The 93,999-nt window shown below is 69.0% G+C and carries 93 protein-coding genes and 2 pseudogenes; 29 read left to right on the forward strand and 66 right to left on the reverse strand.

The window, feature by feature from the left end; all coding sequences use genetic code 11:
* Nucleotides 1-240 precede the first annotated feature (240 nt).
* From TN53_RS47300 to TN53_RS17535, 8 genes are all read right to left on the reverse strand, one after another.
* The gene (locus tag TN53_RS47300; RefSeq protein WP_159038139.1) at nt 241-414 is read right to left on the reverse strand and encodes a hypothetical protein; all 174 of its coding nucleotides are present in this window, start codon (nt 412-414) and stop codon (nt 241-243) included.
* Between the two features lie 119 nt (nt 415-533).
* A complete protein-coding gene (locus TN53_RS17505) occupies nt 534-1,280 on the reverse strand; it encodes an SDR family oxidoreductase (RefSeq protein WP_046259455.1) in 747 nt (248 codons plus the stop codon).
* 84 nt (nt 1,281-1,364) lie between these two features.
* A complete protein-coding gene (locus TN53_RS17510) occupies nt 1,365-3,065 on the reverse strand; it encodes an L-aspartate oxidase (RefSeq protein ID WP_046259456.1) in 1,701 nt (566 codons plus the stop codon).
* 111 nt (nt 3,066-3,176) lie between these two features.
* Entirely contained in the window at nt 3,177-3,674 is a 498-nt protein-coding gene (locus TN53_RS17515; RefSeq protein WP_046259457.1) for an Ohr family peroxiredoxin, read from the reverse strand.
* A 77-nt stretch (nt 3,675-3,751) separates the two neighbouring features.
* Nucleotides 3,752-4,696 carry an RNA polymerase sigma-70 factor gene (locus TN53_RS17520; RefSeq protein ID WP_095046560.1) on the reverse strand — a complete coding sequence of 315 codons (945 nt, stop codon included), beginning with the start codon at nt 4,694-4,696 and terminating at the stop codon, nt 3,752-3,754.
* A gap of 92 nt (nt 4,697-4,788) precedes the next feature.
* Nucleotides 4,789-5,550: a class I SAM-dependent methyltransferase gene (locus TN53_RS17525; protein ID WP_159038140.1), complete on the reverse strand. Its 762-nt coding sequence runs from the start codon at nt 5,548-5,550 to the stop codon at nt 4,789-4,791.
* Complete coding sequence (gene aceE, locus TN53_RS17530; RefSeq protein WP_046259459.1) at nt 5,547-8,198, reverse strand: pyruvate dehydrogenase (acetyl-transferring), homodimeric type; 2,652 nt, start codon at nt 8,196-8,198, stop codon at nt 5,547-5,549. The genes TN53_RS17525 and aceE overlap by 4 nt, the downstream gene beginning before the upstream one ends.
* Nucleotides 8,199-8,252: 54 nt before the next feature.
* A complete protein-coding gene (locus tag TN53_RS17535) occupies nt 8,253-8,990 on the reverse strand; it encodes an SDR family oxidoreductase (protein WP_046259460.1) in 738 nt (245 codons plus the stop codon).
* A 211-nt stretch (nt 8,991-9,201) separates the two neighbouring features.
* On the opposite strand from TN53_RS17535, the gene TN53_RS17540 reads away from it, so the two are divergent.
* Nucleotides 9,202-9,645: a cupin domain-containing protein gene (locus TN53_RS17540; RefSeq protein ID WP_046259461.1), complete on the forward strand. Its 444-nt coding sequence runs from the start codon at nt 9,202-9,204 to the stop codon at nt 9,643-9,645.
* A 13-nt stretch (nt 9,646-9,658) separates the two neighbouring features.
* Nucleotides 9,659-10,219 (forward strand): DUF5134 domain-containing protein, encoded by a 561-nt coding sequence (locus tag TN53_RS17545; RefSeq protein ID WP_046259462.1) that lies wholly within the window; start codon nt 9,659-9,661, stop codon nt 10,217-10,219.
* A 1,496-nt stretch (nt 10,220-11,715) separates the two neighbouring features.
* On the opposite strand, the gene TN53_RS47305 is transcribed toward TN53_RS17545, so the two are convergent.
* From TN53_RS47305 to TN53_RS17555, 3 genes are all read right to left on the reverse strand, one after another.
* Complete coding sequence (locus TN53_RS47305; protein WP_159038141.1) at nt 11,716-11,889, reverse strand: hypothetical protein; 174 nt, start codon at nt 11,887-11,889, stop codon at nt 11,716-11,718.
* 464 nt (nt 11,890-12,353) lie between these two features.
* Entirely contained in the window at nt 12,354-12,605 is a 252-nt protein-coding gene (locus TN53_RS17550; protein WP_052745225.1) for a hypothetical protein, read from the reverse strand.
* A 282-nt stretch (nt 12,606-12,887) separates the two neighbouring features.
* Nucleotides 12,888-16,412 carry an indolepyruvate ferredoxin oxidoreductase family protein gene (locus tag TN53_RS17555; RefSeq protein ID WP_046259463.1) on the reverse strand — a complete coding sequence of 1,175 codons (3,525 nt, stop codon included), beginning with the start codon at nt 16,410-16,412 and terminating at the stop codon, nt 12,888-12,890.
* Nucleotides 16,413-16,572: 160 nt separating this feature from the next.
* On the opposite strand from TN53_RS17555, the gene TN53_RS17560 reads away from it, so the two are divergent.
* Nucleotides 16,573-17,058, forward strand: coding sequence for an Lrp/AsnC family transcriptional regulator (locus TN53_RS17560; protein ID WP_046259464.1), 486 nt, complete (start codon nt 16,573-16,575; stop codon nt 17,056-17,058).
* 337 nt (nt 17,059-17,395) lie between these two features.
* On the opposite strand, the gene TN53_RS17565 is transcribed toward TN53_RS17560, so the two are convergent.
* From TN53_RS17565 to TN53_RS17580, 4 genes are all read right to left on the reverse strand, one after another.
* Nucleotides 17,396-18,145, reverse strand: a complete 750-nt coding sequence (locus TN53_RS17565; RefSeq protein WP_046259465.1) for a dienelactone hydrolase family protein — start codon at nt 18,143-18,145, stop codon at nt 17,396-17,398.
* Nucleotides 18,146-18,230: 85 nt separating this feature from the next.
* Nucleotides 18,231-19,418: an ABC transporter substrate-binding protein gene (locus tag TN53_RS17570; RefSeq protein WP_046259466.1), complete on the reverse strand. Its 1,188-nt coding sequence runs from the start codon at nt 19,416-19,418 to the stop codon at nt 18,231-18,233.
* Nucleotides 19,419-19,543: 125 nt separating this feature from the next.
* Nucleotides 19,544-20,230 carry an ABC transporter ATP-binding protein gene (locus TN53_RS17575; RefSeq protein WP_046259467.1) on the reverse strand — a complete coding sequence of 229 codons (687 nt, stop codon included), beginning with the start codon at nt 20,228-20,230 and terminating at the stop codon, nt 19,544-19,546.
* Nucleotides 20,227-22,968 (reverse strand): branched-chain amino acid ABC transporter permease/ATP-binding protein, encoded by a 2,742-nt coding sequence (locus tag TN53_RS17580; protein ID WP_046259520.1) that lies wholly within the window; start codon nt 22,966-22,968, stop codon nt 20,227-20,229. Before TN53_RS17580 ends, TN53_RS17575 begins: the two co-directional genes overlap by 4 nt.
* 250 nt (nt 22,969-23,218) lie before the next feature.
* Between TN53_RS17580 and TN53_RS17585 the strand changes: the two genes are divergently transcribed.
* Nucleotides 23,219-23,752 carry a DoxX family protein gene (locus TN53_RS17585; protein ID WP_046259468.1) on the forward strand — a complete coding sequence of 178 codons (534 nt, stop codon included), beginning with the start codon at nt 23,219-23,221 and terminating at the stop codon, nt 23,750-23,752.
* A gap of 211 nt (nt 23,753-23,963) precedes the next feature.
* Here TN53_RS17585 and TN53_RS17590 read toward each other — a convergent pair whose 3' ends face one another.
* The 5 genes from TN53_RS17590 to TN53_RS17610 all read right to left on the reverse strand — a co-directional run bounded on the left by TN53_RS17590 (nt 23,964) and on the right by TN53_RS17610 (nt 30,122).
* Nucleotides 23,964-25,346 carry a dienelactone hydrolase family protein gene (locus TN53_RS17590; RefSeq protein WP_046259469.1) on the reverse strand — a complete coding sequence of 461 codons (1,383 nt, stop codon included), beginning with the start codon at nt 25,344-25,346 and terminating at the stop codon, nt 23,964-23,966.
* Nucleotides 25,343-25,771, reverse strand: a complete 429-nt coding sequence (locus TN53_RS17595) for a VOC family protein (RefSeq protein ID WP_046259470.1) — start codon at nt 25,769-25,771, stop codon at nt 25,343-25,345. The genes TN53_RS17590 and TN53_RS17595 overlap by 4 nt, the downstream gene beginning before the upstream one ends.
* 304 nt (nt 25,772-26,075) lie before the next feature.
* Nucleotides 26,076-27,440, reverse strand: a complete 1,365-nt coding sequence (locus TN53_RS17600) for an amidohydrolase family protein (RefSeq protein WP_234441613.1) — start codon at nt 27,438-27,440, stop codon at nt 26,076-26,078.
* Nucleotides 27,441-27,559: 119 nt separating this feature from the next.
* Nucleotides 27,560-29,065: a CoA transferase gene (locus tag TN53_RS17605; RefSeq protein WP_159038142.1), complete on the reverse strand. Its 1,506-nt coding sequence runs from the start codon at nt 29,063-29,065 to the stop codon at nt 27,560-27,562.
* 10 nt (nt 29,066-29,075) lie between these two features.
* Nucleotides 29,076-30,122 carry an enoyl-CoA hydratase/isomerase family protein gene (locus TN53_RS17610; protein WP_234441614.1) on the reverse strand — a complete coding sequence of 349 codons (1,047 nt, stop codon included), beginning with the start codon at nt 30,120-30,122 and terminating at the stop codon, nt 29,076-29,078.
* A gap of 117 nt (nt 30,123-30,239) precedes the next feature.
* Here TN53_RS17610 and TN53_RS17615 point away from each other — a divergent pair, with 117 nt between their 5' ends.
* Nucleotides 30,240-31,286, forward strand: a complete 1,047-nt coding sequence (locus TN53_RS17615) for a hypothetical protein (protein WP_063776257.1) — start codon at nt 30,240-30,242, stop codon at nt 31,284-31,286.
* Nucleotides 31,287-31,327: 41 nt separating this feature from the next.
* Nucleotides 31,328-32,014, forward strand: coding sequence for a TetR/AcrR family transcriptional regulator (locus TN53_RS44100; RefSeq protein ID WP_159038143.1), 687 nt, complete (start codon nt 31,328-31,330; stop codon nt 32,012-32,014).
* Nucleotides 32,015-32,095: 81 nt separating this feature from the next.
* Here the strand turns inward: TN53_RS44100 and TN53_RS17625 are convergent, their stop codons facing one another.
* From TN53_RS17625 to TN53_RS17635, 3 genes are all read right to left on the reverse strand, one after another.
* Nucleotides 32,096-32,638 carry an aromatic-ring-hydroxylating dioxygenase subunit beta gene (locus TN53_RS17625; RefSeq protein ID WP_046259471.1) on the reverse strand — a complete coding sequence of 181 codons (543 nt, stop codon included), beginning with the start codon at nt 32,636-32,638 and terminating at the stop codon, nt 32,096-32,098.
* 13 nt (nt 32,639-32,651) lie between these two features.
* Nucleotides 32,652-34,070, reverse strand: a complete 1,419-nt coding sequence (locus TN53_RS17630; RefSeq protein WP_199924595.1) for an aromatic ring-hydroxylating oxygenase subunit alpha — start codon at nt 34,068-34,070, stop codon at nt 32,652-32,654.
* A 137-nt stretch (nt 34,071-34,207) separates the two neighbouring features.
* Complete coding sequence (locus TN53_RS17635) at nt 34,208-34,405, reverse strand: ferredoxin (RefSeq protein ID WP_046259472.1); 198 nt, start codon at nt 34,403-34,405, stop codon at nt 34,208-34,210.
* An 88-nt stretch (nt 34,406-34,493) separates the two neighbouring features.
* Here TN53_RS17635 and TN53_RS17640 point away from each other — a divergent pair, with 88 nt between their 5' ends.
* Complete coding sequence (locus tag TN53_RS17640; protein WP_159038144.1) at nt 34,494-35,762, forward strand: MFS transporter; 1,269 nt, start codon at nt 34,494-34,496, stop codon at nt 35,760-35,762.
* Nucleotides 35,763-35,898: 136 nt separating this feature from the next.
* Here TN53_RS17640 and TN53_RS49550 read toward each other — a convergent pair whose 3' ends face one another.
* Nucleotides 35,899-35,997: a zinc-binding dehydrogenase gene (locus tag TN53_RS49550; protein ID WP_159038145.1), complete on the reverse strand. Its 99-nt coding sequence runs from the start codon at nt 35,995-35,997 to the stop codon at nt 35,899-35,901.
* Between the two features lie 285 nt (nt 35,998-36,282).
* On the opposite strand from TN53_RS49550, the gene TN53_RS17645 reads away from it, so the two are divergent.
* The 3 genes and pseudogenes from TN53_RS17645 to TN53_RS49555 form a co-directional block, all read left to right on the forward strand.
* Nucleotides 36,283-36,711 (forward strand): HIT family protein, encoded by a 429-nt coding sequence (locus TN53_RS17645; RefSeq protein ID WP_159038146.1) that lies wholly within the window; start codon nt 36,283-36,285, stop codon nt 36,709-36,711.
* A gap of 51 nt (nt 36,712-36,762) precedes the next feature.
* Nucleotides 36,763-37,275 (forward strand): VOC family protein, encoded by a 513-nt coding sequence (locus TN53_RS17650; RefSeq protein WP_046259474.1) that lies wholly within the window; start codon nt 36,763-36,765, stop codon nt 37,273-37,275.
* A gap of 60 nt (nt 37,276-37,335) precedes the next feature.
* Nucleotides 37,336-37,638: pseudogene (locus TN53_RS49555) on the forward strand (SDR family NAD(P)-dependent oxidoreductase); the annotation flags it as partial.
* A gap of 312 nt (nt 37,639-37,950) precedes the next feature.
* Here TN53_RS49555 and TN53_RS17655 read toward each other — a convergent pair.
* The 14 genes from TN53_RS17655 to TN53_RS17720 form a co-directional block, all read right to left on the reverse strand.
* Nucleotides 37,951-38,925 carry an NAD-dependent epimerase/dehydratase family protein gene (locus TN53_RS17655; protein WP_046259475.1) on the reverse strand — a complete coding sequence of 325 codons (975 nt, stop codon included), beginning with the start codon at nt 38,923-38,925 and terminating at the stop codon, nt 37,951-37,953.
* Between the two features lie 81 nt (nt 38,926-39,006).
* Entirely contained in the window at nt 39,007-39,780 is a 774-nt protein-coding gene (locus TN53_RS17660) for a crotonase/enoyl-CoA hydratase family protein (protein WP_267886543.1), read from the reverse strand.
* A complete protein-coding gene (locus TN53_RS17665) occupies nt 39,777-41,231 on the reverse strand; it encodes an aldehyde dehydrogenase family protein (RefSeq protein ID WP_046259476.1) in 1,455 nt (484 codons plus the stop codon). Before TN53_RS17665 ends, TN53_RS17660 begins: the two co-directional genes overlap by 4 nt.
* Before the next feature lie 21 nt (nt 41,232-41,252).
* Nucleotides 41,253-41,468, reverse strand: coding sequence for a ferredoxin (locus TN53_RS17670; protein WP_046259477.1), 216 nt, complete (start codon nt 41,466-41,468; stop codon nt 41,253-41,255).
* Nucleotides 41,468-42,466, reverse strand: coding sequence for an amidohydrolase family protein (locus TN53_RS17675; protein WP_046259478.1), 999 nt, complete (start codon nt 42,464-42,466; stop codon nt 41,468-41,470). The genes TN53_RS17670 and TN53_RS17675 overlap by 1 nt, the downstream gene beginning before the upstream one ends.
* 72 nt (nt 42,467-42,538) lie before the next feature.
* Entirely contained in the window at nt 42,539-43,942 is a 1,404-nt protein-coding gene (locus TN53_RS17680) for a class I adenylate-forming enzyme family protein (protein ID WP_046259479.1), read from the reverse strand.
* A gap of 21 nt (nt 43,943-43,963) precedes the next feature.
* Complete coding sequence (locus TN53_RS17685) at nt 43,964-44,305, reverse strand: hypothetical protein (RefSeq protein WP_234441615.1); 342 nt, start codon at nt 44,303-44,305, stop codon at nt 43,964-43,966.
* Between the two features lie 41 nt (nt 44,306-44,346).
* Nucleotides 44,347-45,054: a TetR/AcrR family transcriptional regulator gene (locus TN53_RS17690; RefSeq protein WP_046259481.1), complete on the reverse strand. Its 708-nt coding sequence runs from the start codon at nt 45,052-45,054 to the stop codon at nt 44,347-44,349.
* Between the two features lie 219 nt (nt 45,055-45,273).
* The gene (locus TN53_RS17695; RefSeq protein WP_052745228.1) at nt 45,274-46,344 is read right to left on the reverse strand and encodes an aromatic ring-hydroxylating dioxygenase subunit alpha; all 1,071 of its coding nucleotides are present in this window, start codon (nt 46,342-46,344) and stop codon (nt 45,274-45,276) included.
* Between the two features lie 42 nt (nt 46,345-46,386).
* Nucleotides 46,387-47,418, reverse strand: coding sequence for a Rieske 2Fe-2S domain-containing protein (locus tag TN53_RS44105; protein ID WP_052745229.1), 1,032 nt, complete (start codon nt 47,416-47,418; stop codon nt 46,387-46,389).
* Between the two features lie 41 nt (nt 47,419-47,459).
* The gene (locus TN53_RS17705) at nt 47,460-48,638 is read right to left on the reverse strand and encodes a thiolase C-terminal domain-containing protein (RefSeq protein WP_046259482.1); all 1,179 of its coding nucleotides are present in this window, start codon (nt 48,636-48,638) and stop codon (nt 47,460-47,462) included.
* Entirely contained in the window at nt 48,631-49,077 is a 447-nt protein-coding gene (locus TN53_RS47835) for a Zn-ribbon domain-containing OB-fold protein (protein WP_052745230.1), read from the reverse strand. Before TN53_RS47835 ends, TN53_RS17705 begins: the two co-directional genes overlap by 8 nt.
* Nucleotides 49,078-49,088: 11 nt before the next feature.
* Nucleotides 49,089-49,319, reverse strand: a complete 231-nt coding sequence (locus TN53_RS17715) for a ferredoxin (RefSeq protein WP_324609616.1) — start codon at nt 49,317-49,319, stop codon at nt 49,089-49,091.
* Nucleotides 49,319-50,077: an SDR family NAD(P)-dependent oxidoreductase gene (locus TN53_RS17720; RefSeq protein WP_046259485.1), complete on the reverse strand. Its 759-nt coding sequence runs from the start codon at nt 50,075-50,077 to the stop codon at nt 49,319-49,321. Before TN53_RS17720 ends, TN53_RS17715 begins: the two co-directional genes overlap by 1 nt.
* A gap of 90 nt (nt 50,078-50,167) precedes the next feature.
* Between TN53_RS17720 and TN53_RS17725 the strand changes: the two genes are divergently transcribed.
* Nucleotides 50,168-51,652 carry an aldehyde dehydrogenase family protein gene (locus TN53_RS17725; RefSeq protein ID WP_234441617.1) on the forward strand — a complete coding sequence of 495 codons (1,485 nt, stop codon included), beginning with the start codon at nt 50,168-50,170 and terminating at the stop codon, nt 51,650-51,652.
* A gap of 55 nt (nt 51,653-51,707) precedes the next feature.
* Complete coding sequence (locus TN53_RS17730) at nt 51,708-52,973, forward strand: cytochrome P450 (protein WP_095046552.1); 1,266 nt, start codon at nt 51,708-51,710, stop codon at nt 52,971-52,973.
* Between the two features lie 62 nt (nt 52,974-53,035).
* Here TN53_RS17730 and TN53_RS17735 read toward each other — a convergent pair whose 3' ends face one another.
* The 3 genes from TN53_RS17735 to TN53_RS17745 are packed head-to-tail and all read right to left on the reverse strand — an operon-like array spanning nt 53,036 to nt 56,050.
* Entirely contained in the window at nt 53,036-54,253 is a 1,218-nt protein-coding gene (locus tag TN53_RS17735) for a CaiB/BaiF CoA transferase family protein (RefSeq protein WP_199924596.1), read from the reverse strand.
* Nucleotides 54,254-54,302: 49 nt separating this feature from the next.
* Complete coding sequence (locus TN53_RS17740; RefSeq protein ID WP_052745232.1) at nt 54,303-55,055, reverse strand: SDR family oxidoreductase; 753 nt, start codon at nt 55,053-55,055, stop codon at nt 54,303-54,305.
* On the reverse strand, nt 55,052-56,050 hold the full coding sequence (locus TN53_RS17745; protein ID WP_046259488.1) for a fumarylacetoacetate hydrolase family protein: 999 nt from the start codon (nt 56,048-56,050) through the stop codon (nt 55,052-55,054). The genes TN53_RS17740 and TN53_RS17745 overlap by 4 nt, the downstream gene beginning before the upstream one ends.
* Before the next feature lie 153 nt (nt 56,051-56,203).
* On the opposite strand from TN53_RS17745, the gene TN53_RS17750 reads away from it, so the two are divergent.
* Genes TN53_RS17750 through TN53_RS17765 form a run of 4 tightly spaced genes read left to right on the forward strand, consistent with a single transcriptional unit; the run spans nt 56,204 to nt 59,779 of the window.
* Nucleotides 56,204-57,016: an SDR family NAD(P)-dependent oxidoreductase gene (locus TN53_RS17750; RefSeq protein ID WP_046259489.1), complete on the forward strand. Its 813-nt coding sequence runs from the start codon at nt 56,204-56,206 to the stop codon at nt 57,014-57,016.
* A gap of 43 nt (nt 57,017-57,059) precedes the next feature.
* Nucleotides 57,060-58,319, forward strand: a complete 1,260-nt coding sequence (locus TN53_RS17755; protein WP_046259490.1) for an NAD(P)/FAD-dependent oxidoreductase — start codon at nt 57,060-57,062, stop codon at nt 58,317-58,319.
* Nucleotides 58,320-58,331: 12 nt separating this feature from the next.
* Nucleotides 58,332-59,180 (forward strand): fumarylacetoacetate hydrolase family protein, encoded by an 849-nt coding sequence (locus tag TN53_RS17760; RefSeq protein WP_046259491.1) that lies wholly within the window; start codon nt 58,332-58,334, stop codon nt 59,178-59,180.
* Entirely contained in the window at nt 59,177-59,779 is a 603-nt protein-coding gene (locus TN53_RS17765; RefSeq protein ID WP_046259492.1) for a TetR/AcrR family transcriptional regulator, read from the forward strand. The genes TN53_RS17760 and TN53_RS17765 overlap by 4 nt, the downstream gene beginning before the upstream one ends.
* A 12-nt stretch (nt 59,780-59,791) precedes the next feature.
* Here the strand turns inward: TN53_RS17765 and TN53_RS17770 are convergent, their stop codons facing one another.
* Nucleotides 59,792-60,328 (reverse strand): carboxymuconolactone decarboxylase family protein, encoded by a 537-nt coding sequence (locus tag TN53_RS17770; protein WP_046259493.1) that lies wholly within the window; start codon nt 60,326-60,328, stop codon nt 59,792-59,794.
* Nucleotides 60,329-60,409: 81 nt separating this feature from the next.
* On the opposite strand from TN53_RS17770, the gene TN53_RS17775 reads away from it, so the two are divergent.
* Entirely contained in the window at nt 60,410-61,171 is a 762-nt protein-coding gene (locus TN53_RS17775; protein ID WP_046259494.1) for an SDR family NAD(P)-dependent oxidoreductase, read from the forward strand.
* Between the two features lie 141 nt (nt 61,172-61,312).
* A complete protein-coding gene (locus tag TN53_RS17780; protein ID WP_199924597.1) occupies nt 61,313-62,194 on the forward strand; it encodes a 3-hydroxyacyl-CoA dehydrogenase family protein in 882 nt (293 codons plus the stop codon).
* Nucleotides 62,195-62,246: 52 nt separating this feature from the next.
* Here TN53_RS17780 and TN53_RS17785 read toward each other — a convergent pair whose 3' ends face one another.
* Nucleotides 62,247-62,777 (reverse strand): MarR family winged helix-turn-helix transcriptional regulator, encoded by a 531-nt coding sequence (locus tag TN53_RS17785; RefSeq protein ID WP_095046554.1) that lies wholly within the window; start codon nt 62,775-62,777, stop codon nt 62,247-62,249.
* A 134-nt stretch (nt 62,778-62,911) separates the two neighbouring features.
* On the opposite strand from TN53_RS17785, the gene TN53_RS17790 reads away from it, so the two are divergent.
* From TN53_RS17790 to TN53_RS44110, 3 genes are all read left to right on the forward strand, one after another.
* Complete coding sequence (locus TN53_RS17790; RefSeq protein ID WP_046259495.1) at nt 62,912-63,262, forward strand: DoxX family protein; 351 nt, start codon at nt 62,912-62,914, stop codon at nt 63,260-63,262.
* Between the two features lie 147 nt (nt 63,263-63,409).
* Entirely contained in the window at nt 63,410-63,862 is a 453-nt protein-coding gene (locus TN53_RS17795) for a DUF4158 domain-containing protein (protein WP_052745233.1), read from the forward strand.
* Nucleotides 63,859-64,653, forward strand: a complete 795-nt coding sequence (locus tag TN53_RS44110; protein WP_159038147.1) for a hypothetical protein — start codon at nt 63,859-63,861, stop codon at nt 64,651-64,653. The genes TN53_RS17795 and TN53_RS44110 overlap by 4 nt, the downstream gene beginning before the upstream one ends.
* Nucleotides 64,654-64,692: 39 nt before the next feature.
* On the opposite strand, the gene TN53_RS17800 is transcribed toward TN53_RS44110, so the two are convergent.
* From TN53_RS17800 to TN53_RS17820, 5 genes are all read right to left on the reverse strand, one after another.
* Nucleotides 64,693-65,331 (reverse strand): NAD(P)-dependent oxidoreductase, encoded by a 639-nt coding sequence (locus TN53_RS17800; protein ID WP_046259496.1) that lies wholly within the window; start codon nt 65,329-65,331, stop codon nt 64,693-64,695.
* A 94-nt stretch (nt 65,332-65,425) separates the two neighbouring features.
* Nucleotides 65,426-65,797, reverse strand: a complete 372-nt coding sequence (locus tag TN53_RS17805; protein ID WP_046259497.1) for a DoxX family protein — start codon at nt 65,795-65,797, stop codon at nt 65,426-65,428.
* A 117-nt stretch (nt 65,798-65,914) separates the two neighbouring features.
* Nucleotides 65,915-66,595, reverse strand: a complete 681-nt coding sequence (locus TN53_RS17810; RefSeq protein WP_046259535.1) for an SDR family NAD(P)-dependent oxidoreductase — start codon at nt 66,593-66,595, stop codon at nt 65,915-65,917.
* A 64-nt stretch (nt 66,596-66,659) separates the two neighbouring features.
* Nucleotides 66,660-67,424, reverse strand: coding sequence for an SDR family NAD(P)-dependent oxidoreductase (locus TN53_RS17815; RefSeq protein ID WP_046259498.1), 765 nt, complete (start codon nt 67,422-67,424; stop codon nt 66,660-66,662).
* Nucleotides 67,425-67,478: 54 nt separating this feature from the next.
* Nucleotides 67,479-68,417, reverse strand: a complete 939-nt coding sequence (locus TN53_RS17820; RefSeq protein WP_046259499.1) for an NADP-dependent oxidoreductase — start codon at nt 68,415-68,417, stop codon at nt 67,479-67,481.
* A 406-nt stretch (nt 68,418-68,823) separates the two neighbouring features.
* Here TN53_RS17820 and TN53_RS17825 point away from each other — a divergent pair, with 406 nt between their 5' ends.
* Nucleotides 68,824-69,327, forward strand: a complete 504-nt coding sequence (locus tag TN53_RS17825) for a recombinase family protein (protein WP_234441618.1) — start codon at nt 68,824-68,826, stop codon at nt 69,325-69,327.
* Nucleotides 69,328-69,533: 206 nt separating this feature from the next.
* On the opposite strand, the gene TN53_RS17830 is transcribed toward TN53_RS17825, so the two are convergent.
* From TN53_RS17830 to TN53_RS49560, 9 genes and pseudogenes are all read right to left on the reverse strand, one after another.
* The gene (locus TN53_RS17830) at nt 69,534-70,988 is read right to left on the reverse strand and encodes an MFS transporter (protein WP_046259500.1); all 1,455 of its coding nucleotides are present in this window, start codon (nt 70,986-70,988) and stop codon (nt 69,534-69,536) included.
* 44 nt (nt 70,989-71,032) lie between these two features.
* Nucleotides 71,033-72,112 (reverse strand): acyl-CoA dehydrogenase family protein, encoded by a 1,080-nt coding sequence (locus TN53_RS17835; protein ID WP_052745235.1) that lies wholly within the window; start codon nt 72,110-72,112, stop codon nt 71,033-71,035.
* A complete protein-coding gene (locus tag TN53_RS17840; RefSeq protein WP_046259501.1) occupies nt 72,109-73,272 on the reverse strand; it encodes an acyl-CoA dehydrogenase family protein in 1,164 nt (387 codons plus the stop codon). Before TN53_RS17840 ends, TN53_RS17835 begins: the two co-directional genes overlap by 4 nt.
* Nucleotides 73,272-74,462, reverse strand: a complete 1,191-nt coding sequence (locus TN53_RS17845; protein WP_046259502.1) for a thiolase family protein — start codon at nt 74,460-74,462, stop codon at nt 73,272-73,274. The genes TN53_RS17840 and TN53_RS17845 overlap by 1 nt, the downstream gene beginning before the upstream one ends.
* Before the next feature lie 13 nt (nt 74,463-74,475).
* On the reverse strand, nt 74,476-75,957 hold the full coding sequence (locus TN53_RS17850; protein WP_046259503.1) for a class I adenylate-forming enzyme family protein: 1,482 nt from the start codon (nt 75,955-75,957) through the stop codon (nt 74,476-74,478).
* 65 nt (nt 75,958-76,022) lie between these two features.
* Entirely contained in the window at nt 76,023-76,805 is a 783-nt protein-coding gene (locus TN53_RS17855; RefSeq protein WP_046259504.1) for an enoyl-CoA hydratase/isomerase family protein, read from the reverse strand.
* Between the two features lie 54 nt (nt 76,806-76,859).
* Nucleotides 76,860-77,642 (reverse strand): SDR family NAD(P)-dependent oxidoreductase, encoded by a 783-nt coding sequence (locus TN53_RS17860; RefSeq protein ID WP_046259505.1) that lies wholly within the window; start codon nt 77,640-77,642, stop codon nt 76,860-76,862.
* 10 nt (nt 77,643-77,652) lie between these two features.
* On the reverse strand, nt 77,653-78,249 hold the full coding sequence (locus TN53_RS17865) for an LLM class flavin-dependent oxidoreductase (RefSeq protein WP_052745236.1): 597 nt from the start codon (nt 78,247-78,249) through the stop codon (nt 77,653-77,655).
* Between the two features lie 46 nt (nt 78,250-78,295).
* Nucleotides 78,296-78,475: pseudogene (locus tag TN53_RS49560) on the reverse strand (hypothetical protein); the annotation flags it as partial.
* 123 nt (nt 78,476-78,598) lie between these two features.
* On the opposite strand from TN53_RS49560, the gene TN53_RS17870 reads away from it, so the two are divergent.
* Nucleotides 78,599-79,519, forward strand: a complete 921-nt coding sequence (locus tag TN53_RS17870) for a VOC family protein (protein WP_046259506.1) — start codon at nt 78,599-78,601, stop codon at nt 79,517-79,519.
* Between the two features lie 66 nt (nt 79,520-79,585).
* Here TN53_RS17870 and TN53_RS17875 read toward each other — a convergent pair whose 3' ends face one another.
* Genes TN53_RS17875 through TN53_RS17895 form a run of 5 tightly spaced genes read right to left on the reverse strand, consistent with a single transcriptional unit; the run spans nt 79,586 to nt 85,026 of the window.
* On the reverse strand, nt 79,586-80,728 hold the full coding sequence (locus TN53_RS17875) for an acyl-CoA dehydrogenase family protein (RefSeq protein WP_046259507.1): 1,143 nt from the start codon (nt 80,726-80,728) through the stop codon (nt 79,586-79,588).
* Nucleotides 80,729-80,738: 10 nt separating this feature from the next.
* Nucleotides 80,739-80,966, reverse strand: coding sequence for a hypothetical protein (locus tag TN53_RS17880; RefSeq protein WP_046259508.1), 228 nt, complete (start codon nt 80,964-80,966; stop codon nt 80,739-80,741).
* Complete coding sequence (locus tag TN53_RS17885) at nt 80,966-82,096, reverse strand: amidohydrolase family protein (protein WP_095046556.1); 1,131 nt, start codon at nt 82,094-82,096, stop codon at nt 80,966-80,968. Before TN53_RS17885 ends, TN53_RS17880 begins: the two co-directional genes overlap by 1 nt.
* A gap of 33 nt (nt 82,097-82,129) precedes the next feature.
* On the reverse strand, nt 82,130-83,155 hold the full coding sequence (locus TN53_RS17890; protein ID WP_046259509.1) for a 2-oxoacid:ferredoxin oxidoreductase subunit beta: 1,026 nt from the start codon (nt 83,153-83,155) through the stop codon (nt 82,130-82,132).
* Nucleotides 83,152-85,026, reverse strand: a complete 1,875-nt coding sequence (locus TN53_RS17895; RefSeq protein WP_420719106.1) for a 2-oxoacid:acceptor oxidoreductase subunit alpha — start codon at nt 85,024-85,026, stop codon at nt 83,152-83,154. Before TN53_RS17895 ends, TN53_RS17890 begins: the two co-directional genes overlap by 4 nt.
* A gap of 147 nt (nt 85,027-85,173) precedes the next feature.
* Between TN53_RS17895 and TN53_RS17900 the strand changes: the two genes are divergently transcribed.
* Complete coding sequence (locus tag TN53_RS17900; protein ID WP_052745237.1) at nt 85,174-85,776, forward strand: TetR/AcrR family transcriptional regulator; 603 nt, start codon at nt 85,174-85,176, stop codon at nt 85,774-85,776.
* 136 nt (nt 85,777-85,912) lie between these two features.
* Here TN53_RS17900 and TN53_RS17905 read toward each other — a convergent pair whose 3' ends face one another.
* From TN53_RS17905 to TN53_RS17915, 3 genes are read right to left on the reverse strand one after another with little or no spacing between them, the layout of a single operon-like run.
* Nucleotides 85,913-86,503 carry a TetR/AcrR family transcriptional regulator gene (locus TN53_RS17905; RefSeq protein ID WP_046259511.1) on the reverse strand — a complete coding sequence of 197 codons (591 nt, stop codon included), beginning with the start codon at nt 86,501-86,503 and terminating at the stop codon, nt 85,913-85,915.
* A gap of 38 nt (nt 86,504-86,541) precedes the next feature.
* Nucleotides 86,542-87,510, reverse strand: a complete 969-nt coding sequence (locus tag TN53_RS17910; protein WP_046259512.1) for an amidohydrolase family protein — start codon at nt 87,508-87,510, stop codon at nt 86,542-86,544.
* Entirely contained in the window at nt 87,507-88,316 is an 810-nt protein-coding gene (locus tag TN53_RS17915; RefSeq protein WP_199924598.1) for a fumarylacetoacetate hydrolase family protein, read from the reverse strand. Before TN53_RS17915 ends, TN53_RS17910 begins: the two co-directional genes overlap by 4 nt.
* Before the next feature lie 525 nt (nt 88,317-88,841).
* On the opposite strand from TN53_RS17915, the gene TN53_RS17920 reads away from it, so the two are divergent.
* From TN53_RS17920 to TN53_RS17940, 5 genes are all read left to right on the forward strand, one after another.
* Nucleotides 88,842-91,142: a nitrate- and nitrite sensing domain-containing protein gene (locus tag TN53_RS17920; RefSeq protein WP_052745238.1), complete on the forward strand. Its 2,301-nt coding sequence runs from the start codon at nt 88,842-88,844 to the stop codon at nt 91,140-91,142.
* Nucleotides 91,139-91,573, forward strand: coding sequence for a roadblock/LC7 domain-containing protein (locus TN53_RS17925; protein WP_046259514.1), 435 nt, complete (start codon nt 91,139-91,141; stop codon nt 91,571-91,573). The genes TN53_RS17920 and TN53_RS17925 overlap by 4 nt, the downstream gene beginning before the upstream one ends.
* A complete protein-coding gene (locus TN53_RS17930) occupies nt 91,570-91,959 on the forward strand; it encodes a DUF742 domain-containing protein (protein WP_046259515.1) in 390 nt (129 codons plus the stop codon). Before TN53_RS17925 ends, TN53_RS17930 begins: the two co-directional genes overlap by 4 nt.
* The gene (locus TN53_RS17935) at nt 91,940-92,581 is read left to right on the forward strand and encodes a GTP-binding protein (protein ID WP_046259516.1); all 642 of its coding nucleotides are present in this window, start codon (nt 91,940-91,942) and stop codon (nt 92,579-92,581) included. Before TN53_RS17930 ends, TN53_RS17935 begins: the two co-directional genes overlap by 20 nt.
* 165 nt (nt 92,582-92,746) lie before the next feature.
* On the forward strand, nt 92,747-93,349 hold the full coding sequence (locus tag TN53_RS17940; RefSeq protein ID WP_234441619.1) for an LD-carboxypeptidase: 603 nt from the start codon (nt 92,747-92,749) through the stop codon (nt 93,347-93,349).
* 41 nt (nt 93,350-93,390) lie between these two features.
* Here TN53_RS17940 and TN53_RS17945 read toward each other — a convergent pair.
* Nucleotides 93,391-93,999, reverse strand: a 609-nt coding sequence (locus tag TN53_RS17945) for a TetR/AcrR family transcriptional regulator (protein WP_046259517.1), incomplete at its 5' end; no start/stop codon positions are given.

Genomic DNA, 93,999 nt, shown 5'->3' on the forward strand with positions numbered 1-93,999 from the left:
GGCGGGGCAGGATCCCGTCGACGGCGACTCGCGAAATCTCGCCGAACGCCCTCGGCGCCTCCGGCGACAGAGCGGCGGCGCGGAGCGGAGCGGCAGCGCGGGCCGCCGGGCTCGGACCAGAGCCTCTCGGCGGTCGTCTCCAGCATCGTGCCCACGCTCGGCGCGACCGGTTTCAGGCGCTGGAAGCAGGTCCCGCGGCGCCTCCGGCGCCAGGGCGGCGGCGTGTCCCGGCCGGGGAGATCAGCGGTAGGCCGGATCCCCGTTCAGCGCGGCCGAGACGACGTTCATGCGCTCGCCGAGATCCGCGAGTTCACGGCGCAGTTCCGTGACCCGGGTACGCAGCTCGGCGGCTTCGGCGGTCAGCGATACGAAGGTGGCAGCGAGGTCGACGCGGTCCTCACCCATTACGGACATCGTGTCTCCATGGCATTTCGTTTCGAGGAGCGCGAGCCGTTTCCCTGCCGGAATGAACACGGCCCGCCGCCAAGGGCAATGGGTGGCCCTCCCCTTTCGGTGAGGGCCACCCCGAGGAATTACTTCTGCTGGGCGAGCCAGTCGGCGAACCTCGTCCCGGCGATGTGCGCGTCCGGACCCGGCAGGAGCGTGTTCTCCTGCAGCGGGGCGCCCCAGTACGTCGCTTGGGGGTCCGTGACGATCTTGCGCGGGTCGTTCAGGGCGGTCAGCCCCATGCGGATGAACTCCTCCAGCTGGAACACGTCGGGGCCACCGACCTCCACCACACCGCCCACCGGTGCGCCGACAGCGGTGCGGGCGACGGCCGCGGCCACGTCGTCGGAGACGATGGGCTGGATCCTGGCGTCGGGCAGGTGCACGGTGTCGCCCTCGGTGACGCCGTCGGCGAGTCCCTTGGCGAACTCGAAGAACTGGGTGGCGTGGACGATGGAGTAGGGGTTGCCGGATGCCTTGATCAGGTCTTCCTGGACCTGCTTGGCGCGGAAGTACCCGCTGCCCTGGAGGCGGTCGGTGCCGACCACGGACAGCGCCACGTGGTGCGCCACTCCGGCCTGCGTCTCCGCCTTCAGCAGGTTGGTCGTCGAGGTGCGGAAGAACTCCATGACCGCGTCGTCCTCGAACGAGGGCGAGTTCGACACGTCGACGACCACCGACGCGTCCTGGAGGACCTCGGCCAGGCCCTCGCCTGTCAGCGTGTTGACGCCCGTGTTGGGCGACGCCGCGACCGCCTCGTGCCCGTGCGCGCCGAGTCCGGCGACCACCTTCGAGCCGATGAGCCCGGTTCCACCGATCACTACGACCTTCATGACGGAATTCCTTTCGATTCTATTTGGGTTTCCCTGATGCCTGTATCAGTAGAGACCGGGCACCGGAGTTGTTTGTGACACCTTCTATTCGACGAGTTTTCCCGTGGTCGAGACTTCCTCCATCAGGGAGGAGATCTCGTCGGGGACGGCCGGAATGCTCTCGCGGGTGACGCCCGTCGTCGGGGACCACACGAGATTCACCCGAAGAGCGGGATCCTGGTCGGGGTAGTCGCTGCGGTTGTGACAGCCACGCGTCTCCCGGCGCTCCAGCGCGGATTCGAGGGTGGCCCGGGCCGCTAGCGCGGCGGACTTCAGGTCGAAGGCGTGCGCGAGGTCCTGATAGCCGGCGATGTCCGGGTGGATGCCGACGTCCTGCATCCTCTTCTCGATCACCGCGAGTTCCGCCAGTCCCGCGCGCAGGCCGTCTTCGTCGCGTACGACGCCCGCGTGCTCGGTCATGGTGTTGCGGATCGCGCGCTGCAGGGCGCGGACGTTCTCCGGGCCGTCGGCGGCGAGGAGTTCGTCGATCTCCGCGCGGGCATGAGCGATGGCGGACGCCGACCGCGGCTGCGCCTTCAGAGCCTGCGAATACGCGGCGGCCGCCTGCCCGGTGAGGCGGCCGAACACCAGCAGCTCGATGAGGCTGTTGCCGCCGAGACGGTTGGCGCCGTGCAGCCCGCTCGACGCCTCGCCGATGGCGTACAGGCCGCGTACGTCCGTGCCGTGGTCCTCCGGGCGCACCCACACCCCGCCCATCGAGTAGTGCGCGGTGGGCGCGATCTCGATCGGCTCGCGCGTGATGTCGAGCATCTGCAGGTCCAGCAGGGTCTGGTAGACGCGGGGCAGCCGCGTCATGATCGTCTGCCGGGGCAGGTGGGAGACGTCGAGCCACACGCCTCCCTTCGGGGTGCCGCGGCCTTCCTTGATCTCCGTGTACGCGGCCAGGGCCACCCGGTCGCGGGTGGACAGCTCCATGCGCTCGGGGTCGTAGCGGGCCATGAAGCGTTCCCCGAGCGCGTTGCGCAGGATGCCGCCCTCCCCCCGGGCGGCCTCGCTGACCAGGGTGCCGGCCGCGTTCTCCGGCTCGATGATCCCGGACGGGTGGAACTGCACCAGCTCGGCGTCCCGCAGCCGAGCCCCGGCCTCCACGGCAAGACGGAAGGAGTCGCCCGTGTTCTCGTCGCGCCGTGAGGAGGTGCGCCGCCAGATACGGGTGTGGCCCCCGGCGGCCAGGACGACCGCGTCGGCGTGGATCAGGTAGCGCCTGCCGCTGGTGAGGTCGAACCCGTACGCCCCGAACACGGCACCCTCGTGCACCAGCAGCCGGGTGATGTACACCCCTTCCAGCACCGGGAAGTCGAGCTGTTCGGCGCGCCTGATCAGCGTGCGCTGGATCTCCAGACCGGTGTAGTCACCGGCGAAGGCGGTCCTGCGGAACTTGTGCGCGCCGAAGAAGCGCTGCGAGATCCGGCCGTCACCCTCGCGGGCGAAGGCCATGCCGTAGCGTTCCAGGTCGTCGATGCCCCGTGCGGCGCCCTGGGTGACGATCTCCACGGTGCGGGGGTCGGCGAGGAGATAGCTCTCCTTGAGCGTGTCGGCGGCGTGCTGCTGCCAGCTGTCCTCGGGGTCCATGGTGGCCAGTGCCGCGTTGATGCCGCCGGCCGCCAGTGCCGTATGGGCGTCCTCCTTGGGGCGCTTGCCGACGGCGAGGACGTCGATGCCGGCCTCGGCCAGTTCGATCGCCGCGCGCAGGCCGGCACCTCCGGTGCCGATGACCAGCACCATGGTGGCAAGACGTTGTTCGGTGACAGCCACGGTCCACTCCGATCGCTGGGGTCCTCATCCAGTACGACCGGGCAGTCCCGCGATCTGTGACACCTCCTGGCCGACGTGGCCCTAGGAGGCCAGCGTGATGGTGGTCGGCGTGCCGTGCCAGGCCATCCTCGCGTAGGGGCACAGTGCGTCGGCCCGCCGCAGAAGCGGAGTGGCGATGTCGGGAGTGACGCCCGGCCAGTCGACGACCAGGTCGATGTGCAGGACGTACCCGCCGTCCTGTGGGCTGCGGCCGAACGCCACGGTCGCCTCGACGGATATCGCGGTGGGGTCGAGCGCGGTCTGTCGTGCGACGAGGCTCAGCGCGCCGTGGAAGCAGGCCGCGAACCCGGCGGCGAACAACTGCTCGGGATTGGTCCCCCGGCCGTCCCCGCCCAGTTCGGCGGGCAGGCGCAGGTCGAGGTCGAGAATGCCGTCGTCCGAGCGTGCTCTCCCCGAGGCTCTTCCGTGGGCCGCCGCCCCGCCGGTCACGATCACCGTCGTGGTGTAGAGGGGAGCGAAGGAGTCCCCGTCGAAGTCGTTCTCGGTGGACAGGTCGGGCGGTCGGATCGGTTCGGTCATCGAGCGCACCTCTGTGTGTCGGGTCTCGGACCACCGGTTGACCGACGAGTGACCGGTGGTGTGACGACCCAGCCCGTTCAGTTGTCGAGCGACGCCACGTAACGTGTCAGTTTCTCCGGGTTCATGACCCACATGGCCCGCTCGATGCCGCGCTCCGAGATGTCGAGGGTCAGCAGCACCACGGCCGTCCCGCCGTCCGAGACGAGGGCGGCCGGTCCACCGTTGGCCTCGACCCAGTCGATCTCCTTGTGCGGCCAGAAGCGCGGGCCGAAGGCGGCGAGATACCGGGAGACGTGCACCAGTCCGACGACGGGAATCCGGGACGCCCCGCGCAGCCCGTTCCCGTCGGTGTAGCTGACCACGTCCTCGGTGAGGATGTCCTCCAGCACGGCCAGATCGCCGGTCCGTGCCGCGGTGAGGAACACCTTCATCAGCCGTCGGTGCTCGGTGGCGTCGACGGGCTTGCGGCGCTCCGAGGAGATGCGCTTGCGCGCGCGGCTCACCAGCTGGCGCGTGTTGGCCTCGCTGGTCTCCAGCATCTCCGCGATCTGCTTGTAGGGGTAGTCGAAGGCCTCCCGCAGCACATAGGCGGCCCGTTCCACGGGATTCAGTTTCTCCAGGAGGAAGAGAACCGCCAGGTCGAGCGCCTCGGCCCGTTCGGCACCCAACTGCGGATCGGCGCGTGTGTCGATCGGCTCCGGCAGCCAGGGATCGGTGTACGACTCGCGCCGCACCCGGGCGGACTGGGCGAGGTTGATCGCCAGTCGGGCGGTGACGGTGGCCAGGAACGCCTTCGGCTCGCGCACCGCGCCACGGTCGGCGTGCTGCCAGCGCAGCCACGCCTCCTGGAGGACGTCCTCCGCCTCCGAGGTGCTGCCGAGGACGCGGTAGGCGATGCCGAAGAGCTGGGGCCGCACCGCCATGAACACCTTCGTCGCCTGGTCGAGGGAGTCCCAGCCGTCGAGGGAGTGAGTGCCGTCGAAGGAACCCGTGCCGTCGAGGGAGTGAGTGCCGTCCCTCATACCCATGTGTGCCGCCTTCAGCTCCGACCCGTTCGTGCAAGCGCTTGCTCATGATAGAGCGGGCAGCTCACCCCGGGTGGAGCACGTCACGGTCACGCCAGTCGCAGGGCCAGCACGGAGGGGTCCGGCCGTTCGGGCAGCGCGATGAAACCTTCCTTCCTCAGTTCCGCGATCATCTCCGGACGCGAGAGCGGCCACATCCAGAACGTCTCGTCGTGCCGGCGCAGCACGCGCCCGTCCTCGCGCACCCAGTAGTCGAACCGTGTCCGGATCCGGTCCACGTCGGCCGACGTCACCATGCGGCCCCCGTACTCGTGGCGGCCGACGGTCCGGGTCGGCAGCACAAGGGTGGTCCTGTGCCGCGGCAGGCGAGCCGGTGGGAGCTGGACGAGCAGCACCCCTGCGGGCACGAGGGCCTCGGCAACGGCCGGCCACAGCGCCCGGCGCGACTCCGGGTGCAGACAGGCGACGGTGTTGTGGCACACGGCCACGTCCGCGACGCCGTACAGCCCCGCCTCCTCGAGCAGCTGCGGATGCACGGTCACCCGCTTCGTGAGCTCCGGACTCAGGGACGCCAACCGCGTCATGAGCGGGGTACGCATGGACCGGGCGGGCTCCACCGCGTGCACGGGGGCGCGTGACTCCAGGAGGCTCATCAGCGTGACCCGCCCGGTGCCCGCGCCGACGTCCAGCACACCGACCCGGGCCCCGCGCACGTCGTCGCGGTAGAGCGCGCGTACCCGGGCCTCGTCCCGTTCCGCCTGCAGAACGTCGTAGAACTCCGCACTGACCGCATAGGCGTCCTGACGTTCCCGCCCCGGAGCATCGACCGGCGTCGGGTTCACGACGGTCACCCACGCCATCCGTACCACTCGCGTGCCTGCCCGACCGCCTCGGAGCTGACCGCGCCGGCGCGTGCCAGCCGGTCCAGGGCGGCGACGACGATCGACTCGGCGTCCACGCGGAAGTAGCGCCGTACTGCGTCCCGGGTATCCGAAAGGCCGAAACCGTCCGTACCCAGCGACGAGTAGTCGTGACCGACCCACTGGCTGATCTGGTCGGGCACCTGACGCATCCAGTCGCTGACCGCCAGCACCGGACCGGGCGCGTCCGCGAGCGCCGCCGTCACGTAGGGGACGCGTTCCTCGCCCCGCAGCATCGCGCGGTCGGCGTCCAGCGCGTCGCGGCGCAGTTCCGTCCAGGAGGTCACCGACCAGACATCGGCGTGGACGCCCCACTGGGACAGCAGCAACTCCTGGGCGTACAGGGCCCAGTGGATGGCCGTACCGGAGGCCAGCAGCTGGATCCTTGGCTCTGTTGCGGTGGGCTCGGCCGGCCGGAACAGGTACATGCCCCGCAGGATGCCTTCCTCGACCCCGGGATCGGCGTGCATCGCCGGCTGCTCCTTGGGTTCGTTGTAGACGGTCAGGTAGTAGAAGACGTCCTCGGGCCGGTCGCCGTACATGCGGCGCAGCCCTTCCCGCACGATCACCGCGATCTCGTACGCGAACGCCGGGTCGTACGACACGGCGGCGGGGTTAGTGGAGGCCAGCAAGTGGGAGTGCCCGTCGGCGTGTTGGAGCCCCTCCCCCGTCATGGTCGTACGGCCCGCCGTCGCTCCGATGACGAACCCGCGCCCCATCTGGTCGGCGAGCGCCCAGAACTGGTCGCCGGTGCGCTGGAAACCGAACATGGCGTAGAAGATGTAGAACGGGATCATGGGCTCGCCGTGAGTGGCGTACGACGTCGCCGCGGCCGTGAACTCGGCCATGGAACCGGCCTCGGTGATGCCCTCGTCGATCAACTGGCCGTTCCTGGCCTCCCGGTAGTAGAGCAGCTGGTCCGCGTCCACCGGTTCATAGGTCTGGCCGTCCGCCGAGTAGATCCCCGCCGTCGGGAACAGGGACTCCATGCCGAACGTGCGGGCCTCGTCCGGGATGATCGGCACCCAGCGCGGTCCCGTCTCCGGGTCGCGCATCAGGTCCTTGACCAGACGGACCAGGGCCATGGTGGTGGCCACCTCCTGGTGGCCGAAGCCCTTCTCCAGCGCTTCGAATGGGCGGGCCGACGGCTGCTTCAGCGGCTTGGCCGCCACCCGGCGCACGGGGACGGGGCCACCCAGCGCCGCCCGCCGCTCACGCAGGTAGCGCACCTCGTCCGAGTTCTCGCCCGGGTGCCAGTACGGCACCAGGTCACCGCTCAACGCGCTGTCGGGGATGGGCAGTTCAAGCAGGTCACGCATCTCGCGGAACTGCGCCAGAGTCAGCTTCTTCATCTGGTGGTTGGCGTTGCGCGACTCGAAGGCCGAGCCGAGCGTGTGCCCCTTCACCGTCTGGGCGAGGACGACCGTCGGTGCGCCCCGGTGCTCGACGGCGGCCCGGTAGGCGGCGTGGACCTTGAGCGGTTCGTGGCCGCCCCGGGAGTTCTGGAACAACTCGGTCAGCCGGCTGTCGCTCAGCCCGGCGGCGAGAGCGGAGAGCGCGTCGCCCGTGAAGAAGTGTTCGCGGATGTACGTGGCGTCCCGGGCGGCGTACGTCTGCAGCTGGGCGTCGGGCACCTCGCCGAGGCGGTGGACCAGGGCGCCGGTGGTGTCCTGCCTCAGGACGGGGTCCCAGGCCTCGCCCCAGAGGGACTTGACCACGTTCCAGCCCGCACCGCGGAACCGTGCTTCGAGCTCCTGCACGATCTTGGAGTTCGGCCGCACGGGCCCGTCCAGGCGCTGGAGGTTGCAGTTGACGACGAAGGTGAGGTTGTCGAGACGCTCGCGGGCGGCGAGCGCCAGCGCCGCAGTCGATTCCGGCTCGTCCGTCTCGCCGTCCCCGAGGAAGGCCCACACGCGCGATGTGGAGGTGTCCTTGATGCCGCGGGCGTGCAGGTAGCGGTTGAACCGGGCCTGGTAGACGGCGGCGAGCGGGCCGAGGCCCATGGACACGGTGGGAAACTCCCACAGCCACGGCAGGCGTCGGGGGTGTGGGTAGGACGGCAGTCCGTGGCCGTCGGCCTCCCGCCGGAAACCGTCCAACTGCGCCTCGCTCAGGCGCCCTTCGAGGAAGGCGCGGGCGTAGATGCCTGGCGAGGCATGCCCCTGGAAGTACAGCTGGTCGCCCGAGCCGTCCCCGTCCTTGCCCTGGAAGAAGTGGTGGAATCCGATCTCGTACAGCCAGGCCGCCGACGCATAGGTGGATATGTGGCCGCCGAGTCCGAATCGGGAGCCGCGGGTCACCATCGCCGCCGCGTTCCACCGGTTCAGGGCGGTGATCCTGGACTCCATGGCGATGTCACCGGGAAAGGGCGGCTGCGCCGACACGGGGATCGTGTTGATGTAGTCGGAGGTCAGGAGTCCGGGCAGGGACAGACCGGCCCGGTCCGCGAACTCGTGCACACGTCGAAGGAGATACACAGCCCGTTCCGGCCCTACGTGCCGCACGACGGCGTCGAGCGACGCCTGCCATTCGGTGGTCTCTTCGCTGTCCTGATCGGGTAGTTGGTCGAGCTCACTCATGACTGTTTCCTGTCGGGGCGTGGGCGGGGAGACGGTTGGGGGCAGACAATGTCCTCACCGCGCGAGCCACTCGGAGAAGGTTTCGTGCCCCAGGTGGGCGTCCGTCCCTGGCAGCAGCGCCCGGTGCCCGAGCAACGCCCCGAAGAAGGGGGTGTGGGCGTCGGAGACCACGTCCGGCAGGTAGCCGCGTGCCGCGAGCAGCTTCGCGGTGAGGTCATCGAGGTGGTGCTCCTCGGGGCCGGCGACCTCCAGGACGCCGAACAGCGGTGCTCCCACGGCGACATGGGCGACCGCGGCGGCGACGTCGTCCGTCGACACGGCACGGATCAGGACGGGCGCGACATGGACGACGTCTCCGTAGGTCGCCGCGCGCGACATGTACTCCACCGACTCGAAGAACGGCGTGGCACGCACGACGGAGTAGGGCATGGGCGAGCGCCGTACCTGTTCCTCCTGCAGCGCCTTCGCGCGGAAGTAGCCCGCCCGCAGATGTCCGGCCCCGACGATGGACAGGATCACGTGGTGTTCGGCGCCCGCCCGGGCCGCGGCCTCCAGCAGGTTGCGGGTCGCCGTGCCGAAGAACTCCAGGCTCTCCAGCTCTCCGCGGGAGGGTGTGTCGGTGACGTCCACCACCACGTCGGCGCCACGCATGACCTCGTCGAGGCCCTTCCCGGTCGTGACGTCGACGCCCTCGCGGCGTGACGCGCGCACGACCTCCACACCGTGATCCCGAAGCCTGGCGACCGTCCTGGAACCGATCAGACCGGTGGCTCCTGCTACGACGACTCGCATTCCGGGCCCCTTCCCGTCGAGGGGTCGGTGACCCCGCTGATGGCTTCGTGAGGTGGCGGTGATGTCGGTCCCTCACAACACCTAGGACAGGGCTCATGCCAACGTTGTGACACTGATGTGGCCGCGAGTGTCACAGATCCGCCCGGAGCCCGGTCATCACTACAGAGGGCCATGGCGGCCATGGCCGGGTGCATCCAAGGGAGGCCGATCCATGTCGGACAAGGACTCAGCGCAGGGGACCGGAGTTCGGACCCGGTCGGAGGGCTGGAAGACGGCGGCGAAGATGCTGCAGGACACCGATCCTCTCACCGTCCCCGAGGGCGCGTCGGCGATGACCATCTGCGTCGAGTGGGAGCCCGGGGATCCGGGGACCCCGCCTCACCGCCACCCCGGACCGGCGTTCGGCTACGTCCTGGAGGGCGCCGTCCGCTTCGAGCTCGAGGGCGAGCCCGAGCGGGTGATCGAGGCGGGCGGGACGTTCTGGGAGCCGGGCGGCGACGCGATCCACTACCAGGACGGCAACGCGCTGCCCGACGCGCGCACCAGGTTCGTCGTGACGATGCTGTGCGCGCCGGGCAAGCCCATGGTGGAGCTGGTCGAGGAGCAGGAACTGGCCGAGCGGGCCCACCTCCGCGCCCCACGGCCCACCGCCTGACCACCCACTGGGCATGAGCGCCACCGCCGCCGTACACGGCATGCTGACAGCGCTGTTCGCGGCCGCGGCCGTGTACGCACTGCGGCAGGCCGTGCTGACACGAGGCTGCGGATGGCGCGGCCGAGGTGACAGTCTGCTGCACACCGTCATGGCGTCGGCCATGGCGGTGATGCCGTGGTACGGGATCGGCGAAGGGCCGTCACCGGGGCGGACGACCTTCTTCTTCGCCGCCGCAGCACTGTGGTTCCCGTTGACCGCGGTCCTCAGCCTCCGTGGTCCGCGATGGGACGGCCTCACGCGCAGGTCGCCGCACGCGGTCGGCATGGCCGCCATGGCGTGGATGCCGGTACGCCACGGCGGCGTCACGGACGCGCAGACCGGTGACGTCATCACCGGCGTACTGACGCTCTGTCTGCTGGCCTACGCTCTCCGGTCGCTGACCCGGGACATGCCCGCACTGCGCGAGGCCCCGGGCAGTGCGGGCTTCTCCACCGACCTCGACGGGCCCTACGACCACTTCTGGCACGGATCGACGGCCATGGGCACCGCCATCATGCTGCTCATGCACCACTGACACTCGGTGCCGACAACAGTGTTGCCCCCGGAACCTCGGTGACCATGGTGGACACCGGCAGCATGCCGCCCGCCCGGCCAACGCCTTCTCACGGCCAACCAGGCCAGGGATCACGAAGGCCGCGCCCGGAATACACCCGGGCCCCACACCCCGCCCGTGCTCAACGAGAACAACCGAGCGACACGGCCGGGCTCGGCCTCTCAGTCCGGTCACCTGCCACGCAACGACTCTGAGCCGACGCCCGCCATCAACAGCACCGAACCAGCACGGGAGTCAGCACCAGAACGTCAAATCAACGCGAACTACGCGTCCCGGACAACACTCGTTTCGACCACCCTCGAGCCCTTGAACCAGCTTTCGTGAGCCAGCATGGTGGCCACACGCAAAGGCAAGCCTCGAACTATGTTGCTCCGCCACATGTGCCCTCGACCTGGGGGTTCCTACGGTGTGCGCATACATACCCGTCCCCACCGCACACGAGGAAGTGGCGCACATGGCCTCCGCAGCACCCACTCCACCGTCGCCGAACAACCTGAAGCGCATAGTCGCCGCCAGCCTCATCGGCACGACCATCGAGTGGTACGACCACCCATTCGAATAGAGCTACGAGCTGCGGATTTAGTGGCGAACGGGCATTCGAGTCGGCACCGAATCAGCACCGGGATCTCGCCGTGCTGATAGGGCGCACCATCGGGTGTTGCAGGACGATCCCTGCGACGCTCCCGTCAGCCTCCGCCGTTCATTACGCACCGTATTCACGCGCGGTGGTCGCCGATACCAGCAGCCTCCCCCTGGGCACGCCTCCCGCGCCGCCCTTCTTTGTCTCCGCGGCCGTCAGTTCACCGGTTCGAGCGGCACAGCCTTCGAGCAGGGAGGCCTCGCCCGGCGTCCTCGTGTTCGTCCGTTCAGCGGGCGTTGCGGTGTCGTGCATCGCCTCGAGCTGGAGCGCACGACGAGCTGTCTCTCCAGGCTGAGCACGTCTTCCTTCACCCACCGCAGACGTTCAGGAGCGTCGGGCAGGACGTGCGCACAGATCTGGCAGGTCGTGCGCGAATCAGTATGGCCCAGCCGCGCAGCCTCACCCGCACCCTCGGACACGGCATACCTCCGCACCCGCGGAGGTCACTCGTTCGGCAAGGCCGTCCGCATCGCGGAGGAGGAGTCTGCTCCGCGCCCTGCCGAGGTCACCCGCCGTAGCCCTGTCGGCGACGGCTGAAAAGGCGACCAGTGGCGACGCTTGAAAGTGGACCCCGCCCAAGAGCCTGGCTCGCTGTGTCAGGCTGGGAGAAGTGGTGATCAGCGTGGAGGACTGGGCGGAGTGAGCCCCGGCTCCCTCGATTCGCCCTGACGTTCTACGGCGGGCGCGCAGGCTGCGCAACGGCTCCCGGTCGCACACGGAGAAGCTCGGCCACCAGCCCAGCGAACCTATTCAACTCGCCGTCGAGCGAGCTGAATGCGAACCGACGGAACGTGCCGAGGTGGCAGGTTCGCTGAATTCACCGGGCGATGATGCCGACGACACTGGGGGCCAGCAGAGCCATGCCGGCCATAGCCACGGTGAGGGGGGCCGCGAGACGAGGGTGTGTGTGGACGAGGTAGAACAACGCCCCGCCCAGCAACAGGGTGAGCAGCAGGAGCATCAGGACGATCAGCGCGGTGGTGGTGGTCATGGGGTCCCTCAGTCGGTCCAGTGCAGGTGACCGATCATGGAAGACAGACGTGTGTTTCGGCACGCGCACCCTGTTGCGATTTCACGCAACAGCACGGCGGGGTCGATGGAGGAGAACGGATGTCGCAGGGGGAGCTGGTTCCGAACGGACCGCGCACGATGGTCTTCCAGAAGGACGTCGACAGGGCCAAGGTCGGGCCAGAGCGCTACGAACTAGCCCTCGTTCTGCGCGACTTGGCTCAGCGGCTGGGAGTGTCCCTGAGCTCCGCCAGGGCCATGCTGCCCAGAACCGTCCACGCAGTGAGTCCGGCCACGCAAACCACGACCGGTGACAGCGTCAGCTTCCACCTCGGCTTTGATGCGGCGCTGGGCGCCCGGCTCTGGCGGGCTCTTGACGAGCAGGCACCCGCTGGAACTCGATCTCGTGCTGGACATGTGAGGGGTCGGTCTCGGCCGGAGTGGTCGTCACGGTGGTGCCGAGCGCCTCGACCGGGGAGTGCTCCATGACTCCGATGGGCCTAACTGGGTGTCGGCGTCCTTGAGGGCCTGGGTGAGCGCGTCGCGGTCGAGTACGTCGGCGGTGAGCGTGGTGACGAGACCGTCGAGCTTCTGGCGATCACAGGAGATCAGGGCGACATCGAAGCCCTGGGTGCCGAAGGTACGGGCGATGGCCAGGCCCAGTTGGGGGCCGGCGCCGACGATGGCCATGCTGGTCATGGCAGGTCCTTCCGGGGAACGTCAGGGTCGAGAGCGTTCGGCGACGGCAGCGGTCTCGTCATGCGCGTCCACCAACTGCCTGTCACCCTTACGTCCACGTTTCCTTCCTCGAACCGGACTGAGTAGAGACGCACACCGTGTCACCGCAGGTCGAGAGGCTCGCCGGTCAGCAAGTCGTCGTGGAAGGCGGACAGCCGACGGTCTATCACGCAGCGCTCGACGTCCCGGGTCGGAGACGCCCGTGCCTCTGGCCTCAGCATCGCGGTAAAAGCCGTGCGATCCTCATGATTCAGCGCCCTGCGCCACCGCAGATCGCGCCAGCCGGGCGAGCAACTCCGCCTGCCTGGCGCGGTAGGCCGCGACATTGGCCAGCTTGATGTGCTCGTAGCCGCGGACCATGTCCGGCAGGGAGGCCAGTTCGAGGACCGTCTCCGAGCCCTGGGATACCTCTGTGTGCAGCGCCCGCAGCACGGCATCGCGGTACTCGTCGACAAGAGCGCGTTCCACCCTCCGCACGCGCGCGTAGCCGAAGACGTCCATACGCGTGCCGCGCACCTTGCGCATCGAGCGCAGGACACGCAGCGCCGGCCGGGACCAGGGGCCGAGGCTTATCTTCCGCTTCATCCCCACCATCCGGAACACTGGTGGGTGCAGCTGGTAGGCGAACCGTGAGCCCTCACCGAACTGCGCCTCGATCTCGGCCTTCAGCTCGTCGTCGAGGTGGAGCCGGGCGACCTCGTACTCGTCCTTGTAGGCCATGAGCTTGTACAGATTGCGGGCCACCGCCTCGGTCACCACGGTAGGACCCGCTTCGAGCAGCCGCACGGATTCGACGAACCCGGCGTACTCCCGGGCATAGTTTCCGTCCTGGTACGCGATGAGTTCCGGTACGCGGATCTCCAGAAGTCGGGCCAGTTCCGTACCGGGTTCGGCGTGTACCAGTCCGGTGATGCGCCGGGCGGCGGCACTCGGCTCTGCCGTCCCACGGCTGCCGCCGGGCTCCTTGGTGGACGCCCGCAGCGCCTTGGGGTCCGCCACCAGTTGGCGGCCGTGTCGGAAGGCCTGTGTATTGAGTTCGACGGCCGCTCCGTTGAGGCGGATGGCCTCCTCGATCGATGCCGCGGACAACGGGAGCGCGCCGGTCTGGTAAGCGGCGCCGAGCAGAAGGATGTTTGCGTACTGGTCGTCACCGAACAGGTCCTCGACCAGCCTGCGCGCGTCCACGTAGAAGGCGTGTGCGCTGGCGCCCTCGAACGCCGCGCGGAGACTGCTCTGCTCCGGGAAGGGCGCCGCCGTATCAATGATCATCCTGCCGGTGGGCACCTCGGTGGTGGACACCACTGCGACCGTGCGGTCCGGGTCCGCCGCCGCCAGGTACTGCGCGTCGGTACCGACCAACGAATCGCAGGCCAGGTAGAGGTCACACTCCCCGTCGGCCAGCTTCGGAGCGTGTTCCAGAACCGCTGAGGTGACCTTGACGTCCGACACCACGGCGCCGCCCTTCTGGGCGAGCCCGGTCTGGTCGAGGGTACGGACGTGCTTTCCGTCGATCACGGCGGCGGTGGCGAGGATCTGCGCCACCGTGACCACTCCCGTACCGCCGACACCAGTGATCCGGACGGTGAAGTCGTCGTCCTTGACGCGTCGTTGGGGCTCGGACAGCGCCTCGGCTCGGAGTCCCGCAGCTTCTTTGCGCCTGGGCTTGCGACCACTGGGCACCACAGTCATGAAGGACGGGCAGTCCCCGGCCAGGCATGAGTAGTCGACGTTGCACGAGGACTGGTCGATCCGCGTCTTGCGGCCGAACTCGGTCTCCACCGGCTGTACGGACAGACAGTTGGACTTCACCCCGCAGTCCCCGCAGCCCTCGCACACCCGCTCGTTGATGACGACCTTGGCCGCGGGGGTCTCCATCTTGCCGCGCCGCCGCTTGCGGCGTTTCTCAGCCGCGCACTCCTGGTCGTGGATCAGCACGGTGACGCCGGGAACCGCGGCCAACTCCTCCTGACTGCGCATCAGTTCCTCACGGTGGCGCACCTCCACCCCCTTGGGCATCCTGGCCTTGCGCAGTCGAGCGGGGTCCTCGGTGGTGATGATCACCTTGGCGGCGCCCTCGACGAGCAACAGCTGCGCCACCCGTCCGACGGACAGCCCGCCGACCGGGTCCTGGCCGCCGGTCATCGCCACCGCGGAGTTGTACAGGAGCTTGTAGGTGATGTTGACACCGGCCGCGGCAGCCGCGCGTACCGCGAGACTTCCGGAGTGCGTGAACGTGCCGTCACCGATGTTCTGCACGAAGTGCTCGTGGTCAGTGAAGGGCGCCATCCCGATCCACTGCGCGCCCTCACCGCCCATCTGGGTCAGCCCGGTGACTGTGCCCACCTGGTCGGGCTCCATGAAGACGGCCATGGTGTGACAGCCGATGCCGGCACCGACCAGCGAGCCCTCCGGGACCTTCGTCGAGGAGTTGTGTGGACAGCCGGAGCAGAAGTACGGGGTGCGGGCAGCGCCTAGCAGCGGCAGCTGGACGCGCTCTCGGCGCCGCCGCTCCCGCCAGGCGGTGACGGGCTCGATGTCCCCGTACTCGGGTGCGGAAAGCCGCCGCCCGAGCCCGGCCGCCACCGAGTCGGCGCTCAGCTCGCCGGCCTGGCTGAACAGGGCGGTTCCGTCAGGTGCGGTCTTGCCGTGCACCCGGGGCGCGCCGGAGACTCCGTAGAGGATCTCCTTGACCCCGGACTCCAGGAAGGACCGCTTCTCCTCTACGACGATGATCTCGGTCAGCCCGTCGGCGAACTCGCGGACGATGCCGGGGTCCACGGGGTGGATCGCACCCAGCTTGAGCAGCCTGATCCCGTAACTCTCCAGCGCCGCCTCGTCCAGACCGAGGGTGCTCAGGGCCTGGCGGAGGTCCAGGTAGGGCTTGCCCGCTGTGATGATGCCGATCCGGTCGCCCCGGCGTGCGCCACCGATGATCCGGTTGACGCCGCTGGCCCGTACGTACTCCAGAGCGAGCGGCAGCCGCTCGGCGAAGAGGCTGCGTTCCAGGGCGGCGAGACCGGCCCCGAGCAGGTGAGTGCTGGGCTTGTGCGTATACGGCTTTGCGAAGCCCAGAGGGGTCAGGACGGGCGGTGCCCAGTCGCTCCGTACGACCGCGGTGCCGGCGGCGTCCGCGACATTGGTGACGATCTTCATCGAGGCCCACACACCGCTGGCGCGGGACAGTTCGACGGCGTGCAGGCCATGGTCCAGGACGTCCTGCGGGTCGGCCGGATAGAAGATCGGCATCGCCAGGTCGGCGAGGGTCTTCTCCGAGGCGCAGGGCACTGTGGAGGACTTGGCGACCGGGTCGTCGCCGACCAGGGCGACCGCACCGCCGCGGGGATCGGTGCCCGCGAGGTTCGCGTGCCGGAAGGCGTCGCTGGCGCGGTCCAGACCCGGCGACTTGCCGTACCAGATACCGGTCACGCCGTCCGGCCGGAGGTTGCCGACGGTACCCGCGAGCTGGCTGCCCATGACTGCGGTGGTTCCGAGTTCCTCGTTGAGACCGGGCCGGTGTACGACGTCGTAAGCGGTGAGCAGTTTCGCGCGGCGGGCCAGTTCCAGGTCGAATCCCGCAAGCGGGGAACCCTCGTAGCCCGAGACGAACGCGGCGGTGTTCCGTCCCTCGCGCCGGTCGTGCCTGGCCCGGTCGAAGAGCAGACGCACAAGGGCCTGGACACCGGTGAGATAGACCGTGCCGTCTTCGCGCAGATAGCGGTCTTCAAGGCTGAAGCCGTCTTCGGTGAGACCGGCCAACGCAGCTGACATGTGGCACCGCCCGAGTTCTTAATATCCACACCTATTGGTCAATTGGACCGGATGATAGGCTCCATTTACACCAGACGGTCAAGAACCTCGACCCTCGACCGGACCAACGGCCCAGTTCTCATAGCGCATCGCCCGGGCGGGAAAGGCCATCGGTACAGCCATGGACATCGACGATCTGGACAGCGCACTTCTGCGCCTGTTGCTGGAAGAACCGCGAGCCGGCATGCGGGAGTACGCGCGCGTCCTCGGAGTGGCGCGAGGAACGGTGCAGAGCCGGCTGGCCCGCCTGGAGCGCGAGGGCGTGATCACGAGTCTGGCGCCCCGGCTCAGCCCAGCCGGAATGGGCTATCCCGTCCTCGCGCTGGTCCATCTCCACCTGGCACAGGGCATGTTGGAGGAAGTCACGACGCATCTCGGCGCGATCGCGGAGGTCCTCGAGGCGCACAGCATCGCCGGCGAGGGCGACCTGGTGTGCCGGGTGGCCGCCCGCAGCAACTCCCACCTCGAAGACGTCATCCAGCAGCTGATCCGACTGCCCGGCGTGGTCCGCACCAAGACGGAGGTCGCCCTGAGCGAACGCGTGCCCTACCGGCTGCTCCCTCTGGTGACCAAAGCAGGCAAGCGGCTCGAGCCACCGAAGGAATAGCCGTGGACCCAGGACACCGGGTTGTCCGGGACCGAGGGCGGCACCGCCGTGAGGCTCACTCGGTCAGACCCGCTTGACGGCCGCGTTTCGGACCGGTCCGATCGACCCGGAAACCCTCGAGCAGGTAGGCGACCAGTCGCCGCCAGGCGTGCGGCGCGGCGTCACGGGTCGCCTGGACGAGGCCGGCGTTGGCAATGCGAAGGACGGGCGGTACAACGTGGCGATCCCCACCCCCGCGCGGTCCGCGACGTCCTCCCACAGGACGTCCAAGCCCTTCTCCGCGAAGACCGGCGACCGAGCAGATCGGAACCTAGACTCCTTCTCCCGCAACGGGGCATCAGTTTCCCTGTGCTGTCGCCAAGTGTGCGCCGAAGAACGCTTCGATGCGTTCCCACGCATCGGCGGCCGATTCGGGATGCGGCCCCATTCCGCTGACACGGAGCAGCGGACGCAGTGGACGGGGGCCGACCTCGGCGTCGTTGAGGAAGGAGTGGCCCGCCTGCGGGTACTCCTTCACGTCATGGGTGACCTCGAGCCGATCGAGGGCGGCGTCCAGTTTGGCCGCGGCTCCCTTGAGCATCCGGTCCCGTCCGCCGTAGCTGGCGACGACGGGGCAGGCTCCGTTCAGGCTCCGGTCCATGTCCTTGGGCAGGGCACCGTAGTTGGCCGAAGCAGCCTCGAAGGATCCGGAGCCCGCTGCCATCAGGGCGAAGGATCCCCCCATGCAGAAACCGATGAGCCCGATCCTGCCCGTGCAGTCGGGGTGCTCGGCGAGGGTCAGCCGGGCTGCCTCGATGTCCCGGTAGGCGCGGCCGCTGCCGGACAGCGCGGCCCGCATGGTCGGGACCAGGCAGCGCGCGACGCCCCCGTCCGTGAACAAGTCGGGTATCAGGGCGAGATATCCGGCTCGGGCCATGCGCTCCGCCTGTCGGAGCATGACGTCGTCCACTCCCAGCGCTTCGTGCACGACGACAACACCGGGCCAGGGTCCAGGACCGTCGGGGCGGGCCAGGTGGCCGGTGAGCCGCGGGGAGCCGCCGCTCATGGCGCTCAGGTGGGTGAGATCGACTCGCGTCGCGGCCGACATGTCGTCCTCCTGTTCGTGTGGTGAGGAAGCGGAGTGGTCGGGTTCGCTGCGCCGAACCCGACCCGCGCGCGGAGATGCCGACGCCTCAGCCGCCGGAAGCAGGAAGGAAGGGATTGACCCACTTCCCGTCGGTCACGATCTGACCGTCCTTGACGGTACCCAACTGGACCTGCGGGCTGAAGATCCGGTTGAGACCGGGCATCTTGTTCTCCGCGGTCGTCGTGTACGGCGCTACCACACCTCCGAGATCGAGCTTGACCAGCTTGCCCATACCCGCCTCGACCGTGGCCTTGTCGATGGTGGTCAGCTTCTGCTGGGCCGCCATCTTCTGGAACGTCTGGACTCCCAGCCAGGCGTTGAGAGAGAAGTCGTCGAGCCTGATGTCCTTCGCGTACTGCTTCATGTCACTCAGGAACTGCTTGATCCCGGGAACACTGCTGTTCTGCGGGGCGAACGGGGTCGCCACGTACAGGCCGTCCCCGGCACTGCCCAGCTTCTTGAGCAGGCCGGGGTCCTGGGCGGGCATACCGAGCTTGGTGGTGTTCCCGGACTGCCGGGCGACCTGGACGAAGTGAACCGCGTCATCCGCCAGCAGCGAGACAACGGCTGCGTCGGCGCCCTTGGTCGCCGCCGCCACCACCGGCGCCAGATCCGCGGTGCCCGGTGCCACCGGGACCTTCGGCCCGATCTTCGCCCCGGTGCCCGCCAGCCCCGCCGTCACGAACGGCACGGACGTGGCTCCGGCCGAGTTCCCGAAGTAGGCGACGCTGACGGTCTTCGCACTGCTGGTGCCGAGTTTGCGGGCGATGCCCGCGATGACAGCGGGACTGCCGGCGCAGAGCGGGAACGAGGCCGGGCTGGAGAAGTCCGACGCCGACAAGGGGTACGGACCGATGTTCGCCAAACCGTTCTGTTTCAGTACGGGATTGATGGTGTCGCCCATCGCACTGGCCTGGCCGACGGTCGCCACGGCGCCTTCCGAGGCCGCCTTGCGCGCGCAGGCCGCGGCCGCGTTGGCGTCGGTCTTGTCGTCGCAACCGAGGATCTGCAGCGGTCGGCCGCCGATCCCACCCCGGGCGTTGATCGCGGACGCGGCCGCCTTGGCCGCCGACACGGCCTCCGACGTCTCCGTCTGGTTCGTCGTGGACAACTGCGCGATGACCATCAGTTTGATCGGCTCTCCGGTCGGCAACGGGCCGCTCGGCTCGGCCACGGACTTCGTATCGGACGCCGTGGAACCGCCGCACGCCGCCATGGTGAGCGCCAGTGCCACGACAGAGGCACATCCGGAAAGCTGGAGCCCACGGCTCCGGCAACTCTTCAACACGTGGTACCACCTCTGGAGTTGGTTGAACGGACCGAATGAACACTCGCTTGGGGAAGATGGGTCGAACGCGCTCACGTGGAGGCCAGATAGGCCCTCTCCAGTCGGCCGCCGCTTGCCAGTTCAGCGCTGCTGCCGGACATCGTCACCCGTCCGTTGACCAGGACGTATCCACGGTGAGCGATGTCGAGCACGGCCGAGACGTGCTGCTCGACGAGGAGTACGGCGACGCCCTCCGCGGCTGACTGCGCCACCCGCGCCAGCAACCGCTCGACCACGACCGGGGCGAGCCCCAGCGACAGTTCGTCGGCGAGCAGCACAGTGGGCTTGCGCGCGAGCGCACGGGCGAGCGTCAGCATCTGCTGCTGGCCGCCCGAGAGCAGACCGGCGCGCCGGTGGACGTGGTCGGAGAGCTCGGGGAAGATCTCCAGGGCCGCGTCCACGGAGCCGCCGCCGACACGGAGGTTGTCCGCGACGGTCATCCCTGCGAACACCGAACGCTCCTCGGTGATGAGCGCGAGGCCCTGGCGCGACCGCCGGTGCAGGGGACGGGTGCAATGCTTGCCGAGCAGCAGCGTCTGGCCGGCGATCGGGGTGAGTTGCCCGGCGAGCGTCAACAACGTGGTGGTCTTCCCCGCGCCGTTAGGGCCGAGCAGTGCCACGATCTCTCCGTGTCCGACCGTGAGGTCGAGGTCCCTGACCACCGGCTGCCGCTCGTAGCCGGCGACGAGCGCGCGTGCTTCCAGTACCGCGTCGGTCACGGCTTCACCTCCGCCTTGGGCTCCTCCATCGAAGCGGGCTCTTCGTCATCCGCCCTGTCACGGGCCCGGCCGAGGTAGGCCGCGCGGACACGCTCGTCCTCACGGACGTCGTCGGGCGGGCCTTCCATCAGCAAGGTGCCGAAGTCGAGCACGATCAAGCGGTCGCACAGGCTCATCACCAGGCCCATGTCGTGCTCGACGAGGAGGATCCCGGTGCCCCACTCTTCGGCGATCCTCCGCAGCAGGCCGCCCAGTTCGGCGGTCTCGTGCTCGTCGAGGCCGGCGGCCGGCTCGTCGAGCAGCAGGATCGACGGATGCCGCGCCACAGCCCGAGCGATCGCGAGCAGCCTGCGCCGGCCGTAGGACAGTTCGCCCGGCAACCGGTGCAGGTCGTCTGCCAGTTCGAAGTCCCGTGCCACGCGCTGGGCCAAGGGCGGCAACGGGCGCCGTCGGGAGAGGAACAGTCCGCTGACGTATGCGAACGCGTCCCGCTCATCGCACGCGCTGCGCAGGTTGTCGGCGACGGTCATGTCCTCGAACAGCTCCAGGTTCTGGAAGCTGCGGCCGAGCCCGGCCAGCGCCCGCCGACGGGCGGACAGTGAGCCGACGTCCTCGCCGTCGAGGGTGATCCGGCCCTCGCTCGTACGGCAGAAGCCGGTGACCGAGTCGATGAGGGTCGTCTTGCCCGCGCCGTTGGGGCCGATCAGTCCCACGATCTCGCCCGGCCGGACCGTCAGTCCGACACCGTTCAGGGCGACGACGCCGCCGAAGCGCACGGTGAGGTTGTCGACGACCAGCTGACGTGGTGTGCTCCGGGTCGGCGACGCGCCCGTCTCCGCGACGTCGACCGGTTCGGTGACGTCCGTACCGCGCCACCGGTCCGGGAGGAGCTCACGTAGTGCCGAGGCGATCCGGGTCAGCCGGAAGGCCATACCGTTGGGGTCATTGATCACGATCAGGATGAGCGCCACGCTCGTGGCCAGCGTCGCGTACTTGTTGAGGTCGATGAGGTTCATGACGAGTTCGGTGAGCGCTCCCCCGACGGCGAGGCCACCGGCCAGCAGTGCGCCGCCGATGTAGCCAACCCCTCCGAGGAAGGTCAGCACCACGATGTTCATCGAGTCGAAGACCGAGTATCCGGTGAAGCCGACGTTCGGATAGCGGAACGCCAGCAGCACACCCGCGGCTGCGGCAATCGCACCGGCCAGGGCGAACGCGTACAGCTTGGCTCCCACGGTGCCGATGCCGAGCGACGCGGCGGCACGTTCGTTCGCGCGGGTGGCCAGCAGCCTTCGGCCGGCCCGGCCGCGCCGCAGGTTCGCGACGAGGAGCGCCGCCACTGCGAACAGAGTCAGGCACAGGAAGGCGTACCGCTCCGGATGAGCGGTGGAGTCGAGGCTGAAGCCGAACAGGGCGGGAGGCTTGACGACCGTGCCCGCGAATCCCCCTGTGTAGTCCTTGTTGCCGAGGACGAGCCGTTCGACCGCGAGGGCCAGGCCGAGGGTGGCCACGGCCAGGTTGACGCCGCGGGTACGCAGCGCCGGCAGCGCGAAGAGCAGCCCGACCGGCACCGCCGCCACCACGCCGGCCACGAAGGCGGCCCAGAAGGGCAATCCCTGTGTCTGCGCCAGACGCGCCGAGACGAAGGCTCCGATCCCCGCGAAGGCGTACTGCGCCAGTGACACCTGCCCCGCGTACCCGGTGACCACCACCACCGAGAGCGCGATCACCGCGACGACGAACGTGGTCGTGAGCGCGTTCACGCCGTTGACCGGCAGGAGCAGGATCAGTGCGCTCACGACGACCAGTCCCGTCACCACCGGACCGGCCGCGATCCTGCCTGTACCGACTCGGGGAAGCCTGTCGGTGAGGAAGCCCCGCAGCGGCAGGGCCCGGCCGCGCAGCGCGAGCAACGCGATGATCACAAGGAACGGGGCCGAGTCGGCCCAGCCGGTCGTGTGGACGTAGCGGCCCATCAGTGACTGCGCGACACCGATGACCGCCCCACCCAGCAGGGTCAGGGGGAACGAGGCGAAGGAACCGATCATCGCGGACGCCAGTACGGGCACGATCAGCAGCGCAAGAGTGCCGGGGGCGAACCCGGTGATCGGCACGACGAGGACACCGGCGACAGCGGCGAGGGCACCGCCCAGCGCCCAGTTGGCCGCCGCGACGACATCAGAGGAGACACCGAGCGCGGCTGCACTGCGCTCGTTCTCCGCGACCGCGCTCGTGGAACGGCCGAACGCCGTGAAACGGTAGACGGCCCACAACAGGACCGTCACGCCGGCTGCGATGAGAAGAAGGTAGATCCGGTCGGAGCCGACCTTGACACCGCCCCAGGGCTCCCAGGTGTGGCTGGGCAGGATCGGAGCGACGAACTCGATTTCCGTCCCGTACCGCAGTCCGGACGACGCCTGCAGCACTCCGAGAACGCCCAGCGTCGCGACCAGCCGGGCGAGTGGTGACGCCCGTCGCAGCAGGCGCATCACACCGAAGTAGATCAGCAGCCCCAGCAGTGCGCAGACGGCGATGGGAATCGCGAACGACACGAGCAGAGGGGCTCCCTGGTCCTCGTGCAACTCGGTGTAGAGCGCAGCGCCCAGGAGCGCCATCGCGCCGTGCGCCAGGTTGAGGACACCCGAACCGCGATAGGTGAGCACGAGTCCTTGCGCCGCTATCGCGTAGACACCGCCGACCCCCAGCCCCAGGACGGCGAATTGGATGAAGTCGTTCATGTTGTGCTCCAGCCCCTCCTTCACGCGCCTCCTGGCAGTGGACGGCCAGAAGGTTGCGCCGGGCACGGCCGGACAGGCCGCCACCGGCGAAGTTGATGTGCGGAGTCGCCGCCGGATGAGGCAGCCGTGGACCGCCGGGCCAGCGCCCGGCCGGATGTAACCTGGATCACACGCGATGGAAAGTACAACATGGACATGAGTTGTTCAATACGTTTAGCATGAGGCGTTACGAACGGAGGTAATCCCACCTATGTCGACATCCGAGCACCGTGCAGAACGGGACACCGCCGCCCTGCTGCTCCGTGCCACTTTGGGACCGATGCTCTTCGCCCACGGCTGGAACAAGGTCCGTGGCCCCGGTGGACTCAAAGGCACCACCGGTTGGTTCGAGACCCTCGGACTGCGCCCGGCCGCTCTGCACGCCCGACTTGCTGCCGGGACGGAGATGGCAGCGGGCATCACCATGACCCTGGGCATCGCCGGCCCCCTGCCGGCAGCGGCCGCCGTCGGCCTGATGACCACGGCCGCCCGCACCGACCACCGGGGCAAGGGCTTCTTCGTCTTCGAAGGCGGCTGGGAGTACGTCGGTGTCGTCGGCGGCGCCGCCACAGCCCTGGCCGCCCTGGGGAACGGCAGGTACTCGGTGGACGCCCTGGTGCGTCGTCAGTGGTCCGGCACCGGGGCGGCGGCGCTCGCCGCCGGCCTCGGCGTGGGCGGCGGCTTGGCTCTGTTGCGGGCGTGCTACCGGCCGGGCGATGACCCGCAAGACGCCCCGGAGGGCTGACCGGTCCAGGGCCCCGACGCGGCATCAGCGAGGTGGTGGCTACGAATCATCGCGCCCTCCAGGCAGCAGCAGGTCCGCGGCCAGCAGTCCTGAGACCCGTGACCCACCATCTCGTCCGGGCCATGGCCCAATGACTGGTGGGTCCCGAGGACCAGGTGGTAATCACCTGGACAGCCGCGGTGACAGGCACGCCTCCCTCAGTCCTCAGTCCTCAGTCCTCAGTCCTCACCCGCCCGAGCCGACCGGTCGCGAAGGCCACCGCCTCAGTCCAGGCCTGTTCGTACGCCGCCGCGTCGTGGCGGCCAGGGATCGGAGCGCCGAAGGAGTGGTCGCAGCCGGGTGCGATGTGGATCGCGTGCTCGATCCCCCACCGCGCAAAGCGACTCCGGACCAACTCCAGCCGGTCCGGGGGCATCAGCGGGTCCTTCTCCCCGTAGACCAGGAACACCGGGCAGTCGAGATTCCACAGCAGGTCGACGGGGTGCGCGGGACGCGCGTCGGTCAGCTCGTCGAAGACGGGCTGACTCGGGTAGAAGAGTATGGCCGCCGCGACGTCGCGGCGGAGGCAGGCGGTGAGCCAGGCCAACGTGCCGCCGGTGCAGTAGCCCCATACGCCGATCCGGGCCGGGTCGACGGCGGGGTCGGTCTTCAGGTGGTCCAACGCGGCCATGAGGTCGTACGCGGCCCGGCGGAAGTCCAGCCCGCCCACGTACTGCATGATCTCGGCGATGTCGGTGTAGTCCTCGGGGTTGGCCGGGCCTTCGCCGCGGTAGTAGTCGGGGACTGCGACGACGAAGCCGAGCGCGGCGAGTTCGGCGGCCGTGTCATGGATGAAGCGATTCACGCCGGTCGCCTCCGCACCCATGACCAATGCTGGCAGTGGCCCCGCGGGCATCGGCTCGGGCCGATAGATCCAGGCATGCACCTCCCCGTCACCCACCGGCAGCGACACCGTCGCGACCTGCACCCCTTGAACCCCCGGAACCCCCTGGGCCCCTCGCTGTGTCCCGTCGGTGTCCGCCACGCCGTCGGAGCCAGGCAGGCCAGGCACGCCCGCGTGGTGGTCCTCCAGCGGGACGACCAGGCTGGCAGCAACCCGGGCCACGCAGCAGTACCAGGCGATGGTCATGACGATTTCGACCGCCTGGCGGTCGTCGACCAGGTCAGCCACCGGGGCCCAGGTCGTTTCCGCCACGGTGGCTTCCTGGGTCAGTTCGTCGGTCAGGGCGAGCACGGCGCGTTCCAGCGGGGAGTACAGGTCGCTGTCCGGCCACTCCCCGAGCGCACTGATCTTGTCCTCGCCAATGCCCGCCCGCCGCGCCTGACGCCAGTGGCTGCGCCACACGTATTCGCAGCGCGTCAGCTGCGCCACCCGCAGGATCGCGAGTTCGCACAGGCCCCGGTCGGCGGCCGCGTCCGCGCGCAGGCTCCAGCCGAGGCCGATCCAACCGTCCAGGATCGCGGGCGAGTTGGCGAGGGCCTGGTACATGGCCGGGATCATGGCCACGGAGCCCTCGACCTTCGCGTAGAGCGCGGCCAGGCGTTCGTCGCCGTCGGCGGTGGACCGCAGGCGGACGCGTTCACCGCTGGTCATGCACGGCTCCGGGTGCGCTTGTCGCAGCGGCAGGTGCCGGTCTGGTGCAGTTCGATCATATTGCCGCTGCTGTCGTACACGAATAGTTGCTGCCGCTCGGCACGCCCCACTCTCCAGTACGACACGTCCAGGCGCTCCAGTTCCTTCTTCGCCGCCGCGATGTCGGGCACGCCGAAGGCGACATGCGGGGTGAAGGGGTCCTGGTCGGGACGGCGCGCATAGCTGGAGACGCCCTCGACGCCGAAGAGGTGGATCTGCGTGCCGTTGGCGGCGTCCATCCAGAACAGCGGCACGTCCGGGATGTCGCGGGCCTCCGGATCGGGTTCGAGGCCGAGTACGTCACGGTAGAAGCCCAGTGTTTCGTCCGCCGCGTCGGGGCGCATACGGACCGCGTGATGGTGCAGTTCCAGACCAGTCAGCGCCATCGGATCACCTCTCGGGGTCGCACTCATGTCCGTCTTCAGCAGGGCGTGTTCAGCCTATGTAGCCTGAACAGAATAATCAATATTAGGCTCAACTGTTCAATGGCTCGAAGAGGAGCACCCTGCGGAGACGAACATCGTCGTCGCTCCCCGGGCAGCGACGAATACACCCCGCGGGTGCCCCTGCGGGCAAGAGGTTCACCTCGTCACCCGCCGCCGTCCCCGCGTCCGCGGCGCTGCCTGTGCATCGTCCCGCGCTCCGAAAACTGATCCACAAGACGCCCCGGAGGGCTGACCGGTCCAGGTACTACGCGTGGACGATCCGCCCCTCGCAGACAGTCATCCGCACCAAATCCGCCGACGGCTCTTCGAGCGCGACCGCACGCGGCGCATGCAAGAGGCAGAGGTCCGCCGGCTCACCGCGGGCGACCGATCGCGGGGCGTCGCCGGGCCGCAGAGGAGAGGAGAGCATGCCGGCGAGTGCCGTCGAGACGGACACGCTCTCGTTCGGCCCGAGCGGCGCTCCGTCCGGGGCCTGCCGGTCGCGGGCGGAGCGCAGCACGGCCCACGGATCCGGGGAGCCGAACGGTGCGTCACTGGACGAGACGGTCCGCACTCCGGCGTCGAGCAGCGAGGCGTAGGGATAGAGGTAGGGCAGGTCGCCGGGGTCGGCGTCACGCCGGTATGCGTCACCACGTTCCGCGACGAAGCCCGGTTGGGTGACAACCCGCAGGCCGAGCGCGGCCATCTGCGCGGCGAGCGCCGGGGGCGCGACGGCAGCGTGCTCGATCCGGTCACCCGGCACGACTCCCGCCTCCCGCAGCGCCGTCACCGTGACGACGAGACCTTCGAGCGTCACGCAGTGCACCGCGACAGGCCGGGGCACCACCGGGCCGGTGACCCGCGCCGTGCGGATCCGGGTCAGCAGGTCGTCGTACGGCCAGGGCGCGTGGTCGGGGGGCAGAAGCTTGCGTGGTCCCAGTCGTACGCGGTCGGTCGGCAAGCCGGGTGGGAGCGAGTCGACGCCGAGCAGAAGCAGGCGCTGCGCGAGCCGTCCGTCCCTGACGGCCGACAGCAGCAGACGCAGGGTGCCGGGAGTCATGTCCGGCGTGGCATCCGTGACCCCGGTGATGCCGTACGCCGCCAGCCGCCGTCCCACCCGGGCGAGGTCCGGTTCCGGATCAACGGCCCCGACGGCGTCGAGTCGCCCGCGCAGCCAGCCGTCGAGCCGCCAGAGCCGGCCGGTGGAGCGCCCGGCACGGTCCCGTTCAATGCCGGGCGGGGCGTCGATGCTGTCGGAGTCGAGCCCGAGCATGGCTGCGGCCGCGCTGTTGACGGTCCACAGCGCCCCACTCCGGTGCTGGACCCGGACCGGGCGTTCGCCGGTCATCGCGTCCAACCGATGGCGGTCGAGGAGTCCCGCCACCGACTCGTGATAGCCGACACCTCGTACCCATGCGCCGGGTGGAAGTGCCGCGGCCCGGTTCCGCAGCGCCGTCCCGAGCGTGGCCGCGTCAGGTACGCCGGGAGGTCCGCACGCGACGGACGTCTCGGCCGCCGCCAAAGCCGTCAGGTGGAGATGGTGATCGTGCAGACCGGGCAACAGGGCACCGCCGTGGGCATCCACCACCTCCTCGCCCCGACGCGGCATCAGCGCGTTGCCGACGGCCACGACTCGGCCGTCGGCGACTCGGACGTCAGCATGGTGACCGGGGCCAACCTCTGCATTCCGCAACAGCATCGGCACCGCGGACTGCACGGGCGGTTCCTCACGTGACGTGCGCGCGCCCACTACGACGGCTTGTTCGACGAGCCGGCCGACGACGCCGCTGCAGACACCGCCCGCGATCCATCACCTGTTCGGCCCGGTTTCAGCCCCAGACTCTCGATCACCGACTGGCGGTGTTCCCCGTGCGCCGCCGCCCGTCCCGAGGGAACGCGCGCGACCGGGGGCAGTACGGCGAGGCCGACAGGCGCAGGACCGCCGCCGAAGGGAAGGGCCACCGCGGCGGCGGCCGATTCGCGCATGGCGACGTCCACCAGCCGGCCACCGCCCGCGCCGATGCAGGCGAGCGCCGCGACCGCCGCGTGGACACCGGCGAGCGGATCGGCGATCGCGTCCCCGCAGGGCAGTACGCCGAACTCGTCGCGGGCGACGAGCCCCGCGGCGACCGCGACATCGTCACCGAAGCCGACTCGACCGGACCATGGGCCGGTGCGTCCGTACGCGGTGATGCTCACCCAGGTCAGGCCGGGCGTCCGGGCGAGGATCGCATAGGGATCGATGCCGAGTTGGGCCATGGCTCGGGGCCGCGAGCCTTCGATGACGACCTGCGCACGGTGCAACAGGGCCCGCAGCAGGCCGAGGTCGTCGGGGTCCGCGAAGTCGAGGGCGATGGCCTCATGGCCCTCGTGCAGAAGGTCGTAGAACGCCCGGGGCCCGCGACGGGCACCGTCCGGCCTGCTGGTGCTCTCCACCTTCACCACTCGGGCCCCGGTCAGCCCAAGAAGGTGGGCGCAGAGCGGGCCGGCCCACAACGCGGACAGATCGACGACCAGGGGACGTTCACGCCCACTCGGTGCCAGGGCCTCGCCCGCCGGATTCAGCAGGAAGGGACGGACTCGGCCGTGCTGGGCGCGGGCCACGAGCTGAGCATCCATCGTGCCGGGCGTTCCCAGCACGGCGACGGGGAGGCCGAGCAGTTGTCCGCGCTCCGCGCACACGGCGGCAGGCCTGCCCGCCGCCCAGACCGTGAGCGCATCCCAATGGGCCTGCTCCGCCACGTGGCGCTCCGTCAACGCCGGTACGAGGTCGAGGTCGTCCTGCCGCGCCAGGTTCACCCCGATCCAGCCGCCGTCGAGCGCGCGCAGCAGCCGGAAGGTTCCGCCCGGTGCGTACGGTCCGCGCCGGGTGAACCCCGCTGTCGCCGCCCGCTCCCCCAGCAGTCGGGAATCGGGGAGTACGGGGCTGCGGCCCATCCGGGCGGCAAGGGAGTGGATGGCCAGCAGACCGCCGCGCACGGCTGTTGCGGGACCGCCGGGAACAGGCAACGGGGGACCGTCCGTGCGACCCGTCAGGGCCATGGCGCCGCTCGACGCCCAGTCGTCGAGTGGGTGTGCCGCACCGTCGCCCGGATCGATCAGGAGATCCGCCTGCGCTCGCTGCGCGGGGCGTGCGCCGAGGCAGCGGAGCAGCCATGCGGCGTAGCGCGCGCCGGGGTCAGCGCCTCGCGCCGCCACACGCAGCCCCGAGAGCGGACCGCGGTCGGCGACGGAATCGGCAGCTGTATCTCCCACTTTCCGCCTTTCAGGCATCTGCCGTCACCGCGTCCACGAGCCCCCAGCAGTGCGCCCGAGCGGCGTCGATCCGTTCCCCGGTGAGCGCCATCCACGCGGTACGCCAGCGGCCGATACGCCGGGGCAGACTGACCGTGCCACCGGCGCCAGGCACAAGACCGAGGGACAACTCGGGCAGGGCGAAGTATGCGCCGGGCGCCGCCACCATCCGGCCCGCGAACGCCGGCACCTCCACTCCTGCGCCCATGCAGGCGCCTCGCACATGAACCTGCACACGGCCGGCGCAACGATGCACCGCGTACCCGGCACTGCGGGCCAGGCGGACCGCGTGGGCAGTGGCCGGATCGGCAGCCGTGCCGAACTCGTCCAGGTCGCCGCCACTGCAGAAGTCCGAGCCCGTGCCACGCAGGTGCACGACGGCTACGCCGGGATCCGCGGCCACCGCCAACGCGTCGATCAGTTGGTCCCGCATCTCGCGGCCCAGGGCGTTGCGCCGCGCCGGCCGGTTGAGGGTCACGCACAGCCGGTCCCCCGTGCGTTCCAGCAGCACGGCGTCCGCGGTCGCGGGCGGGACAGGCCGGGCCGGATGCGCGCGCCGCCAGGCAGCGAACTCCGGTCCGGCCAACAGCATCGAGAACGCCAGCGATTCGGCGACGAGCGCATCCGGCACCGGGAGCAGCGGTGTCAGCCGAAGAAGTCCAGCCAGCGTCAGTGCTGCCCTGGGGGCGCCGTGCAAGGCTTCGGTCAGCTGGTCCAGCGCCGCATCCACATCGTCCACCCTGATGTGGGAACGTCCGGGTTGAGGAACCGTACTGAGGGTCAACGTGAGAGCGTCGAGCAGTGTCCCGGCGGCGGGCGATACGCGACGCCGAGCGACGCCCACGAGCACGCGGTGGGCCTGACCCAGCCGTACGGCGGCCTCCTGCGGGCTGCCCACGGCGTCCAGATCCACCACGGTCAGCACATCGCCCGCCGTGAGGTGCTCGGTCGCCGTCGGGACCAGCAAGTGCTCGGCTCGGGCCGCTTCGGCCGCCGTCACCACCGGAATGTCGGACACAGGCCGTTCCCTTCTCCCGCTGCCCCGCACGGGGCCCGCCATTGACCTGCCCAGACCATGACTCTAGTGTTCAGGATGAACATATATCGTTCAAGTCGTTCAATCGCGGGAGGTCGCGTGTTCCAGTTCCTGCTCACAGCCGATTTCATGGTTCCGGACGCGGACGCCACGGCGGCTCTCCTCGTGAAGACCCTCGGCATCAAGGAGCACCCCCGCTGGCGCCAGGCGTTCCCCGACCATCCATACGTCGCCCACTTCCTGCGCGTACACAAGTCTCTCGCCGTGGCGCCCACCCGGATCGAACCGCAGGGCCACCTGGACAAGCCGAACCATGGCGATCCCCACTTCCCCGCCTTCCTCAAGAGCCTGGAGACCTTCCAAGGCGAGCACCGACCCATCAAGACGCACTCCCTGGTGCTCATCACCGACCGCCTCGACGACCTGGTGCAGCGATTGACGCGCCGCCGCCTGCCGTTCCGTATCGCGCCCATGACACCCGAGATGCCCTGGGTACGGCTGTGGGTGGGCGTGACACCCGAGAACCCCCACTACGAACCCTCGGTCGACGGTGGACTCTGCGTCGAAGTGCTGCCGGTCGATCCGCTGCAGATGCCGGCGGAGACCTTCACCGCTCCACCGCCGGAGCCGCGCGACCCCGCCCCCGGCGAGTTGGTCCGGGTGACGGCGCGCGGCGTTCTGGTACGGGATCTGGACGACACGCTGCGCAAGCTGTCCACCAACCTGGACTGGGAGCCCGCAGGGCCGGTCGAGCACCTGCGTGAGGAAGGCTACCGGCGGGCGAGGATGGCCTTCACCCTGCCGCACAGCGCTTCGGTCGATGTGCTCGAACCCACCGTCTGGGACGGCGAGGCCGGAGCCTACCTGCACAGTTGGGGGCCAGGCCCGTACTACACCAGGATCTCGGTGCACGACCTGGAGGCCAAGGCCGCGGACCTGGAGTCCAGGGGGACGCCCTTCACCTGGGTGCGGGAGTCCGAATCGGTCGGCGGAGCATCGCTGATCAAGGTCGACCCGAGGGCACTCGACGGCGCGCTCTTCGAATTCCACGAGCATCACGCCGCCCCGCTTCCGGCCACGCCCGAAGGGGACTCTGACGACCGAGCAGTGACTGAAGGGGCATCTCATGTACAATCCGTTCAGTAGAGTCTCATAGGGCTGGCCATACATCGGACGGGGGCACCGACGTGTCCACAACACGCAGTACGGAACCCCGCCGCGTCGCCTCTCCCGGAGAGAGCGGCACGGTTGAGCGGATCCTCGACGGAGCACTCAAAGCAGCCGCCCGTCGTGGACTGCAAAAGCTCTCGATGAGCGACATCGGCGACAGCGCGAACGTCTCCCGGGGCACTCTGTACCGCTACTTCGCCTCCAAGGACGACGTCATCGCCGCGCTGCCCGACCATCTCCTCGTGCGCTGGGAGCAGCATCTGCGCCGGGCAGTCGCCCAACAGCCGCGCCCTGAGGACCGGGTGCGGGTGGTCATGGAGGCGATGACCGGCTACGCGGCGGCGTCCCCCGAGCTCCTGCGGATGATCCAGCTGGAACCGGAGTTCGGCCTGGACTTCCTGGAACGGAAGCTTCCGGACAGTGTGCGCATCGTCGCCGACGTGCTGGAGCCGGTGATCGATGACGCGGCCGTCGTCCACGCCCGCGTCATCACCGGTCCCGAACTCGCCGAGATCCTGCTGCGCATCGCGATGTCCGGCTTCCTCGTACCCGGTACGCGGACCCGGCAACTGCCCAAACGGGTGGCCAATTTCTGGGAGTTCCTGAACCTGGGAGTCGGCGCCGGGGCCGAGGAGGACGACCGCGCCGAGCGTATGGCCGCCGTCGCACACCTCTCTCGCGACCAGCGTCGACGCCGCGCCTGAAGTCCACGGCGACGTCTGACTGTGCACCCCTGAAGCGCCGGGCGGACCGAGAGTCGGTCCGCCCGGCGCTTCAGGCGCAAGTCAGAGGAAGATCGCAAGATTCGGCGTACTCAGCAACGTCTCGTTGAGCAGAACCGTCCTGCGAGCGAGACGCCACCCTTGCTCCGTTCGCCGCATCAGATCCTGACGCTCCGCAGCGATCAAGTCCGGGGCGGAGTCGTTGAATCGATGACGGACCACCAGCAGATTGTGGTCACATTCGAACTCGTCGGCCGAGTCGGTCCGGTTGACCAGAAGATTTGTCACCATCCGCCGGCATCGCGAAGGCGGGTCCTCGGCCCAGGCGCTGCTGGTACCGATCAGCCGGTAGACCCGGCCCGTGAGCGATGCACGGTCCTCGAAGAAGTGGTAGTTGCCGCCGGAGAAGCCTGCCCCGTCGGCACGCTGGAGGGTCTGCCGGACCGGGGCGCGGTAGTCCAGATCCTCGGTGAGCAGCTCCAGCCATTCATGGAAGCGTCCCTGGTCGAGCAGGGCCGCCTCCTCGTAGAGGAATTGCGTGAGCTCGTTGTGGACCGGGTCCCCGACCGGGACCCGGACAGTGGCAGTCGTAGCCGTTGTCGTCATGGAGTACGCCTTCCTACCAGGGGTTGTCCGTCATGAACTGCAGCCAGCGCAGCCACCAGTTCCACTGGCCGTCGTCCTTCGAGAAGCCGTCGTAGACGTAGCCGCTGCCCGGCCAGTCGTCGGGCTCGTTGACTCCCAGCAGGGCCTGGTACTTCATCGTCTGGCGCCGCCCCATGGCCCCGTACGAGGACCGGTGCATGGACGGCCACGCCTCGGCGTCGTCCTGCTCGACGGTGCCGCTGCTGCCCACGGCGCGCACCGAGGCCTTGAGCATCTTCTCCTTGACCTCGTCGGGGGCGTCGCGCTCCACGAGCACCCAGTTGACGAACTCGAACTCGTCGGGCCCCTTGGGCATGAAGGTGTGCCAGGTCATGGTCGAGCCCATGGTCCCGTCGGGCGAGGGCTGCCAGATGGACACCAGACCCGTATTGGGGAACAGGCCGCCGACCTGGGGCGCGGTCTCGGCGAGAACGCGCATCTCGTCCTTGTCGAAACGGCGGGGAAGGTGCTCCACCAGCTCGGGAGTCAGCCCGGGAGGGGGAAGGGCGCGCAGCCGTTCCATCGTACTGAGCCCCGACACGTCCTTGCCCAGCAGCATGCTGAAGGTCGTCTCGGCCGGGATGCAGCGCAGCGAGTGCCCCTGCGGCACGCTCACGTCGACTCCGTACATGGCCGGAGCCATCTCAACGACGGCATCTCCGGTGGTCTCGGAGCCGATCACACCCAGCTCGAACAGCGAACGATGCAGGGTGAGTGTGTGGTAGCCGTCGGCGTTGAACTGCTCTCCCGCACACTTCCAGTTGGCCTTGACGGTGAAGCGCTGGGGAGGACCGAGAGCTTCGAGGCCGCTCTCGGTACGGTCGTACATCAGGTCCAGGTACCACTTGTAGTCGCCGAACCAGTCGTCCAGCGAGGGCGCGGCCGGGTCGAAGGTGGCGAAGACCATGCCACCGAAGCGCTCCACGCGAGCCTCGGGGAGGCCGAGTTCGGAGCGGTCGCGTACATCGCCCCACATCTGCTCCTTCTTCACCGGGGAGCCGAGAAAGCGGCCGTCCTGGCCGTAGACCCAGCCGTGGTAGACGCAGCGGAACTGGTTGCTGTTGCCCGCGTCGACCCGGCAGACCTGCATGCCGCGGTGCTGGCAGATGTTGAGCAGGACCTTGACGTCCCCGGACCGGGTGCGCGTGATGATGACCGGATCAGCGGCAAGGGTCCTGGTGACGAAGTCACCCGGCCGCGGTACCTCGCTCTCGTGCGCCACCGGGATCCACGCTTTCCGGAAGAGGCGTTCGAGTTCCAGCCGGAAGATCTCCGGATCGGAGAGTACGCGCATCGACACCTCGCGTTTCTCCACGTCGACGAGGTCCGCGAGGGACGTCCCGTCCGAGAGAACCGGCACCGTGCCACGGGGCATCCCGACTTCCGCCACCATGCTGAGCTCCCATCCTGACTGTCGTACACGACGACTCGGACAGTACGCTTAACGCTTATTGTGTTCAATATGTTTCACACAAGGAGCCTGAAAGGATGGGCGCCCGGAACGGCCGCTCCGGCAAGGAGGCGGCCCGGTCACGCCCCCTCATGCACGACGAGCGCCCCTTCGGGGCATATCGCCGCACCTTCCCGCGCCCCGCCCTCCAAATCGGACGGGACCTCAGGGTTCGGCACCACCACGAAGCCGTCATCGTCGATCCTGTAGACCTCGGGACACACCTCGTTGCACAGGGTGTAGCCACAGCACTTCCCCTTCAGCACCTCGACCCGCATCTCGCCTCCATATGACACGCCGACAGCGAGGGTAAGGTACTGATTGAGCTAACTATGGTCAATGTGTTCCATCGGCACAGGAGCCTGGATGAACATGCCGTCCCGCCGTAGAACGTCGGCCCTCGAGTCGACGGCGCAGTCCCCCGGCGCTCCCCCGGGGCCCAAGACACCATTGGGCCGACCGCTCGTCCTGCTCATGGCCGTCAGCGCGGGGATGGCCATCGCGGGCAACTACTACGCCCAGCCCCTGCTGCCCATGATCAGCCGCGAGTTCCACGTATCCAACGGCACGGCAGCCCTGGTCATGACCCTCGGCCAACTCGGCTACACGTGCGGTCTGCTGTTCATCCTGCCCCTGGCCGATCTGCTGGAACGTCGCAGACTCGTGGTGATCATGTCACTCACCGTCGCCGTCACTCAGGCCGCCTTCGGCTCGGCGACCTCGGCGGCCGTCCTGCTACCCGTAGCGCTGCTCGTCGGTACAGCGAGCGTGCTTGCCCAGCTGATCGTGCTCACCGCGACCGCGCTGGCGGACGACGCGGAGCGGGGCCGCGTCCTGGGCGCCGTGAGCGCCGGGCTCACCCTTGGCATCCTGCTGGCCCGCACCGTGTCCGGCGGGGTCGGGGACACCGGCGGCTGGCGCCTGACGTACTGGCTGGCCGCCGCGCTCATGCTCGTTCAGGCCGGCGTGCTCGCGCGGGTACTGCCGCGCTCCCAGGAACTGGGCCGACGACTGCGCTACCCGGACCTGCTCCGGTCCCTTCCCGCCCTGTTGCGGGACGAACCCGTGCTGCGGCTGCGCATCGGATACGGGACGGCGATGTTCGCCTCCTTCAACCTCATGTGGACCGCGATCGTCTTCCTTCTCGCCGAGCCGCCCTACGGCTACGGGGCCGGCACCATCGGCCTGTTCGGCCTCGCCGGCGCGATCGGCGCGATGGCGTCGTCCACGACGGGACGGCTCGCCGACCGCGGGCTGTCCGTCCCCGGGACCGGTGTGGCCTCCTTGCTGCTGCTCGCCGCCTGGCTGCCGCTGTCGCTCGGTGGCCACTCACTCGCGGCGTTGATCGCGGGGGTGGTCATCCTCGACCTGGGCCTGCACATGATGAGTGTGCTCAACATGAGTGAGATCCTGAAACTGCGGCCCGAAGCCCGCAGCCGTATGCAGGCCGCCTATCTCATCTGCTACTTCGTGGCCGGGGCGGCGGGATCCGCCCTGTCGGCTCTGTTGTGGACGCATTTCGGCTGGAACGCCATATCTGCGGCCGGGGCGGCGTGCGGCACGCTCGGGCTCCTGCTCTGGCTTGCCACCTTCCGCTCGCCACGGCTGCGCGCTGTCGGTCCCTCCGTCGGCTGAAAGCCCGGACGAAATGGGGGACAGCCCTGACCGTCGCCTGCTCGACTTGATCGACTCGACTCCCACCGTCATCGACCAGGGACTTCACTGGTCGATCTGGAGACGCGCTCATCAGGCGGAAGCACGACGGCGGCGCCTAAACGAGGCGGATGACGCGCTTGCCGCGGGCATGGCCGGTTTCGGTGGCTCGGTGGGCGTCCTGGATTTCGTCCAGGGGATACACGCGCTCGATCACCGGGCTCAGTGGCTTTGTTCACGAGTAGTGCCGCCGGTTGTTCACGGGTTTGGGAGGCACCCAGATCCACGGTCGGGTGATGTTCACGAGTTTTGACCGCACTGGGGCACTTGCCAAGACAGCACAGCGGCCACCGAAACACCCTCTCTAGTGCTGAACAGATTGACAATTATTCGTCTCATATGTTCTGCTCGAAGATGCATCGACCACTCCAGACCGGTGTCGGCGGCGGACGATGCGCCACCACCTGCACGTGGTCGCGAGCCCACGAACCCGGAGGTCTCAGTGACAGAGGACGGCTGCCATGTGTGCGCGCTCGGCGCGAGTGCGACAGACGCCCAGATCATCTACAAGGACAGGGCCTGGACGGCGGCCAGCCCCGTTCCCGTTCCGGGATGGATCATGCTCTTCTCCAACCGCCACAACGAAGGCGTCTGGGAACTCGGCGTGGACGAGGCAGCGCAGTTCGGTCGATTGACCGTTCTCCTCACCGGCGCCCTGAAAGAGGTGTGTGACGCCGACCGGGTCTACGTGATGTACGCCGGTGAGACCTCCCTGCACTTCCACGCCATGCTGATGGCCCGCGGTGCGGACATCCCGGACGAGTGGCGGGGCCCAGCCCTCATCAACCAGCATTCCGAACTTCTCGATCCCGACCGGGCCAACGATGTTCTCGCGTCCCTGCGCAAGAAACTCGATGTGATGTCGTCCTGAGAACCACCGGTCGTTCCGACTTCCCTGAGCCGCCTGAAACGGAGTTGCGACATGCCCGAACCGACCTATCACCACGTGGGTGTCCTGGTGACCGACATGGACAAGGCCATTGCCTGGTTCGAGGAAATGGAGGGCATCTCTTTCCACCCGCCGCACCGCATGACAACGGTGGGACGTGTCGACCCCAACGAGTACGGCGACGACGAACCCCATCAGGGAACGTCCTACCTCGCGTGGTCGAAACAGGGCCCGCCCTATTACGAACTCGCGGAGGCCAAGGGAACCGGCCTGCACTCCATCGAGCGTCACGGCACCGGACTCCACCATGTGGGCCTCTTCGTACCCGATGTCGACGCGGTCATCGCCAAGCTCGCGGCGCAGGGCGTCGGGCTCGAAGGCAAGGTCGTGGGCCCGGGCGGCATCACCATGGTCTGCTGGGCCTCCCCCACCCCCGCCACAGGCGTGATCATCGAGTACATCGACGAGCGCCTCCGCGCCGGTATCCAGGGATGGATAGACACCGGTATTCCACCGGCCGTTCCCGGGACCGCCGCGGGTGAGTGAAAACCAACCTCGCGTTCACGAACGGGTGCCGACTCGGCCGGCACAGCCGGTCCCTTCGGAATCCGTCGTGTCGTAGACCATGCCGTGGAACGGTTCGGACGGCTCGACGTGCTGGTCAACAACGGTGTGGCCACTGACCTCGTGGCGCCGGGCGGCGTCGACACCCGGGTCGGCGACCTGGACACGAGCCGGTGGGACGCGATCATCCGGGGGTGTGCCACGACCGTGATGTGGTCGTGGCGCGCGGCGCTGCCTCACTTTGTCGCCGCCGGGGCTGGAGCCATCGTGAATGTGCCCTCCGCCGCGGCGTCGCGGGGCATACCCGGGGCGGCCGCATACCAATCGGCGAGAGCAGCCGTCGAGGCGCTCACACGGCGCGGGCTGTGGGGGCACGGGCGAACGGCGGCCCAGGCGATGGCTGACGGGGTCCGCCGGCCGCACCTTCTGTCACAACACCGGACGGAGGTCTCCGCCACCGACGGGAGCCGCTTGCCGCGCTGCCGAGTTCGACCTTCTTTCCGGCGAAGTCAGACAACCTGGGCTCGACCGCCACCGGGCACCTCGCCCCCACACCGTGCGGCCCTTGCCCGGCCTGACCGGTGGTGTGGCGGCTTCCGGCGGTCGTGGACGCGCGGTTCGCACCGGGCACGTCGGAGCTGGGCCACCCGGGCCTGCTCAGTGCTGGCCCCAGATGTTCGTCGCCGTCTTCCGGGGAGTCGGCGTGAGGGTGCCTCCGAAGGCATCGGGGTAGTGGGCTTCGATGGCCCGTCGCATGCCTTCCTCCCAGCCGACCCGGCAGTCCCCGATCAGCGACCGCCGCCTGGTGTTGTCGGAGGCGAACGACTGGCGGGACCCGGCGCCCGGGACGAAGTCGACCTTCAGCTCAGCCCACCGGGCGAGCACAGTGCAGTACTCACGCAGCGAGAGGGCATCGTCGCCGGCCAGGTTGACGATGGTCGGTCTCGTCGAGGCCACATCCCAGAGGCGGGGCAGGAACATGGTCACGTCATCGGTACTGATGGGCGAGGACCAGATGTCGGATCCGTCCTCCGGAAGCCAGATGGGTTCGCCCGCGAGGATGCGGCCGAAGAACTCGATGGGCACACCACCCCACCCGCTGGGGCCGTAGCAGACGTTGAGGCGGGCAATGGTGGTACGCAGGCCGAGAACGCGGGCGAACGCGCGGACGGCCGCCTCAGCAGCCAGCTTCCCGATCGGATAGGTCGGCGCGTACGGGGCGTGACCGCCGAGCGGATCACTCTCCACGATCAGGTGGTCCACGGTCGGCGGCTGCTTGTAGACGGCGAACGCCGAGACGAAGACGAATGCCTCGGCCGTACGGCAATGGTGCATCAGCATTCCCGCGGCCACCGCGTTGACCTGGGCCGCGGTGTCCGAGTCGGGCTGTCCCCGGTACGGCGCGGCGTGGACGACGTGGGTGAAGTCCGACGGCAATCCGTCGGTGTCGTCGGCGCCCATGGCCCAGGGGACGGTCCTGATTCCGAGAGACTCCAGATGCCGTCTGACCGCCGGGTCACTGAAGCGCGCCGCGCACCAGACCTCGTTGTCCTGCGCCAGCGCCTCTGCCGCCGGCCGGAACGCCTGGCCGGTCGCTCCGGTGAAGAGAATCTTCCTGTCCGTCAGCGTCACTGTTTCGCCCTCCGGTCCGGTCGATGCCGGCCCTCAGCAGCAGTACCGGTCTGCAAGCCCGCGTGGTTGCGCCTGGCGTTCCTACTCCCGCTGCCATACCGGGGCCCGCTTCTTTGAGAAGGCCACCGCCCCTTCGCGGGCGTCCGCCGAATTCCGGACCGGGTCCACAATGGCCGCCTGCCGGTCGAACGCCTCGCTGGACGGCCAGTCCTGCGACTCGACCACGACGCGTTTGGAAGCGGCGACCGCCAGCGGTCCGTTGGCGGCGATGCGCTCGGCCAGGTGACGTGCCTCCGCCAGCGCGCCGCCGGGCGGCGTCAGTCGGGTGATGAGGCCGAGGCGTTCCGCAGCCTCGGCTCCGAGCCGCTCACCGGTCAGGATGAGCTCCATCGCACGGTGGTAGGGGATGCGGCGAGGCAGCCGAAGCAGGCCACCGCCCGAGGCACACTGGCCCAGCCGTACCTCGGGCAGTCCGAAGACCGCGTCCTGGGCCGCCACCACGAGGTCGCAGGCCAGGACGATCTCGAAGCCGCCGCCCATGGCGGCACCCTCGACCGCAGCGATCACCGGGGTGCGCGGCGGCTGCCGGACGATCCCGGCGAAGCCGCGCTCGCTGCGCGGCAACTTGCCGCCGGCGGCGAAGGCTTTCAGATCCATCCCGGCGCTGAACGTTCCGTTGCTGCCGGTGATGACGGCGACGGAGAGGGACGGGGTGGCGTCGAGTTCGTCGAAGGCTGCCGAGAGGGCCTGCGCTGTGTCGTAGTCGATGGCGTTCCGCACGGCGGGACGGTCGATGGTGATGACCATGACGCCGTTCTCGCGCTCGACGGCGACCTGTTCCTGGGCCACGGTCACCGCACGCCCCACAGCACGGCCTTGGTCTCCAGGTACTCCTCGAGCCCCGCTTCGCCGAACTCGCGCCCGATGCCACTGCGCTTGTAGCCGCCGAACGGACCGTGTGGATTGGTACCGCCGCCACCTCCGTTGAGCACGAGCATGCCGGTACGCACCTGCTGGGCCACGGCAAAGGCCCGCTTCGGGTCGGCTGCCCAGATAGCGCCGGAGAGTCCGAAGTCGGAGTCGTTGGCGACGGCCACGGCCTCGGTGTCGTCGTCGAACGGGATGACCACACCTACCGGGCCGAAGATCTCCTCCTGGGCGATGCGCATGGAGTTGCGTACGTCCGCGAAGAGCGTGGGTTCGTGGAAGAAGCCCGCGTCGAGGCCGACGGGCCGCCCGCCTCCGTGCACCAGCCGTGCTCCCTCCTCCTGTCCGATCCGCACATAGCGCTCGACCCGCTCGCGCTGTGCCTCGCGGATGAGCGGGCCCATGTCGGTGGCAGGGTCGTCGGGGTCGCCGACCTTGAGCCCGGCCAGCGCACCCGAAAGGCGCTCGACGGTCTCGTCGTAGCGGCTGCGGTGCACCAGCACCCTGGTCAGACAGGCGCAGCCCTGGCCGCTGTGGCGGGTGAAACCGAGTGCGGCGTGCGGTATGGCGCGGTCCAGGTCCGCGTCGTCGAGAAGGATGTTGGCCGACTTGCCGCCCAGTTCCAGCACGACCTTCTTGATGCCGGGAGCGGCCTGCGCCATGATCTTGGCGCCCACGGCGTCCGAACCGGTGAAGGTGACGACGTCGACCCCGGCGTGCGTGGTGAGACGCTCCCCGGCCGCGATGTCCCCGCTCACGACATTGAGCACACCCGCCGGTATCTCCGCCTGTTCGGCGACCTCGGCGATCAACAGGGCCGCGAGGGGGGTGTACGGCGAGGGCTTGAGCACGATCGTGCAGCCCGCGGCCAGCACGGGCGCGACCTTGCTCATGTTGGTGAAGAACGGGTAGTTGAACGGCGTGATGGCCGCGACCACCCCGGCGGCCTCGCGAAGCACCACGCCCTGGCCGATGCCGGCGCCGAAAGTGGGCGGCATGGGGCGGCTGAACGGGAAGGTGGCCAGCACCCGATCCGCCATGTCCTTCAAGTGGTCCAGCCCGGACTGCACTTGAAGAGTCTGCGCGAGTTTACGGGGCGCTCCGGCCTCAGCGATGGTGAGATCCACGATCTCGGACCGCCGGGCGGCCAGCAGGTCGGAGAACCTGCGGAGAACTGCTGCCCGCTCCGCGGGGGTGGTCCGCCCCCAGGGCCCTTCGTCGAACGCGCGCCGGGCCGCCAGCACGGCGTCGTCGATGTCCGCGACCGTCGCCTGCGGTACCTTGGCGAGTTCTTCCCCGGTCGCCGGGTTGATCACGGCGAGCGCCGTGTCACCCGAGCCTTCGGACCACTTGCCGTCGATGTACAGGCGACGTTCCACGGCTCGTTCTCTCTCTTTCCGTCAGACAGTGCGAGGGGACAGGATGATGGCGTGCTCAGGGCAGGCCTCGGCGGCCTCGGCCGCCTCCTTGACCGCGGTACCGGAGAGTTCGCCCGTCTCCGCGTGGGCGAAGCCCATCTCGTCGAGTCGGAACACACGCGGGGCGGTCTCGGTACAGATGCCGTAGCCGCAGCACTTGGTCCGGTCGACGCGGATCTCCGCGCTCTCCGCGCTCATCAGATGTTCTTGAGCAACTTCAGGGCGTTACCACTGCGGATCTTCTCCCGGTCGTCCTCACTCAGGCCGAATCCGTCGGTCAGGTCGCCTGCGTGGCTGTCGGAGCCGGAGAAGTTGTCGCCGTACAGCAGGTGGTCGACGCCGACGACCTCGGTGACGGCCCGTCGCATGGCCGGGTGGTGGACGTCCAGGTCGTAGTAGAAGTTCGAGGCGTACTCGATGACGTCCTTCTTGTTCTTCGAGTCGGGCGCCATGGTCTTGTTGGTCTCGTTGAACCGCCACAGCTGGTAGGGGATGAAACCGCCGCCGTGGGTGATGTAGATCTTGAGCTGCGGGAAGTCGTCGAGGACTCCGCCGTTGATCAGGTGCCAGAAGAAGAGCGTCTCGTCATGGTTCATACCCACGATCGACGTGGTGTCGTAGGGGTCCGTGTTCGCCTTCTCGCCCCAGGTGACGGACTGGTTGTAGCCGTGCACGAAGACCATCACGTCCAGCTCGCAGAGCTTCTCCCACAGCGGCCGGAACGACGGGTCGGAGACCTCCTTGTCGCCGAAGTTGGCTCCGCCCATGCTGATGCCGGACGCGCCGAACCGCGTGACCGTACGCTCCAGTTCGGCCGCGGCGGCCTTGGGGTCCTGAGCGGGGACGTGCGCCCAGTACTTGAGGACCTCGGGGTCGTTGGCACAGTACGCCGCCAAGCTGTCGTTGACCTCCTGAGCGAACCGGATGGCGAACTCCGGTTCGGTGTGATAGTTGACCATGTGGAACGGCATCGACAGCACGGCCTTGTCGATGCCGGCCTTACGGAAGGACTCGAGCCGGAGCTCCGGAGCCCAGCGCTCCGCGTAGATCTGCTCGATCGTGGGAGCCTCGGGATTGCTCGTACCGAGCGTCCAGTCCCCGATCCGCAGGGTGCCGTTCTCCCAGAACGGACCCCAGTGGGGGTGCTTGTCGAACATCGCCGTAGTCAGTTGGTGCGCATGCAGATCGAGAAGCATGGTGCGACTCCCTGGTCGGGCCGGAACACGGTATGAGCGCCATGGGCCGTTGCCCGTGCGCGCATGGATCAGTTAGGCATGATGAACAGAATTAGTCAATGGTGTTCTATTTGCTTCGGTGACGACGAAGTCCGGAGTGCCTGGAGACCCCAGCCAGGCACGCACCCACAGACGCAGACCGAGCACGTCCACCGCGCGCCCGGGCCGTGTCACCACCCTCGCCGCAGCCCTACGCCCCCGTCCGGCATCCGGCATCGAGGTGACGGTGACGTCGGCGATGTCGGGATGTCTGCGCAGCAGTGCCTCGATCTCGGCGTCGGACGCGACGTGGGCCCGGCTCGCGGGTGCGTCCGCCCAGTCACCGAGGAACACGTAGCCGGCCTCGTCCTTCCAGGCTCGTTCACGGAGCCCGGACCGGCCGCTGTCAGCGACAGCCCCTGAACGGTTCACCCACAGCTCTCCGGTCACCCGCGGTGGACACGACCGTCCCTGGCCGTCGCGGACATCGAGTTCGACCCCGGGCAGCGGCCGACCGATCGAGCCGAGCCGTTCACCGCCGGACCGATGGGTGTCCGGATCCAGCACCGCCGCTACCGGCTCGACCGGCTCGGGTACATAGGTGCGCACGAAATCCGACTCGGGAAACAGCCGAAGCGCTCGCTCCAGAAGCGACCGGGGCAGGGGCTCACCGTCGTACACGATCACTCTGGGTGCCGGAGCACGTCGACCCGATCCGTGCATCTCCCAGTGCTCGACGATCCTGCCGAGCATGGTGGGGGCCACCAGGGCGTGCGTGACGCCGTTGTGAGCGACCGCCGCCAGCCAGGCCTCGGGACTGAAGCCGGGCAGCTGAACCAGACGGCGTCCCGCGCGGAGGCTGCCGAGCGTCGCGATCACGCTGGTGAACCGGTGCGGCTCCAGGCAGATCAAGGCCGCCTCACCAGGGCCGGCGAGAGCGAAGTCCGGCGCGTCAAGAACGGGTCGGTACAGGTCTTGATGCCTCAGGGACACGGTTTCGCCGTCATCGGCACAGAGCAACAGGGCGGCGGCATGCGGTTCGACGCGGGCGGGACCGACGGAACGAGGCGGTGGAGAGGCCGTAGCGGCAAGCCAGTCCGTCGCGGTGAGCGCACCAGGTGCCGAGACGAGCCGGGCGCCTCGGGCGGCGCTGTCCACAATGACGAGGCCCGGTCCGGTCCTGTGCAGGATGTCACGCAGCCGGGCTGCTCCCCACCTGTGATCCAGGGGCAGCAATGGCCGTCCCCCGAAGGCGCTCGCGAAGAGCGCCAATACGAAGGCGGGACCCCCCGGGCCGATGAACACAACGGGCCCGGCGCCAGCCGCCTCCACCATCGCCGCACCGGTCAGGGCCCCGCGCCGCAGATCGGAGAGCGAGAGTGCCGACCTTTCGAGCCCGAGGACCTCGCGGTCCGGCGTATCCCGCACGGCTTGGTCCAGCAGCATGGCGATGCTCACTCGGCCCACCTCCCCCACCGCTCAGTCGGACGAAGGCAGCGGTTTGGCGGCCTTGACGCCCAGCTGCCGCCCATCGACGGCCAGCGGCCCCGCGCCGCCCTTGGTGCACAGCAGCTCCAGGCCGGACGTCTCATCGTGGTAGCGCTTGCCGAGCAGGACCACCTCGTGATCCGAAGCCGAGCCGGGAACTGCCGACCCGGCACTTTCGAGGGGAGTCAGCGCCGCGCCCGCGCAGGTGAGATTGACCGGCCGCGCCGGGGGACGTACGACCACCACCTCAACGCCGGACGAAAGACCGCGCAACCGCGCGCCTGTCGCGAAGGTCGAGGAGGGGCCAACGGACTCTGTATCAGGGGTGCCCATAGAGGAGACGGTACAACTTTTACGATATCTGTTCAAGCAGTCTAATCGAATGTGGGCCTGGGCAGCACTCGGAGAAGTGTGGCCGCCCCGGAAGCGCCGGCGTGCCGATCGTCGACGTTTCCTGCCCGGCCGCCGACAAGCGCCCAGAAGGCGTCCACTCGCTGATCGACCGAGCCGGCCCGGCCACCAGGGACCAGGAAGTCGGCGAGGGCGATACGAAGAGCGAGCTCCGCCGCGTCCTGACGGGTGACGACCCCAGCCCGTACGGCTACGGCCGAGTCCAGGGCCGGCGTCAGCACGCGAACGACCACTTGGACGATCTCCGGGAAGTGGCGCTGGAGATGTGACAGCACGTACGCCGGCTCATTGTCGAAGAGCATCTGCGAATCGGGCACCACCTCCGCCATGCCCGGCAGACTCTCCATCACCACGTGCACTCGGCGTTCTGCCGCGGGTTCCGCCCTCACCGCCTCGTGCAAGGCTCGCTCCCACCGGTGCCGCACCTGCTCGTTCATGCATTCGAGCAGCACTTCCCGGGTGCCGAAGTAACGGTAGACCGTGCCGCGGGACACACCCGCAGCGGCGGCTGCTGTGGCCATCGAGAGCGCTGCGACACCCTCGCGGGCAGCCACCAGTAGCGCGCCCGAGAGGATGCGCTGCACCATCTGCGTCTCCCGCGCCGCCGCTTTTGCATCCGCCGCCGCGAATCTGTGGTCGGCCTGTCGTGACCCGTCCCCGGTCGCGTTCATGCCGCGGCTCCTCCTCGCTTGCCGAGGCGCGGCACAAAGCCGAGCCCCCCGGCATGTCGAGGTGCATGCAAACGCCGAAGCGGCACGGCGACTCTGCCGGACTGGGGAGACGTTATGTACGTTACGTCCCTGCGAGAGCCTAGGCTCGCGTTTCGGAGGGGTCAATCCACTTGCGTCAGGTATCTTGCGTCGGCAATCTGCCCCAGGTTTTCGCGCACGTCACCGAGGGCGCTCGAGCCTCATCTGTTCGGTGACGTCCCGGCCCGGGTCACCGTCGGCCAGGTAAGAGTAGTCGCCGCGCCGCTGGCGATCGACGAGTTCCTGGTGGACCTTGCGAAACCTCAGGCCGGCGGCGTCGAACCGGGAGTTCATGTCCTTCTCGTCGGTGCTGCGGTCAAGATAGAGCGGGTTCTGGGGACGCACGGCCCAGTTGTCCTGGCCGCCGACGATGTGCGTGCTGAACGGAAAGACGGTTCGGGCCAGCTTCGTCGTGTGCTGAACGTTGTAGGTGACCGGCGTGCGGGTACGCCCCGGTGTCTCCGGGTTGGCCGGATGAAGCATGCGCACCGACATGCCGGGGTTGAAGTCGCCGTGCAGCAGACAGACCCCGCTGCGCACATGCACCATCGTGACCAGGCAGGCGTCCTGGGTGTCGGACTTGGCCAGCCCTCGCTGAATCTTGGGGGTGGGACGGCCGACGGCCGTGCGCGTCATGGTGACGGTCTCGGAGGTGGATTCGACCGTGATCTCGTCGTGCTCCGAGAGCGGGTCGCCGGTCAGCCAGGAGTGCAGGAAGTCGGCGTGGGTGAGGTCGAGCAGGTTTTCACAGATCAGCTCGTAGCTGCAGTCGAAGATGACGTTCTGGTGGAAGTGGCGGGGCAGGCCGCCGGCTTCCGGCAGGTGCGGGACCCGCGGCACCAGATCCGGTGACGCGTTCGCCGGGTCGCCATACCAGACCCAGGCGTAGCCGTACCGCTCGACGACCGGGTAGCGGCCGGTGCCTGCGGTGAACTCGCTGGCGCGCAGCCGACCGCGGTCGCGATCGCGTGGCGAGTCCTCGGTCGCGACCAGGACACCGTTCTCACGGGCCAGATAGATCGGACGTCCGTGGATCACCCGCAGACTGGGGCGGCGCCCGATGAACACGGTTTGCAGGACGGGGAACCACGCGTCGCGCAGGGCGAACGATCCGGGCCGGAAGCCCGCGGTGATCGATGCCGAACGGTTCTTGCGGTTGTCCACGGACTCGGAGTCGGCGGACGCGGTGGTCGAGAGGTCGGTGGTCGTCATCGTCCTTCCTTTCACAGCAGGGGTCCATATACCGTCGAGGGATCAGGCACGCAGCGCGCGCAGTTCGTCGAGACCGGGGTCGAAGGCCGTCTCCACGGCATCCGCCGCGGCTTCCAGCGGTTGCCCGGCACGCCCGGTCAGCCGCTTGCCGACCGCTGACGGCCGACAGGCTGCGAGCAGGGCACGAGCGGCGTTTCCATGTGCCCGGACCTGCCAGCGCACGGTCGTGCGGTGCGGCCCCGTCGGGGTCAGCGCGGCCAGCACCTGTACGGAACCGTCCCGGGGTGCGTGGGCCACGACGGTGGTGAAACCGGTGGTCACAAGGGTGGCGATCTCGGTGACGGTCGTGATCCCACGTAGGGGAGCCTCGAAGGTCTGGATCCGTGGCAGGTCCAGCGTGACCCGGTCGCGCCGTACTGTGACGACCCGTCCCTCCCCGTCGGAGTCGTGGTCCGGGCCCAGCACCTCGTCGCCGGAGCCGAGCAGCGGGCCGAGGCTCAGGGCGACGCCAGGGTTGAGCAGCAGCGCCTCCGAGATGCGCTCGTAGGGTGCGCGCGCCAGGGCGGTACCGCGCACGACCGCGCTTCCGCTGCTCGCCGGCCCCGCGAGCAGCGGAACGTGGGCGAAGCGGGACTCCGGGTCACCGTCGCCGGTCCACAGGAACACCAGCCCCTCGGCCTCGCTGACCGGGTAGGCGGCGACCTTGATCCGCGACGAGGGCGACTCCCCCGGTTTGAAGTTGGGGATCAGCGTGCACTGTCCGTCGGCGCCGTCGAAGGTCCAGCCGTGGTAGCCGCACTGCAGCCCCTCGTCGATCACCCGGCCCATGGACAACGGCAGCCGTCGGTGCGGGCACCGGTCCAGCACGGCGTGGACCGTGCCCGCCCCGTCCCGGTAGACGGCGACCGCCTGGGCGCCGAGCCGCACCGGCCGGGGCTTGCCGGTGAACTCGGACGCGTGCCCGATCGGCCACCAGTCGACGGGCAGGCCGAATCCGCGGTCCGTCTGCCGTTCCCCGGGCGCCCGCGACGGGCCGCCCTCCCGTGGCACACTCACGTGGTCCTGTACTGTCACCGGTCCTCCTCCATGTCCGTTGGGGGCTTGAGACCAAGCTGTCAGTGAGCGAGCAGGAAACAGCCGCCGAGCGGCCCGCCACCGGCTCCCACGAATGCCGTCTCGGCGCCTTCGACCTGGCGCTCGCCCAGGCCACCTCGGAGCTGCACCACGGCCTCGTGGAACAAGCCGTAGCCATGCAGCCGCCCGCCGGACAACTGACCCCCGCCCGTGTTCAGCGGCAGTTCTCCGCCGGGTCCGATCCTCTTGCCGTCCGCGACGAAGGCCGCGCCTTCCCCGCGCCCGCAGAAACCGGCTGCCTCCAACCACACCAGGGTGAGGATGGAGAAACCGTCGTAGAGCTGCGCGACGTCGACGTCCCCGGGGCGCAACTCGGTCCGCGACCAGAGATGGTGCGCGGCATCGCGCTGCGGCAGGTCCAGCGGATCTGCCCACTGGTCCCAGAACGGGCGCGCGCCGAGCGCACTGCCCATCGCCTCGATCCGTACCGGTGACCGGAGGTCAGCCTTCGTTTCCGCGGCGGACACGATCACGGCGACCGAGCCGTCGGCCGGCACATCGCAGTCGTAGAGGCACAGCGGGGTGGTGATCATCCGGGCGGCGAGGTAGTCCTCGATGGTCAGCGGCTCCCGGTAGACGGCGGCCGGGTTGAGCCCGGCCCAGCGGCGGGTGGAGACGGCGAGTCCGCCGATCTGCTCCCTGGTGGCCCCGGTCTCGTGCAGATACCGCTGGGCGACCATCGCCAGCCAGTGCGCGGCGGTGACGGCGCCGAAGGGGCGCAGCCACTCCTGGAGGCCGATGACCCCGGTGACGTCCGCGGGGCTGGTGGTGTCGCGGCCTCCGCCCGCCTGGCCGGTCGCCTCGGACGTGGTGCGGTAGACCAGCACGTGGCGGGCGTACCCACTGGCCACGGCCATGACCGCGGACATCACCGCGGCAAGCTGACTGGGGCCGTCCTGCACCCCGGCGTGCCAGCTGAGCTCCAGGCCCAGCGCGTCCTTGACCCGGCCGAGTGCGGGGCCGCAGAAGCCGGGGGCGGCCGGCCACTCCCCCGGCCACGCCACCAGCCCGTCGATGTCGCCGACCGTCAGCCCGGCATCCGCCAGAGCGCGGTGGCAGGCCTCGCGTGTGAGATCCAGGTCGGAGCGGCCGAGCCGACGCCCGACCTCGGACTGTCCGACACCGGAGATCAGTGCGCGGTCCTCGGCCCGCTCAGCCATCCGCTCCTGCCTCTCCCACGGGCGCTTCGGCAGGCGTGAACAGCGGTAGATACACCTCGCCGTGCCGTTCGAACACCACCGCGACCCGCATTCCGATCCGCACGTCCTCGGCGACGACATCCACCAGCCGTGTCGTCAGATGGACGTCCGGTTGCTCGTCCAGGGCGACGATGGCCAGGACGTAGGGCGGCGGCAGCCAGGGCGAAAAGGCCTGGTGGTTGACGGTGAAGCTGAAGACCGTCGCCCGGCCCGACACCGGAACAGGACCCGGTCCGAGCGCCCCGCAGGTACGGCATTCCGGCGTGGGCGGGTGGGCGTAGCGCCCGCACTCGGCGCAGCACTGGATACGCATGACCCCGTCGGCACCCGACCGCCAGAAGAACGCGGTGTCGGCCGACAGCCGCGGCAGCGGAACACGTACGGCGTCCGCGACACGCACCGGCGCGGGCGTCATGACTCGGTCGCCGACAAGGCCCGTTCGGGGCAGGCCGAGATGATGAGCCGTACGCGCGCCTCGTCCGCCTCGGCGACCTCGGCCGGCTCGAGGGCCGAGTATCCGAGGTCGTCCAGCGGGAACATCTCGGGGTCGGACATGCTGCACAGCGCATGCCCCTGGCACCTGGTGCGATCGACCGTGATGTGCATCGCGGGCCTTTCCGTTCGCATGTCTGGGACAGCCATCAGCCGAGGAAGCAGACGCCGCCGTCGGCGATGAGTGTCTGCCCGGTGATGGCAGCGCTCTGATCACCGGCCAGGAAGAGCAGCACCCCGACCATGTCGCCGGTGTGCAGCTGACGGCCGATGGCCTGGCCGGCGACCGCCCGGGCGAGGACGTCTGCCGGCACGCCCGTCAGCGTGGCCTCGGTGTCGATGGCGCCGGGCGCGATGCAGTTCACCCGCACCCCGTCCTTGCCCAGCTCCTTGGCGAGGGTCTTGGTCATGCCGTGGATGGCTTGCTTCGTGACGTTGTAGTGCAGCCGGTTCGGGCTGTTGTGGTACGCGGCCGTGGAACCCTGGTTGATCACCGAACCGCCGCCGCGCGCCCGCAGATACGGCAGCACGACGCGGGTGGCGAGGAAGGTGCCCTTGACGCCGACCGACCAGACGCGGTCGAACCGCTCGACGGGCATGTCCTCGATGCTTTCGAAGGGCAGGCCCGCGAAGATCATGGCGTTGTTGACCAGGATGTCGATACCGCCGAACTCGTCGGCGGTGCGCCGGGCCATGTCCTCCACGGAGGCCAGGTCGGAGACGTCGGTGCGGACGAAGAGTGCCCGGTGTCCGTCCTTGCGGAGACTCTCCGCCACCTCCTCGCCCGGCCCGGTCTGGACGTCGGCGACCGTGACCGCCGCGCCGGCCTCCGCGAGCCCGCGGGCATACTCCGCCCCGATGCCCTGAGCCGCTCCCGTGACGACGGCGACCTTGCCCTGCAACTGCATGACACTCCTCGGTTCCGCTGCGTTCCCATCCGACAGCAACACGCTACGAGACAGTGAACGACATGTACAGAGTTCGTCGATTCTGTTTATATGAAGCCCATGGAGCCGCTGCAACCACGACATGCTTATGTGGACGGACGCTGGGAGCCGGCCACCGACGGCAGGACCAGGCCCGTCGTTGACCCGGCCACCGAGGAAACGGTCGCCTTGGTCGCCGAGGCTTCCGCGGAAGACGTCGACCGGGCCGTACGTGCCGCCCGACGCGCCTTGGACAAAGGGCCGTGGGGACGCACCTCGCCGCGGGACCGTGTCCTACTGCTACGGCGGTTCCTCGACCAGCTGGTCCAGCGGCAGGACGAGGCGGTCGATCTCGTGATCACCGAGGTCGGCACCCCCGCCCGACTGGCCCGCGGCCTGCAGGTGGGCGTCCCGCTGGAACACCTCGCGGACATGGTGGACCGGGTACTGACGACCTACCCGTTCTCCGCTCCGATGCCGCCGACATCCGGGGCCGGAGTCGGGCAGGGAGTAGTGCTGCGCGAACCGGCCGGAGTCGTCGCCGCCATCACCCCGTTCAACTACCCGTTCTTCACCAGCCTGTCCAAGGTCGGCCCCGCTCTCGCGGCGGGCTGCACCGTCGTGCTCAAGCCCGCGCCCGCGACTCCGCTGTCCGCACTGCTGCTGGCCGAGGCCGCCGAGGAGGCGGGGCTCCCGCCCGGTGTACTCAATGTCGTTCCCACAGGTGACGTCGAGGCCGGACGAAGGCTCACGGGACACCCGGAAGTCGATGTCGTGAGCTTCACCGGATCGGTCCCGGTCGGGGCAGCGATCAGCGCTCAGGCGGCCCCCGGCATCAAACGCGTCGCCCTGGAACTCGGCGGCAAGAACGCCGATGTCATACTGGACGACGCTGATCTGGAGCAGGCCGTGGCGCACTTCGCCTACGGGTTCACCCGCAACAGCGGCCAGGGATGCGGCTGCATGACCCGGCTCGTGGTGCACGAGAGCCGGCACGACGAGGCTGTCCGGCTGCTGCTGGACAAGGTCTCCGCCCTGCGGGTCGGCGACCCGCGTGACCCCGACACGGATCTCGGCCCGCTGATCAGCGCCGCACAGCGGGAGCGGGTCGAGGGGCACATACGTACCGGAATCGCCGAAGGCGCCGTACTCGCTTGCGGAGGTGGCCGACCCCGGTACCCGGAGCGCGGCTTCTACCTGGAACCCGCCGTGTTCACCGGGGTGAAGAGCTCCATGCGGATCGCGCAGGAGGAGGTCTTCGGGCCCGTGGCCGCAGTCATCCCGGTGGCCGACGACGACGAGGCCGTCGCCGTGGCCAACGACTCCCGGTTCGGTCTGAGCGGCGCGGTGTGGAGCGGCGATCCACAGCGTGCCTACGCGGTGGCCCGCCGGATCCGCACCGGACAGGTGACGGTCAACGGCGGTGGCGGCGGCACCAACTCCCATGCCCCATACGGCGGTTACAAGCAGAGCGGCGTCGGCCGTGAATTCGGCGAGGCCGGACTGGAGCAGTACCTGGAGACCAAGACCGTGCTGTGGGGGCTCGCATCGGGATGACAGGCGGAGACAGCGCGTACGGATGGACGACACAACCAGTGAGAGGCCGGTAAGCATGACCACAAGTGACACCACATCGGCGGGGCAGAGCAGGCCGGCGTCGTTGGACCAGGACTCGGGTCCACGCCCTCTGACACCCGACGAGGTGGCCTACTTCGCCGAGAACTTCGACCACCACCACCCCGCCTTCGGCCAGGATCCGCATCCGGTCTACGAGCGAATGCAGGCCAAGTGCCCCGTCACCCACAGCAACAACTACGGCGGCTTCTGGATCGTCACCGGCTTCGACGAGGCCCGCTACGTCTGGCAGCACGCCGACCTCTTCGCCACCCAGCCCTCGGTCAGCGTCCCGCACGGGCTCGGCAACAAGCGGCCCATGCTGCCGCTGGAGGTCGACCCGCCGCTGCACACCAAACACCGCATGCTGCTCGCACCGGTCTTCGCCCCCAATCGCATCACCGCCATGGAGCCGAAGATCCGCCGTATCTGCGACGAACTCATCGACACGTTCATCGATCGCGGGGAGTGCGAACTCGTCACGGAACTTGCGCAGCCGTTCCCGACGAAGATCTTCGTCGACATGCTGGGCATTCCGCAGGAGGAGGCCACCGACTTCCGCAACTGGAACTACGAGATCCTCCACGGCCAGCACAAGGACCCGTCCGGAGCGTCCCGCGCCAAGGCGGGCGCCGCGGCCCGAGGGCGGCTGGCAGAGCTTCTGGCCGAGCGCAAGCGCCACCGCCAGGACGACATCATCAGCATCCTGATCGACTCCGAGATCGACGGGCAGAAACTGGACGACGAGGAGATCCTCGACCATGCCTTCCTGCTCTTCCTGGCCGGCCTCGACACGGTGCAGGGCGCGGTCAGCTACCAGTTCTCCTTCCTCGCCCAGAACCCCGGTCACCGCGACCAGTTGGTGAATGAGCCGGGCATCATCCCTCAGGCCGTGGAGGAGCTGCTTCGCTGGGAAGGCCTCAACGTCTCCGGCCGCAATGCCACGCAGGACGTCGAACTGGCCGGGGTGACGATCCGCAAGGGCGACCCGGTCGTCGTCGTCAACCGGGCAGCCGACCGCGACCCGAAGGTCTTCGAGAATCCGAACACCGTGGACTTCGCCCGCAATCCCAAGGGCACCCTTGCCTTCGGCGCCGGCCCCCACCGCTGTGTCGGGTCCCACCTCGCCCGGCTGGAGCTGCGTGTCATCCACGAGCACATGCACCGTCGCATCCCGCACTACCGGTTGCGGGAGGGCCACACGGTGAGCACCCACGGTGGCAATGTCGCAGGCGTCGACTCACTGCCTCTGGTCTGGGACTGAGCACAGCGCACGACAGAGGGGGAGGCCGTTCTGGCCTCCCCCTCTGATCGTCTTCGCGTCGTTCAGTTGATGGCGCCGCTGTCCTTGTGCGCGATGATCTGCTCCCAGGTCAGCCCGAGTTCCAGCAGAAGTTCCTCGGTGTGTTGTCCATGATCCGGGGCGCCGGAGGTGTGGGGCGGCTCGCCGTCGAACTGCACGGGATTGGCCGCGACCGCGAGAGAGCGGCCGCTGGTCGTGTCGAGTTCACGGATCAGGCCGTTGGCGGTGATCGCCGGATCGTCATGAACCTCCAGCGGCGTCTGCAACGGCGCCCAGACGCCATCGAAGTCCGCGAGTGCCGCGCTCCACTCCTCCAGGTTGCGTGAGGCGAAGATCTTCTTCAGCTCCTGTGTGCATTCATACGAATTACGGCCCCTGGCAGCATGGTCGGCGAACCGCTGATCATCGGCGAGGTCCGGGCGCCCCAGACGTTCGGTGAAGTCGCGCCAGTAGCGATCGGACTGCAGCAGGGTGATATTGAGGTGCCGCCCGTCCTTGGTCCGGTAGATGCCCACCGTCGGATTGACCAGGTTCTCCGGGTCGTAGCGGAAGACATCGTTGTTCGGCCGCAGTTTCGCGGAGGCCACATCCACCGAGAGGTTCCACAGAGCGACACCGAGCAGCGAGACGTCGACGATCGACGGGACTCCGGTCCGTTCCCGGCGGAAGAGGGCCGCGGCGATACCTCCCGCGAGCGACATGCCACCCATCACGTCTCCGAAGGCGGAACGCATGCGCACGGGGTGTTCGTATTCGGGCGGGGAAACGGTGTAGCCGACGCCTCCGCGCGCCCAGTAGGTCGAGGAGTCGAAGCCGCCCTTCTCGGCATCCGGGCCCCGCTGGCCGTGGCCCGATCCGCGTACGTAGATGATGTCGGGGTTGTGCTTGCGAATGTCCTCCACCTCGATACCCAGCGAACGGCGGGCGTCGGGAAGGAAGTTGGTGAGAAAGACATCGCAGTCCGCGGCCAGGCGGTAGAGCAGCTCGCGACCCTCGGGGTTCTTCAGATCAATGCCGATGCTGCGCTTTCCCCGGTTGGGCACCTCCATCATGTAGTTCAGCCCGCCGGCCTCGTCAGGCAGAAAGCCGGAGTTGATGAGGCCGCGCTGCGGGTCGCCGCTCACCGGGTGCTCCACCTTGATCACGTCAGCGCCCCACTCGGCCAGTACGGCCCCCGCGGACGGCACGAAGGTCCACATGGCGACCTCCAGCACCTTCACGCCCGCCAGCACGTCTGTCATTGGTACCTCCATAGATGTTCACGCACGGTCAGGCGTACGCCCGACGGGGTCAGGGGTACGCCCGTACGCTCAGCTCCCCGATGACGGAGCCGCCGGTCTGCTGCAGAACGAAGAGCAGTGCTTCGGCCACCCGCTCCGGAGACTGCGGTGCCGCTCCCGAGACCCGCGCCCGGAAGCCGCCCACCGTCCAGGCGTGCAGAGCCTTCTCCAACTGCTCGGGATCCCAGTCGTCCTTGAAGCCGGTGGCCGTCTGTCCGACGCGCAGCAGCGTGCAGCGGATTCCGTCGGGGCGCAGCTCGTGCGCCAGCCCTCGGGTGAGTGTCTCCAGGGCGGACTTGGTGGCCGCGTACACGAGCAGAAACGGAAACGGGTCCGCAGTGGACTCCGAGGAGAGGTTCACGATGTGCGCCACGTCGGACCGGCGCAGCAGCGGGACGGCCTCGCGGACGGTGTACAGCGGGCCGAGCAGATTCGTTCCGATCTCACGGTCCAGCGACACGTCGTCCGAGTCCTCGACTCGGTGGGGGCGGGCGGTGGCGGCGTTGTTGACCAGGTAGTCCAGCCCGCCGAACTCACGCCGTACGGTGGCGAAGGCGGCGCGGACGTCGTCGGGGTCGCACAGGTCGGCAGGCAGCGGCAGCCCGCGCTCGCCGAGCTCCTTGGCCGCCTCGTCGAGTGCGGGGCTGGGCCGTGCGAGCAGGCCGACGCGCGCGCCCGCGTCGGCCAGCGCCCGGGAGAGGGCGCGCCCGACGCCTTGCGACGCACCGGTGACCAGGGCGGTACGACCGACCAGCGCGCTCATGCGCCATCCTGCGCGACCCAGCGGTTGCCGAGTACACCGAGTCCCTCGACCTCCAGCTCGACGAGGTCGCCGGGTTGCGGATAGCGGCGCAGTTCCAGGCCGCAGCCGCCGCCCACGGTGCCGGTGCCGATCACGTCGCCGACGTGCAGGGTCTCGCGGCGGCTCATGTGGCTGACGATCTGCGCGACGGAGTAGTGAATGGTGTCGGTGGAACCGCGGCTCCACTCCTCCCCGGCCACCCGGGCGATCATGGCGTGCGGTTTGTCTGGGTCCCACTCGTCCGGGGTGACGAGGTACGGGCCGAGGACGTTGGTACCGTCCGTGTCCTTGCCCTTGGTGGGACCGAGCCCGGCACGGATCTCCTTGAACTGGGCCCGGCGTTCTGAGACGTCATTGAAGACGGTGTAGCCGGCGATGTGCCCGGCCGCGTCCTCCTCGGCGATGTCCGATCCCGAGCGGCCGATGACGACCGCGTACTCCAGCTCGTAGTCGAGGCGGTCGACGCCCGGCGGGACGACGATGTCGGTCCCGGTACCGACCACCGACTCGGGATTGCCCTTGTAGTAGACGGGCATCTCGTACCACTCCGGTGGCACGTTGTCACGGGTCGCGGTCTTGACGTGCTGCTCGAACGCCGAGCAGTCGCGCAGCGAAGCGGGACGGGGCAGCGGAGAGAGCAGGCGGACCTCGTCGGCGGAGTAGACGAGCCGTCCGCCCAGGAGGCTCTGTGCCGCGGGATCGGCCGCGACCGGCCCCAACGCCTCCAGTGTCTCCGCGATCGCTGCCTCGCTCACCGGGCCTCCGGCCAGCAGGGCGATCAGATCGGGTGGCACGACCGCGTCCGCCAGGACACGGGCACGGGCACGGTCGACACGGTCGGCGAGTACGTGTGCGTAGCCCTGATTGAGGTCCAGCAGATGTCCGCCCCCCGTCACGACACCGACTCGGCGTAGGGGTCCCACAGGGGTGTCCACCTCGAACGTCGCGTAGCGCACGGAACGCACCTCCAGGAATTGCATGCGACAGCAGAGACAGATTATGTGCAGTACGTATAACCTGTCCATGCCTCTTCGGGACCGGGGAAGCCGTCTGACGAGGTGAAGCCGGCCGCGGGATCGTGTCCGGCAGCGCTGAGAGGAGTGAGACGTATGGCCGAGCTCGAGAACAAGGTCGCGATCGTGACCGGCGGCGCCTCTGGGGTGGGCGCGGCAACCGCGCATGTGCTCTCCCGGGAGGGCGCCGCCGTGGTGGTCGCCGACATCAACGCGGGCGGCGCGGAGGCCGTTGCCAAGCGGATCGAGGCCGCGGGCGGACGGGCCGTGGCCGCCGCCGTCGACGTCACCGAGGACGACCAGGTCGCAGCGATGGTCGCCACCGCGGTGCGCGAGTTCGGCCGCCTGGACGTGCTCCACAACAACGCCTTCCTCGGCTCGCCCGACGTGATGGCCAGGGACGCCGCGATCACCGACATCGACCCGGACCTCTGGGACCGCGTACTACGGGTCAATCTGCGCGGCTATGCACTTGGCGCGAAGCACGCCATCCCCGCGATGCTGGCCGACGGCGGCGGAGTCATCGTCAACACCACCTCCGGAACCGGGCTGCTGGGAGAATCCTCCCGGCCCGCGTACGGCACGTCCAAGGCCGCGATCGTCGGGCTCACCCGCAATATCGCCGCCCAGTACGGCAAGCAGGGCATCCGCAGCGTCGCGGTGGCGCTCGGTCTGGTGGCCACCGAGGCGCTCAAGGCCAACCTTCCGGGCCCCGCACAGGAGATGATGCTCACCCATCACCTCACGACCCGACTCGCCGAGCCCGAGGACATCGCCGAGGTGGTGAGCTTCCTCGCCTCCGACCGGGCCGCCTTCATCACCGGCTGCACCATCCCCGTCGACGGCGGCTTCACATCGCACACCGCTTCGTACGCGGACGAGCGCCGATTCACGGAAGCGGCGGGTTAGCACCGCCATGAGCATCAACTGTTCAACAACTGGAGGTGCGCCTATGCGGGAGACCCACGTCATCGTCGGTGCCGGACTGGCCGGCATCACCGCTGCGGCCACCCTGCGCGCCGAGGGATTCGACGGCCGGGTCGTGGTGATCGGCGACGAGGACCGCGCACCCTATCCGCGGCCGCCCCTGTCCAAGCAGGTGGTCGGCGGGGAACTGCCGGTGGATCGACTGCTTCTGCGGCCCGCGCCCTGGTACGCGGCCAAAGACATCGAACACCTCGGCGGAGTCAGCGTCACCGCGCTTGACACGAACGCGCGCACGGTCAGCCTGGACGGCGGCACCGGCTCGCTGTCGTACGACCGGCTGCTCCTCGCCACCGGCGGGCGGCCCCGGAGGCTGCCCGGCACCCAGGGCCTGCCCGGCGTCCACACGCTGCGTACCGCCGAGGACGCGGCGGCCATCCGGAACCGGCTCGGCCCGGGCCGCCGCCTGCTGGTGGTCGGAGCCGGCTTCCTCGGCGCCGAACTGGCCGCGAGCGCACGCACAGCCGGCACAGACGTCACCGTGCTGGAGGCCGCTCCTCTCCCGCTCGCTCGTTCCCTGCCTCCCCTGCTCGGCCTCCGGTACGCGCGGATCCATCGCGACCGGGGCGTTGATCTGTTGACCGGCACCGGCATCGACCGGTTGGTCGGCGAGGCCGGCAGGCTGCGCGCGATCGGTTCCGACGGTCGCCTCTATCCCGTCGACGGCCCCGCCGACACCGTGGTCGTCGCCATCGGCATCCGCCCCAACACCGAGCTCGCCGCGGCAGCGGGGATCACTGTCGACGACGGCATCGTCGTGGACGAGTACTGCCGCACCTCCGCGCCAGGCGTGTTCGCCGCCGGGGACGTGGCCAATCATCCCAACCCGCTGCTCGGCTGCCGGATCCGACTGGAACACTGGCAGAACGCGCAGCACCAGGGGGCCGCGGCAGCCCGCAACATGCTCGGCCAGGAGCAGCCGTTCGCCGAGGTGCCTTGGGTCTGGTCGGACCAGTACGGCCTCAACCTCCAGGTCGCCGGTCTGCCACAGCCGGAGGACGACGTGGTGCTGCGCGGCGACCCGGACAGCAACAGCTTCGTTGCCCTCCTCCTTCGCAACGGCGTACTGAGTGCGGCCATCGGGATGGATCGAGGAGAAGACATCCGCATCGCACGCCGGCTCATCCAGCAGGGCTGTCGACCGGACCGTGAACCGCTCGCCGACGACGACCGTTCTCTCGACTCGTTCCTGGCGTCCGAGCCGGAACCCGCCCCCGCAACTCACTGAAGGAGTCCTGTCATGAAGATCGGCCGATGCCACGACGGCAAGGCGGCGTTCTGGGCCGTCCTGGACACGGAGGCGGCCACCGCCCGCCCCCTTGCCGGAAGGTTCTCCGAATGGGCCCCCGCCCTGACCGCCGACCTTGCCGGCGAGCCCGTGTGGGCAGGGCCGGCCCGTTCGTTGGAGGGTCTGCGCCTGCTGGCTCCCGTCGAGAGCAGCACGAAGATCGTCGCCGCCGGAGCGACTTACGCCAAGCATGTGGACGGCCTTGGCCTGCAGATGCCGAAACAGCCCGCCGCCTTCCTGAAGCCGTACGAGTCGATCATCGGCCCGGACGATGCGATCGCGTATCCGGCGCTGACCACCCAGCTCGACTACGAAGCCGAGCTGGTGGCGGTCGTCGGCGCCGACCACATCGCCGACCGCTCGGCGGCCATCGGCAGTGTGCTCGGCTACACCGTCGGCAACGACGTCTCCGCGCGCGACCTGCAGTTCGGCGGAAGTGTCACCGGGATGGACATGTTCTCGGCGAAGGCGCTGGACCGTACGACGGGTGTGGGTCCCTGGATCGTCACCCGTGACGAGTTCGGCGCCGGCCACCCCGATCTGGAGATCGGGCTGACCGTGGACGGCGCACCGCGGCAGAAGGACCGGACCTCCAGCATGGTGTGGGGTGTCGGCGAACTCCTGGCATATGTCGACTCCCGGAGCAGCCTGCACTGCGGCGACATTCTGTTCACCGGCACCATGGCTGGTGTGGCCCATGAGAGCGGGCGTTATCTCGAGCCGGGCCAGGTCGTGCGGGTCACGATCGAGGGCATCGGCTCGCTCAGCAACACCGTGGGCCCACGGCCCCCCGTCGCATGACATCCCCACGTCTGCGCCTGCGCGCAGACGCCTCCCGCAACCGTGAGCGGATCCTCGAGGCCGCCCGCGAGGCCATCAGGGACTGCGGGACCGAAGTGTCATTGAACGAGGTGGCTCGCCGGGCCGGCGTCGGCAACGCCACCGTCTACCGCCACTTCGCGACCCGGGGTGAACTCATCCACCAGGCGACGCTCAGCTCGATCTCCGTGCTCGCGGAGGAGGCCGAGCAGGTTCTCGCACAAGAGACCGATGTCTTCGAGACGCTACGGCACTTCATGCACCGGTTGCTGGGTGAAGGCATAGGCACCCTGTGTCCCTTTGTCGCGGACGTCGGCGGCACGACCGCACCCGAGGTGGATCAGGCTTGGAAACGACTCGAGCATGTTCTGGAGGCGCTAATGATCCAGGCGCGCGAGGCGGGCCGCCTGCGCGCGGACGTGGACGTCGATGACCTGGTGATCGCGCTCGCTCAGCTGACACGTCCGCTGCCCGGGACGGTGTACGCCGATTTCCAGCAGTCCGCGCACCGCCATCTGCGGCTGTTCCTCGATGGTCTGCGGGTCCCCGCCCAGTCGGCGCGTCCCGGTCCCCCGGCCTGACGGGTGATTGGCTCAGACGCCGATCACCGGCGGGCGATCGTCGTCCTCGTACGCCCGTAAAACCCTGACCAACCGCCCGGAGCCGAGCATGAGGGCGGCGAACATGCCCAGTTCCACGATCTCCGCGGCGGTGAAGTGGCGGTTCAGTTCACCCAGTACGACATCATCGACGGCCAGGTGATCGATCGCGAAGAGCTCCGCGAAACGTAGTGCCGCCGCTTCTCTCGCCGTGAACCGCGGGTCGTCCGCGGAAAGGCACGCCACCTCCTCCTCGGACACGTCGTCGGACTTACGCGCCACCTGGCAGGCCCGGCAGTCGTTCAGCGCGGCGATCCTGAGTCGCACCAGCTCCATCAGCCGACCGTCCAACAAGCGGCCTTCATGAACCTCGCGCTGCAGTTGCAGCTGCGCCTTGGCGAGTTCCGGCCGGTGAGCCCAGATACGAACGGCGAGATCGCTGCTCAACGCCCGGGATGCCCGGGCCTTTCCAATGAGGACGTTGAGCTCCTGATCCAGATCAGCCCGAGGCACAGGTTCGACAGCAGTCATGTCTCGACCCTAGCAGCGACGAATCACATGTGACAGATTCCGTCTATATAGTTCACCAGAAGAGGAACGGAAGGCAGCGCGATGAACGGACGACTGGAAGGCAGAGTGGCTCTCATCACCGGCACCGGCGGAGGCATGGGCCGCGCCGCCGCACTCCGCTTCGCCGAGGAAGGTGCGGTGATCGTCGGCTGCGACCTCAACCTCGAGGCCAACGAGGAGACCGCCGCCGCGGTCAAGGCCGCCGACGGCCGAATGAGCGCGGCGGCCCCGGTCGATCTGGGCGACAGCGCCGCCGCTCGCACATGGGTCGAGCAGGCGGCGGAAGAGCACGGCGGGATCGACATCGTCTACAACAACGCGTCGGCAGCCCGGTTCGGCCCGGTGGGCACGTTGCCCGAAGAGGACTGGCACTTCACCGTTCGCAACGAGGTCGACCTGGTCTTCTACGTCACCCAGAGCGCGTGGCCGTATCTCACACAGCGCGGCGGAGTGGTCATCAACATCGCGTCCCTGGCCGGCCACACGGCCAGCCGCGCCGTCCCGATGCTCGCCCACGCCGCCACCAAGGGGGCCATTCTCGCCATGACCCGGCAGCTGGCGGCGGAAGGGGCGCCGCACGGAATCCGCGCGGTGAGCATCAGCCCCGGGGTCATCGAAACCCCGGGCACAGCAGGCCAGTTCGCCGACCCGGTAGTCCTGGACGCCCTCAGGGCTCAGCTCCTGGTCCCCCGCCCGGGCCTGCCCAAGGACGTCGTCGGCCTGGCCGCCTTCCTCGCCTCGGACGAGGCCTCGTACATCACCGGTACCGACTTCGTGGTGGACGGCGGCATGTCAGCGATCTGAGGTATTGAACACATTGAACAAAAATTGACTCACCAGCTACGCTATCCCAGCTGATCCGCCGAGTGCCACGGTCGATGCCCTCGACGGGACTCGGCGGATCACGCAGGCGCCGCAGCACCAGTAACCGGAAAGGGGAGTGCCGTGAAGGTCGCCGTGATCGGGGCCGGGACGATGGGCTCCGGTATCGCGCAGCTCTGTGCCTCGACGGGCCACGTCACCTCGCTCGTCGACACCTCCGAGGAGCAGCTCGGTCGCGCGGCCACCGCGGTGACGTCGAGCTTGGATCGATTCGTGGCCAAGGACCGCATGACCCGCGAGGCGGCAGACCGCGCGTTGAGCAGACTGGAGAGTACGACCGACCTGGAGCGTGCCGTCAGTGGCGCTCAGGTCGTCGTCGAGTCGGTCGTCGAGGACCTCGCGGTGAAGCAGGAGGTGCTCCGCCGAACCGTCGCGGCCGCCCCGGCCGAGGCTCTGCTCGGCACCAACACGTCCCAGCTGTCCATCACCGCCATCGGCAGCGCGGTCCCCGACCACGCCCACCGTCTCGTCGGGCTGCACTTCTTCAATCCCCCTGTGCTGATGCGGCTGGTCGAGATCGTTCAGGGACTGGTCAGCAGTGAGGAGTACGTCCAGCGTGCCGAGGACTTCTCTCAGGGGCTCGGCAAGGAGACCGTGATCTGCCGCAAGGACAGTCCCGGCTTTCTCACTTCCCGGATCTCGGCGATCGTTCGTCTGGAGTGCCTGCGGATGCTGGAGGAGGGCGTAGCCAGTGCCGAGGACATCGACCGTGCGCTGCGGCTCGGGCTCAACTTCCCCATGGGGCCCCTGGAGCTGGGGGACTTCAACGGTCTCGACACTTATCTGAGGATTCTGACCTCTCTGGAGGGCACTCTCGGGGAACGGTTCAAGCCGACCGTGACCCTGCGCAACCTGGTTGCCGCCGGACGCCTGGGCCGCAAGACCGGCCACGGCATCTACCGGTACGACGAGGCCGGGAGGCGCCTCGACGACGGTTCCGCCTGACCGCCATGGAGTCGGTGTTCCGCATTTCCGCGGAAGGGGCATGTTCGCGCATTCAGCAGTCCGTGGTCGGCGGGCCGTCGCAGTTGCCGTCGTGGGTGGTGCGGACACGCGCCAGGAGTGAGCGCAGGGTGTCGCGCTCCTGCGGGGTGAGCTCGGCGAAGAGCTCGTCCTCGACCCGGCCGATGGCGGCGTCGAGCTTGGCAGCGGCGGCCGTGCCCGCTTCGGTGATCTCGACGATGTGACGGCGGCGGTCGGCGGGATCACGGCGCCGTCGTACCAGATCGCCGTCCTCCAGCGCGTTGAGGAGAGCGACCAGGACGCTGGGGTCGACGCGCAGCCGGGCACCGAGGTCGCGCTGGCCGAGCTGACCGCCGTCGAGGTGCATCAGCACGATCGCGTGGCGGGGCGTCACCCCGGAGGAGGTGAGTGCCTCACGGATCCAGGCCTCGGTGACGCTGCCGTGCCGCGCCAGGAGCAGTGCGAGGCGGGAGTCGGGACCGGCGGATTCGGGGGTGTCGTCCCAGGTGGGGGAGCTTTCGTGAGCGCTGGTGGCGGGGGTGCCGCTGGATCGTTCGCTGGCCATGGTCCGACCGTAGCAAGTGATGAAACAGTCGGTTGCAATAAACCATTGAAGTACTTACATTATTTGCTGCGGCTCATCGTTTGCCGCGCTGTCTTGGACCGGTCGACGGTCCCTTTCTCTCTCCGGAGCTCTCCGTGTTCATCGCCTATGTCGTTCTCGCTGTCGTGCTGTCCCTCTTGCTGCTCGTCTCTGCCCGCGGCGACATCGTCCGCGACCCGAAGATCACGGAAGGGCTCAAGGCACTCGGGGTCCCCGACAGCTGGTTCGTGCCGCTCGGCCTGGTCAAGATCGCGGGCGCCGTGGGGCTGCTCGTCGGCATCGCCTACCGCCCCCTCGGCATCGCGGCGGCGATCGGGGTCGTCCTGTACTTCCTGGGCGCCGTGATCACGCACATCCGTGCGGGCGACAAGAAGGGACTCGGCAGCCCGACCGTCATCATGCTCGTTTCCGTGGCGCCGGTGGTGCTGGGCTTCGCGACGCTCTGATCGCGCTCCACGATCGCGATCGGACCAACTCACGATCAGGGCCCTCGGGGAGCATCCGAACGGAAATTTGCGGTAGCGGGCTGATCTTGCTTCCGGTTCGGTGACGTGTCGGATGTGGCTGGTCACAGAGTCGTACGGTCCCTCGGCATGCCTGTGGAGTATCCGTCTGAGGAGCAAGAGGCCCGCTACGGCCGGTTCGGCCGCGGAGCCGACGCCTTGGAGCTGGAGGAGTTCTTCCGGCTGTCGCCGGCGGCGCCGGAGCTGGCGCGGGCCAAGCGCCGTCCGGCGACTCGTCTGGGGTGGGCGGTGCAGTGGGGCACGGGGCGCATATTGGGCACCTTCCTGACCGAGGAACCGACAGCGGTGCCGGCCGCCGCGGTGCGGTTCGTCGCCGAGCAACTCGGGGTGGATGACGAGCGCTTCGCCGAGTACGGCGGACGTGGGAAGACGGCGTACGAGCATGCGTGGGAGATCCGCGACGTGTACGGCTACCGGGACCTCGCGGCCGGGGAGGCGGAGCTGCGGGCGTTCTGGGCGTCGTGTGGTCGTCGCTGGAGGGACCACACGCGCTGTTTGACCGGGCGGTGGTGTGGCTGGTGAACAGTCGGGTGCTGCTGCCGGGCATCACGACGCCGGTGCGGGCGGAGGAGAACAACCGGCTGCACGCATCGGTGTACAAGGCGGTGCCGGGCAGACTGCGCACCGACATGCTGGAGACGGCCACCGTCGATGACGCGCTCGATCTGCTGCGCGGGCTGACGGCGACAAAGCTTCTGGCCAAGGCCGAGCGCCTGGCCACGGAGGCGAAGCTCAAGGCGCAGCCGCAGCTGCAGAAGGCCGCGCTGCAGGTCGCCGCGGCGGTGGACGTTTTGATGGCGACGCCGCCGGCGACGGAGACCGGCGAGATGGTCTCCGTCCTCGACGCCTGGTCGACAATCGGGCAGGTGGTACCACGCAAACAGCTGGCCGCCGCGCTCGCCACCATCGCCGTGGCAGTCCCGGACGGCGACGGGGATGACGAGGCGGAGTGGTGGACGGAGCTGGTTGTCCGCTACGGCACCGGGCGCAGCTTCACCCGGCTGCTGGTCGAGGTCATCGACTTCGGCGCCGTCCCGGCCGGTGTCCCAGTCGTGGAGGCGCTCAAGCGCCTGCTGGAGCTGATCGGCCGCAAGAAGGCCGGCGCCGGGGAGGTCGCGGGTGAGCTGGTGACCGGCTCCTGGCGGCGGCTGGTGTTCGCCGACCCAGACATCGAGGCCGGCCTGGTGGACCGGGCTGCGTACTCGTTCTGCGTCCTGGAGCACCTGCACCGCGCGCTGCGCCGGCGGGATGGCCTGGGCGGTGGGTCCGCGGCGGCGGCCGGCCGTGCGGGGTGGGTGTTGCCGAAGAAGTAGACGCCGAGTTCGAAGGTCATGCCAGGCGTCCTTGGGCTGTCAGTTGCTGATGGCGGGCATGGCCCGCCGGTAGCGGGTGTCGGTGAGCTGGGAGACGAGGAACGCGGCGATGTCGGTGCGGCTCATGACGGAGCCGACCTTGTCGTGGCCGAGGAACCCGGAGCGGATGCGACCGGTGGAGGGCTTGTCCGTGGGGTTGGTGATGCGGGCGATGGTGTAGTCGAGATCCGAGCCGGTGACGGCCTCGGTCATGCCCGTCACCTCCGTGAGCGCGTTGGGGAACATCAGCTTCGCCATGACGGGGAGCACCTTGTGCTTCCAGTGCGTCTTGTCACGCGGGTCGGCCAGCGATGGGGTGGCCAGCCCGATGAACCGCCGTACGCCTTGCTTCTGCATCGCTTGCACGATGATGCGGGTGCCGTCCGTCAGCGGGGTGCCGGTGGTGGAGCGCTTGAGGGACGGGCCCAGGGCGCTGATGACGGCGTCCGTTCCGGTGATGGCCTGTTCGACGGCGGCCCTGTCGGACAGTTGCCCGCTGACGAGGGTGAGGTGGGGGTGGGTGAAGGTGAGCTTGGCGGGGCTGCGGGTCAGGGCGGTGACGTGGTGGTTGGCGTCGAGGAGTTGCTGGACGAGCAGGCGGCCGATGCCGCCGGTGGCGCCGAAGACGGTGACGCGCATCGGAGGTCTCCTTGTGTGGGGTGCGGGGCGGTGTCCGGGCCGATCTCACCAGGAAGAGGTGTGGGCCGGTCCCGGGACACGCGCGTCGGGCGGGTTAGAAGTTGTAGGGGCCGAAGCGTCCCCAGGCGACCACGGCGGCCAGGATGAGCAGGACCGTGTTGAAGGCGATGGCCTGCGGTTCCTTGCGGCGGGCGTGGGTGAGCGCGGCAAGGGCCATTACCACCGCCAGGCCGGTCGCGGCCAGCGGGGTCAGTACGGGGGCTGTGCCGGTGGCCGCGGGCAGGATCAGCCCGAGCGCGGCGGCGAACTCGACGACGCCGATGAAGCGCACGGTGTCGGCGGAGAAGTCGGCCACCCACGGCAGCTTCTCGGCGAGCTTGTCCTTGGGCTGGGTGGACTTCATCACGCCGGCCATCGCGAACATGGCGGCGAGTACGGCCTGCACGGTCCACAGGAGGGCGTTCACAGCAGGAAATCCCTTGGGGACGGTCGGAGGACGGGGCGGGCCCGGGAGTCAAGAAGGGAACGGCCCCGGGAGAGGAGGCGCGCGGGCCTCCCCTCCCGCTTCAGCGGGGGTGGCCGGTCAGCCGTGGAAGACGGCTTCTGCGCGGTTGCGGGCCTCGTGCAGCTCCCAGTACAGGGGCGCGATCTCCTGCGGTGTGGCGGTCGAGATGCCGTCGGGCCCGCCTTCGCCGATCCACGCGTTGATGGCGACGTGGGCGGCGTGGACACCGCTGTCGGACAGTTCCTTGTTCAGATTGATCACCCAGTTGCGCAGCGCGCCGGCGGCGGCGTTGACGTTGCCGAGCATCGGGAGCGGGTCGACCGATCCGCCGCCGGTGGTGAACAGCAGCGTTCCGGCGCCGGCCGCACGCATCGCCGGCAGCACCGCACGGGCGGCTGCAACGGCGCCGTAGAGGGTGTACTCAATCTGCGGCTGCAGATTCTCCACCGTCACCTCGGACGGGACGGCCATGGTGAAGCCGGGCACCGGGGAGTGCGGGGCGGGCGAGTACTCCAGTACGTCGATGGTGCCGAAGCGTTCCTTGGCGGCGTCCAGTGCCGCCGTCAGGGAGAACCGGTCCAGGACGTCGGCGGCGAAGCCCTCGGCCATGATGCCCTCGCCCGCGAGCTGCTCGGCCAGGGCGTCGAGCTTGTCCTTGGTGCGGGCGATGAGCGCGACGTTGAAACCGCGGCTGCCGAAGGTGCGGGCGATGGCCAGGCCCATGCCGGGGCCGGCGCCGACGATGGCGATGGTGGACATGATGCGGATCTCTTCCACTTCGATCGGAGGCGGCGGCTGGGCTCGGCCGCCGCCGGGGTGGGAGTCAGACGGCGGACCAGCCGTTGTCGACGGGCAGGATCGCGCCGGAGATGTTGCTCGCGGCGTCCGAGGCCAGGAACACGATCGCGTCGGCCTGTTCCTCGGCTGCCGCCGGGCGACCGACGTTGCCGAAGTAGCTGCCCACAACGGCCGGGCCGTGGGCGCCCTCAGCCGCATCGACCTGGATGCCGGTGGCGGTCCCACCGGGCGCGACGGCGTTGGCGCGGATGCCCTTGTCCCGGTACATCACCGCCAGGGACTTGGTCAGGCCCGAGATGCCGTGCTTGGAGACGGTGTAGGCGGCCCCGGCCGCCGAGCCGCGCAGGGACGCCTCGGAGGCGGTGAAGACAATCGAGCCCCGTCCCGCGTCGAGCATGTACGGCAGCACGGCGCGCGTCAGCAGGAACGGCGCGGTCAGGTTGATCCGCAGCACCCGCTCCCACACCGCGTCGCTGACGTCGGCCGCGGCCGACATGTCGTCCATGATCCCGGCGTTGTTCACCAGGACGTCGATGCGCCCGAACTCGGAGATCGCGCGGGCGGTGACCTGCTCGACGACGGCCGGGTCGCTCAGGTCCCCGACGACCGTGCGCGCGATACCGCCTGCCGCCTCGATCTGGGCGGCGACGTCCTTGGCGCCGTCGGCGTTGATGTCGGCTATCAGTACGCTTGCGCCCTGCTCGGCGAACCGCACGGCGGCGGCCCGTCCGATGCCCGAGCCGCCGCCGGTGACTATCACGCTGCGGCCGGAGAATGCGATGGTGCTCATGATGACGCTTCCTTCGTGGGGGGTGGTCCTACTTCGTAGGGGAGGTCTCGCCGGTCAGGAGCAGGCGACGGCGATCTTGCCGAGCGCGCCGGCGCCGAACGCCGCGAACGCCTTCTCGGCCTGCTCCAGCGGGTAGGTGGCGGTCACCGGTACGCGCAGCGCGCCGGAGGCGGCCTGGCCGGCCAGCGTGGCGAGGGTCTGGGCGTTCGCGTCGGCCATGATCGGGTGGACGGTGACGTCCCGGCCCTCGACCGCCTCCTGCGTCAGGCCCAAGGTAGAGGCGATCCGCCCGCCCGGCCTGAGCAGACCCGCGAGCGACACACCGTCACCCGCCAGGTGCACGACCGCGTCCACGCCCTGCGGCGCGAGCCCACGCACCTGTCCGTCCAGATCGCCGGTGAAGTCCACTACGGCGACGTCGGCGCCCGTCAGGCCGGTGACGAAGTCCGCCTCCGCGCCGGGACGGGCGGTGGCGATCACCCGGGCGCCGCGAGCGGCGGACAGCTGCGCGGCCAGCGCGCCGACACCGCCGGTGGCACCCGAGACCAGCACCGTCTCCCCGGCAGCCACCTTCAGCGCCGCCAGGCTGTCGAAGGCCGCGGTCCCGGCCAGACCCAGCGCACCCGCGTCCGCAACGTCCAGGCCCGCGGGAACGTGGGCGACGCCATGGCCGGCGGACACAGTGACGTACTCGGCCAGCGAGCCGGTGCCCAGGAACGGCTTCATCACCACGCCGAAGACAGCGTCCCCGACGGCGAAGCCCTCCGCGCCCTCGCCGAGTGCCTCGACGGTGCCGGCGAAGTCCTTGCCGACCACAAGGGGGAACCGGTGTTCCATCATCCCCTGCAGGTAGCCGGCCGCGGTCGCGGCGTCGAAGCCGTTCACCGACGAGGCGGCCACCCTCACCAGCAGCTCACCGGCCTCCGGGCGCGGAGCGGCGATCTCGACCACGGCCGGGGTCGAGGGAACGGTATCCAGTGCGACAGCACGCATGACAACACCTTCCATAAGTGAAACGGCCTTCCCGTTTCTGTCATCCAGCGTAACAACTCAAGTGGGCCAGTTGTTCCACTTCGGTGGATGGGCGCATGACCGACACCGCAGGCACCAGCAAAACCCCAGGTCGCGAGCCCGACACTGGACTGCGCGCGGACGCCGAACGCAACCGCGACCGCATCCTGGCCGCCGGCCGCCGCCTCTACGCCGCCGAAGGACTCGGTTGGACACCTGACCGAGCTGCCCCGGCCGGTGGGCGCCGGCGCCGAGGCGGTCGGGCACGTCCGCCTCGGATACGCCCGCGCCTCGACCGCCCGGCTGTCCCTCGACGCACGGCTCGACTCCCTCGCCGAGGCCGGGGTGACGCGAGTCTTCTCGGGAGAAGATCTCCACTCGCGCCACCATGCGCCCCGAGCTGGAGGCCGCCGTGAAGCTCGCCGGGGAGATCCGCTCCTCCGGCGTTGCGGTGGCCCTGGTCGTCCATGAGCGCAAGCGGCTCGGCCGTGGCATCGAACTCGCCATGCTCGCCGAGGAGCTGAAAGCCAGCGGCGTCGGCCTGGAATTCCTCACCGGGGAGCTGCAGGGCTCGCACGACCCTTCCTGGATCGTGTTTACCGTGCTCGCCGCGATGTCCGGCATGGAGCGCGAGTACATCCGCGACCGCGCCCTCGAAGGCCGCGAGTCCGCTCGCAAGCGCGGCAAGACCATCGGCGGCGCGGGTGTCACCGCCGACTCCATGCTGTCCATGGCCCTCCACCTGTGTGACCGGGAGATGAGCCTGCGCCACATCGCCAAGCGGCTCGTCATCACGACGGGTGCGAAGAAGGGTCAGCACCCCTCGCCCGCCACCGTCATGCGGATGCTGCGAGACCACGACGAACAGCAGCCCGCCGCCATGGCGCCTTAACCGCTCATTTCCGTTCCGATGCTCCCCGAGGGTCATCGCGCGCCACGCCACCAGCTGTCCGGGACCCTGCCCTGCCTCGGACTGCGCGAACGGCGACGGGGCGCAGTCCGGGTAGGGGATCGGCACGAGCGCCGGCGGTCCGGCGAAGCATCTGGCGCTCCCTGACGCTCTCCGGCCGATCTCCTCCGGTCGTGCTCCTGTTCGGTTCAAGGCCGCCGGGCCGTGCCGCCCTTCGGGATCAGCATCGTCGACAGCCCTCCGATCAGGACCAGGCCGGCACACGTGTACACCGCCGCCTCGAAGGCCCCCTCTGTCGCAGCGCCACCGTGCGCGGTCGCACTCGCGGTCAGGATCGCCGCGAGTACCTGAGTGAGGACCGATCCGCCGATGAGCCGCAGAGTGTAGTTGGCCGACATGGCGATCGCGGTCAGGGACGGCTCGACGCCTCGTATCACGAGGTTGGCGACGGACGCGCTGCACATCCCGAACCCGATCCCGCCGAGGAAGAGCGCCACCGGGATGACCGCGTGCGTGCCGTGGAACAGGGCGATCGCCAGATACTCGACCAGGAAGAGGCCGAAGCTGGCCGCGAGCAGGGTCCGAGGGTCGGCGACGCTCTTGAGGAAGGTGGTCAGCGGCCCGCCGATCAGGATGCCTATGCTGCACGCGAGCAGCAGCCGTCCGGCGTCGGTGGCCGTCTCTCCCCAGTTCCACGAGGTCTTCACGGCGCCGAGGACCACGAGCTGGGGAATCAGGAAGTTGGCCCCGAGGCTGCCCACGCTGTCGGCGAGCGCGGGAATGTTCAGGGACCACACAGACCGCCGGGACAGCGCGCGCAGGTCCACCATCGGATCCCGTACGGTCAGCTCCGCCTTGGCGAAGCCGGCCGCTGCGACCAGGCTCAGCGCCACGCACAGAAGACCCTTCGCCGAAAGCCAGCCCCACTGGGAACCCTTGCTGATGTACAGCAGCAGTGGGACCAGGGCTGTCGCGAGCAGGAGCGCGCCCAGCAGGTCGATTCTCCTGCGCCCCTCCGTGATGGTCGGCCGCAGTCCGAGGACGGTCACGGACAACAACAGGACGCCGGCCCCGGCGACGATGGCCACGGACCACGCCAGCCAGTCCAGTCCGAGGTGGTCGACGATCGGCCCCGAGAACAGGAAGCCGAACCCCGCGCCCACCCCGAAGACCGCACTCAGCAGGCTGACGCCGAGACCGACCCGCTCCGGCCTCAGCGCGTCCCGGGCCACGCTGAGGGACAACGGAACGGCGGCGACCGTGGCGCCCTGCAGGACACGACCGAGGACCAGCACGGGAAGACTGGAGGCCAGGCCCGCGATGGCAGCCCCCACACCGGTGATCACGAGGACAACGACGAGCAGTCGGCCCCGACCGTACAGGTCTCCCAGCCGGCCGGCGATCGGCGTGACGACCGCCGCGAACAGAAGGTGGCCGGTGAGTAGCCAGCTGACGTCGGCGAGCGGCTTTCCGTACTCCGCCGCGACCGCCGGCAGGGCGGGCGAGTAGAGGGTCTCGGCCAGCAGGAAGGGCAGCGCGGCGAACATCAGTGCCGCGATGACGGCGAACTCACGGAAACCGGAGGCCCCTTCGGCCTCCGGGGAACGCTCGCTGACATCAACAGGAGGTGGTTGCAGGTCCATGCGTGCGGCTCCTCATGTGTGGCTGATCGTCCGTCGGTGGTGTGTTACTCCGCTTCGGTGATGAGCGGCCAGATTCCGGATGCGCCCGCGGCCAGGGCCCGCCCGCCGATCTCGGTGGCCCAGTAGGCCTCGTCACCGGCCTCGTCGCGCCAGGCCCACAGGCGGGTGGTGGCCAGCCGCAGCGGGTGCTCGTCGGTGAAGCCGATGGCGCCGTGAACCTGGTGGGCGATACGCGCGACCACTCCGGCTCCCCGCCCCGCCTGGACCTTGGCGGCGGCGACGGCCACAGCTGCCCGCTCGTCCGCGACGTCTTCGGCATCACACAGGGCGACGGCGGCGTCGGCCGCCGCACGGATCGCCGCGGCCTCGGCGGCCAGCTCGGCGACCTGCTGCTGGACGGCCTGAAAGCGTCCCAGCGCCCTGCCGAACTGCTCGCGTTCGGTGGTGTAACTCAGGGTGAGAGCCAGGGCGCGCTCGGCAGCCCCGGCGATCAGTACCGTACGCAGGAGAGCTTGGCGCAGGCGCAGCCGATCGGCGGTGCCGGGAGGTACGGATGCCACGAGATCCGGTTCCGGCCGGGTGTCGACGCTCAGGTCGTCGCGTGGCTCTCCAGCCGAGTTGAGGCCCGGCAGGGGTGTGACGTCCTGAGGCCTGAGCAATACGACGGCCTGCTCGCCGTCCTCCGACACCACCACGACGGCCACCCCGGCCGCGTGCCGGCCCCACGGCACCCGGGGCAGCCGGCCCCGCAGTTGCCATCGGCCTGCCGTGTGCCGGGCGGTGAGCGCGCCGGTCCCGTCCGCCGCGGTCAAAGGGCCTGCGGGCACCGGCAGTCCGCCCTCGGCCAGCAGCCAGGCACCGAGCAGCGCCGTCTCCCCCAGAGGCACCGAGGCGGCGTGTTCGCCGGCCGCGCCGATGATCGCGGCCGCCTCGTGGAGTGTTCCGCCGCTGCCGCCGGACTTCTCCGGCACGGACACCAGGGTGAGCCCGGATTCCTTCAGCGCCTTCCACAGTTCCGGGTCCCATGCGCCCGCAGGGGGCCGCCCGTCGTCGTGCGCGGCGAAGATCTCGGCGCAGGTCGCGCTCAGCAGCCGCAGTTCGTCCTCGGACACCGTGCTCGTCATCGCATCCCCATCGCCCGCGCGACCACGCCGCGCAGAATCTCGTTGGTGCCGCCACGCAGCGTGAAGCCGGGGGCGTGCAGCACGGCATCGGCGAGCAGCCGGGGCAGGCCGGCAGCGGACGGATCGGGTTCGGTACGCGTCAGCAGCCGCGCGGTGTCGGTGATCTCGTTCTCCAGCCGGGTCCCCAGATCCTTCACGAGCGCGGCGGCAACGTCCGGCACCTCCCCCCTGTCGAGCGCCGCCGCGACCGACAGCGACAGGCGACGCAGCGTCCACATCCTGGAGACGAGGCGGCCGAGTTCACGCTGCCCCGCGCCGCCTTGCCCGACGAGCTCGTCCACGAGGGCGGTCAGCAGCGGGAAGGTGGACAGGAAGCGCTCGGAACCGCTTCGTTCGAAGGCGAGTTCCGACGTGGCCTGCCGCCAGCCCTCTCCGATGGTGCCGAGCACCATGTCGTCCGGGACGAAGACGCCGTCCATCACGACTTCGTTGAAGTGGTGCTCACCGGTGATCAGCCGGATCGGTCTGATCGTGACGCCGGGTGCGGACAGTTCGACGACGAACTGGGACAGCCCCGCATGCCGGTTCCGTCCTTCCGGAGGTGAACTGCGGGCCAGGACGAAGAAGGCGTGCGCGTGGTGGGCGCCGCTCGTCCACACCTTGGTGCCGGTGATCTCCCAGCCGCCGTCGACCCGTTCGGCCCGGCTGCGTACGGCCGCGAGGTCCGAACCGGCGTCCGGCTCGCTCAGCCCGATGGCGAAGTAGCACTCGCCACGGGCGATGCCGGGCAGATAGCGCTCTCGCAGCTCGGGCGTTCCATAGCGGAGCAGGGCGGGTGCGGTCTGCCGGTCGGCGACCCAGTGGGCCGCTACGGGGGCACCGGCGGCGAGCAGTTCCTCGGTGACGACGTAACGTTCCAGAGCGGTGCGGCCCTGGCCGCCGTACTCCTGGGGGATCGTCATGCCGAGCCAGCCACGCGTGCCGAGGCGCCGGCTGAAGTCTTCGTCCCAGCCGGAGAGCCAGCTGTCACAGCGCGGCTCGAAGGTCCCGTCGGCCAGCTCGGCGGCGAGGAACTCCCGTATATCACCGCGTAGTTCTGCAGCGCGTCCGCCGAGCCGGGCCGGTGCCGGGACGAGGGCCGGGACGGTGAGCGCGGCCATCAGGCGTCTCCCAGCCGTTCGATCACCGTGGCGTTCGCCATGCCCCCGGCCTCGCACATCGTCTGCAGACCGTAGCGGCCGCCGGTGGCCTCCAGCGCGTGCACCATGGTGGTCATCAGCCGGGCCCCCGACGCGCCGAGCGGGTGGCCCAGGGCGATCGCGCCGCCTCGCGGGTTGAGCCGCTCGGGATCGGCTTCGGTCTCCGCCAGCCAGGCGAGCGGCACGGGGGCGAATGCCTCGTTGACCTCGAAGTGGTCGATGTCCTGGATGGTCAGACCGGCTCGCGCGAGAACCTTCTCGGTGGCCGGTATCGGCCCGGTGAGCATGGTGATCGGGTCGTCGGAGACGACAGCGAAGGCGTGAAAACGCGCAAGCGGACGCAGACCCAGCTGCTCGGCGCGCCACTCGCTCATCACAAGGAGGGCGCTGGCCCCGTCCGCGAGCGAAGAGGAATTCCCCGCCGTCACAGACCAGTCGATCTCGGGGAAACGTGCCCGCATCTCGTCGCTGCGGAACGACGGTGCCAGCCGGGCGAGGGCATCGGCGGACGTACCGGGCCGGATCGTCTCATCGGCGGTGACCACGGTCCCGTCAGGGGTGGAGATCGGGACGATCTCGGCGTCGTACGCCCCGGATTCCGCGGCCTGTGCCGCTCGCTGCTGGGACCTCAGGGCGTACGCGTCGATCTGGTCACGCGTCAACTTCCACTTCGCGGCGACAAGTTCGGCCGATATGCCCTGCGGGACCAGACCGGGCGCGTACCGGGCGCTCGCCGTCGGGCCGAAAGGGTCACCCCCCATCCGGGCGGATCCCATGGGGACGCGGCTCATCGACTCGATACCGCCGACCACGGCGATGTCGTACGCCCCGGCCATGATGCCCTGCGCGGCGAAATGCGCGGCCTGCTGACTCGACCCGCACCGGCGGTCGATGGTGACGGCGGGGACGTGTTCGGGCAGGCCGGCGGCCAGCCAGGCCCAGCGGCCCGGCGTTCCCGACTGATCCGCCGCCTGACTGACGCAGCCGACGAGCACGTCGTCGACCTCGCCCGGATCAATGTCGTTGCGGGCCATCAGGGCCTTGAAGACCTGGGCCAGCAGATCGACGGCGTGCAGCGACGAGAGCGCGCCGCCGGGTTTGCCGCGCCCGGTCGGGGAGCGCACGGCGTCCACGATCACAGCGGTTTGCATGGTGTGCCTTCCGTCAGGCGTGAGAGGTCCGCAGTGCCGCCCGTACCGTGTCGGCGACCTGACGACGGGCGAGTTTGCCGAGGTCGCTGTAAGGGAGGCCGGGGACCAGGACGACGATGTCGGGGGTCTTGGAGCTGCGCAGTACGGCTCGTACGTGCTCCCGCAGCTCATCGGAAGTGGGCGGGGCGATCTCCGCAGTGGGAACGACGGCGGCCGCGATGCGCTCGCCCCACTCCTCGTCGGGCAGACCGGTCACGGCGGCATCGGCAACGGCCGGATGCGTGCGCAGCACCTCTTCGATCTCGGCGGGGGCGATGTTCTCCCCACCGCGGATGATCGTGTCGTCCGCGCGCCCCAGGACGAACAGGTATCCGTCGGTGTCCACGTACGCGCGGTCCCGGGTGTGGAACCATCCTCCGGGTTCCCGGGCTCCGGAGACACCGAGGTACTCGCCGGAGACCTGGTCGCCCCGCACCCACAGGGCGCCGGGCTCACCGGGCGGCAGTGGCGCGCCGTTCTCGTCGCGGACCTGGGCCTCGACGCCGGGGACGATCCGCCCCGCCGATCCGAGCCGGGCCGGCTCCCGGTGGTCCTCCGGGCCGAGCAGGGCGATGGTCGAGCTGGTCTCGGTGAGGCCGTACGCGTTGACGAAACCGGTGTCCGGGAACAGCCGGAGCGCGCGCTCGATCACCGGGGCGGGCATGGGCGCACCCCCGTACGCGAGCGACGTGAGCGTCGGCACGTCCGCGGGATCGTCGCCGAGGTACTCGGTGATGCGGGCGAGCATGGTCGGTACGACGAGTGCGTGGGTGATGCCCTCGTCCCGGGCGGCGGCCAGCCAGCTGCCGGGGTCGAAGGAGGGGAGGTGGACCACCCGGCGGCCCGCGTAGAGGTTGCTCACCGTGTTGGAGACTCCGGCCACATGGTACGGCGGCACGCTGACCAGCGCGGCCTCCGTCTGGCCCGCCCCCGCGAAGTCGACGGTGGAGAGTACGTACGAGGTCAGGTGGCTGTGCCGGAGGACGGCCGCCTTGGGTGCTGCGGTGGTGCCGCTGGTGTAGAGCAGCAGTGCGATGGGGTCGGCCTCGGTCGCGGGGGCCGGCTCGGGTGCCTCCCCGGCCGTACTGTCCAGCCATTCCTGGGGCGTCAGTCGAACCGGCAGGTCGCCCAGCCTAGCGGCGCTCGCGTCGTCGGCGATGACCAGCGCCGGCTCGTGTGCGGCGACCAGTTCCCGCAACCGTTCCGAGCCGAGCCGGTAGTTGAGCGGGACCACCGGTACACCGGCTGCGGCCCCGGAGAAGAGCGCCACGGCGAAGGCCGCCCCGTTCCCGGCGAGGTACACCACGGACCGGGCCCCGGATCGCCTGATCAATGCGGCACCGGACAGCGCGCGCGTGTGCAGTTCCGCGGCGGTGACGCCGCCCTGCGGGCTTCCCAGCACGACACGATCACCGAAGCCCGAGGCCGCCATCTCCAACAGCAGGGACAGATTCATGTGAACAGAATAATCAGTTTCTGTTCCTTTCGTCTACCATGCCTCGAAGGCTCACCCTTCGCGGCTCAGCGACCCTCGAAGACCGGCTTGCGCTTCTCCCGGAACGCCGTGTAAGCCTCCTGCGAATCGCGCGTGGACTGGACAACGGCCTGGTGGGAGGAGATCAGGTCCAGAGCGGAACGCAGATCCGACGTCTGCCCCTGGCGAAGGGCCCGCTTGATGAGCCGGATGGCCACCGGCGGGCCGTCCGCCAGCCTGCGGGCGAAGGCGTACACCTCGCGGAGGAGTTCGGCATCGGGATGCACGTGAGTGACCAGACCGACGCGCAGCGCCTCCTCGGCATCCACGAAGTCGCCGGTCCACAGCAGTTCCAGCGCCTTGGCCGCGCCCACAAGCCGTGGCAGGTAGTAGCACCCGCCGTCTCCGGGAACGAGTCCGACGCGTACGTAACCCTCGGAGAACCTCGCCGACCGCGCGGCGAAGCGGATGTCACACATCAGCGCCATGTCCATCCCGGCTCCGACCGCTACCCCGTTCACAGCCGCCAGCACCGGCTTGTCCAGGTCTTCCAGGGCCAGCGCGACCCGGTGCACCCGATCGGTGAGCAGCTCCTTGTCGGCCAGCACGGACGTCCGCCCGCCGGTGAAGTCGTCCAGATCCACGCCGGAGCAGAAGGCGTCGCCTGCCCCGGTCAACACCACGACGCGCACTTCGGCGTCCGTACGGGCCTCGGCGAGCGCCGCCGCCCAGGCATCCACCATGGCCAGGGTGAACGCGTTCTTCCGCTGGGGTCGGTTCAGCCGGATCGTCGCGATCCCGTCAGCAACCTGGTATTCCAAATCGGCCATCGCACAACTCCTGATGAGATCTTCGAAAGGCGGTAAGCGGCCTGATATCCGCCGTCAGGTGCCGGGCGGACGGCTCTGGTAGCGCGGCAGATGCTGACCCCCGTCGACGTGGATCGTCTCGCCTGTCACCCAGCACGAGTCCTCCGTGGCCAGGAACACCGCGACGGGCGCGACATCCTTCTCCGGGTCGCCGACCCGGCCGAGCGGATTGATCGAGGCGGCCATCTCGGCGAAGCCCGGGTTCGCCGCGGCGAGATCCTCGAAGACGCTGCCGGCGGCGCTGGGCGCGATCAGGTTGACCAGGATTCCGTGGCGGCCCCATTCGGCCGCGGCGGTCCTGGTCAGACCGCGCACGGCATCCTTGGTCGCGTTGTAGTCGGCATGCAGCCAGGCGGCCGCCTCGGCATCGATCGAGTAGAGATTGATGACGCGGCCGCCGCCCTGGTCCCGCATCACGGGGAAAGCCGCCTGCATGGCCCACCAGGTGCCCCACAGACCTGTGCGCAGGACACCGTCGAGCATGTCGTCCGTCTTCTGCTCCAGCAGGACATTCGGGGACAGGGCTATCGCGTTGTTGACGAGCACGTCCAGTCGGCCGAATCGATCAGTAGTCGCACGGACCGCGGAGAGGACGTCCGCCTTGCGTCCGACGTCGGCGAGCGCGAGGACCGCGGTGCCGACGTCCTGGATCTCCGCGACGGTCCGGGCACCCGCTTCCTCGTCGACCTCGGCGATCACCACCGCCGCGCCCTCGCGCGCGTATGCCCGGGCGATCCCCCGCCCGATCCCCTTACCGCCGCCCGTGACCAGGGCCACCTTGCCGTCGAGTCTGCCCACCGGACGCTCCTCAGTACCGCACGGCCGCGCTGAGGCGGGTCAGCATGCCCTCGGGATCGACGTTGCCGGGCAGCGGGGCGAGCAGACAAGAGACTCCCAGCTTCTCCAGCTCGTCGGCGTAGGCCCGCACCTCCTGCGGGCTCCCCGTCACTCCCCTCAGTCCGACGAGGAAGTCGGTCAGTCCCAGCTCCTCCACCAGGCGCGCCTGAGGGCTCCCGACCACCACGTGCACGGTGGGGTCGTACCGTCGTTCCAACTCCTCGACCGCGCCCAGGAGCTCGGGTGGAACGATCGCCCGCATGTGCGCGGACTTCAGACCCATGCCACCGGTCGCCGCGAGGAAGGCACTGATGTCGTGATCGGCCTCGGCGCGGCTGTCCCGTACGGACACGAAGCCCATTCCCCAGAAGTCGATCGCGTCCGGATCCCGCCCCGCGTCCCGCGCGGCAGCGCGGACCGTGTCGATCTTCTGGGCCACGAGGTCGAGCGAGAGTCCGACACCGATGACGACTCCGTCGGCGAGCTCGCCGGCCAGCCGCAGCGCGCGGGGGCCGTCGGCCGCAAGGTAGAGGGGCAGGGGGCGGGCACGCGTCAGTGGAGGCGGCACTCGCGGTAGCGGCGGGATGCCGCAGAAAGGGCGCGGTGACCATGGTGGCCAGCGTGGCGGTCCTCGTCTCCTGTGCCGCCACCGTCAGCGACACATAGATGTCATGCCAGGCCGCAGGCGAGTCCCCGACGCCGATCACCTCATAACCCAGTTCCTCCGCCAGGCGCACCTGTCGACGGAAATGAGCGACGTCGTCACCCCACAGCACAACCGTCCCGAGCCGCATGCCGATTCCTCCCAGGTGTCTCGCCGCATGAGCCGACTTGACGTAGTCGCCAGACGGAACGCACTATACTGAAACAGTAATATCTGTTCAACAGCAGATCTGCCTGCGAGAGGAAGAGGCGCGATGGACATCTTGGGTATCGGCTACGTCGGAGTTGAGTCGCCCAACTACCGGGACTGGACCACTTTCGGTCCCGAGATCCTCGGATTCGAACTCGCGGCCGCCCGGGAGGGTGACGAGACCGTGTACCTGCGGATGGACGACCGCCGGTACCGCATCGCGGTCCACCCGGGAGAATCGGAACAACTGGCCTACATCGGCTGGGAGATCCCCAACCGCCCCGCGTACGACGCGGCGGTCGCCAAGCTCCAGGACGCCGGTGTCGAGGTCACCGTCGGTGACGCGGAACTGGCCGAGAAGCGCGGGGTGACGGAGCTCGTCCGGTTCAAGGACCCGGTCGGCTACCAGCACGAGCTGTTCTACGGCCAGAAGTTCACCCAGCGCTCCTTCGTCCCCGGTCGCCGGCACGCCGGTTTCGTCGCCGACGAGCTGGGCGTCGGGCACCTGGTCCTGATCGTCCCCGAGTACCCGCCGGAGCTCGACGACTTCCTGGCGAACGTCATGGGCTTCCGCTGGTTCGGCCACGGCATGAACGGCCATCGAGGACAGATCGGCTTCTGGGCCACCAACCTCACCACGCTCAGCCACAACATCGCCTACGGCACGATCCCCGGCCACCGGGGCCTGCACCACATCGGCATCGGCGTCAACGACCTGGACGACGTCGGCATCGCCCACGACCTGGTCCAGGAGCGCGGGACCGGCATGGTGTACTCGCTGGGCAAGCACACCCAGGACCCGGTGATCTCCTTCTACCCGATCACCCCGAGCGGCTTCGCCGTCGAGTACATCAACGGCGGGATCACCGCCCCCGACTGGGGGCTGATCAGCGAGCGCAACCCGGAGAACCTGAGCGTCTGGGGACACAGGCCGGTCTCCCCCGGCCTGCCCAAGAGCGTGGCACCGGTGGCCAGGACCGACTGACGAAGACCGGCTGATCGAGACATGACTGTCCCGGGGCGGTAGGCACCGCCCCGGGACAGTCATGTCTCACAGCCCCAGCGACCGCGAGATGATCACCTTCATCACCTCGCTGGACCCGGCCAGGATCCGGGAGACCCTGGCATCGGCGTACGCCCGGGCGATCGGGTACTCCCACATGTAGCCGTAACCACCGTGCAGTTGCAGGCACCGGTCGACCACACGCCCCTGCATCTCGGTACAGAAGAGCTTCACCACAGCCGCGTCCTCCGGGCTCAGCTCCTCCCGCTCATGGGCGAGCAGCGCGGTGTCCACCAGCGTCTGGCCGGCCGCGATGTCGGTCGCACAGGCCGCCAGCTCGAAGCGGGTGTTCTGGAACGAGCCGACGGTGACCCCGGAGACCTTGCGGCCCCCGACGTAGTCCACGGTGCGCGCGAGTGCGGCGCCGGCCGCTGCCTGCGAGGCGACCGCGATGGACAGGCGCTCCTGAGCGAGGTTGGCGATGAGGTACTCGAACCCGCGGTTCTCCTCGCCCAGCAGATGGCCCACCGGCACCCGCACATCTGTGAAGGACAGTTCCGCCAGTTCCTGTGCCTTCAGGCCCACCTTCCTTAAGTTCCGGCCCCGCTCGAATCCTGGCATTCCGCGCTCCACCACCAGCAGGCTGATACCGCGGCGCCCGGCCTCCGGGGCGGTCTTCACGGCGACGATCACCAGGTCGGCGCTGACCGCGTTGGAGATGAAGGTCTTGGTGCCGTTGACGACATAGTGATCGCCGTCCCGGACCGCCGTGGTGGCGATCGCCTTCAGATCCGACCCGGCCCCCGGCTCGGACATGGCGATCGCGGCGACCGCCTCTCCCGACGCCAGCCGCGGCAGCCATCGCTCACGCTGCTCGGGCGTGCAGTACCGCAGGTAGTAGGGCATGCAGATGTCCGTATGCACCCGGAGCCCGCCGAGCCCCACCCCCGCCGCCTGCGCCTCCTCCGTGATCACGGCGTTGAACAGGTAGGTGGCCGCCCCTCCGCCGCCGTACTCCTCGGGGACCTGCACGCCCAGCAGCCCCAGCTCGCCGGCCCGGGTCCAAAAGCTGCGGGGCGGCCCGCCCGCCTCCTCCCAGGCCTCGTACTCCGGAGCCACCTCGGACTCGAAGAACGCCCTGACGACCTTGCGAAACGCCTCGTGGTCGTCGCCGTACACCGTGCGCCGCACCAGTTCCTCCTCACGCCCGGCCGACGCCGAGCCGTTCCGCCGCCTTGACCAGGTGATCGAGGCGGCCGCGTACGGCCTCCAGTTCGACGGGATGGGCTCCGCCGTCCCGGAGGGTCTGGAGTTCCTGCCGCAAGTCGCGGATGCGCTCGGTGACCCGGGCCTGCGCCTCACGGATCGTCAGCAGGTCCGCCTCCTCCGAGAGCGGATCATGCTCGACCGGCTGCTGATCGGTGGTCATCAGCCGTCCAGCTTGAAGAGCTTGCGGGCGTTGAGCTCCACCATGGCGTGAACCTCCTCGTCCGGGACGTCCACCACCGCGTCGTGCAGGACCTTGCGGCTGTTGGGCCACATGGAGTCGGAGTGCGGGAAGTCGCACTCCCACATGATGCGGTCGACGCCGATGTCGTGGCGCAGACTGATGCCGGTGCGATCGGTGATGAAGCAGCCCCAGATGTGCTTGCGGAACAGATCCGAGGGGCGGACGTCCTGGTTGATGTCCTGCCAGAACCGCTGCCGCTCCCATGTGGTGTCCGCCCGCTCCAGCAGATACGGAATCCAGCCGATGCCGCCCTCTGCCAGGGAGATCTTCAGGCTGGGGTGGCGGTGGAAGACCGGTGAGAAGCACAGGTCGACCAGCGCCTTCATGGAGTTGAGGCCCATGAGGGAGATGAAGGTCGCCTCCGGTGCGTCCGGTGAGGTGAACGGCCGGGTCCCGGAGGTGCCGAAGTGCAGGCTCAGCGGGATGTCCACCTCTTCGAAGGTGCTGAACAGCGGGTCCCAGTGGTCGGTGTGGAACGACGGCAGCCCGAGCGGGCTGGGGCTTTCGACGAAGCTGACCGTCTTCGCGCCCTTGGCCGCCGTGCGCCGCAGTTCGGCGATGCTCGCCTCGACGTCCCACATCGGCAGGATCACCACGGGCACCAGCCGGTTCGGGTCGGTCGCCGACCACTCGTCGAGGACGAAGTCGTTGTACGCCTGGACACAGCGCAGCGCCAAACCCTTGTCCTGGCCCTCGAGGAAGACCGTGCCGGCGAACCGCGGGAAGGACGGGAAAGCCATGCCGGCGTACACACCGTCGACGTCCATGTCCTTCAGCCGCTCGGCCGGGTCGTAGCAGCCCGGCAGCATGTCGTCGTAGCGGACCGGGTCCCAGCCCCACTCCGTGGGGTCCTTGCCGACCACGGCGTTGAGCCCGATGTTCGGGTACACCCGCCCTTCGTAGGTCCACACCTGGCTGCCCTCGTCGTTCTCGATGATGCGGGGCCCCGCATCCCGGTCCTTGGCCGCAAGGCGATCTGCCCAGACCCTCGGATGCTCGATGAGGTGGTCGTCGACGGAGATCAGTTTCATGTCGTCACGGAGCGGCATCGCTTCTCCCAGGTCAGATAGGTTGTGGTTGCTTCAGACGGTCCATGTGTCGGCGCCCCGCAACAGGTCCCGCAGCGGTGTGCGCGGTCCGGCTCGCCTGAGCTGGTCGCGAACGAGGTCGTCGTAGGCGGGCCGGGACACGGAGCGGAACACACCGGTGACGGTGTGCCCCACCCCGAGGTCGCCCGACCGGTCCAGCCGGGACAGTGCGAACGCCTGCGCGGGGTCAGCGGCCGTCATGTCGTGGACGATGATGTCCGGCTCCTTGTCCGGGCCGATCTCGGCGACGCGCAGCCCGCCGTCCGGACCGCGTACGACCCCGTAGGCGCCGTCGGCTCCGAAGCGGATCGGTTCGCTGTGCCGGAGGGGGACGATGCGGCGCTCACGCTCGCCCGGCTCCTTGAGGGCGTCGAAAGCCCCGTCGTTGAAGATGGGGCAGTTCTGGTAGATCTCGACGAGTGCGGTGCCCTGGTGTTCGGCGGCCGCTCGCAGCACCTCGGTGAGCTGCTTGCGGTCGGAGTCGAGTGCCCGGGCGACGAACGTCGCCTCGGCTCCCAGAGCGAGCGAGACCGGGTTGAAGGGATGGTCGAGCGAGCCCATCGGTGTCGACTTGGTGACCTTGCCGACTTCGGAGGTGGGACTGTACTGGCCCTTCGTCAGACCGTAGATCTGGTTGTTGAACAGCAGGATCTTCAGGTTCACGTTTCGCCGCAGCGCGTGGATCAGGTGATTTCCGCCGATCGACAGCGCGTCACCGTCGCCGGTGACGACCCATACCGAGAGGTCCGAGCGACTCACCGCCAGCCCCGTGGCGATCGCCGGAGCCCGGCCGTGGATGGAGTGCATCCCGTACGTGTTCATGTAGTAGGGGAAGCGGGACGAGCACCCGATGCCGGACACGAAGACGATGTCCTCCCGGGCCAGCCCGAGTTCGGGCATGAATCCCTGTACGGCGGCGAGGATCGCGTAGTCGCCGCAGCCGGGGCACCAGCGCACTTCCTGGTCGGTCTTGAAGTCCTTGGCGGTCAGACCGGGCAGGCCCAGATCGACACTGGTCATTCGACCACCTCGTCGAGGTCATCGAGGGCTGCGAGAAAAAGGTCCTGCAGTTCCTCGGCCTTGAAGGGAAGCCCGGCCACCCTGTTGATGCCGACCACATCGACCAGATACCGGGCGCGCAGCAGCAGGGCCAGCTGCCCGAGGTTCAGCTCGGGCACCAGCACCTTGCTGTAGCGGGCGAGGACCTCGCCCAGGTTGGCGGGCAGGGGGTTGAGATGACGCAGATGCACGTGAGCGATGTCCTCTCCCCTGTGCCGCACACGGCGGCACGCGGCACCGATCGGTCCGTAGGAGGAGCCCCAGCCGACGACCAGCACCCGGGCCGCGCCGGACGGGTCGTCGACTTCGACGTCGGGAACGGCGATGCCGTCGATCTTCGCCGCCCGCAGCCGGACCATACGGTCGTGGTTGTCCGGGTCGTACGAGATCTCGCCGGTGCCGTCGGCCTTCTCCAGACCGCCGATGCGGTGCTGCAGCCCGGGAGTACCGGGGACGGCCCATGGCCGGGCCAGCGTCTCGGGGTCACGCAGGTACGGCCAGAAGGCGTCGCTGCCGTCGGGGGCGTTGGATTCGGTCGCGAAGTCGACCCGGAGGTCGGGCAGGTCCTCCGGTTCGGGGATCAACCAGGGTTCGGAGCCGTTGGCAAGTGAGCCGTCGGACAGCAGCAGGACGGGGGTGCGGTAGGTGAGCGCGATCCGGGCCGCCTCCAGAGCGCTGCCGAAGCAGTCGGCGGGCGAACGAGGGGCCACCACCGCAACCGGGGACTCGCCGTTGCGGCCGAACAACGCCATCAGCAGATCCGCCTGCTCGGTCTTGGTCGGCAGCCCCGTCGACGGGCCGCCGCGCTGGACATCGAGGACCACCAACGGCAGTTCGAGGGAGACCGCGAGACCGACCGTCTCCGCCTTCAGGGCCACACCCGGACCAGAAGTCGACGTGACGGCGAGCGCACCGCCGAACGCCGCTCCCAGAGCCGCGCCCACCCCGGCGATCTCGTCCTCGGCCTGGAAGGTCGTCACACCGAGGTTCTTGTGCCGCGCCAGTTCGTGCAGCATGTCGGAGGCCGGGGTGATCGGATAGGAACCGAGGAAGACCGGCAGGCCGGAACGCTCGCCGGCGGCGACGATCCCGTACGCGAGTGCGGTGTTGCCGGTTATCTGGCGGTACGTGCCGCGAGGCAGGCTCGCGGCCGCGATCTCATAGCTGACGGCGAACGACTCGGTGGTCTCGCCGTAGTTCCAGCCGGCCCGGAAGGCCAGCACGTTCGCCTCGGCCAGGTCCGGGCGGCGGGCGAACTTCGAACGCAGGAACTGCTCGGTCCCGGACGTCGGACGGTGATACATCCAGGACAACAACCCCAGCGAGAACATGTTCTTGGCCCGCTCCGCGTCCTTCTTCGTCAGGCCGGTGCCGGTCAGCGCCTGGCGGGTCAGCGCGGTCATGGGGACTGGGTGCACCTGGTACGCGTCCAGCGACCCGTCGGCCAGCGGATCGGTCGGGTATCCCGCCTTGGCCAGTGCCCGTTTCCCGAACTCGTCGGTGTTGACGATGACGGTGCCACCACGCGCCAGATCCTTGAGGTTGGCTCTGAGAGCCGCCGGGTTCATGGCCACCAGGACGTCCGGCCGGTCACCGGGGGTCAGGATGTCGTAGTCGGCGAAGTGCAGCTGGAAGCTGGAGACTCCCGGCAGCGTGCCGGCGGGCGCCCGGATCTCCGCCGGGAAGTCCGGCAGCGTCGCCAGATCATTACCGAAGGCCGCCGCCTGCGCAGTGAACTGGTCACCGGTCAACTGCATGCCATCGCCGGAGTCCCCCGCGAACCGGACTACCACCCGGTCCAGCCGACGCACCTGGGCCGCCGGATCACTCACGCTCGACTCCATCCATCGGTCAATCAATCACAGCCTTCTGAACGAAGTATACAGATATTGTTCCTACTGTCACTCACGAGGGGCCGCGCCACTCCCCGACTGGGCCGATCGAACAGGTGGTGACTTATCTGGTGGTATCGTCAACAGGTGACCGCGATCACCAAGACCACCGAAAAGATCGTCGACGGCGCCATCCGTGCCGTTGGCCGCTACGGTGTGCGCAAGTTCTCGATGAGCGACGTCTACACGGAGGCGGGAGTCTCCCGCGGGACGCTGTACCGGTACTTCAAAAGCAAGGAACAAGTCCTGGAGGCGGTCGGCGAACACGTCGAACGCACCCTGCACACCGCTCTCGACGACGCAGTCTCAGCTCAGCCCGAGCCCGAGAACCGACTGGAAATCGTCCTCCAGGCCCTGCTGGACTACCGCACGACCCATCCGGAGATCATGCGGATCGTGGAGTCAGAGCCTTCGGTCGTACTCGACCTGCTGTCCCGTGAGTTCAACAGGTTGCTCGCAGTCGTCTCCGACGCCCTGGACCCGGTACTCCGGGACGCCCCTCCGGTCCGCGACGGCACACTGACCAAGAGGCAACTGGCGGAGATGTTCATCCGGCTGACCCTGTCCGTCTACCTCGTCCCCTCCGCAGGCTCCGACGCGACGGCCGAACGGGTGGCCTCTCTGTGGAAGTCCATGACGGCCGCGGCCGGGAGCAGCTCGGGCCGTTCCCGGACCCGGGCGGCCGGCTGAATCCGACAGCCGCCGAGGTCTCGCCTGTCCGGCCCCGGACGGCTGTGTCGACGGGTGACATCGCGGCTGCCTTACAGAGCGCAGGCGCCGCCTTGGTGCGGGGTGTACGCGAATTGACGATCGACACGACTCAGCCTCAGAGGCCGAGGGCAGGCAGCACCATCTCGTCCACGAACCGCGTCAGATAGGCCGCGTCGGCAGGCCGGTCCTCCAGCAGCGGACGGGCGACGACGGCGCCGAGCATCGCCTGTGGCAGGAACGCCGTCGCCGGCTGGTTCTCGTCGAGCTCTCCGCGGGCCACCGCCCGGGCAAGTATCCGGCGCAGAGCCTGGACCTCGGGCTCGATCAGCGATTCGCGCAGCGCGCGGCCGAGTTCGGGATTGCGCTCGACCGCCTGGCCGATCCCGCGCATGACCGAGACGTTCTGCGCACTGTGGTCGCCGATCCTTCGGACGATCTCGCGCAGATCGCCCGGGAGGGAGCCTGTGTCGACCTCACCGACAAGCACCGCCTTGGTCTCCCGCAGGGCGGTCGCCACCAGTTCCGGCTTACCGTTCCATTGGCGGTAGAGAGTGGCCTTGCTGGCTTGCGCACGTGTCGCCACGGCGTCCATCGTCAGAGCGTCGTAGCCCACCTCGCACACCAGAGCCATGACCGCCTCATACAGCTCCCGCTCCCGCTCAGGGGCGAGACGTGTACGGCGTACCGGGTGGGAAAGGGCGGGCATGCGCGACTCCACTCCTGTGACGAATGTCCTGTGGATGATCAGTGGCCTGCCATGGAGGGGCCACGGCTGCTCGCGAAGAGGATCGAGGCGTTCGCCCTCAGGATGGCGTGGTGATCCTCTGCTGCCAGATCTGCGCGTGTGATGTCGTCGACGCAACGCGCAACCGGCCCGCGGAATGGGTAGTCGGATCCGAGGAGGAGCCGGGCAGACCCAACCGTGTCCAGGGCGCACCGTAATGCGGGCTCGTGGTACGAGCAGGTGTCCAGGTACACCCGATGCCGCAAGTAATGCAGGACATCATGCTCGCCGTCGCCGGACCCGCTCAGGTCCACCAGGCGCTGGGCGAGATAGGGCAGGACGCCTCCCAGGTGCGGAATGATCAAGGTCAGCTGCGGCACGCGGTCAAGCGTCCCCGACAGCATCATCCTTGCCGCCTGGAGACTTGTGGAGACGGGCGGGGCAAGGCTGTCGCTCAGACGCCAGCCGTCGATCTGCGGGAGAGGGTCGGCTTCGGGGTGAAGGAAGAGCGGGAGCCCGAGATCGGCGGCGGCGGCCCAGACCGGTTCGTAACTGGGGTCGTCCAGCGGCCGGCGTGTGGGAGTCGCGTAGACCATGACTCCGCTGACGGCCGGACGGGAGCCGATGCGACCCAGTTCGGCCAGCGACTGTTCGACGTCGGGCAGCGGCAGCACCATCATCGCTGAGACGAACGAGTCGCCGCTGCCGACCGCGTCGATCAACTCGTCGTTGCAGGACCGAAGGACGGCTGCCGCGTCCGGCCGACCGTCAACGGCCGGACCGATCGGCGGCAGGGAAAGCACCGCCGTGCCCCCTGCCTCGGCGAGTTCCTCCTGCTGGGCCGGAAGGTCGGCGAGGGAAGGGAAGGCCTGGGATGCGGCCCGCACGGCGGCGCCCCCTCCCTTGTCCGCATCGGACCTCGCGGTGAGAGCCTGCTGCAGACTGGGCGAGATCCAATGGTGATGGACATCCGTCCAGGCCGGCGTCATCCGCGCGGCCCCACGACGTTCGTGATCGAGCCGATTCCCTCGACACTGGCGACCACCTTCTGGCCCGGTTGCAGATAGCGGCCGTCTTCGTGACCCACTCCCGCGGGGGTGCCGGTGAAGAGGATGTCGCCGGGGCCCAGGCTGGTGCGTGCGTCGGCGTAGTCCAGCAGTTCCGCCACGTTGCGCGCCATGGAGCTGGTGCGATCGTGCTGACGCACCTCACCGTCGACGCTCAGGGTCAGTTCGAGATCAGGCTGTCCGTCGCCGAACTCGTCGCGGGTGACGATCCAGGGACCGAGGCCCGTGGCATGGTCGAGCACCTTGGCAGAGAACATGTCCACTTTGAGGACCCCGCCGAGGGCCAGGTCGCGGGCGGTGACGTCATTGCCGACCGTGTAACCCAGGATGCGATCCCAGGCGGACACGGCAGACTCTGACGGACCCGGCCGGGCTGCACCGATCACGGCCACCAGCTCGACTTCGTAGTCCAGTTGCTCGGTAAGAGGGGAGAAGGCGATCTCCTGACCGGTACCGATGATGGCATTGTGCGGTTTGAGCAGCATGGCCGGCCGATCGGAGAGCGCGGAGCCCAATGCGACAAGGTGCGAGCTGTAGTTGGCGCCGGCGACGACAACGGTGCTGCCGCGTTCGAGCGGCGGAAGCAGGGTCAGGTCGGACAACCCTCGGGTGCGCCCCGCAGCGGCCGTCGGAACTGCTCCGTCCATCACCATCGGCGCCCACGCGGCGATGGGGCCCGGCAGCGGCGTCGCCGAGTCCGCCTCCGGATCGATGACGGCCCAGAACACCGCATCTCCGTCCGTACAGCGTCCGATTTTCACTGGCTCTGCCTCTCTTCCGCTCTTCCGCGCCGCTGCCCCAGCACCAGGCCCGAAGACCGTGGTGGCCTTCCAGGACCATCACCCCCGCGCATTGGTCCTGGCGGCAACAGGATCGAATACAGATTAGACATCATCGGAACTATTCGTCTACCTCGATGAGGTGCGATGCACAGAGAAGGCAGCCTCCAGTGGAGGCGCGAACAGCTCGCCAAGACTCTGCGGCACGCTCCGCGAGAAGCTACCAATACAGAATTAACAGACCATGCCCATTTCGGCTATCGCCGAGTAGGCTCCCCCCGACATGGCGCGGCCCGTTCGGATCGGAGCAGTGCGCCACCGCCAACATGCCCGGGGATTCAAGTGGCAGTGCACGCACGAGCGGCAAAACGGCAGGACGGCCGGGAAGCAAGTCGGAGTCGGCGACTGTCCCTTCGGGCGATCCTGCTCGTCCTGGCGGTTGTACCCAGCATCGCCCTGGTCACCGTGTGGGCGGTGAACTCGGCCCAGCTTTACGACAACTGGCACAGCGTCAGCAACCGCAAGGCCGCTGGGTCACGCGTCGCGCTCCCGGCAGTCGTCATCTTCTACAACTTGCAGGCGGAGCGGCAGCTGAGCGCGGCCGCGCTCGCCGACCCCGCCGCCGATCGGACGAAGCTGGCGAAGCAGCGGCAGATCACCGATGCGTCCATCAAGGGCCTGCAAGGTCTCTCAGACTCTGCCCCGGCCGATATCGTCGCGCACTACGAAGAGGTCAAACGAGAGCTCGCGCAGCTGCCCGGGCACCGGAAGGCCGTCGACCGGCAGGCCATCAGCCAGCAGCAGATGATCAACGCATACAGCGCCGCCATCGCCGCGGACCTGCGGATCTTCACGGACTTCACCAATGTCGGCATCGCCAGACTGAACGTTCTCGGACAGCCGGCACTCGACGCGCTGTGGGGGCAGGAGGCACTCGCACGCGAAGACACGATCTTCACGGCGGGGGCGGCGACCGGCCACTTCTCTAGCTCCCAGCGTTCGAAGATCGCCGAGCTGATCGGCTACCAGCAGCACATCTACAACGACGAGGTCATACCGCTTCTGCCCCGCCAACATGCCCAGGCCTACCGGACCATCATGTCCAGTGCCGCCTGGAAGCAGAAGAGCAAGGCCGAGCAGACCGTCCTGGGCGCGCCGGTCTCCGGGACGGACGGCCGGACCGAGGTGTCTGCGCAGGTCGTCGCAGAGTGGCGGCAGAGCGTCGGTGAGGTCACGCTCCAGCTCCAGCAGGCGACCAACGCGTACGAGAGTCAGATCCTCAAGACCACCGAGCGCGAACTCCACGGTCTGATGGTCACTTTGATCGTCAACAGCTCCGTCGGTGCTCTCGCCGTGCTGCTGGTCCTGCTGGTCTCGCTGTGGTTCACCGGAGTCCTGCGTCGCCGGATCTTCGCGCTCCGGTCCTCGGCCCTGGAGTTGCAGACCCGGCTGCCCGACGTGGTCGAGCGGCTGCGGCGCGGCGAGCTGGTGGACCCGGACACCGAGCTGCCCGCGATCCGATACGGCACGGACGAACTCGGCATGCTCGGCCAGGCTCTCAACCAGGCCCGGAGCAGTTCCCTGGAGACCGCGGTACGACAGGTCGAGCAGTACCGCGGCTTCGAACGGCTGTTGCAACGCATTGCCAGGCGCACCCAGTTGCTGATCGGCATGCAGATGAAGCGACTCGGTGAAATGGAGCGCCGGAACGAGGACCCCGAAGTCCTGGAAGGCCTCTTCGACCTCGACCATCTGGCAGCCCGGCTGCGTCGCTACGAGGAGAACCTGGTGATCCTCGGCGGTGGACAGCCCCAGCGGCGTTGGCGCAAGCCCGTGCTCGTGCTGGACGTCATCCGTTCCGCGCAGGGCGAGGTGCAGGACTACCGGCGCATCAGGATCGAGACCTCGGGTCGGACCTGGCTGTCCGAGCGCGCTGTCGGTCCCATGGTTCACGTGCTCGCCGAACTGATGGAGAACGCGGTGATGTTCTCCAAACCACCGACTCCTGTTGAGGTGTCCGCCACACGCGTGGGGCGCGGTCTCGCGGTCGAGATCGAGGACCGTGGCCTGGGCATGGAGGTCGAGCAGTACGCCGAGGCCAACGAGATGATGGCCGACCCGCCCAAGATGGACGTGATGTCCCGTTCCGATGATGCGCGGCTGGGCCTGTACGTCGTCGCCAGGTTGGCTGCCGACCTGGGGCTGAAGGTGGAACTCCGGCCCTCGTCCTTCGGCGGCACCCGGGTGGTCGTCCTGGTGCCGGGAGAGCTGATATCCGACGAGGAACCGTTCTCGAAGACGCCTTCCAGTCCCGCCCCGTCCCAGCTCTCCGTCGTCGACGCACCCTGGCCCGGGGAAGCGGACCACTACGCCGATCACCAGTCGTACGGCCCCGACGGCCCGCACCCCGACGGCCAGGATGCGTTCACACGACCGCTCATCGGCCCGTGGAGCCGGCCACCGGCTTCCGCCCCTGCCCCTGCCCCTGCCCCACCATCTCAGGTGAACCCACTGCCGAGACGCGTACGGCAGGCCAGCCTCGTACCCGAACTTCGCGTGCCTCCCCCCACCCCCACACACGACGACGGGACGCCGACCGCGCCATCCGAGCCGCAGCCACCGCGCGGGCAGCGAACCGAGGCGCGCCGCGCCGGCACCACGGTCGGCGCCTTCCAACGCCAGTCCCGGGTGGCCCGCAACACCCCCGACTCCGACCACCAAACCACCAGCACTTCACCGGGCCCTGACTGGGATCGGAAGGACGATCGACGATGACACTGCGCACCACCAGCACCAATGATGATCTGGACTGGCTGCTCGACGGGCTGGTCGATCAGATCCCGGGTACCAGGAACGCCGTCGTGCTGTCCGACGACGGTCTGGTCGTCAGCCGGTCGAGCAGTATCACCCGGACCGACGCCGAGCGGCTGGCCGCCATCGCCACCGGCCAGCAGAGCCTGGCTCGCGGGGTCGGTGAGATCTTCGGCGGCGGAGTGGTTCACCAGGTGATCGTCGAGCTCACCGATCTCTGGCTCTTCATCAGTTCCGCCGGCCGTGGCACCCACTTGGCGGTCGTGGCCGAGCAGGAGGTCGACGCGGAGCTGATGGCGGTGGCGATGCACACCCTGGTGCAGCAGGTCGGGCAGCAACTGGGTACCGAGGTGCGCGTCGTGCGAGAGCACGCGGAAGGCGGTGGACCTGGGTGAACCACTGGACGGACGCGTCGGAGGACGAGGACGCGGAGCAGGGCTTCGTCAGGCCGTACACGATCACCCAGGGCCGGACGGTCAATGCTCGGGCCGACCTCACCCTCATCACCATGATCACCACTGTCGCCCAACCCGTTGAACAGTTGGCCGCCCGTGCTCTACAACCCGAACACAGGGTGATCCTTCAGCAGTGCCGCACACCGGTGGCGCTCGCCGAGGTGGCCGCCGAGCTCAATCTCCCGGTGGTGGTCACAAAGATCCTCATCGCCGACCTGCTCGCGCTCGGCGGGGTGACGGCCCGACCGCCTCTGGCGGTCGCGGTCGGCCAAAGTCCGGATATGACACTTCTTCAGGCGGTGAGAGATGGCCTTCTCAGACTCTGACAACCCTGACGGGTCTCGGGCAGGTGCGGCCCTCGCCGCTGTGAAGATCCTCGTCGCGGGCGGGTTCGGCGTGGGCAAGACCACCATGGTCGGATCAGTGAGCGAGGTCGCGCCACTGCACACCGAGGAGCATCTGACCATGGCCGGCATGGACGTGGACGACGTCGGCGGGGTGGAACGGAAGACCACCACCACGGTGGCCCTGGACTTCGGGCGCATCACGGTGAGTTCCCGACTCGTGGTGTACCTGTTCGGCACGCCGGGGCAGGAGCGCTTCTGGTTCATGTGGAACGACCTGGTGCACGGGGCCCTCGGGGGCGTCGTGATCGTGGACACCCGGCGGCTGCAGAGCAGTTTCGCGTCCATCGACTTCTTCGAGAACCGTGGCATCCCCTTCGTCGTCGGCGTCAACTCCTTCGACGGGCGTCAGGAGCGCACCCTGCCCGAGATCCGGGACGCGCTCGATCTCGACCCACGCACACCCATCGTGATGGGCGACCTACGGCAACGCTCCGCGAGCCGCGACCTGCTGCTGACCTTGGTGGATCATCTGATGTCCGACCGCGAGGTCGTTCCGGACCGCCAACCGGTTCAGACCAGGCCAGTCAGGAGCGGACCCTGACGGACACATGTTCACGGGGCACAGCCGGCACAGATGCGCCCGGGTGCCCCCGGGGGACCGACCTGACGTGGAGCAGGGCGGGCCAGGCCTGCTGGGCGGTCGATCAATACATGTGTGTTGTTGCGCGTGTCGGGATACTGCGTCGGTGACCGGACGGGGTTCCGCGTGCATCGGGCACCGCTCCTCGAAGCAGGGCGACGGCGTTGGTGGAGCGCGGCCCGACCGGCAGAGATCGCCGAGGAATTGAACGGCCTCCGTGATCCCGAGGTGCGCGCGGTCATCGAGTACGACGGCGGCCAGACGGCCCTCGGTTGCCTCGACCTGATCGACGTCGAGGCGATCACTGCCGACCCCAAGCCCATCCTCGGCTACAGCGACGTCTTTCTGCTGCATCTGGTGCTCTTTGCGCGCACGTGCCTGGTCGGCTTCCATACCGACTTGGCCACCCCGGGACTCGGCGGCCACTGGCAGGCGGCGCCCGCAGCCCGCCAAGCGGTGCTCCAGGAGCTCTCCTCGAGGCTGCTTACCGGCGACGCGGCGATCGGTGCACTGCGGTTCGACGGCGCGGTGCTGTTGTGGGAGGAGACGGGCGGCCAGGCATCGTACGTGTGGAGCTATCCAGCGCTCCGGCCCGACCGAAAGATCAGACGCCGGCAGTACGTGCAGCTCGACCTCCAGAAGACGACCGGCCGAGCAGCGTCGGCAAGATCCAGGCGCGCGTCGACGCCCTCTGAGAACCCGGCCTCGACGCGGCACACCACCGGCTGATCGGCCTCGTGGAGTGCGATGCCGGCTCGGCTTCGTCGTCCTCAGCGTGCGGGATCGACGGCGTGTGCTCGCAGGGTGAGGAAGATGGTGTCGAGTGCGTCGAGGAGCGGCTCTTCGGTACGGGTCGTCTTGGTCATCAGCAGCCCGCCTTGCAGGATGGCGAGAATCGAGCGGGCGAGCCGCTGCGGTTCGGTGTCGGCCCGGAGCAGGCCCGCGGCGATCATGTGCTCGGTCCCGGTCTGGAGCAGGCGCTGCCAGTCGGCCATCGCGTTCTGGGCTGCCGCGGCGACCTGGTCATGGCTCCCGGCGAGCTCATTGACCATCGAGCCGATGGGGCAGCCCCAGAAGGGCTGCGCCCTGTAGTAGGCCGTGATCGCCTCGCGCCACTTCTGCCACGACTCCCAGGAGTCGAGTTCGTCCAGGTAAGGCCGTTGGGCACCCAGCAGCCGTGCGGCCTGCCATTGCGTGAGCGCGCTGACGAGGTCGGGCTTGCCTTCGGGGAAGTAGTGGAAGAGCTGGCTCCTGCTCGTCCTCGTCGCGGTTCGGATGTCCTCGAGCGACGTCGCGTTCACGCCTCGCTCCAGGACGAGCTCTGCGGCGGCTTCCACGATCCGGGCGCGGGTGGCCAGCCCCTTGCGAGTGAGGCCCTC

This window comes from Streptomyces sp. WM6386 (assembly GCF_000972385.1).
GTDB lineage: Bacteria > Actinomycetota > Actinomycetes > Streptomycetales > Streptomycetaceae > Streptomyces.

Coding starts and splice junctions, on each gene's coding strand:
- TN53_RS47300 (WP_159038139.1), bottom strand. CDS start 414: ATGTCCGTAATGGGTGAGGACCGCGTCGACCTCGCTGCCACCTTCGTA.
- TN53_RS17505 (WP_046259455.1), bottom strand. CDS start 1,280: ATGAAGGTCGTAGTGATCGGTGGAACCGGGCTCATCGGCTCGAAGGTG.
- TN53_RS17510 (WP_046259456.1), bottom strand. CDS start 3,065: ATGGTGCTGGTCATCGGCACCGGAGGTGCCGGCCTGCGCGCGGCGATC.
- TN53_RS17515 (WP_046259457.1), bottom strand. CDS start 3,674: ATGACCGAACCGATCCGACCGCCCGACCTGTCCACCGAGAACGACTTC.
- TN53_RS17520 (WP_095046560.1), bottom strand. CDS start 4,696: ATGAGGGACGGCACTCACTCCCTCGACGGCACGGGTTCCTTCGACGGC.
- aceE (WP_046259459.1), bottom strand. CDS start 8,198: ATGAGTGAGCTCGACCAACTACCCGATCAGGACAGCGAAGAGACCACC.
- TN53_RS17535 (WP_046259460.1), bottom strand. CDS start 8,990: ATGCGAGTCGTCGTAGCAGGAGCCACCGGTCTGATCGGTTCCAGGACG.
- TN53_RS17540 (WP_046259461.1), top strand. CDS start 9,202: ATGTCGGACAAGGACTCAGCGCAGGGGACCGGAGTTCGGACCCGGTCG.
- TN53_RS17545 (WP_046259462.1), top strand. CDS start 9,659: ATGAGCGCCACCGCCGCCGTACACGGCATGCTGACAGCGCTGTTCGCG.
- TN53_RS47305 (WP_159038141.1), bottom strand. CDS start 11,889: ATGACCACCACCACCGCGCTGATCGTCCTGATGCTCCTGCTGCTCACC.
- TN53_RS17550 (WP_052745225.1), bottom strand. CDS start 12,605: ATGACCAGCATGGCCATCGTCGGCGCCGGCCCCCAACTGGGCCTGGCC.
- TN53_RS17555 (WP_046259463.1), bottom strand. CDS start 16,412: ATGTCAGCTGCGTTGGCCGGTCTCACCGAAGACGGCTTCAGCCTTGAA.
- TN53_RS17560 (WP_046259464.1), top strand. CDS start 16,573: ATGGACATCGACGATCTGGACAGCGCACTTCTGCGCCTGTTGCTGGAA.
- TN53_RS17565 (WP_046259465.1), bottom strand. CDS start 18,145: ATGTCGGCCGCGACGCGAGTCGATCTCACCCACCTGAGCGCCATGAGC.
- TN53_RS17580 (WP_046259520.1), bottom strand. CDS start 22,968: ATGAACGACTTCATCCAATTCGCCGTCCTGGGGCTGGGGGTCGGCGGT.
- TN53_RS17585 (WP_046259468.1), top strand. CDS start 23,219: ATGTCGACATCCGAGCACCGTGCAGAACGGGACACCGCCGCCCTGCTG.
- TN53_RS17590 (WP_046259469.1), bottom strand. CDS start 25,346: ATGACCAGCGGTGAACGCGTCCGCCTGCGGTCCACCGCCGACGGCGAC.
- TN53_RS17595 (WP_046259470.1), bottom strand. CDS start 25,771: ATGGCGCTGACTGGTCTGGAACTGCACCATCACGCGGTCCGTATGCGC.
- TN53_RS17625 (WP_046259471.1), bottom strand. CDS start 32,638: ATGACGACAACGGCTACGACTGCCACTGTCCGGGTCCCGGTCGGGGAC.
- TN53_RS17630 (WP_199924595.1), bottom strand. CDS start 34,070: ATGGTGGCGGAAGTCGGGATGCCCCGTGGCACGGTGCCGGTTCTCTCG.
- TN53_RS17635 (WP_046259472.1), bottom strand. CDS start 34,405: ATGCGGGTCGAGGTGCTGAAGGGGAAGTGCTGTGGCTACACCCTGTGC.
- TN53_RS17640 (WP_159038144.1), top strand. CDS start 34,494: ATGAACATGCCGTCCCGCCGTAGAACGTCGGCCCTCGAGTCGACGGCG.
- TN53_RS17650 (WP_046259474.1), top strand. CDS start 36,763: ATGCCCGAACCGACCTATCACCACGTGGGTGTCCTGGTGACCGACATG.
- TN53_RS17670 (WP_046259477.1), bottom strand. CDS start 41,468: ATGAGCGCGGAGAGCGCGGAGATCCGCGTCGACCGGACCAAGTGCTGC.
- TN53_RS17675 (WP_046259478.1), bottom strand. CDS start 42,466: ATGCTTCTCGATCTGCATGCGCACCAACTGACTACGGCGATGTTCGAC.
- TN53_RS17685 (WP_234441615.1), bottom strand. CDS start 44,305: ATGGGCACCCCTGATACAGAGTCCGTTGGCCCCTCCTCGACCTTCGCG.
- TN53_RS17690 (WP_046259481.1), bottom strand. CDS start 45,054: ATGAACGCGACCGGGGACGGGTCACGACAGGCCGACCACAGATTCGCG.
- TN53_RS17695 (WP_052745228.1), bottom strand. CDS start 46,344: ATGACGACCACCGACCTCTCGACCACCGCGTCCGCCGACTCCGAGTCC.
- TN53_RS17705 (WP_046259482.1), bottom strand. CDS start 48,638: ATGGCTGAGCGGGCCGAGGACCGCGCACTGATCTCCGGTGTCGGACAG.
- TN53_RS17715 (WP_324609616.1), bottom strand. CDS start 49,319: ATGGCTGTCCCAGACATGCGAACGGAAAGGCCCGCGATGCACATCACG.
- TN53_RS17720 (WP_046259485.1), bottom strand. CDS start 50,077: ATGCAGTTGCAGGGCAAGGTCGCCGTCGTCACGGGAGCGGCTCAGGGC.
- TN53_RS17725 (WP_234441617.1), top strand. CDS start 50,168: ATGAAGCCCATGGAGCCGCTGCAACCACGACATGCTTATGTGGACGGA.
- TN53_RS17730 (WP_095046552.1), top strand. CDS start 51,708: ATGACCACAAGTGACACCACATCGGCGGGGCAGAGCAGGCCGGCGTCG.
- TN53_RS17735 (WP_199924596.1), bottom strand. CDS start 54,253: ATGACAGACGTGCTGGCGGGCGTGAAGGTGCTGGAGGTCGCCATGTGG.
- TN53_RS17740 (WP_052745232.1), bottom strand. CDS start 55,055: ATGAGCGCGCTGGTCGGTCGTACCGCCCTGGTCACCGGTGCGTCGCAA.
- TN53_RS17750 (WP_046259489.1), top strand. CDS start 56,204: ATGGCCGAGCTCGAGAACAAGGTCGCGATCGTGACCGGCGGCGCCTCT.
- TN53_RS17755 (WP_046259490.1), top strand. CDS start 57,060: ATGCGGGAGACCCACGTCATCGTCGGTGCCGGACTGGCCGGCATCACC.
- TN53_RS17760 (WP_046259491.1), top strand. CDS start 58,332: ATGAAGATCGGCCGATGCCACGACGGCAAGGCGGCGTTCTGGGCCGTC.
- TN53_RS17765 (WP_046259492.1), top strand. CDS start 59,177: ATGACATCCCCACGTCTGCGCCTGCGCGCAGACGCCTCCCGCAACCGT.
- TN53_RS17770 (WP_046259493.1), bottom strand. CDS start 60,328: ATGACTGCTGTCGAACCTGTGCCTCGGGCTGATCTGGATCAGGAGCTC.
- TN53_RS17775 (WP_046259494.1), top strand. CDS start 60,410: ATGAACGGACGACTGGAAGGCAGAGTGGCTCTCATCACCGGCACCGGC.
- TN53_RS17785 (WP_095046554.1), bottom strand. CDS start 62,777: ATGGCCAGCGAACGATCCAGCGGCACCCCCGCCACCAGCGCTCACGAA.
- TN53_RS17795 (WP_052745233.1), top strand. CDS start 63,410: ATGCCTGTGGAGTATCCGTCTGAGGAGCAAGAGGCCCGCTACGGCCGG.
- TN53_RS17800 (WP_046259496.1), bottom strand. CDS start 65,331: ATGCGCGTCACCGTCTTCGGCGCCACCGGCGGCATCGGCCGCCTGCTC.
- TN53_RS17810 (WP_046259535.1), bottom strand. CDS start 66,595: ATGTCCACCATCGCCATCGTCGGCGCCGGCCCCGGCATGGGCCTGGCC.
- TN53_RS17815 (WP_046259498.1), bottom strand. CDS start 67,424: ATGAGCACCATCGCATTCTCCGGCCGCAGCGTGATAGTCACCGGCGGC.
- TN53_RS17820 (WP_046259499.1), bottom strand. CDS start 68,417: ATGCGTGCTGTCGCACTGGATACCGTTCCCTCGACCCCGGCCGTGGTC.
- TN53_RS17825 (WP_234441618.1), top strand. CDS start 68,824: ATGCGCCCCGAGCTGGAGGCCGCCGTGAAGCTCGCCGGGGAGATCCGC.
- TN53_RS17830 (WP_046259500.1), bottom strand. CDS start 70,988: ATGGACCTGCAACCACCTCCTGTTGATGTCAGCGAGCGTTCCCCGGAG.
- TN53_RS17835 (WP_052745235.1), bottom strand. CDS start 72,112: ATGACGAGCACGGTGTCCGAGGACGAACTGCGGCTGCTGAGCGCGACC.
- TN53_RS17840 (WP_046259501.1), bottom strand. CDS start 73,272: ATGGCCGCGCTCACCGTCCCGGCCCTCGTCCCGGCACCGGCCCGGCTC.
- TN53_RS17845 (WP_046259502.1), bottom strand. CDS start 74,462: ATGCAAACCGCTGTGATCGTGGACGCCGTGCGCTCCCCGACCGGGCGC.
- TN53_RS17850 (WP_046259503.1), bottom strand. CDS start 75,957: ATGAATCTGTCCCTGCTGTTGGAGATGGCGGCCTCGGGCTTCGGTGAT.
- TN53_RS17855 (WP_046259504.1), bottom strand. CDS start 76,805: ATGGCCGATTTGGAATACCAGGTTGCTGACGGGATCGCGACGATCCGG.
- TN53_RS17870 (WP_046259506.1), top strand. CDS start 78,599: ATGGACATCTTGGGTATCGGCTACGTCGGAGTTGAGTCGCCCAACTAC.
- TN53_RS17880 (WP_046259508.1), bottom strand. CDS start 80,966: ATGACCACCGATCAGCAGCCGGTCGAGCATGATCCGCTCTCGGAGGAG.
- TN53_RS17885 (WP_095046556.1), bottom strand. CDS start 82,096: ATGCCGCTCCGTGACGACATGAAACTGATCTCCGTCGACGACCACCTC.
- TN53_RS17890 (WP_046259509.1), bottom strand. CDS start 83,155: ATGACCAGTGTCGATCTGGGCCTGCCCGGTCTGACCGCCAAGGACTTC.
- TN53_RS17905 (WP_046259511.1), bottom strand. CDS start 86,503: ATGCCCGCCCTTTCCCACCCGGTACGCCGTACACGTCTCGCCCCTGAG.
- TN53_RS17910 (WP_046259512.1), bottom strand. CDS start 87,510: ATGACGCCGGCCTGGACGGATGTCCATCACCATTGGATCTCGCCCAGT.
- TN53_RS17925 (WP_046259514.1), top strand. CDS start 91,139: ATGACACTGCGCACCACCAGCACCAATGATGATCTGGACTGGCTGCTC.
- TN53_RS17935 (WP_046259516.1), top strand. CDS start 91,940: ATGGCCTTCTCAGACTCTGACAACCCTGACGGGTCTCGGGCAGGTGCG.